Source organism: Gammaproteobacteria bacterium, assembly GCA_013003425.1.
In the GTDB taxonomy this organism is placed as follows: Bacteria; Pseudomonadota; Gammaproteobacteria; order Steroidobacterales; family JABDKV01; genus JABDJB01.
Map to the genome: position 1 here is coordinate 1 of JABDJB010000056.1, position 115,343 is coordinate 115,343.

Below are 115,343 nucleotides of genomic sequence, written 5' to 3' on the forward strand. Positions count from 1 at the left end.
GCACAACGCTTCGGTATCCCGTTTCATCACTTTGCGCTGAGCGCAGATAGCAAACCGCAGGTTGAAAAGCAGCAACTGGCGCTACTCGCTGACGCCGGTATCGATACCATCGTCCTGGCCAAATACATGCAGGTCCTGAGCGAGGATTTCTGTGGCGCTTACCCGAACCGCGTCATCAATATTCATCACTCGTTCCTGCCCGCGTTTGCCGGGGCCAGGCCCTACCACCAGGCGCACCGGCGCGGCGTGAAGATCATTGGCGCCACGGCGCACTATGCAACCCCGGAGCTCGACCAGGGGCCGATCATCGAGCAGGACGTTATTCACGTTTCGCACAAGGAATCGATCGCCGACTACGTACGACGCGGCAAGGACCTCGAAAAAGTGGTGCTGTCGCGCGCGGTCTGGTGGCACATCCAGCGCAAGGTGCTGGTGCACCAGAACCGTACGGTCATCTTCCGCTGAGTTGACGCCCGGCCGCGGCGCGGCCGGGCGCTTTTAGCTAGCGGCCCTCCGCCGCAATTTCCCAGATGTAGTCGCTGTGCATACCGCAGATCGAGCTGAACTCACGGCCCGCCGACGAGCCGGCGAAGCCGCCCAGCAGTTCGGCGCGTGCTGCAAACAGGTCCTCGAGGCTTTCCGCGCTGGTGGTCAGCAGGCGGCGGTATTTGCCACCGACAACATGGCTCAGCCAGCCCCATGACGACAGCTTGCCCGGGCCGAGGTGCGCATCGTAGGCCGGGCCAAACTCCTTTTCGACCAGTTCATCGGCCCGCGATTCGCCGTTCATGTCGCAGACGAAGTAAACGGAGAGGCCGACTTTCCCTCGTTGCTCGGTTACGTTGCCCAGCTCGCTCTTCCAGATATAGTCATCGTGCGATTTGCAGGCCTTGCCAAGGTTGTCATCACGCGGGCGCAGCTTCTTGTCCACGGCATCGCCCTGTTTTTTGGAGGCATTCAGCACTTCCACCACGCCCGGTCCCATGCGGTAGATCAGCCGGCGCCATTTACCTCCGGCGATGTGTTTGAGATACCCCCAGCCGGTGAAATCGCCCGATTTCATGCTGTTGTCGAATTCGGGTCTGAAGTATTTGTCGAAGGTGGCATCGGCTGCCTCCTCCATAGAGGTATCGCAGTACATATAGGTTGCGTAGATGTACACGTCGCTTTCGTGGCTGTCCGCCCAGGCGGCCACGGGCAGCAGGATTGCCAGCGCGAATATCAGTTTTTTCATGAGTCCCCCATGCATTCGATTGAAAGGTTGTGGCCGGAGTATAGTCAGCGCAACAGCGCTTCACCGGGCCGGATTGCACTGCAGCATCCAGGCAGCACAGTGCGTCATACCTAAAAACAACTGTTACGAAAGCATCCCTGGTGGCACCTGGCGTCTAGTATTCAGCCAGCTATGCAATGGGGAGCATCCAAATGAACCAATATATTGAACAACTCACAGGCTTTCTCGGTCCCGCCGGATCGACGGCGCTGGGCAAGGCCCTGACTGGCCTGGCAATACTCATCATCGGCCTGTTCGTCGTGAAGATCATCGTGGGAATCTTCCGGCGCGTGTTGCGGAAAGTCGATTTCATGCATCGTACTAATGCCGATGGATCGGTAACGGACCTGGTGTCGCCCGTCGCCGCTTTGGTCAAGGCAGTACTGACAATTTTTGTACTGATGGTGGTGCTGGAGTTCTTTGGCCTGACCGGCGTGCTCGATCCGCTTAAAGACATGATCACCAAGTTCTTGGCCGCGATACCCAACATTATTGGTGCCGGAGTCATAACCTACGCCGGCTGGGTGATAGCCAAGATCGTCTCGCAGCTGGCGGGTATGGCGCTGGGCAAAGTAGACGATCAGCTGGCTGCACGCACCGGTAATGACGAACTGAAAGTGTCGAAGTTCGGCAGCGCTTTCGTTTTTGCCATCATCCTGTTGCCGATTATCGTCTCGGCGCTAGGTGTATTGAATATTCCGGCAATCTCGGACCCGGCGTCAGCAATGATCGGCAAGTTGATGGCTGCCGTGCCCAATATTGTGGGCGCCGGTATCGTGCTGCTGGTTGTTTACCTGGTGGCCAAATTCGTGATTTTCGTGCTGAGCAGCTTGCTCGAAGGCATGAATGTCAATGCTCTGCCGGAAAAACTCGGCGCGCAGGCGCTTTTTTCAGACTCCTTCACGCCGACCAGGCTGGTTGGAATGACGGTGATGTTCTTTTCCATGCTTGCTGCGGCGACAGCAGCGGTCAATATCCTGCAGATCGACGTGATTTCCGAGGTGTTTGCCCGGGTGCTCGAATTTGGCGGCGGAATCCTGATTGGTGGTGTGATACTGATTATCGGTAACTTCCTCGGCTCGCTGGCTTACAAGAAACTGTCGGCAAGCGGCAATCAGGGCATCGCCAACATCGCGCGGATTGCGATACTCGGGCTGGTGCTGGCAATGGGCCTGAAGTCCATGGGGCTGGCGGACAATATCGTCAACATGGCGTTTGGCTTTACTATCGGCAGTGCCGCTGTAGCAGCTGCGCTGGCGTTTGGCCTGGGCGGTCGCGATGCGGCCAAGACCGTGGCCGATCGCTGGGCCAGCAGAATCAACAACTGACGTTGATGCCAGCCGGGCGGGGCAGTGTGTCCCGCCCGGTTTCCGGCTTCCGGAATCCGGCCGGTTTCGCCGCCAATTACCGGTGACCGGCTTCCGGCGGTAACATATCCTGATGACCGCTTGCAGCACGAATTCGTTGCGCCAACAGGGTGAATCATGCGCCTGGTAATCGCGCCGGTGCTCGGCGCACTGCTGGCACTGGCGCTGTTCGCCTTCAGCAATGCGCTGATTTCCGACGCACACCTGCAGCAGCTGGACCGGGGCGAGACCACAAGGCTGGAGTTTATTCGCGCCCTGCCCGAAGAGCGTGTATTTACAAAAAAGCGCCAGCTTCCACAGAAGCAGCCACCACCAAAAGCGCCGCCCGCTGTCGATCGGATCCGGTCTGCGCCGACGACAAATGTTGCGCAATTGCCGGTGCAGATCGAAATGCCCGAAATCAACATACCGGTTGCCGGTGGCGTGGGACCATACCTGGGCTCCTATACTGAGGCGACGCCTGGCATACCGCTGTATGACGGTGACCTGGTCCCGCTGGTGCAGGTCAGCCCGCGTTATCCGCGGCACGCTGCGCACAGGGGTGTCGAGGGCTGGGTCAACGTGGAATTCACCATTGCTGCCGACGGGACGGTGGAAGACCCCGTGGTGCTTGCCGCGGAACCGCCCAATGTTTTTAACAACAGCGCAATCAACGCCATTGTGCGGTGGAAATTCAAACCGCGCGTGGTTGACGGGAAACCCGTGGCCAGCCGCGGACGGCAACGGATCACCTTTGAAATAGTCGAGTAGATACGTCCGAAGGGTCAGTGTGAAACCGGCAGCAACGGCATCGCTCGTTGCGTTGCACAATAAAAACCCCGCGATGACAGCTATCCTGTAAAAAAATCGGGGCTCGATCCGGCGCATGTCTGGCCGGAAAAGGAAAAGACCGGCTGGAAGCACATCTGTATATCTCGGTTCTCGGGCTGACCGGCCTGCTCGGCCTGGCAGTGCTGATGCTGCCTGCCGCAAACAGGCTCAATTTTCCTTACACGGTGCTGCTGGCGCTGGTCGGGCTGGGGCTCGGGCTGATCCTGTCGTTGCTGGGCATCGCGTCGATGCCCGGACCCGTTGGCGATTTTTTCACGGCGCTGCACGAATTCGAGATCACCTCCGAGGCGGTGTTTTTCATCTTCCTGCCGGCGCTGGTCTTCGAATCAGCGTTGTCGATCGACGTTCGACGCCTGATGGACGATATCGCGCCGATTCTGCTGCTGGCCATAGTCGGTTTGCTGATTTCGACTTTTGCAATTGGCTACACCATTCACTGGACATCCGGAATGGGCCTGGTGGTTTGCCTGTTGCTGGGAGCGATCGTTTCGGCAACAGATCCGGTTGCGGTGGTTGCAATATTCAAAGACCTTGGCGCGCCAAAGCGTCTGGCGATCCTGGTTGAGGGCGAGAGCCTGTTCAACGATGCCACGGCGATCGTCGCTTTTACGATTCTGTCGGCCATGCTTGCCGGCACTGCCCAGGCCGGGGTTGTCTCCGGGATGGCCGATTTTCTGATCGTATTTGTCGGCGGCATCGTCGTTGGCTACCTCAGCGCGCAGCTTTGTTGCCAGGTTTTGCGGCTGTTGGCCGGGCAGACTGTTGCCGAGGTGACGGTGACCATCAGCCTGGCCTACCTGTCGTTCATACTGGCCGAACATTACCTGCATGTTTCCGGCGTCATGGCCGTCGTAACGGCGGCACTGGTTATCGGCTCGACCGGTCGCACAACTATTGTCCCGCGCACCTGGGATGCGCTTACCGAGACCTGGGAGCAGATCGGTTTCTGGGCCAACTCGGTGATCTTTGTGCTGGTAGGCCTCGCGGTGCCGGTGATCCTGGCCGGCTTTGGCATGCGTGAGGCTTCATTGCTTGTCGTACTGCTCGTGGCTGCTTTCGTCGCCCGGGCCTTTATTATTTTTGGACTGCTGCCGATGTTTGCCCGTACCGGATTGGCACAAAAAGTGGGCATCGGTTACCGCAGCGTAATGTTCTGGGGTGGTCTGCGCGGAGCGGTATCACTTGCGCTGGCCCTGGCCGTGATGGAAAACCACACCTTCGATCCGGAGATCCGCAGCTTTATCGGCGTGTTGGTGACCGGTTTCGTGCTGTTCACGCTGTTCGTGAATGCCACCACCATAGGCGTCGTGATGCGGGCGTTTGGCCTGGATAAACTGTCGGCGGCGGACCTCGCAATCCGAAATCGTGCGCTGGCCACGGCGCTGGCGGGTATCGGCGACCGCATCGAGCAAACAGCCAAAGACGAACAACTCGATGCGACGCTGGCCAATGCTGTAATCGAGCAATACGATGCGCGTGCACAGCGGACGCGCGACAAAATCAGCAAGCTGCAGGGAATTACCGATGACGACTGGCTGCGCATCGGGCTGACGGCCCTCGGCACCCAGGAAAGTAATGGCTATTTCAAGCTGTTTGCCGATCGGCTGGTCGCTCCCAAGATAGCCCGCTTGCTGCTGGCACGTTCCAACGACAATCTCGATGCGCTCAAGGCGCATGGTCTCGCCGGTTATCAGGCGAGCGTCGAACGAGGCCTTTCTTTCGACTGGCGTTTTCGCCTGGCGCTCTGGATCCAGCGCCGAATTGGCATTTCGGCCGCGCTGGCCGCCCAGCTGGCCGACCGTTTCGAGGTGTTGCTCGCCATGCACACCCAGTTGCGCAAACAGCTCGACAACGGGCTGGCGCAGCTGACAGCTGTGGTGCCGGAAAGCGCGATGCAACGCCTGCGTGAGATCCTGCAGCAGCGCCATGATATGAGCGGCGAGGCGATGGACGCGCTCGCATTGCAGTACCCGGACTATGCCAGCCAGCTGCAGGAGCGGCGTCTCGGGTTACTGGCCGTGCGGCTGGAGCGCGCCAGCTATCAGCAGATGAAACGCCATTCGTTAATTGGCAAGGAAGTTTATGGCGACCTGACGAAGTCACTGAAACAGCGACTTGCCAGGCTCGATCGCCGGCCGCAGCTGGAGCTGGGACTCGAGCCGGAAAACCTTATTCGCAAGGTCCCGTTTCTTGCCGATTTACCATCCGATCGCACCAGCGAATTGGCGCGCATGCTCAAGCCGCGGCTTGCCATACCGGGCGAGCGAATTGTTGCCAGGGGCGATCCCGGCGATGCCATGTATTTTATTTCCAGTGGCGCTGCAGTGGTGGACCTGGATGCAGAGAAAATTCAGCTCGGCAGTGGTGACTTCTTTGGAGAACTGGCGCTGCTGAAAGACAGCCCGCGCAACGCTGATGTCACTGCCAAGGGCTTCTGTGACCTGCTGATCCTGTGGGTGCAGGATTTCCGTCAGTTCCTCGATGACAACCCGCAGGTACGCAGCACCATCGAGCGGGTAGCGAAGGAGCGTCTTGATTACGACGCAAAAATACCGCGCGGCTAAGTTGTCTCGTGGGCGGGAAAGATCAGTTCGTCAGTAGCGGCCCCGAGGGCTGCAGCCTTGTCGATTAGCCGCTGCAGGATCGCCGGGTCGAGCTGCGGCTCTCGCGCCAGGATCCAAAGGTAATCAGTGTCCGGGCCGATGATCATCGCGTAGCGGTAATCCGGATCCAGTTCGATGATGTTGTAGGCGCCGTAAAAGGGGCCAAAGAACGACACCTTCATCCGGCCGACGTTTGGATCACCAATGAAATAGGCCTTGCCTTCGGCAGTCTTTCGCTCACCGCTTGCAATATCGTAACCGCTGTTGAGCACCCGCACGCCGCCATCATCGCGCAGGCTGTAGTCGGCCTGTATGCCGGTCAGCCCACGCTCGAAGCGGTGATCGAGGCGGGCAATTTCGTACCAGGTCCCAAGGTATCGCTGCAGGTCGAAATCACGCACCGCGGCAGCATTTTCGGGCATTCCGAGACAGCCGCTCAGTAAAAGCAGGCAAGCCAGGAGTCCGGGCAGCTTCACCATTGCTGCGGCACCCGCTGCAGCTCGCTGGTGTCGTAACCCATCTCCCCGATCATTTCGACGAGATCATCATATTCATTCGCCGGGAGCGAGGGATCGCGCGCCATCAGCCAGACGAAGTCACGCTTGTTACGGCCAATAATTGTTACGCGATAGTCTTCGTCCAGGTAGACAATGCGGTAGTCAGCCTTTATCGGCCAGATAAACTGCATACCCCAAACCGCATTGCCGGTGTTTTCCCGCACGAAGCCGCGCGGGTTGTAACGTTTCTTCTCGCCCTCGAAGCCACCCTTGCGGAAAGTGAACACCGTATCAATGCTGCCGTCTTCATTGATGCTGTACGTCTCGATCGCGTTGTGGGCGCCTTTCTCGATAAACGTGGGAATATTGGCGATGACGTGCCAGTCACCCATAAATCGCTCGAGATCGACGTATTCGACCGGCTCCAGCTTGCCCGTAGTGCTGCAGGCCGTTGTTGCCAGTGCGGTGATTGCTATCAGTGACGGCGCCAGGATGCCGCGGACTGTTTTTCTATCGTGGTTCATAGCGCAGCGTGCTCCCGCGTTCAGTTTTGCTTTCCAGTGCCAGCCAGTCGTCGTCGGGCGTGTACCATAGTTTTAAATCAACTTTGTCGGCATTGAGGTGATAGCGCAGGGCCGGCACGGTACCGTCACCCATTTCGATCTCCTCGGCAAAGGGCCCTTCTACCTCTATGTCGAGGAATTTTCCGTCCTGCTGATTGAGCAGGTAGTCCTGCTGCAGGAAGTCCGGTTTCCAGTACGCAAAGGACATGACGCACGCGGGCAGGCGCTCCGCGCCGTTGCTTCCCTCTACCTGGAAGAAACCGTCCTTCTTTTCGCCACGAACGGAAAATTCCTTCCGGTTTGCCTTGGTGTCTGACTCAATTTCGGCCAGGCAGTCACCGTCCCAGGCTTCAACGTTGCGATGCCTGTACCGGTACACGGTCGCGAACAGTATTTTCACCTGCATCTCGGCCTCGGTTTCGAGCCGGGTCTGGCCGTCTTTCTGCCACACGCGGAAAAACTGGCTGCCTATTTCCTTACCATCGAGCAGCACGCGAAAGAACCACTCGCGGGTATCAGCAGCGGCAGTGGCCTGGCTGAGTAGCAGAACAAGGAAGATTACAATGCGCATAGGATTTTGATTCAGTTGGTTTCTTGTGGTGGGCCCGGAAAGAATGCGTTGGTCCGGCGTATGTAGTCGGCATACTGCGGTTTGGTCTCGCTGAGACCCTTCTCCAGCAGGGCAACACCGGAGACCTTGAGCAGAAAGAAGGTCATGATTATTGGCGAGAAAAACGTCCACCAGCCGCCGGCGGCAACAGCCAGGCAGAAATAACCCCACCACAGCGTTGCTTCACCAAAATAGTTTGGATGACGCGTCAGGCGCCATAGCCCGGTGTCGAGCACCTTGCCGCGGTTGCTCGGGTCAGATTTAAAACGCGCGAGCTGTGCGTCGCCGACCGCTTCGAAAAAGAAACCAATGAGCCACAGCGCGATGCCGGCATAGTCGAACAGGTTAAGCGGCGCATTGCCCTGTGCAGCGGCCAGCAGCGGCAGCGCGATTATCGAGGCGAGCGCGGCCTGCAGGCCAAAGACGATGTAGATGCTCTTGTAGCGAAAGCCAGGGTCGTTTTTCTCCCGCATGGCGCGGTAACGCGCATCCTCCGGCTCGCCATGGTTGCGCACTCCGATATAAAGCGCGAGCCGCAACGACCAGACAGCAACAAGCACCAGCACAATCGTGGCCCTCGCCCCGATGCTGTCGGCGAAGTACTGGTAGACGGACAGCGCCAGCAGAAAAAACAGGCCCCACAGCGTATCGACGATACTGACATCGTTGCGAAACAGGCTGGCGACCCAGGCCAGCAGCGCAGCGGCTACTACCGCTGCGACAGCGAAACCATAAGCGTTCCAGTCAAGCATGCTGCGCCACGACTTCTTTGCCCTGCACGTCGACGCCGTCGAAGCGCTGTCCCAGCGCGACCAGCAGCGGGGTGACGACGCCCCAGCCTATGGCCAACGCAATCAGCGCCATGATCCGGTCCTCAAAGACCAGCCCGCCGAGCCGTTCGCCGGCAAGGTATGACAGTGGCCCGCCGATCGCTCCGAGCAGGACAGCTGCGGCAAAGCGGTCGTGCATCCAGCGCATCGACAGGTTTATTGTGCTGGCGAAAAGCAGCCACATGGATACGATCCAGTAAGGCGCGGTGGCCTCGATCAGCATGCCGTTGGGGTAGATAAGCCAGTCGGATCGCACCAGCAGGGTGTCGAATACCGCACCCATCATCCCGGCAAGCGCTATCAGCACCAGCTCGCGGCGCGGATGATCGACAATGTTGAAGTGCAGCAGCAAGACCGCTGCAACGACAACGGGGCCAACCAGTGGGTAGCCGTTCGCGGCACCTAGCACGCAGCTGAACCAGCCAACCTGGAAGGTCACAAAATTAATTACAAACTTGTTCATTCAAGCCGTCCTGGCAAACAGGTAATGGGAAACAAACCACTCCTGCCCGCCTGAGTAACCAAAAAGTTCAGCGCATGCCATAAAAAACATGCGCCAGCGATGAAACCACTGGGTTGCCGCGTCCTTGCCATAGACGTCCTCGAAAATCGGGATTATGCGGTCGCGCCGCTGGTCCATGTTCTGCAGCCAGGCGTTCGCTGTCTTTTCGTAGTGACGTCCACTCCAGCTCCAGCGTTTTTGTAACTGCAGGTCGCGCTGAAAGCGCAGCGGCAGGTCAGCGCTGGGCATGATGCCGCCGGCAAAGAAATACCGGCTCATCCAGTCGCTGGGGCCGCGATCTTCAAATGTGTAGGCGCACAGCCGATGAGTAAAGATATGCATGAAGAACAACCCGTCTGGTGCCAGCCAGCGGCTGACGCGCCCGAACAACACTTCGTAATTACGCATGTGCTCGAACATTTCGACCGACACTACCCGGTCGTAGGTTCCCGGGGCTTCAAAATCGTTCATATCGCAGGTCAGCACTTCAATATTTTCGAGCCCGCGCTCCTGCGCCTGAAGCTGAATGTGTTCGCGCTGGCTGCTGGAGTTGGACACAGCTGTAACCCGGCTGGACGGGTGCTGCTTTGCGATCCAGAGGCTGAGCGAACCCCAGCCACAGCCGAGATCGAGTACGGACATACCGTCGGCGATCGCGGCGCGTTCGCAGGTGACCGTCAGCGCTTCGTCTTCGGCCTGGTCCAGCGAGTCAATTCCGTCAGGCCAGTAGCAGCAGCTGTATTTGCCGTGACGTCCGAGAGCTTCAGCAAAAAAAGAAGCAGGAACTTCGTAATGCTGCTCGTTGGCGCGCTGCGGCAGCGGCGCAACTTCCGCGCTGCGCATTTGGTCCACAAACTCGTTCAGTGCATGGCCGGCAGCCTCGATGTCGCTCGCATCGGCCTCGGCCAGGCGCCGCGCCAGCAGGCGCCTGATGCCCGCACGGATTGCCGCGTCGGGGACCAACCCTGTTTCGGTCCAGTTTATTGCGCGTTGTGCAATGCGACTCATAATGAATTCCGTTGAAGCCCGTCGGGCCTACCCTTATCCGAAGCTATATTCTGTGCGTGGCGGCCGCGGAAATCGTCTCGACGCCGTAAGTATTTGTATCCGAAAGTATCCGGGGGGTGTTACGGGCTTCTGAACAGGTAGTATACGCGCTATGACCAGAGTGCTTCTTATAGACGACGACGAGCGTCACTCACAGCTGTTGCGCGAGTATTTCAAGCGCTACGGCATCGAGCTCGACTGCGCGCCCGAGGCCGACAGCGGCCTGGCGCAGCTTGCCGGTCAGCCGCCTGATCTGTTGTTACTGGATGTCATGCTGCCCGGGAAAGATGGATTCGAAATCTGCCGGGAGGTGCGCAAAACCAGCAATATCCCCATTATCATGCTGACCGCACGCGGCGACGTCATTGATCGCGTCTCCGGGTTGGAACTGGGCGCCGACGACTACATCGGCAAGCCGTTCGAGCCGCGTGAGCTTGTCGCTCGTATCCAGTCTCTGCTGCGACGGGTAGAAAACCAGGCCGACGACGGCGACGGCATGTTACGTTTCGAGGGCCTCGAGATCGACACCAATTCGCGCACCATCAAAGTCGACGGCGAGAGTGTTGAGCTGACATCGATGGAATACGAGTTACTGACGTTGCTGGCGAATAACTGCGGCAGCAAAATGTCGCGCGATGAAATTCTCTCGGACCTGCGTGGAATTGATGCCGCGATAATGACCCGCGCGGTCGATATCATGATCAGCAGGATTCGTAACAAGATAGGCGATACCGCCAAGCCGTCCCGTTTCATCCAGACAGTGTGGGGCCGTGGCTACGTGTTTGTTGGCCGCCCGGTTCAATGATCGCGCGCCTGTCGCGATCCCTGTCATTCCGCCTGCTCGTAATCTTCCTCCTTATGGGGGTGCTGTTTGCTTACGGTGCGATGCTGGGTATTCGCTGGGTTTACACGACCGACCAGCTGCGCGAACTGGTCAGCGCGCATCTGTCACTGCACGTGGACTACGTTCGCCGCGATATCGGTAATCCGCCCAGCATCGACAATGCCCTGGCGATCACCCGGCGTGTGCCGGTCGATATTCGCCTCATCGGCCCGGGTCTGGACTGGGCTTCGGATCCGGACTTTCCGCTAGCTGCAGAGCTGGATTTCGCCGGCAGCCAGAACGTCAGCAGCGAGGCAGGGGCCTTTCTGCGCGACCTCGACGGCGTGCAGTTCGCTACGCATTCTGCACATGGCTTCCTGAGGATCGAGCAGGCGCCGTACGCAATCATCGTCTCGTCGCCAAAAATTGCCGAGCCGGCAGTGGAGCGACGCCTGACGCCGATAATTATGGGGTTTGGTCTGTTGCTGGTAGCGCTCACCTACCTGGCAGTACGCTGGTTGTTCAAGCCGATCGATGCCATCCGCGCCGGCGCCGCCGAGATAGGCCGCGGCAATTTCAGGCATCGCATCGAGGCTGGGCGCGCAGACGAGCTGGGTGATCTGGCCGGTGACATAAACACAATGGCGGGCGACGTGGAAGGCATGCTCGATGCCAAGCGGCAGCTGTTGCTGGGCATCAGTCACGAGCTGCGTTCGCCGTTGTCGCGCCTGAATCTCGCGCTGGAGATGGCCGAGCAGGATGACGACACTGCCGGGCTGCGCGCCGATGTCGCCGAGATGGAAAAGATCATCGCAACGCTGCTGGAAGCTGAGCGCCTTAACGCACGCCACGCGGCACTACGGCTCAGCAGCGTTGAGGCGGGGACCCTGGTGCAGGCCATGATCAACGATTACTTTTCCGGCGACAGTGAGCGTATCGAGTTGGAGGTGCCGGAAGAGGTGCGGCTGACGGTTGATGAGGCCCGTATTACGCTGTTGCTCAAAAACCTTGTCAGCAACGCGCTGCGCTACACGCGCCCGGTTGATGGCGCCGTGGAAATCAGCATCGCCGCGGCGGGCGACGCGTGGCAGATCCGCGTGCGCGACCATGGTCCCGGGCTGACTGCGGACCAGGCGGCCCATCTGGGTGAACCGTTCTACCGCGGCGATCCCTCCCGTACACGCCATACCGGTGGCAGCGGGCTGGGCCTTTATCTGGCGAAACTCGTCGCCGAAGCGCACGGTGGCTCACTGCAGCTGGACAGCAGCGTAACCGACGGCGCCTGTTTCGTGGTGACTTTGCCATACGAGCCGGGAAGCTGAGTTGGCTGGCGCGGACCAGTTATTCCTGGTGCTTGGTAACCAGCTGTTTGCACCGGAGCACCTGTCGGAGTACCCCGACGCAAGCGTGTTTATGGCCGAAGACATGGAGCTCTGCACCTATGTCGAGCACCACCAGCAGAAAATTGTGCTGTTCCTGGCGGCAATGCGGGCGTATGCAGACGAACTGCGCGAAACCGGTTTTGAAGTCATCTATCGGCAACTCGACCCAAACAGCAGCTATGAGCAGAAACTGTCACAGGTCATCGACGGAAGCGTGAGTGAGCTGGTGCACTTCGAGATCGAAGACAAGCCCTTCGAGCGACGTATCATCGACTTCTGCAGCGAAAACGGGATTAAGCGTACAGAGCTGGAAAGCCCGATGTTCCTGTGCAGTCGCAAGTCATTTGCAGAATTTGCCGATTCGAGCAAGACACTGCGCATGGCTGATTTTTATCGCCGCGAGCGCCAGCGGCTGGGTTTATTGCTGGACGAGAATGGCGAGCCGCAGGGGGGCAAGTGGTCTTTCGACGCTGACAATCGTCGCAAGCTGCCGCGCGCCGTGGAGCCACCTGCCGTGACGGCGCCCGAACCGGCCGCGCATGTGACGGCAGTTATCGAGTTGACCGAAACGCACTTTGCCGACCATCCGGGCAATGCCGCGGACTTCTGGTGGCCCACGACCCGTGCACAGGTGCAGGCCTGGCTGGACGAGTTTCTGGCGCAACGGCTGGCTGACTTCGGGCCATACGAAGACGCTATTTCGCAGCGTTCGAACAGCGTTTTTCACAGCCTGCTGAGCCCGGCGCTCAACCTTGGGCTGCTAACCCCGGACGATTTCATCGATGCCGTCCTGCGTCATGCGGACGGTAACGACGTGCCACTGCAGAGCGTGGAAGGGCTGGTGCGCCAGGTTATCGGCTGGCGCGAATTCATACGTGGCGTCTACCGGCAGTACAGCGAGCAGCAGGAGAACGAGAATTTCTGGGGCCACGAACGTGAGCTGACCGAAGACTGGTACCAGGCCACAACCGGCATCGTGCCGCTGGACCATGCCATCGATACCGCCCAGCGTCTTGGCTGGCTGCATCATATTGAAAGGTTGATGGTAGTGGGTAACCTGATGACGCTGTGCGAGATACAACCCGCGGTGGCACACCGCTGGTTTATGGAGATGTTCATCGACTCCTCCGAATGGGTTATGGGTCCCAACGTTTATGGCATGGGATTGTTCAGTGATGGCGGTATCTTTGCGACAAAGCCATACATCTGCGGGTCGAATTACCTGCTGAAGATGAGTGACTATAAAAAAGGTGAATGGTGTGACGTCGTAGATGGCCTGTATTGGCGCTTTATTGCAAAGCATCGCGATTTTTTCGCCGGTAATCCGCGACTTGCCGTGATGCCGCGTGCGCTTGATCGATTATCCGACGAACGACGAGAGCGAATATTTCCTGCGGCTGAAGAGTTTCTCGAGCGCTGTACAACTCCTGTCAAATAAATATTGCGTTTCTTTTACGCCGCGAAAAGAATCGATACAAATACGAACTGCGGCGAAACCACTTCCTCAGGCTTGCTTGTTATTGTAACTGCTCATTCAAATTGAGGAGTTCACATGCGTAAGCCAAAATATCATCCCCTGTTGTTCATGGTCGGTGCCCAGGTAGCCCTGGTGCTGGCAGTCGCCTTTGGTTCGGTAGCTATGGCCGGCAACTACGGCAAGAGTGTTAAAGAAACGCGGGCCGATATTGTCGATACGGCTGTAGCTGCGGGTCAGTTCGAGACTCTGGCAGCCGCGCTCACCGCGGCCGGTCTGGTTGATACTTTGAAAGGCGATGGGCCTTTCACGGTCTTTGCCCCGACCGATGCTGCGTTTGCAAAATTGCCGCAGGGTACCGTTGAGGAATTGCTGCAGCCGGAAAATCGCGACAAACTTACTGCCATCCTGACCTATCATGTCGTGCCGGGTAAGGTTTATTCCGACGATGTGGTGACGCTCGATCGCGCTACGACTGTAAATGGTGCCGCAATTGATATCGCGGTCGACGGTGACCGCGTCAGGATTGACAATGCCACGGTGATTGCGGCTGACATTAAAGCCAGTAACGGTATTATCCACGTCATCGATAACGTGATCCTGCCAAACTAAACTTTGTTCTCTGCTTTTGGTGGCCGTTACGGCGGCCGCCTTTTTTTATGTCTGAAAACTTAACAAGTTTTGCTGCACCCGCCACCGTCGCGCTGTTTGGCGCCGGCGGCGGTATTGGCGCGGAATTTCTGCGGCAGCTGCATGATAACCCGAACGTCGGGCAAATTTATGCCTTTAACCGCACGCCGCTGAAAGCTGTTGCGGACCGGGTTACGGCGGCCGAATTTGACCTGCGCGATGAGGCCACCATTGCCGCGGCTGCTGAAACTGTCGCGCCGCAATCGCTGGACCTGGTTATTGTCGCCAGCGGCATCCTGCACGATGGCGAGCGGCTGCAGCCCGAAAAATCAATGCGTGATCTGGACGCAGCGACGATGCAGGAGGTTTTTGCCATCAACACCGTCGGCCCCGCGCTGATCGCGCGCCACTTCCTGCCGCTGCTGCGGCGTGATCGCAAGGCAGTATTCGCTGCGCTGTCGGCCCGGGTAGGCAGTATCGGCGACAACCGTCTGGGTGGCTGGGCTTCGTACCGCATGTCAAAAGCCGCCTTGAACATGCTGCTGCGCACGCTGGCAATCGAGCAAACCCGGCGCGCGGCTGACTCTGTAGTGGTCGGGCTGCATCCCGGTACCGTGGCCAGCGGCCTGTCGGCCCCATTCACCAGCCGTGTGCCGGAAGAGCGCCTGTTTACGCCCCGACGAGCCGCCGCCCAGTTGATAAACGTGATTGACGGGCTCACCGCAGCTGATACCGGCTATGTGTTTGCGTGGGATGGAAGCCGAATAGAGTTCTGAGCTAGCGGCCTAACCGGGATGCGTCACAACGTCGTTGTTTTGCGTCAGCTCAGCATCCGTAGCCAGCCAGTATTCAGTTTCATGACGCGGTTGGAAGCCAAGAGCTTTTGCGAGCAGCAATTGCGACGTCTTCGGTGTTATGAGCCGTCAGGCGGGCGGCGATGAGTTCGCCGCTGTGTGTTGGCCGATATCCCGGCACTCGGTAATGCACCTGTTCCCCCAATGTCGTCGTCCGGGCTGTTTGATCAATTAACGGCTTTCGGCATGCCTGCCTCCAATGCAAGTCCGCACCTGTGATGATAAAAAAATGGCCGCCAGCAGACACTGGCGGCCACTTGTCAATGCTCTGCTGCAGAAGCTGGTTAAGGGATGCCGTGCATCTCCTCAATTGCAGCCAGCAGCACTTGGCCCGGGCGAAAGGAGAAAGAAGGTGCGCACGATCGCCAGGTCAGTCAGGTCGGTGGTGCCGTCGCCGTTATTGTCCGTATCGAGATCGCCGGCCAGCAGGAAGTTTTGCCGGTAGATTGCGAGATCCTGCAGGTCCACCTGGCAATTATTCGGTTGTGCAACATCGGCATCGCAGGCGTTGCCAATGTTGTCGCCATCGGTGTCACGCTGGTCGGCGTTAGCTACCTCGGTGCAGTTGTCAGCAGAATCCAGCACACCGTCATTATCGACATCGGCCGCAAAGCTCAGCCGCGCGATGGAAGGCTCATGATCGGTTGCCGGCGAGGGGAACTCGACGTTGGCATGCACAATATCGTATTCGGCGCCAGCCGCCAGCGTGTTACTCACAAGTATGTGGTCGAGCGGCGAGGCATTTCCGTCAAAAACAAAGGTGAAACCTTCAACCGCTGGCAGCGTTTCGGTGAGATTCTGCAGCACCGGTGCGGGGTCGCCTTTTAAAATCTGCAGCGGCGTTTCGAAGGTCCACTCATTGACATCACCCAGCACGATAACCTGGTCACCGCCGTCAGCGATCAGTGAATCGACAAAGTCGTTGACCACCTGCGCCTGGTCGCCACGCTCCTCAACGCCGCCATTGATCGGTGGCTGCACCGCGCCGAATACCGGCGTGCCGCCGCCCTTGGAGCGAAAGTGCACGTTGATGATATGCACGCGGTTGCCGTTGAAGTCGAATTCCGCGTACAGCGGCTTGCGACTGCTGGCAAACGCATCGCCATCACCCAGATTGGGGTCCAGTACACGGGCAACAGTAACAAGGCTCACACGCGCCGGGTTGTAAAGGTACCCGTTGCGAATATTGCCGCCCGGCTGGCCGCCGTCCTGGTTGTTCATCGGCGGTATGTCGATCCAGTCGTAGGTTGGCCCGCCAGCCGCGCCGATGTCATTAATTAACTGCTGATAGGTCTGGTCGGCCGCGACCACGCCGGTGTCAAAAGAACCGTCGTTGTCCTGGATTTCCTGCAGCCCGATGATGTCCGGGGCCTGCATGTTACTAACGATCTGTTCGGCCAGCGCCGCGAAACGTCCGCTGCCGACATCATCATCGTCGTCAGCGGGGTTCACCTCGAGGTTCAGCACATTGTGCGTTGCCACCGTCAGCCGTCCGGCATCGCCCTGCAGCGTAGTAACCTCCGGGGCCAGGCCGAAAGCGTTCTGTTTGAAGCCGTCCGTCAGGCGTACTTCAAAATTGCCGAAGCCATAGGTGACTACCCCGGTTGCGTCACCCAGAAGGTCACCCGGGGTGATGGGCGGAGCAAAGCCCGGCAGCAGGTCGTTATCGTATTGCAGCTGGATGCGCTCGGGGTTGAAGTCGTTTTCGGTCAGGGTAATGCCGCCGCGGCTGTTGAGGCCGGTGGCAAAAATGCCGCCGTTGTTCAGCACCACTGTTTCGCCGAAGCGGTTGGTCACGCTGGCGGCGATAGCATCCTGCACGGTAACGCGCATGCCTTCGAACGTTTCGTAAAAATCGATGCCGTCCTCGGCCGGGTCAAAAACAGCAAACCCGTCGTTGTCGATAATCTCCGTTGGCGGCATACGGCCGCTGCTGCCGATAATGGCGGCTGCCGGCAGGGCGCTGCCGCTGCTGTTGATTACCACGGTCGGGTTGGTGATCTCGGTAATACCCAGGTTTCCTGTCGAAACTCCGCCGGGAATAAATTCGGTGACTGATCCGGTGACTTCTACATCGTCGCCGGCTGCCACGGTCGGTACCGTGCCGGTGAAGACAAAGATGCCGTCGGAGGTATCGGTATCGCCGTCACCGAGCGGGTCCTGCAGGTAAAAGCCGTTTGAATCGACAGCCGTAACGATACCGGTGGTGATTACCGGCATACCGGCGACCGGCGAGTCATGGCCGGCGCCCTGGATCTGGTAGATCGCCAGCGGTGTTGGCGCACCGGTGCCGGTGCCAGGGTAAAAACCGAGCCCGTTGAAAGTGTTGATATCGAAGCCGTCCCACTCGGTGGCGGGATCAAAGGTATCGCCGCCGTTGGTATCACCGGCGGTGACGCTTTCCCTGCGTCGCAGCGTGTCATTCTGCGTCGTAATCGATCCGCTGCCCCAGAAACTGCCCGGATCGACGCCGATCTGGCCAATGATGTCTATCGAGCTGCCGGAAGCGTCGGTGAGCTGTACCGCATCGTCGCCGTTGTACCAGCTCATGCTATCGGTCTGGTCGGCGGCAATGAGTATGGCAGAGTCTGCCGAAGCGTTTGCGAGCACAAAGACATCGTCATCGGCAACTGTTCCGCTGAGCACGATGGTGTTGCCCGGTGTGGTGCTGCCGTTGAAATATATCCGTACCTCGTAGCCGCTCAAGTCAACCGGGGCGCCTGTGTCATTGTAAATCTCCAGCGCCTTGTTGTTGCTGCTGCCCTCGATGTACTCGGTAATTCTCAGGTCGGCCTGTGCCGATCCCATTGTCATCCCGCCACAAATTGCGGGCACGATCAGGCGACGTAACATGTCACGCTCTCCCAAATAAAAGTTTTTTTAGTATCAGGCGCGGCGCCGGGCGAAGCCGAGCCCCAGAAGGCCGGCACCCAGCAGCAGGAGCATGCCCGGCTCGGAGTTGACGACCAGGTTCTGGAACACCATCCCCTCGCTGCCGCCATTGGTTTCCACGGTCAGCGTGAGCAGCAGCTCCGACCCGGTGCCGGCGATGTTCGCCGTAAAAGTTTGCAGGATATTGCTCAGCAGTACGCCATTGAGCAACATCGGGTCATTCAGGGGGACTACCGCGCCACCCGCCATGGTGTAGACCTGGCTGCCGTCGTTATCGACCGTGCTGCTGAACAGCGACATCGTTGCGCCGCCGTCAATCGAGTAGGTCCACTCGAAGAAATCCGAGGTCTCGAAATCGCCCATTGCGCCAATGTCGATGGAAACGGACAGGTCCGTGATGCCGCTGACATCAAACAGCCAGTTGGCGCTGACCAGTCCCGGGCTGTCGCCATTTACGGTGTCCGTGGCGCCGAAGAACACATCGGTGTTGGTTTCATCAATAATGCCGAGCGTATCCGGCGGAAAAACGGATATGGAATCGTCCAGGACGGCAAATGGGATAGTCGGCGAAACACCGCGCTGGTATTTCTGGAAGCCGTCGCCAGCGCTGGAAAAAGCATTCTCCCATGCGTTGGTATGGCTGATCAGGTTCTGACTGTCGCTGTTGACCATGTCGAATGCGACGACGCCGGCCTGGGCGGCTGAAAATGTGAGCAGGGACAGCAGCAGCGTGGCTGTGGTGAGGCGTTTCATCTTGTTCTCCCCCGAAAAAGACGTTGTTATTCAGTGAATTTTGTGTTGACTACTTTAGGCCGGCAACGCGGGGTTTTCCAGTCGCCGCCGGTTCCGCCGGCGTAAGCTGCGGAATTTCAACGTGCGGTTGAATATGTCACATCGCGGCCGGCCCGGGGACTGCGCGCCCGGCGGGCTGAAGACCACCCGCCTCGAGATAACACTGCATTGCAGCAGAGTTTTGCACACCAAATCCGTCCGCTTCCCGGGTAACAAAAATGGCTGCTATGTCGTTGCTGTCGGCCAGTTCCATACCAGCCTGCGGCCCCAGCACCAGCAGCGCAGTTGCCAGTGCGTCGGCGCGCATGGCGGTGCCGGCCAGCACCGTCACCGAGGCAAGCTTATGCGTGACTGGCGCGCCACTGCGCGGATCGATCGTATGGGAAAAACGCTGCCCGTCTGACTCGAAGTAATTGCGGTAGTCGCCGGAAGTGGCCAGAGCGCGATCACGCAGCTCGATGACCTGCTGCACATCGCGAGCACCCGCATCCGGTCGCTCGACGGCGATGCGCCATGGCACGCCGTCGGCGTTCAGGCCGCGGCCAACCAGCTCACCGCCTATTTCAACGAGGTAGTTGTTGCTGCCGACGTGTTCCAGCGTTGCTGCAAGCTGGTCGACGGCATAGCCCTTGGCGATTGCCGACAGGTCAATGGACAGCTCTGCTTCAGTCTTGCGCAGCTGTGGTGGATCAAAGCCAACCTCGATGTTGCGGTAGCCGATCTTCTGTAACGTAGCTGCAACAGCGGCAGCGTCCGGGGGTGTACCGCGGCGATCAGCCGCACCAAATCCCCACAGCTCGACCAGCGGGTTGACGGTGACGTCGAATGCGCCGCCACTCAGTTCGCTGATGCGCAGCGCTTCGGCAACAACCAGCGCAAGCGAGCGCGGCACGTCGACCCATTCGGTGGTGGTGTTGTTATTGAAGTGAACCAGGCTCGAATCATCGCGCCAGGTCGACATTGCCTCGTCAACCTGTGCCAGCGCGCTGTCGATTTCGCGTCGCAAAGCCTCGGGCGTGATGCCGGGCGGCGAATCTTGCGTCTGCACCGACCAGGTGGTGCCCAGCGCCTGGCCTTCAAGCTGCAGAAGTGAGGGTCTGGTGCTGCAGCCCGACAGCGCGAGTAGCGCAGCAAGGATCACCGGCCAGTGCAGCATCGAAGTCTTCAATCGCCGGCGGCAGGCACAACCCTGATCAGCCGGCCCGGCGAACCATCGGTGAGTATATGAATAGTGTCAGCCGGGCTGATGCGGATGTCGCGTATGCGCGCACGGATTTCCGGGAACACGGCTTCCTCGCCAACAAACTTGCCGTCTTTCATATCGAGACGCCGGACTTCACGGTGTACCAGCGCGCCGACAAAAAGGTCGCCGCGCCAATCAGGAAAATCTGCGCCTTCATAAACCGCCAGCCCGGACGGCGCGATGGACGGCGTCCAGTGATGCAGCGGCTGGGCCATGCCTTTCCATTCAGTAAATGGCGATACCAGGGCGCCGCTGTAATCGACGCCATGAGTTATTGCCGGCCAGCCGTAGTTGACGCCGGCTTCGAGCAGGTTGAGTTCGTCGCCGCCGCGCGGGCCGTGTTCGTGCAGATAGACTCTTCCGGCTTGCGTGATTGCCAGACCCTGCGGGTTGCGGTGACCGTAGCTGTAGACATGCGGCGCCTTGGCAAGCGGGTTATTTGCTGCCGGCGTGCCGTCGTCGTTCATGCGGATAACCTTGCCCAGGCCACTCTTTATGTCCTGGGCGGCCTCGCGGTAGTCAAAGCCGTCGCCGGTTGTCAGCAGCAGCGTCCCGTCGGGCAGGAACAAGAGGCGGCCACCGTAGTGAACCGGTGTGTCTTTGCGCGGGCTGACGCTGTAGATAACTTTGACATCGGCCAGCTGCTCGCCGTCCAGCCTGGCGCGTGCCACCGTGGTGGCGTTTTTGCGTGCCGGGCCTTCCGCATACGAAAGATAGAGGGTCTGGTTTGCCGCGAAATCAGGATGCAGCGCGACATCGAAAAGCCCGCCCTGCGAGGCTCGGTAGACTTCCGGGACACCGCTGATAGAAGCCCGGCTTTTACCGGTGGCATCGAGACGCACGAGTCGGCCGCTCATTTCGGTGACGAGATAGTCGCCATTTGGCAGGAATGCGACGCACCACGGTTCGTCGAGATCGTCGGCGACCGTTTCCAGCTCATATTGCTGTGCGAGGGCATGCCCAAAGAACAGCGAGGCAACAAAAACAAACAGTGGTCGCGTCAAGCGGTGTCTCCTGCTAGCCTAGTATTTCCGGGGTGGGGCAGGCAGTAATATACGTGGCGCGTAGGGTAACAGTTTTCCTGCTGGCGTTGTTTGTAACCTATGTGCTGGCGGCGTCCGCCGCTACGCAATCCGTACTGATGCGACTGCGGGAAATGGGTATACGCATCACGCTCGACCATCGCCTCTCTGCTACCGGTCATGACCTGATCGGCATGGCAACCAGTTTTCTGCCGCTGCTGGCACTGGGTCTGCTGCTGGCATTTGTTGTGACAGGCTGGATCAACCGCTGGTTTGAAGGCTGGCGTGTTGCCCTGTACGTGTTGGCCGGCGCCGTTGCCGTTATTGCCGTACATGCCGGTTTGAAACTTGCGCTGGATATAACCCCGGTTGCTGCGGCGCGCACGACGGGTGGCCTGATGATCCAGGCTGCAGCCGGCGCTGCAGGTGGTTTGATATATGGCCTGTCGACAAACGCGCCGGGGGCAGTGCTTCATGATTGAGCACAAGAACGCAGCGCGGGCTTCATTCCGGCCTTTTGATATACCGACGATTGCGTTAACCAGCGGCGGGCTCGGGTTTTTGCGTCCGGCGCCAGGCACCTGGGGCAGCCTGCCACCCGTAATCGTTGCGTCGATTCTGGTCTGGCTGCAGCTTGATCGCTTGAATATCGCCCTGGTGTTAGTGGCATTCGCGATTGCCTCTACAGCCGCCTGTGTAGTCTGGGGTGACTATGCCGAAAAGCGATTTGGCCGCAAGGATGCCGCCGAGGTCGTAGCAGACGAAACAGCCGGCGTGTCTTTACCCGCGTTGGCGGCGATTATCCTGTTTGACACTGAGCCATTGGCCCACGCCGCATTAGTCGCGGCCTTCATTCTTTTCCGGCTCTTCGATATATCAAAACCCTGGCCCATGAAACTTTTGGAAGAGCTGCCGGCGGGGTGGGGAGTCGTGGTAGACGACCTGGCGGCCGGGGTCTATTCGGCACTTATTATTATGGCAACAGCCTGGCTGCTGATTTAACCGTTGAGTTTGCAGATTTACACATTTGGCTGGAAACCGTGACCGGGTTCACAGCGGCGATTGCGCTGCTTCGGTGTAATTACGCCCGTTCCCGATCCGGAGAGCACTGCGCACCGAACCCCAGACCGAAACGGTGTGCAGTTGCCAGGACCCTTTCGATAGCAAGTTGACGCGGCCGCCTTACCCGGGCGGCCGTTTTTTTTGTGCCGGTCTGCGGGCGCTGTGGTCGCAGATTGCTGAGCCATTTGCGGCTTCGCTCCTGCAGCCAGGGCGGACCTGTTTCGACAATTATTCGCGGCTGCACCCGATGCTGCAGGTGCGTTGTGCAACCATTTGCCGCTCTGGCGCATCTATTTGCAGAGAACTTTGCGGTCGGGATGCAGTCGAGAGAATAATGCGTCCTGAAAGCAGGGCTGGACAGAGTCTGGTTTTGGCAGCAGCAACCATGGGGAGTTGCCCGGGTGAGCCTGACACTTAATTCGATTCGCAACCCTGCCGGTATCGGCGTGGTCGTCGCGATCATCCTGTTTTTCGGCCTGTTCAGCCTGAGCAAACTGCCGATCCAGCTGTTTCCGAACATCGACGAGCCGCAAATCTCGATCAATACAGGCTGGCGTGCAGCTTCTCCGCGCGAAGTCGAATCGGAGATTGTCGAGCCGCTCGAGGAAGTGCTGCAGGGGCTGCCGGGGTTGAAAGAGCTCAACGCCGGCGCCAACAAGGGTGATGCCTGGATAAACCTGACCTTCGGTCTCGGCACCGATATGCAGAAGACGCTGATTGACGTTATCAGTCGTCTGAACCGGCTGCAGCCACTGCCACGTGACGCCAATCCACCGCAGGTAAATCTCGGCGGAGGTCGTGGCGGCGGTGGTGCAAACGAAACCCTTACCTGGTTTTTTGTGCAGCTGCTGCCGGGCACCGCCGGGCCGGTTGAGGAATACCAGCGCACTATCGAGGAAATACTCAAGCCACGACTGGAGACCATACCGGGTGTTGCCGGCGTAATCGTTCACGCCGGACAGCAGCAACAGCTGCAAATTGTCTTTGACCCGTACCGCGCCGCCGAGCTTGCCATCCCGATACCCCAGGTCGCAGCCGTTGCCGGCCGCGCGAATGACGTATCCGGCGGTTTCGTCGATGTCGGACGACGCCAGTACACCCTGCGTTTTGCCGGGCGCTATTCGCCAGAGCAACTGTCGGAGCTAATCCTCGACTGGCGTGATGGCCGGCCGGTGCGGCTTGGCGATATTGCCGATATCGCCCTCAGTCGCGGTGACCGCACCGGATTTACGGTGCAAAACGGCAACCCGGCAATGGGTGTGGAAATATTTCGGGAGTCTGGCGCCAACGCATTGCAGACGCTCAATGAGGTCAAAAAAGTTGTGGCGCAGGTTCGCGAAGAACAGCTACAGCCAATGGGCCTGTCGATTCACCAGTCTTTCGATGCATCGGTGTTTATTTACCGGGCAATCTCGCTGGTTACCAGTAATCTCGGTATTGGCATCCTGCTGGCTATCGGCGTGCTGTGGTGGTTCCTGCGTCAGGGTCGTGCCACGCTGCTCGTCGCTACGGCGATACCTATCTCCCTGCTTTCGACCTTTGTGGTGCTGTACCTGACCGGGCGAACGCTGAACGTCATATCGCTGGCCGGCCTGGCATTCGCGGTCGGTATGGTGCTCGATGCGGCAATTGTCGTGCTGGAGAACATAGTCAGGTTGCGCGAAGCAGGGCGCAGTGCCGACGATGCCGCCGCTGAGGGAACATCCCAGGTGTGGGGGGCGCTGCTGGCATCGACGGCAACGACGGTTGCGATATTCCTGCCGGTGATTTTTCTCAAAGACGTAGAGGGTCAGCTTTTTGCTGATCTGGCGCTGACTATTGCGATTGCAGTATCCATTTCGCTGCTGGTTGCCGTCACCGTGCTGCCAACGGCGGCGGCGAAGTGGCTGCGTAACGAACCTATACCCGACCGGCATGCAGCCATGTGGTCACGCATGTCCGATGCGATTACGCGCCTGACGGATGTGCCGGCGCGCCGCTACCTGACTATCGCGGTGCTGATGGGTGTACCGATACTGACAACCGTCATGCTAATGCCGAAGCTGGATTACCTGCCGCCGGTCAAGCGCGATGCGATTGACGGGTTCTTTCGCTTTCCGCCTGGTGCCAATGCCGAAGTTATCGAAAATGAGATCTTTCGCAAGATGGTCGACCGGCTGGAGCCTTACATGTCAGGTCGTGAAGAGCCGGCGCTGAAGAATTACTACATTATCTTCTGGGGTAATGGCGGCACTATCGGGGCGCGGGTCAAGGACCAGTCGCGCGTCAAGGAGCTGGAAAAAATTATCCGCGAGGAGGTAACCGCCGGCCTGCCGGATACTTCAGCATTCGTGATGCAGGGGAACCTGTTTGGCGGTTTTGGCGGTGGCCGAAATATTTCGCTGCAAATGCAGTCTTCCGACACGGCTGCGCTGATGAGTGCTGCGCGTGAAGGTATGGACATACTTGCCGAGGTGATGCCCGAGGCGCAGGTGCAGCCCTGGCCCGGCACCGAGATGGCCGAGCCGGAATTGCGGCTGATCCCGAACGACGACAGGATCAATGAGGCCGGATGGACCCGCGAGACGATGTCGAATGTGGTGCGGGCGCTCGGCGACGGTATCTGGATCGGCGAACATTTCGACGGCGAAAAACGCATGGACATTATTCTGCGCGCCGAGAAATGGAGTAATCCGGAGGAACTGGAGGCGGTGCCGTTGATGACAGCCAACGGGGTGATCCCGCTGGGGCAGATGGTCCGGATCGAGCGTACCGTGGGACCAAACCAGATCTTTCGCATAGACCGGCGCCGCACCGTGGCGCTTAACGTGACGCCGCCGGAAGGTATGTCGCTGGAGGAGGGCATTGCAATCCTGCGTGCCGACGTCGAGCCGAAGCTGCGCGAGATGCTGCCGGCTGATGGCGGTATCCGCTATGGCGGCAGTGCGGATGCGCTGAAGAACGCTGTATCAAACATGGTCGAGAATTTTGGCCTGGCCATCATCGTGCTGTTCCTGCTGATGAGCGCACTGTTTCGTTCGATACGTGACAGCATCATGGTGCTCATGGCCCTGCCGCTGGCCACGGTTGGTGGCGTCATTGCCATTCGCCTGCTGAACCTGATCAGTTTCCAGCCGATGGATCTGCTGACGATGATTGGTTTCATAATCCTGATGGGGCTGGTGGTTAATAACGCGATTCTGCTTGTGCACCAGACGCGTTCGGCCGAGCGCGAGGGCCTTCATCGCCGCGAAGCGATCAACCAGGCACTGCGCGTGCGCATGCGGCCGATTTTCATGAGTACGCTGACCAGTATTTTTGGCATGTTGCCGTTGGTGCTGGTAGCTGGTGCCGGTAGCGTAATCTATCGCGGGCTTGCTGCGGTCATTGTGGGCGGTATGCTGGTCAGTACGGTTTTTACTCTGCTGTTGTTACCGACGCTGCTGCGGGTCGGTGAGCGTAAACCCGACCCGGTGTTGGCCAGTGGTCTGGCGACAGCAGCGACACCACAGACGAGAGTTATCGAATGAGAGTGGCAGTTTTCGCAATTGTGCTGGCGACCGTTTTGGTCGATCTGGCCGGTGCCCAGGGCCGGCCGGCACCATCGGTCAGCATCGACACCGCGACAGAAGAGGCCATGGCGTCGGTCTTTCTGGCGCCCGGCACCGTCGTCAGCCGCAATGATGCGCGCATTTCGGCGGAAATCGCCGGCCGTCTTACCGACGTAGCGGAGGTAGGTACGCAGGTTGCGCGCGGTGATGTCATCGCGGCAATAGAGGATCGGCCGCTACAGCTGCAGCTGCGCGAAAACAACGCAAACATTCGCCGATTGCGGGCCAATGCGGAATACCTGCAGGCCCAGCTGGAAAGATTCGAGCGGCTGGCGCAAAAGAGTGACGTAACACGAAACCAGATCGATGAGTTGCGCTCGCAAATCGAGATGGCCAACCAGGACATCATCCGCGCCCAGGTGCAGCGTGACCAGACGCTGTACCAGATTGGCCAGACAAAAATCACTGCGCCGTTCAACGGGCGGGTAATCGAGCGCAGCGCCAGCGTCGGTGAGTACACAACACCTGGTGGCGTCGTTGTTCGTCTGGTTGATACAGAGAATATCGAGATCAGGGTGCAGGCGCCGGTCGCGGTGGCACGCTACCTCGCAGATGGTATGGGTGTGGCGATACGCGACGATCGGGGCAAAACGCAAACCGAGATCCGGTCCGTTGTCGGTGTCGGCGACGAACGCTCCCGAATGGTCGAGGTGCGGGTCGCGCTCGATGGGGCTGGCTGGATTATCGGCTCGGCGGTACGGGTGGAGCTTCCGCAGAGTGAGCCGACCGTCGTTGTAGCGGTGCCGCGCGACGCGCTGATCCTGCGCGAGAACGCCACCTACCTGTACAAGGTCAATGAAGACAACACGGTGCAACAGGTGCCGGTGCAGACCGGCATGGGCAATGGTTCACGCATCGAAGTCAGGGGCGATGTCGTGAATGGCGACCGGGTTGTAATTCGTGGCGGTGAAAGGCTGCGTCCCGGGCAGGCCGTCGTGATTATCCAGGACTCCTGACCTGTGGGGGCGGCATCCCGTGGGAGCGGCTTCCAGCCGCGACTACTTGCGAGGATGTCTCGTGGGAGCGGCTTCCAGCCGCGACTCTTTTCCGGCTTAATCTCGCTCAGCAGCCATGCCTAGCTCAAATCGGGCCAGCTTGTGGAAGCGGCTTCAGCCGCGACTGCCTGCGACGGGGCTTAGCGGCGGGCCTGCTAGACGCTATTCCTTGTCAGCTCCGAGCGGAGGACCGCAGTCGCTGACAAGAAACACCGTCTTCTCCCCCGCCGCAATCAGAGCGGCGAGTCGGGGTCGAAATCCGGCTTGCGCTTGTCGCGTGCGGCGGCGAGGCCTTCACGAATATCGGGCTGGCGAAAGCCCATGAATTCCAGCGCGAGCGATGCATCGAACGCCGGGCCGGCGCTGCGCAGCCAGTTGTTCAGCGCGTACTTGGTCCAGCGCACGGCGCCAGGGCTGGCCTGTGCCAGCTGCCGGGCCACTTCCAGGGCGCGGTCGGACAGCTGTTCATCGTCAACGCACAGCGAAACCAGGCCAATGCGTTCGGCCTCGGCGCCGTCCAGTGGCTGGTTTGTCAGCAGGTAGTATTTTGCCTTTGCCATGCCGCACAACAGCGGCCAGACCAGCACCGCATGATCTCCGGCAGCGACGCCAAGCCGGGTGTGGCCATCGAGAATTTTCGCGCTGCGTGCAGCAACAGAAACGTCGGCCAGCAGCGCCACCGCCAGCCCGGCGCCTACAGCTGGACCATGAATCGCAGACACGACCGGCTTGGAACAGTTGACCAGGTTGTAGACCAGGTCGCGCGCTTCTTTCCAGACTCGCGCGAGTGTCTTGTCGTCATCGATCATTGACTGGATGAGTTCAAAATCGCCGCCGGAAGAAAAAGCCTTGCCGTCGCCACGTACCAGCACCGCATTGACGTTGCTGTCGGCGTCGATCATGCGCCAGACGCCGGCCAGCTCACCATGCATGCCGGCATCGGCAGCATTCAGCCGCCCTTCGCTGGACAAGATTATTTCCAGGATGCGGTCACCGCGATCGGAAAATCGTAATGACGGAAAGGAAGCTTTGTACTGGTCAACATTCATGCTCAGGCCCTTTCGATAATCGTGGCGATGCCCTGGCCGACGCCGATACACATGGTGCAAAGAGCAAAACGGCCGCCTGACTGGTTCAGCTGATAGCAGGCAGTCGCCAGCAACCGTGCTCCCGACATCCCCAGCGGATGCCCGAGGGCTATGGCGCCGCCGTTCGGATTGACGTGTGCGGCATCGTCGTCGATGCCGAGCTGGCGCAATACGGCCAGCGCCTGCGAGGCAAAGGCTTCGTTCAGTTCAACAACATCCATTTGTTCCAGGTCGAGACCGGCCCGTTTCAGCGCCTTGCGGCTGGCCGGCGCCGGTCCGATACCCATGATGCGAGGCTCTACTCCCACAACCGCCGTGGTCACTATTCGTGCCAGCGGTTCCAGCTTGTGTTGTTTGGCTGCTGTTGCGGACGCGATAATCATGGCGCAGGCACCATCATTGACGCCGGATGCATTGCCGGCGGTGATCGTGCCGTCTTTGCGAAACGGGGTCGCCAGCCGTGCCAGCTTTTCCAGTGTGGTGTCCGGGCGCGGGTGTTCATCCGAGCTGACAATGACCGGGTCGCCTTTCCGCTGGGCAATTTCAACCGGCACAATTTCCCGTTCGAAAAACCCGTTGCGCACGGCCGCAGCGGTTTTTTTCTGGCTGCGCAGGGCGAAGGCATCCTGGTCGGTGCGGCTGATACTGAATTCGGCCGCAACGTTCTCACCGGTTTCCGGCATCGAGTCGACACCGTACTGCTGTTTTAGCAGCGGGTTTACAAAGCGCCAGCCCATCGTCGTGTCATACATTTCGGCCTTGCGGCTGTATGGACTTGCGGCCTTGGCAAGGACAAACGGCGCGCGCGACATCGATTCAACGCCACCGGCGATAACCAGGTCCGCTTCTCCGGTCCGGATCATGCGCGCCGCCATTGCGGCGGCATCCATGCCGGAACCACAAAGCCGGTTCAGCGTTGCGCCCGGAGCGCTGACTGGCAGTCCACCGAGCAGGGCAGCCATCCGCGCGACGTTGCGATTGTCCTCGCCGGCCTGGTTGGCACAACCCAGCAACACATCGTCAATCGCCGTGGTGTCCAGACCGGGGTTGCGCTGCTGCAGCGCGCGGATCGGGATAGCGGCAAGATCATCGGCACGAACAGCTGCAAGCGCGCCGCCATAGCGTCCGATCGGCGTGCGTACTGCATCGCAGATAAAAGCATCATTCATTTTTTATTCCTGCAGGTCCGAGAAACACCGGCCTTCGGCGGCAAGTTTCTCCAGCAACGGTGGCACGGGCCAGTAAGACTCGCCGTGCGTGCCAGCAAACGATTTGATAGTGCTGATCACGGCAGCGAGTCCCACGGTGTCGGCATAGAACATCGGTCCGCCGCGGTAACGTGGAAAACCGTAGCCATTTGCCCAGATCGCATCGATATCGCCGGGGCGGGCCGCGATCTTCTCTTCCAGCAGCGTTGCCCCTTCGATCACCAGCGCATATATGCAGCGCCCGACGATCTCATCATCACTGATCTGGCGGCGCGCGACACCAAGTCGCACGGCCTCTGCTTCGATAAGCTCACCGACAACCGGATCGGGAATTGGCGTGCGTGAGCCTTGTTCATAACGATAGGTGCCGGCGCCCGTTTTTTGCCCGTAACGGCCCATTTCGGCCAACAGGTCGGCAACACGGTAATAACGTGGGTCGTCCGGCAGGTCGGTGCGTTCCTGCCGCACCTTGTAGCCGACATCAAGACCGGCCAGGTCACCGACTGCGTTGGGCCCCATCGCCATGCCAAAATCCGTCAGCGCCTTGTCTATTTGTTGCGGCGTCGCGCCCTCCAGCAGCAGCAACTGGCTCTCGCGGCCGTAGCCGTAAAGCATGCGGTTGCCGACAAAACCAAAGCAGTTGCCGACAACCACACCGAGTTTGCTGATCTGCCGTGCGAAACGCAGCGCTGAAACGATAATCTCATCACTGGTCTGGCGACCGCGGACAATCTCCAGCAGGCGCATGATGTTGGCCGGGCTGAAAAAGTGCAGACCGATTACGTCTGCGGGCCGTCCGGTGGCCGCAGCAATTCGGTCGATATCCAGCGTCGAGGTGTTGCTGGCCAGGATCGCCCCGGGTTTGCAGGCGCTGTCCAGGGCGGCAAATACCTGCTCCTTGATCGCCATGCTCTCGAACACCGCCTCGATGACCAGGTCGCAGTCAGCCAGCGAGGCATATTCCGTGGCGGTATGCAGCAGTTCAAACCGCTGCGTGCGCGTGCTCGAGTCGATACGGCCCTTGCTGACCATGCCGTCGAGCAGTTTTTCGATAGTCCCGACGCCACGCTGCAGTCCGGCGGCGTCGTTGTCGAGCAGGATAACCGGCAGACCTGCGTTCATGCAGGCCAGCGCGATGCCGGCGCCCATGGTGCCGGCGCCGATTACACCAACGGTCTCGATGTTTCGCGGGGCCGTCTTTTTATCGATGCCGGGGACTTTTGCCACGGCGCGCTCGGCAAAAAACAGGTAGCGCATTGCGGCCGACTGTGGTGACTCCATGCACTCGATAAACAGGTCGCGTTCCCGCGCCATGCCGTCGTCGAAAGACAGTTGTGTTGCTGCCTCGACGCACTGGACGATTCGCTCCGGCGCCTCGAAGCCGCGAGTGCGCCGGGCAATTTTCTTGCGATAGCCGGCAAAAAAGCCCGGCTCAACATCTGGCGCAGGCAGCTTGCTTGTGCGGCGTGGCGCTAATGTGGCTGCGAGCAGTTCCCGGGCATAGCTAACGGCGGCCTGCTGCAAAGATGCATTGTCTGCAATGCGATCGACGATGTTCAGTGCCAGTGCGGTCGCCGCAGGCACCGGCTTGCCCTGGATCATGATATCCAGCGACTTTTCTGCCCCGGCCAGCCGTGGCAGGCGCTGTGTCCCACCGGCGCCGGGCAGTAATCCGAGGTTTGATTCCGGCAGTCCAACGCTCGCATTGGCAGCGATGATTCTGTAGTTGCAGCACAATGCGGTCTCCAGGCCGCCGCCGAGCGCGGTGCCGTGTATCGCTGCAACTGTGAGCTTCGGGAATGCATCCAGCTGCGCCAGCATGTCGCGCAGCGACGGGTCAAGCATTGGCTTGCCAAACTCGCGTATGTCGGCACCGGCAAAGAATGTACGCCCTGCGCACAGGAGTACTGCGGCTGACAGCGAGTCGTCAATTGCAACCTCGGCCAGCGCGTTGACAACGCCGGTACGTACCGCATGTGACAGTGCATTAACCGGCGGGTTGTCGACACTGATAACGGCAATCTTGCCGTGACGTTGCAGGCTCACTGTCATGGTTCAGGCCTGGTCGTAATCGAGTTCGATTTCGTCGGATTCCGGCCGCGACTGGCAGGTCAGCACGTAGCCTTCTTCCAGTTCCCAGTCCTCCAGCGCGGAATTGACTTCCATATTGACTTTGCCTTTGACCAGCTTCGTGCGGCAGGTCGAGCACACACCGCCCATGCACGAATAGGGCAGGTCGATGTCCAGATCCAGCGCCGCATCCAGCAGAGTCTGCTCCGCATCCTCCATGGCGAAAGTCTGGCGGTTGCCATCCATCACCACGGTAACACGGACGCCGTCCGGTGGCGGTGCCCTATCGGGTTGTGCCGGCACGCTGTCTGGCTGGTTCGGCCGGAATCGCTCGGAATGAATGCGTTCAGCATCGTAGCCGAGTTCGATCAATGAATCTGTCACGTCGTCAATCATTGGATTGGGTCCACAAACGAAAATATCGTCAGGTCGGGTCTCCGCGAGAAATGCCTGGTGTAGCAGCTTGACTCTGACACCGTCGACGCGACCTGAATAAAGTGGTATTTCGTTTTCTTCCTGGCTCATGATGAAGTGCAGCGCCAGCCGCTCCGGATAATTGTTCTTAAGCGCGCAGAGTTCTTCAATAAACATGGTCGAAGAACGCTTGCGATTGCCATAAAAGATAAAAAAACGGCTGTCCGGTTCGGTTTCCAGTGCTGTTTTGGCAATCGACAGGATTGGCGTGATGCCGCTGCCGGCCACGAAAGCCGCATAGGTTTTCTGCTGCTGCGGATCGACCGGAGTCTGGAAATGGCCGGTCGGCGGCATGACTTCGAGGGTATCGCCAACCTCGAGTTGCTCCGCGAGGTAGCCGGAAACCTTTCCCTGTATGCGTATGCCCAGCCGCAGCGTGGCGTCGCTGACGCTGGAGCAAATCGAATAGGTGCGGCGCAGTTCATTGCCATCGATGGTGGCGCGCACCGGCAGATGCTGGCCCTGGCTGTAGCGATACTCGTCCGCGAATTCAGCAGCTACTTCGAGAGTAAGCAGCACCGAGTCGTCAGTCTCATTGTGCTTTTCGACGATCGTCGCCGGATGAAATTGCAGCATGGTTAACTCAGATGCACTTGAAGTATTCGAAAGGTTCGAGGCAATCGCCGCACTTGTATGACGCCTTGCACGGCGTTGAGCCAAATTCACTGACCTTGCTGGTCGTCGTGCTCTCGCAGCGCGGGCAGGCAATGGCCAGGTCCTCGCCAGTCAGTGCAGCCTTGCTGCTGCCGGCCGGCGGTGCGATACCGTACTGCGCAAGTTTCTCCCGGCCCGCGGCGCTGATCCAGTCGGTAGTCCACGGCGGCGACAAAACCGGCTCGATCTGTGGCTCGATGCCGTGTTGCCGCAGGTGAGCCACGATACTGGCGGCAATGACTTCGGTGGCGGGGCAGCCTGTATAGGTTGGTGCAACGCCTACTGTTACCTGCGGTTCATCAGCCCGTACCCAGCGCACAATACCCAGATCGACAACGCTCAACACCGGGATTTCCGGGTCGGGTACGTCGGCCAGCAACTGCCAGATGCGCTGTTCGCCCGCATTCGCTGCTGCGCTCATTACCAGCTGAGGCCGGGATAGGCACGCTGCAGGAACTGCATGTCGGCAAGCAGGTAGCCGAGGTGCTCGCCATGCCGGCCGGCGCGCCCGCCGCTGGCCATCCAGCCGTCTTCCGGCAGGTTGATGGTAGCTTCGGTCAGCGTTGCGGCAACCTGTTCGCGCCACGGTTCGGCCAGTGCAGACGGATCCGGTCCGATATCACGAGAAATAGCCCATTCGTCAACCGCATCGGTCTCGAACAGTTCTCCGGTGTAGCGCCACAATTCGTCTATGGCGTGCTGCATGCGACCGTGGCTTTCGTCGGTGCCGTCACCCAGGCGTATCACCCAGCGCTGCGCGTGACGCAGGTGGTACCGGATTTCCTTTTCCATCCGTGCGGCCATTTCTGCCAGCCGCTGGTCAGCTGACTGCGTCAGCTGCTCAAGGTAAAGAAGATAGTAGCTTTCAAACAGGAAGTGACGGCCGATCGTCTGTGCAAAATCACCGTTGGGCTGCTCGACCAGCAATACATTGCGAAAGTCGATGCAGTCACGAAGAAAGGCAATGTCGTCCTCGCTGCGACCCCTGCCTTCCACTTCGCCGGCATAGCTGTAGAACATCCGCGCCTGACCGATGTAGTCAAGCGCAAAATTGGCCATTGCCATTTCTTCTTCCAGCTCCGGACCGTGCCCGACCCAATCGCCAAGCTGCTGTCCCAGCACCAGCGCGTTATCACCGAGGCGCAGCAGGTGTGCCAGCAGCATTTCCTTGTCCTGGTTTGTGCTCACAGGTTTTCCACGCCATCAGGAACTTCGTAAAACGTCGGGTGCCGGTAGATCTTGTCTTCGGCCGGTTCGAACAGCGCGGCGGCTTCAGCCGGGTCGGAAGCAACAATATCGCGCGATTCCACCGCCCAGATGCTGACGCCTTCACCGCGGCGCGTATAGAGATCGCGTGCATGATCCAGCGCCATCTGCGGGTCGGCTGCGTGCAGGCTGCCGACATGACGATGACTCAGGCCCGCGCGTGAGCGAATAAAAATTTCGTAAAGTGGCCAGTCTTGCTTGCTCATCCGGATACCTCAGGCGGCGCGACGCCGGTCACGCTGTTTCTGTGCATAGGCGCGGGCCGCCTCGCGTACCCAGGCGCCGTTGTTGTGGGCCGCATTGCGTGCGCCAAGCCGTTCGCGGTTGCACGGGCCATTGCCTTTCAATACGTCGTAGAACTCCTGCCAGTCAATTACGCCGAAATCGTAATGGCCACGTTGCTCGTTCCATTTCAGGTCCGGGTCTGGCATCTGCAGGCCAAGGTGTTCCGCCTGCGGCACGGTTACGTCCACAAACTTCTGCCGCAGTTCGTCGTTTGTAAAGCGTTTTATCTTCCACGCCATCGACTGCGCACTGTGCTTCGAATCAGTATCACCAGGGCCAAACATCATCAGCGAGGGCCACCACCAGCGATCAAGCGCATTTTGTGCCATGCGTTTCTGCTCGTCGTTGCCACGACACAGGGTGAGCATGATCTCGAAACCCTGGCGCTGGTGAAAACTCTCTTCCTTGCAGACACGCACCATCGCGCGCGCATACGGCCCGTAGGAGCAGCGACACAAAGGGATCTGGTTCATGATGGCCGCGCCATCGACCAGCCAGCCGATGGCGCCGATATCAGCCCAGGTCAGCGTCGGGTAATTGAAGATGCTGGAGTACTTTGCCTTGCCGGTCAGTAACTGATCGACCAGTTCGTCGCGGGAAATTCCCAGCGTCTCGCAGGCGCTGTACAGGTAAAGACCATGCCCGGCTTCGTCCTGTACCTTGGCCAGCAGTATGGCCTTGCGGCGCAGGGTCGGCGCGCGGCTGATCCAGTTGCCTTCCGGCAGCATGCCGACGATTTCCGAGTGGGCATGCTGCGAGATTTGCCGTATGAGCGTCTTGCGGTAGGCGGCCGGCATCCAGTCCTTCGGCTCGATCTTCTCTTCCGCGTCGATGCGGCGCTGGAACTGCTCGAGCTGTTCAGGACTTTCAGCCTGTTGTTCGGCAGCGGGTTTCTGGTCCAGGCCCTGGGTGTACATGGTGGCGCCTCCGGCAGGTCAGCAGAGAAATATGGCACAGAAAATCAGGGTATTCAATCATTTCTGTATCATGTCGGGTCAGGCAGCAATGGCCGTCCCAGCGCCGCGGCACGTCCGCGAAAAACCGCGACCAGCCGCTGCTGCTGATTGTGGACCTCCACATCGTAGGTACCGCTGCGGCGGCCGCGGTGACGTTCGATGGCACGGGCGGTCAGCCGGTCGCCGGCGCGCACCGGTGCGAGGTACTCGATCGATGCACCGGCCGCCACCGACACCTGGTTATACCCGTTGCAGGCGAAGGCAAACGCGGTGTCGGCAAGCGTGAACAGGTAGCCGCCGTGGCAAACGTCGTGGCCGTTGATCATGGTCGGCGTTACCGACATGGTAGCGGTCGCGCTGCCGGCGGCAGGAATATCGATCGCGATACCGAGTTCCTGCGATGCGCGGTCATCGGCAAACATGTGCGCGGCACAGGCGCGTGCCAGTTCCAGATCGTCTGTCATTTCATCGCCCCCTGAATGTGGGCTGGCGTTTTTCCAGAAATGCGGCGACGCCCTCGCGATAATCTGCGCTGCGCCCCAGTTTTTGCTGCAGGTCGCGTTCCAGCTCGAGCTGCTGGTCAAAATCATTGGCCCAGCTGGCACGCAGTGCCTGCTTGATACCGGCCAGCCCCAGGGTTGGCTGGGTGGCAAAATGCGCGCACATCTCGCGCGCTTGTGGTAGCAGTTGCTCGTCGTCGACGGCGCGATATATAAGGCCCCAGTCAGCAGCGTCACTGGCGGACAACGGTTCGCCGAGAAAGGCGAGCGCCGCGGCGCGTGCGCGACCGACCAGTCGCGGCAGTATCCAGGTACCGCCGGAGTCCGGCAGCAGGCCGATCTTGCAGAACGCCTGGATAAACCTGGCTGACCTTGCTGCCAGCACGATGTCGCAGGCCAGCGCGATATTGGCCCCGGCGCCGGCTGCGACACCGTTCACGGCGCACACCACCGGCAGCGGCAGTGATGCCAGCTTGCGTACCAGCGGGTTGTACAAGGTGTCCAGCGTATGACCCAGGTCGACCGGGTCATCACCCTTGTTGACCTGCCGGTCGGACAGGTCCTGGCCGGCGCAAAACCCGCGACCGGCGCCAGTCAGCAACAACGCGCGAATTTCGTCGTCATGTTCGACCCGCGCCAAAGCGTCCTTTACCTCTGCGTGCATCGCGGTATTGAAGCTGTTGAGTGCGTCCGGCCGGTTCAGCGTCAGCTCTGCATAGCCATCGGTTAGGCGCAATTCGATTGTTTCGTAAGTCATCTGCGGGTTCCCCGGGTGTTGTCCAGTCCACCAAATCGTTGCAGGTATTGCGGTTCTGCCGGCGGCAGCGGGCCGTCGGCGGTTTCCATGTTCTCGACCAGGTAAGTTTCAGTTGCCGGTGCCACCAGCCGGTAGAGGTTACGGCACAGCTGGTAGGCGGCCAGCCCCGGCCACTGTGCCGGCAGCAAAGCTTCGGGCAGCTGCGGATCGCGCAGCAGTATCTTGCGATACTCGTGCACCAGCAGCGTGCGAACCTGGAATGCACGCTCCGGATCGAGTTGCCGCCGCCGGCGCGCTGATTGGTACACCGGGCGAAACTGTTCCAGCAATGCGCGATAGCGTTCGCCCAGCTGGTCCAGCTGCCAGGCTGCCTGCAGCAGCGGCGCAAACCCGCGCTCGCGTGCCATGTCGATCGTTGTCTGCATCACAACCGCCTGCTCGCGACTTTTTCCCAGCTGCGAATCGACTGCATCGGCATCCGGTGCCGGGTGGGCCATCAGGTTGGCCGAAAACGGGGCAAAACCGAGCCAGCGCAGCGATTTGCGTGCGTCCTCGCGGCTGGTCGCATCCAGGCCGGACAACAGCACAAAAGTCCACTGGCCGGACCAGTCCGTCAGCGGAGCGCTGTAGATACGCCGACTTGCGTCGGCGAAACGCTGCCTGCCATCGTCGGTGAGACTGTAGTAACTGCGCCGGCCCAGCTGCTCGGTGCTGAGCCAGCCGTCCCGTACCAGTCGGAATACGGAGGTGCGTACCAGTCGCTGGTTGATACCGAAGCCCTCCAGCGCGCGGATCAGCGCGCCCAGCCACACCGTGCCGCCATGGGGCGCGATTGAATCGCCGAAGACTGTGATCAGCAGCGACCCGGCCCGTATCGGGCGTTGTTCGCCGAAGGCGCTGATCAGCCCGGCTGTCGCCTGGGTGAAACTGTTGGCGCCATTGCGTCTGGCGGCGGATGTGGCCATATACCGGGTTGTCCGCGTGCGGTGGGAGTAGCCCAATATGATACATTTATTCGTTTGCAGTCCATAAAACTGTTTCATGTCGGTCGCGGGTTATCATGCCCCGGCTACCAGAGGTATTTACAGATGAAGCTCCAGTCTTATGTGGCCGGTCGCTGGCTCGATGGCAGCGATACAGGCCGGCTGCTCGTGAGCGCGGTCGACGGTCACCCGGTCGCCTCGATCAGCAGTGCCGGACTGGATTTTTCCGAACTGGTCAGCCACGCGCGTACGGTTGGCAGCCCGAACCTGCGGGCACTCACCTTTCACCAGCGGGCGCACATGCTAAAAGCGCTCGCCAAGGGGCTGCTGGAGCACAAGAAGGAGTTCTACGAGCTGTCCACACAGACCGGTGCGACACGTGCCGACTCGTGGATCGACATCGACGGCGGCATCTCCACGCTGTTCGTTTATTCCGGCAAGGGCCGCCGCGAGCTGCCCAATGATTACGTGTTGTGTGATGGTGCCCCGGAGATCGTCTCGCGCAACGGCACTTTTGTCGGTCAGCATATCTATACACCACTGCGCGGCGTGGCCGTGCACATTAATGCCTTCAACTTCCCCTGCTGGGGAATGCTGGAAAAACTGGCGCCGGCCCTGCTGGCCGGCATGCCGGCAATCGTAAAGCCGGCCAGCAGCACCGCTTACCTGACCGAAGCCATGGTGCGGCGGATTATCGAGCTGGATATCCTGCCGCCCGGTGCATTACAGCTGGTTTGCGGCAGCACCGGCGACCTGCTCGGCATGCTCGATTGCCAGGATGTCGTTGCGTTTACCGGTTCGAAAACTACTGCCGACATGTTGCGGCAGCATCCCAACATCATCGCCAATTCGGTGCGCTTTACTGCTGAGACTGATTCGCTGAATTGCGCAGTGCTGGGTACGGACGCAGTTGCCGGTACTCCTGAGTTCGGGCTCTACATCGATGAAATCGTGCGCGAGATCACCAGCAAGGCCGGACAGAAATGTACGGCAATCCGCCGTATCATCGCGCCGCGTGCATCGGCCGCGGCGCTGGTTGAGACGCTGGCGCAGCGGCTGGCCGCCGTACGGGTTGGTAACCCCGCCAGCAAGGAAGTCGACATGGGCGCGCTGGCCAGCACCGGGCAGCGCGACGAGGTTCGTGAGCGTGTCGCTGAACTGGCCGGTGAAAGCGAGATCGTGTTTGGTGACCCTGGCCGCTGCGAGGTACTGGATGCCGACGCGGAGAAGGGCGCCTTCTTTGCGCCGGTGCTGCTGCATTGTGACAACCCGGTCGGCGCAAGTGCGCCTCATGATGTCGAGGCCTTCGGGCCGGTCGCGACCGTGCTGCCCTACGATGACCTCGAGCAGGCAGCCTGGCTGGCGCACCGCGGCGCCGGCAGCCTTGCCGGTTCGATTTACACCTATGACGACGACGTGGCGCGCATGCTGGCGCTGGAGCTTGCGCCGTTTCACGGCCGGCTGGTGCTGATAAACCGTGATTGCGCCGGCGAGTCGACCGGTCATGGCTCACCGCTGCCACACCTGGTTCATGGCGGCCCCGGCCGGGCCGGTGGCAGTGAGGAGTTGGGTGGCGTGCGGGGCGTCAAGCACTACATGCAGCGCAGCGCCCTGCAGGGATCGCCGGCAACGCTGGCGGCCATTACCAATCGCTGGATACGCGGCGGCCGCGAAAAGCAGCCGTCGACGCACCCGTTTCGGCTGAGCTTCGAAGAGCTGGAGATCGGCCACACGCTGCGTACCGCCGAACGCGAAATAACGCTGGCCGATATCGAGCGTTTTGCCGATCTCAGCGGCGATCGCTTTTACGCCCATATGAATGAGGCCGACGCTGCCCGTAATCCGTTCTTTGACGGCCGCGTGGCACATGGTTATTTCCTGGTTTCGGCGGCAGCCGGCCTTTTTGTGGATGCGCCGTTTGGCCCGGTGCTGGCAAACTACGGTCTCGACGATCTGCGCTTTACCCAGCCGGTAAATCCCGGCGACAGCATCAGGGTGCGGCTGACCTGCAAGCAGAAAACCTTGCGCCCCGACCAGGGTTACGGCGAAGTGCGCTGGGATACGGAAGTGATCAACCAGAACGATGAAGTGGTTGCCGCGTACGATGTGCTGACGATGGTCGCAACTGCGGACAAGATGCGCGAACTGCGCGCGAGCTGAACAAAGGAACAAAATGCTGGAGAAACTCGATCGCCTGCCCGATGACCCGATACTGGGAACGATGGCCGCCTTTCGTCGCGACACGGCGGAGCTCAAGGTCGACCTGGCTGCCGGTGTTTACCAGGACCAGCAGGGCAACACGCCGGTGTTGCGGGCGGTCAGGGAAGCCGAGCAGCGTGTGCACGATGAACAGAAAACCAAGACCTACGAAGGTATGGCCGGCAACCCGCAGTTCAACGAGGCGATGCAAAGCCTGGTGTTTGGCCCGGATCATCCGGCCATCGCAGCTGACCGGGTAGCAACGGTACAGACCACCGGAGGTTCCGGCGCGCTGCATATCGTCGCGGAGGTGTTACGACGCGCCAATCCTGAACCGGTCGTGTGGGTAAGCGGCCCGACCTGGCCAAACCATCGGCCGCTGATTCAGGGCGGTGGGCTGAAATTCAGCGTCTACCCGTACTACGACAAGGAAAAGCACGGCATCGATATCGACGGCATGCTGACTACGCTGGCCAATGCATCGGCTGGTGATGTCGTGCTGCTGCACGGGTGCTGCCATAACCCGACCGGGGCCGATCTTGCTCGTGACCAGTGGGACGCGCTGGTGGATGTGCTGGAGCAGAAGCAGCTGTTGCCGTGGATCGATATGGCGTACCAGGGTTTTGCACGCGGCATCGACGTCGACGCCTATGGTGCAAGGCTTTGTGCCGAGCGGTTGCCGGAGGCGATTACGGTGACCTCCTGTTCGAAGAACTTCGGCGTTTACCGCGACCGTGTTGGCAGCGCCAGCATCGTCGCTCGCGACAAGGAAGCTGCGGCTGCCTGTGGCAGCCACCTGGCCAACGTCACCCGTACCGTTTATTCCATGCCGCCGGCACACGGTGCGGCCGTCATCAATACCATTTTGCGTGATGAGCAATTGCGACAGATGTGGCTGGATGAGCTTGCACAGATGCGTGACAGGATCAATTCGCTGCGTGCCACCCTGGCCGACGCGCTGGCACAACGGACCGGTAGCTCACGTTTTTCCTTTATCGCCGAGCAGACCGGGATGTTTTCGCTGATGGGCCTGACTGAGGCGCAGGTCAACAGGCTGCGTGAGGAATTTCACGTTTATATGGTTGGGTCGAGCCGCGCCAATATCGCCGGCGTGCGTAAAGACAACCTTGAATACCTGGCTGACTCCATTACCGCGGTGCTCTGATTAGCAAAATGCAGCTCGACGACTATCGCCTGGAAGATCGCTACCTGCGTGACAGCGGGCGTGTTTTCCTGACCGGCACGCAGGCGCTGGTGCGGTTGCCGTTACTGCAGCGTGCGCTCGATCGCCAGGCCGGGCTCAATACCGCCGGCTTTATCAGCGGCTATCGCGGCTCGCCGCTGGGTTCTTACGACCTGGAGCTGTGGCGGGCGGGGCAACTTCTGGCCGAAAACGAAATCGAGTTCCTGCCGGCAGTCAATGAAGATCTGGCGGCCACCGCGGTGCTCGGTTCACAACAGGTCGAAACCGATCCGTATCGCAAAGTCGATGGCGTATTCAGTATCTGGTATGGCAAAGGCCCGGGTGTCGACCGCTCCGGCGATGCGCTGAAGCACGGCAACGCGTATGGCAGTTCACCACACGGCGGTGTTCTGGTTGTCGCCGGTGACGATCACGGTGCGGTGTCATCGTCCATGCCGCATCAGTCGGATGTCGCATTTCTTACTTTTTTCATGCCACACCTCAACCCGGCCAACGTCGAGGAATACCTGAGTTTCGGTCTGTACGGTTTCGCGTTGTCGCGCTTCTCCGGTTGCTGGGTGGGTTTCAAGGCGATTTCGGAGACGGTCGAATCGGCGATGTCGCTGAGCTTGCCGCAGGACGTGCGTTTCGAGATACCGGATGACTTCACCGCGCCGCCGGGTGGCCTGCATTACCGCTGGCCCGACCTGCCCGGACCGCAGATCGAGGAGCGCCTGGAGGCAAAAAAAGAAGCCGCCATGGCGTTTGCCCGCGCCAACCCGATCGACCGCCGCGTGTTCGATGTGCCCGACGCCCGTTACGGCATCGTCACCACAGGCAAAGGGCATCTGGACCTGATGGAGGCCCTGCGCCTGCTCGATATCGACAGAGCCGAAGCAAAGCGTATCGGGCTGGACGTTTACAAAGTTGGCATGGTTTGGCCGCTGGAGCAAAACGGCGCGCTGGATTTCGTGCGCCAGCAGGAAGAAGTGCTGGTGGTCGAAGAAAAGCGCGGGATTATCGAAAGCTGGTTCAAGGAAGCTTTTTACGACCACCCCGGGCACAAGCCGCAACGCATGGTCGGCAAGCAGGACGAATTAGGCAGGAAACTGATTCCCTGGGTCGGCGAGCTGTCACCACTCCAGCTGGCACCGATCGTGGCGCGACGTATCGACGCGGTACTGCCGGGGCTGAACCTGACGGAGCGTGCAGACGCGCTGGCGCGTGAACCGCTGGAAGTCATCAAGATAGCCGGCGCCAACCGGATGCCTTACTTTTGTTCCGGCTGCCCGCACAACACGTCGACGAAGGTGCCGGAAGGGTCTCAGGCCCTGGCCGGAATCGGCTGCCATTTCATGGCCAGCTGGATGGACCGCGATACCGAATCACTGATCCAGATGGGTGGTGAAGGCGTCAACTGGGTCGCCAAGTCGAAGTTCAACGGCGGCCGCCATATTTTCCAGAACCTTGGTGAAGGCACTCTTTATCATTCGGGCTCACTGGCGATTCGCCAGGCAGTAGCAGCCAACACCAATATAACTTTCAAGATCCTGTACAACGACGCCGTGGCGATGACGGGCGGGCAACCGATCGACGGACCGATAAGCGTACAGGCTATCGCTCACTCGATTCGGGCGGAAGGCGTCGAGCGCATTGCGCTGCTGTCGGATAATCCGGACAAGTTCAGCGCGCGCAGTTTTCCGCGCGGGGTGACGATTGATCACCGCCGCGAACTCGATCGGGTGCAGCGCGAGCTGCGTGAAATCGACGGTGTGACGGTGCTGATCTACGAGCAAGCCTGCGCGACCGAGACGCGGCGCAAGCGCAAGCGTGGCCTGGCGCCGGAAGTTAAGCGTCACGTGGTGATCAATGACCTGGTTTGTGAAGGTTGCGGCGATTGTTCGGTCGAATCGAACTGCCTGTCAGTGGTGCCAAAAGAGACCGCATTCGGGCGCAAACGGCAGATAGACCAGAACTCCTGTAACAAGGACTTTTCCTGTATCAATGGATTCTGCCCCAGTTTTGTCACGGTTGAAGGTGGCAGGCGCCGCCGGCCTGCGCCGGCGGGGCACGATATCGCCGATCGCGTAGCAGCGCTGCCACTACCGCAGCAGCCGGACCTGGCCGAGCCCTACGATCTGCTGGTGACCGGTGTCGGCGGTACCGGCGTCATTACGGTCGGAGCAATGATAGCCATGGCGGCGCACCTCGAAGGCAAGGGTGCAAGCGTGCTCGACTTTATGGGCTTTGCACAGAAGTTCGGCACCGTTCTGTGCTTCCTGCGCATTGCCGACGATCCGGCCAAACTCAACCAGGTGCGCATCGTACGTGGCCGCGCCGACGCGTTGCTTGGCTGCGACCTGGTAGTGAGCTCTTCGCCGCGTGCGTCGGTCGCCTACTCGAAGAAGGTAACGCGCGCGGTCATGAATACGGCGGAGATGGCGACCGCCGACTTTGTACTGGACCGGGATGCCTCGCTGCGGGCTGACGACCGTGTCGATGCGGTGCGCGCGGCAGTGAAGGAGCTGGCGACGGTTCCGGCCAACCGTCTTGCCGGCAAGCTGCTCGGCGACACCATTTACGCCAACGTCCTCACGCTGGGCATGGCATGGCAGAAAGGCCTTATCCCGGTATCGCTGGATGCATTGCATCGCGCAATCGAACTTAACGGCGTAAAAGTCGAAACCAACCTGGCGGCTTTTAACTGGGGACGGCTGGTTGCTGCCGACCCGGAATTTGTCGCGGGCCTGATACCGCCGGCGCAGGACTTCGCCGCCGAGACGCTCATGCAGGTAGTACAGCGTCGTGCAGGTTTTTTGGTGGACTACCAGGATAAGCGGCTGGCGGACAAGTACACGGCATTGGTGGACCGGGTGCGTAACGCCGAGCAGGAGCTGGTCGCCGGTTCTGACGTGTTGAGCGAGGCTGTCGCGCGAAGTTATTTCAAGCTGCTCGCTTACAAGGATGAGTACGAAGTAGGGCGGCTGCATACCCGGACCGGCTTTGCTGAGCAGGTGGCGCAGCAGTTTGAAGGTGATTACAAGCTCAACTATCACATGGCACCACCCCTGCTGAGTCCGGGTGTCGATGCCCGCGGCCGTCCACGCAAGCGCGCGTTTGGCCCCTGGCTGACTCCGCTGCTGGGAATGCTGGCACGCATGAAGGGACTGCGCGGTACGCCGCTCGACCTGTTCGGCTATACCGCCGAGCGGCGCCTGGAGCGTGCGCTGATTGTCGAGTTCGAACAGCTGGTCGAGCGCCTGCTGGCAGGACTGACGACCGAAAAACTTGCCGCAGCGGCGGCTATTGCTGCGATGCCGATGGAGATACGCGGTTTTGGCCCGGTAAAAATTGATGCGGCGAAAAAGGTGCGTGAGCAGCTTGCAGCAGCCGTCGATGAATATGAAAAACCTGCTTCGCGGCCGGCAGAAACAGCCGCGGAAGCCAGTGAGGTGGTGTAGCCGGTGCACACTGAGACGATCGACTATGACAACCGCGGCAGCACCATGGAGGGCTTTTATGCCACAGCAGACCCGGGTGTTGCGCGACCGCTGGTTCTGGTGGCGCATGCCTGGGGTGGGCAGGGTGAACAGGAGCGCAAAAAGGCGGTTGCCCTGGCCGGGCTCGGTTACGCCGGGTTTGCGGCAGACCTGTATGGCAAGGGCCGGCGGGGCAGCTCGGCCGAGGAAAATCAGGCGCTGATGACGCCGCTTGTGGAAGATCGCGCCAGCATCGTAGTCGGTATGGACGCGGCGCTGGCGGCGGCACGCAGGCTCGAAGGGGTCGACTCAGCCGCTGCCGCTGCGATCGGGTTTTGTTTTGGTGGTCTGTGTGTGCTGGACCTGGCGCGCAGTGGTGCTGATATTGCCGGCGTGGTCAGTTTTCATGGCCTGTTCAATGCGCCGCCGCAGCCTTCCGCGGGCATCAGGGCCAAAGTGCTGGCGCTGCACGGTTGGGATGATCCCATGGTACCGCCCGAACAGGTTGTCGCTCTGGCGCAGGAGTTGACCGCTGCGGGTGCCGACTGGCAGCTGCAGGCGTATGGCAACACCATGCACGCATTTACCAATCCCGGCGCTAACGACCGTGATTTCGGTACCGTATATGACGCGACTGCCGATCAGCGCAGCTGGCTGGCAATGCAGAATTTCCTGGCGGAGTTGTTCCCGCCCAAGTAGCCCCCACAGGGGATCGCGGCAGGATGCTGCTTCCAGGAAGAATCGCGGCAGGATGCCGCTCCCACGATGCCGCTCCCACGATGCCGCTCCCACAGGGAACAGTCGCTCCTACAGGCCTGCGTAATCGGCGGGGCCGGGTCCTGGCGGCAGCAGGAAGAGTGTGCGCAAAACCCCGACATCATTAAGGTCCGCGATACCGTCGCCGTCGAGGTCGGCATCGGGGTCAGCCGTCATGAAGTTCTGCCGCATGTACACCAGGTCCAGAAGGTCGACGAAGCCATCCTGGTTGAAATCCGCATCGCACAGGTTGCCGTAGCCATCATTATCGGTATCGCGTTGTGCCAGATTGGCTGCGCGCGTGCAGTTGTCGGCCAGGTCGTCAATTCCGTCGTCATCAAAATCACCAACAGGAAAGTCCAGGCTGGCGAATACACCAGCGTGGTCGGATGGCCACAGTCCGCCGGGAGCCTGGTCGCCATCTTCGTCGCCCAGCACCTCGCTGGACAGCACATTGACGGCAGGCGTGGTGGAGTTGCGGGCAAAGACGATGTCGATGCGGCTGGTCAGCGCCGGCGTCGGGTTGTCCAGTGTCTCGACGTGACAGCAGGTAAATCCATCATCGAGCGGCGCCCACTGCGCCCAGGTGTCGGTATAACCGGCGCCTGTCAGCTGCGCATAAGCCAGCTCCGGTGCTGACTCAGGCGAAGCATTGAAATCGCCAACCACGATCAGCGGCAGGTGTTCATCAGCAAACTCGGTAATCAGCTCCGGTGCCTGCGCCGCCTGCGTTGCTGCGCCGAATGCTCCACCGGTTTCCAGGTGGGTATTGACGAAGCGATAGGGCCGTCCGTTAACTACTGCATCTACTGCCGTGTAGCCGCGATAAAACGGGATAAACGTGCCGCTCAATTCGAGGCTGGCAAAATTGTCAAAATTACGTTCCAGGACATTGATGGTCGGGACATCAGCGCGGGCAAGAATGACATCGCGATCAGTCAGGCGAACATCCAGGGCTACCGGTCCACCCAGTAGTGGCAGCTCGACATCCGCATTCACGACGCTGGCCACTGCCACGTAGTCGAGACCACGCGCGATGAGCGCATCGAGGAGCAACAGAAGAAAATCATACTCGACATCCTCGGCCGGGGCAGGGTTGCCGAACAATGTATCGCCGGGGGTTTGAGTACGGATTAGGGACACTTCCTGCAGTCCGACAAGGTGCGGATTTGTGCTGGCGATCTCATCGGCCAATGCTTCGGCACGTGAAGGAAAATCAGTTTGCACGACGGTGTCATAAACGGCCGCGATTTCCATGAGGATAGCAATGGGATCGGTGATGCCGACGACCCTGAAAATATCCGCACCCACGTAGAGGTTTCGGGTCATCACGCGAACATCTCCATTACCGCGTTCGGCGGGAGTTGCGAGTGTGGGTAACAGGACGGCAAGCATAAGGCAGGTAAGGCGTTTCATTTTCATTCTCCCGCTGGCATCGACAGGCCGGCGCTAGCCTGATTATAGACGCGATTTTTCGGCAGACATTATGTTAACCAGTTGCGGCGACCTGTATGATCTGCTTTGCGTTTTTGCAGAAGGAAGTCATGACTAACGGGCGCTTACCAGATTTCATCATCGGCGGTGCGCAGAAGGCCGGCTCGACGTGGCTGGCAGAAATGCTGGGCCATCATCCGCAGCTGTTTGTGCCGCCGCGTGAACTGCATTTTTTCGATCGTGACGATTATTTTGCCAGGGGCGAGCAATGGTACCGGCAGTTTTTCACTGAGGCCGCCGAGCAGCAGTTGTGTGGCGAGAAAACGCCCGATTACCTGCTGGCAGAAAAAGCCGATGGCAGTCGTATGCCAGCCGCCGCGCGGATACGCGAAATGCTGCCGGAAGTGAAGCTCCTGTTTGTTTTGCGTGATCCGGTAACGCGCGCCATTTCGGCGCTGCGCCATCACCTCTGGTTCAGGCGTTTCCCCGTATCGGCTGGCCCGGATGAAATTCTCTTCGGCCGTCATGCGGCGGAGGCTGAACGCTGGGCCATATTGTCCAACGGTCTTTACAGCCGCCAGTTACGGCATTACTACGATCTGTTTCCGTCAGAGCATATTCGGGTATGGATATTCGAGGACGACGTGAAGGGCGATCCGCTGGCGCTGGTGCAGGATGCTGCGGCATTTATCGGCGTATCGGCGGATGCTGCGCGCATCGATCCAGACAGGGTTTCAAACCGTGGGGTTACGTCGACTGTGGCGTTACGCGGCAACTACTATCTGCCGTTCCTGGCGCCGGGCTGGCAGGTGCTGGATCGTCTGCTCAAGCGCAAGTTCGTGGTAAGCCAGGATTGTCTCGACCGGCTGACCGACTACTACCGCAAAGACGCCGATGAACTGGCCCGGATGCTGGGTCGTCCGCTCGACAAATGGTCCGGTCGCAGCAAAACGGCGTGAGATCAGCCAGCCGCTGACAGTGCCCGCAAAGATGTCGCGATACCCTCGACCCAGGGTTGCGGCTGAATACCGTACGCCACATCGATCTTGCTGCAGTCCAGTACCGAATATCGCGGGCGCGGCGCCGGCGTCGGGAACTCAGCCGTCGTGACGGGGGTAATTTCGGTTGTTTTTATGTTGTGCGACTGGCGCGCAGCGGCCACGATTTCCCGCGCAAAGCCGAACCATGTCGTCGCCGGCCCGTCGCAATAGTGAAAGGTGCCCCAGTGAGGGTTCTTTTGCAGACGACCGGCAATTCGGGCAATTGCTGCAGCCGCGTGGCCGGCATAGGTAGGGCAGCCATGCTGGTCATCAACCACCGTGAGGCGTGATCGTTCGCCGGCCAGTCGCAGCATGGTTTTGAGAAAGTTATTGCCGTATTCGCTGAAGACCCAGCTCAGGCGCAATATCACGTGGCGCTCGAGCAGTTGGGCTACCGCCTGCTCACCGGCGAGCTTGCTGGCGCCGTACGCGGTTTGCGGCGCCGGCCGTACCGATTCTGTGCAGGGCTTGTCAGTTGTGCCGGCGAAAACATAGTCAGTCGAGAGGTGGATCAGGGCAGCGCCGACCCGGTCGCAGGCGCGGGCGAGATTCGCCGGTCCGTCGCGATTGACCTGGCAGGCCAGCTCCGGGTTCTGTTCTGCCAGATCGACTGCCGTGTAGGCTGCGGTGTTAACGACAATATCGGGACGGGTATCGGCGATAAAGCGGTCGACAGCGGCTGCAGCGCAGATATCAAGCGCTGAGCGATCCGTGGCATTCACCTGCCAGCCGGCGGGCCACGGATGAGCGGCCAGCGATGAGCCGACCTGGCCAGATGCGCCGGTTATCAGTATTCGGGTCAATAGCTGCTACGGGCTGACTAAACGATCACGCTCACATTAACGCCGACCGACCACCGCGTCGAATAGCAGGCGGTGGCGGTGAATCAGCGAGAGTCGGCGTAGCCGCGTTCTGCGCGTTCACGTCGTTCCTGCGCTTCGACACACAGGGTAGCCACCGGGCGTATTTCGAGACGGGCGATCCCTATTTCCTCGCCGGTTTCCTCGCAGTAGCCATAGGAACCGTCGTCGATGCGGGCGAGCGCCTGGTTGATCTTGCGCAGCAATTTGAGTTCGCGGTCGCGGGTGCGCAATTCCAGTGCAAACTCGGATTCCTGCGTGGCGCGATCGTTCGGATCGGCCAGGTGAGTGCTGTCGTCCTTCAAATGGTTAATTGTCTGGCCGACGTCGGCAAGAATTTCCTGTTTCCAGGTCTGCAGCTTGTCGCGGAAGTGCTTTAGCTGCGCCTTGCTCATGTAGGCTTCCCCGCTTCGCGACTTGTACGCACTGCCCAGGCCCGGCCCGCTCATCACATTGCTGCGCGAGCGCCGGGTGGTCTTTGTCGCAGTTGTCTTTTTCGCAGCAGTCTTTTTTGCGGTTTTCTTTTTTGCAGTTTTTTTCTTCGCCGTAGCCTTCTTTTTGGCAGCCGGCTTCGCCGCAACTTTCTTGCGCGTAGTTTTCTTTGCCCCGGTTTTGGTGACTTTCTTTTTGGCCTTGGTCTTCGTTGCCTTCTTGGCCTTGGTGCGCTTCTTGCGCGCCGTCGATGTCGTCGCCATCGCCTCTCCTGAAAGTCAGTTGCCGGATCTGCCCAAACCGGGCAGGCGCGGTATTTTACACAAGGCGGGCCGGTTGGCAACGCCCGATTCGGTCACATTTCGTAGAGGTTTGGCATTCTCGCGGTGCTGGCGCCGCTTTACGTAATACGGGCCGGTCTGGTGCCGTTTGCAGCAATTGGGCAGAATGCTGATGCGCATACTCACCAGGCCAAGATGAAAAGAATACAGACGGTTCTCGGCGTGCTGGTGCTCGCGGGCGTGCTGGGCGGCTGCAGTCCTTCACCTTCGCCACTGGCGGCAATTCCACGGCTGGACAAATCCGGGCTCGGGCCGATCGCGGCTGCCCAGCTTGCCGACGCGGCCGCAGATTTGCAGTCGAACCCTGAAGATGCCGACCTCAGCGGGCGGCTCGCCATGATTTGCCAGGCATACGACATGCTGGCCGAGGCTGCAGCCCTGTATCAGCGGGCCGGGCAGCTCGATTCCGACCGTTTTGAATGGAGTTACCTGCACGCCACGGTTCTGGCGGCGCTCGGGCGGCACGGCGAAGCCATTGCCCGGCTGCAACATGCGCTGGAGCTGCGGCCGGGCTATCCGGCGGCCCGGCTACGGCTGGCACAGCTTTTCAGCGCCAGCGGTGACTCGCTGGCTGCAGACCAGGCCTTCGTTGAGGTGCTCGAGCGCAATCCCGCATTTGCCCGCGCGCACCTGGCCTACGGCCAGTTCCTGATGCAGAATCGCGATCCGCAGGCAGCGGCCGGGAAACTCCTGACCGCGCTGGCTTTGAGCAATCGTTATGGCGATGCGCATCGCTTGCTGACACGGCTTTACCGGCGACTTGGCGACTATGACAAGGTCGCCCTGCATTCACGGCTTCATGTGCGCTACGAGGGGTTTGCGCCACCGGACAACGACCCGGTGCTGGCCCGGGTTGCCGCGCTGAATTTGCAGCAGGATAGATCAATTGACCACGCGGCAGCGCTGCTGGCCGTTGGCCGGGCCGATGAATCCGCCAGCCTGCTGCGCAAGCATCTCAAGACCAATCCCGACTCCATTCGCGCTCATATCAATCTTATTGCCGCGTATGCCGGCACCGGCGAAACCGGGCGCGCTGAGGCCCATGTTGCAGCTGCGCAGGCGATCGACCCTGATTCGCCGGAGTTACTTGATAACATCGCGGTGCTGCGTATGCGCCAGGGGCAGTTAACCGAGGCACGGCAGGCGCTGGAGCGGGCGATCCGGATCGATCCGGATTATCCGTCGGCACACCGCAACCTCGGCCAGATGTTTGAGTCCCGCGGTCGCCTTGCCGAGGCGATTACAGCTTACCGCCGTGCAGTCGGGCTCGATCCCTTTGATAACCAGAGCCGCTACCTGCTGGCGCGCGCACTGGTCGACAAGCAGCTGGCAGAAGAAGCTGTTGAAATGGCTGCCCCGCTGACCCGTCAGCCGCACCCGCAGCTGGCCTCTTATTTAATGGTGTTTGGCCAGGCACTGGAAAAAACCGGCAATTACAGTGAAGCCCGTTCGGCCTACCGGCGCGCCGTCGTTGCCGCCAGGGCCGCGGGGCTCGCCGAGCTGGTCACCGATGCCAGCGACAGGCTGGCAGGGATTGGCACACGGTCGGAACAGTGATGCACGACATGCCGTCCGCCGTCTACCTCGATAGAATGGCCGTGATATGAACACGCCTTATTATGCGGCGGCCTGCCAGACCGATTTTCCGGCCCCGGCAGACCGCACCGAAATCGCTGCGCGCACCCGCCGGATGGCCGAGATAGTCGAACAGACGATTGTCGGCTACGAGCCGTTTTTCGATGTGCGACTGCTGGCGTTTCCCGAGTTCGCTCACACGGTCCCGGCGTACCCGACCGTCGACGAACTTCGCAAGCGACTTGCCGTGCCGGTGCCAAACGAGCACACCGATGTTTATGAAAAGCTGGCGCGTAAATATGGCTGCTACATCCAGACCGGGACATTTCTGGAGAGCGATCCGGATTTTCCGGGCCGGGTGTTTAACACGACGGTACTGGTGGGACCTGGCGGCGTGCTGAGCAAGTATCGCAAGGTCAACCCGTGGATACCGTGGGAAGTGCACAGCAGTCCGCACGATATTGACGACTATCCTTACGACCCGTTTCCGGTTGCCGACACCGAGCTGGGCCGCATCGGGGTGGCAATCTGCTATGACTGGCTGTTTCCGGAAACCATTCGGCAGCTGGCTTTCAACGGTGCTGAAGTACTGATCCGGGTTTCGGCCTACATGGACCCGTGGGGTACGGCCGAGCCGATGAACTGGTGGACCCTGGTCAATCGCACGCGGGCGCTGGAAAACACAGCGTATGTTGTGGCTGCCAACCAGGGTGCGGCAATGAACAACTACCCGCCGTTTTCCTGGCCGGGCGGCAGCATGGTTGTCGACTACGATGGCCGTATACTTGCCCAGGCCGATCCCGGGCCCGGCGAAAAAGTGGTGGTTGCGCCCATCGATATTGCACGGCTGCGCGGCGAGCGACAGCGGCGCGGCGGGCACGACATGCGCGCCCACCTGCGTACCGAAATACACGATTACATGGATACCAGTCGCCTGCCCCGGGGTGGCGAAACGGGTATTGACGAACAGGGGTTGCGCAAGCGCATTGCAGAAGCCAAGCGCAGGCTCACGGGTGATGAATGATGCGAACTAGCCTGGTTTTTCTCGTGGTTCTTGTCGCCGGATGCGGCCAGTCACCACAACCACTCGAGCTGACGGATGCCGACATAACCGCGAACAACCGCGGTGTCGCGCTGATGGGATATTTTGACTACGCCGCGGCGCGTGATGTTTTCGATGCGCTGGTGAATCAGCAACCCGGCTGGCACGAGGCCCGCATCAACCTTGCGATTGCCACCCTCAATCGCCAGAGCGAGGGTGATGAAGCGCGCGCCCTGGAGCTTGCCGAACAGGTGCTGGAATCTGATCCCGATCATCTGCGGGCGCACTATGTCAGCGGCCTGCTGCGGTTGTACCTGGGCGAAGCAGAAACCGCCGCAGCGCATTTTCGCAAGGTCGTGGCGGACGATGCGGATGATGCCTACGCGGCGTACTACCTGGGCCAGTCGCTGATCCAGCTTGGCGATGTCGATGCGGCGGTAGAGCAGTATCGTCGAGCGATGCAGCTCGATCCCTATCTGCGTAGTGCCTATTACGGTGCCGCCCTGGCGCTGCGTCGTGCCGGCAGCGGGGACGAGGCTGCCAGCCTGCTGCAGGACTACCAGCGCTTTGAAAACAACCCGCGTGCACGGCTGGCCGAGTTCAAGTACACACGGATGGGGCCAAAAGGTACGGCCATTGCTTTTCCGCGCGCAGAGGCCGACATGCCTGAGCCGCCAGCCGGTGATGTGTTTGGTCCCCCCGTCGGCCTGGCGCGACTGCCTGCACTTGATCTGCGCAGCGCGATGACCACGGTCGATATCGACGCCGACGGGCGCCAGGACCTGTACATTTCCCGCGTCGGCGACGGACAGGCCGGCGCTTTTGTGATGGGCAGCGCAGCAGACAGCGTTGCGATGCATCCGCTATCGGCAATAACGCTGGTCAATGCTGCCGCGTGGGGTGATTTCGACAATGATGGGCTGGTCGATGTCTATTTTTGCCGCAGCGGCCCCAACCAGCTGTGGCGCCAGGCAACACCCGGTAACTGGAGCGACATTACCGCGGCAACCGCCACCGCGAACGAAAGCTTCGATTGCGCCGACGTACAGATGATCGATGCGGATCATGACGGCGATCTTGACATCTTCCTGGTGAACCGCGACGGACCGAACGAGCTTTACAACAACAACGGCAATGGCTCGTTCAGGCCGCTGGCGGCCGAGTACGGTATTGCCGGTCGCGCTGGCTCGAGACAGGCGCTGGCCGGCGACCTGGATAACGACCGCGATCTCGACCTGGTGGTAATAAAGAATGAGCCACCACACGAGGTGTATCTCAACGACCGGCTGTGGCAATACCGGCCGGCGGAAGGGCTGGCATTTGCCGCCGCGGAAGCCGTAGCCGCCACGATTGGCGACACTGATACAGATGGTCGCGCTGAGCTGATTACCATGAATTCCATTGGCGCCATGTCGCGCTGGCCGGCCTGGGACGCCGCGAGTGCCGAGTCAGTGCTCGATGCGGGACCGTGGGCGGGTCTTGATCTTGCCGACTTTGATGGCGATGGCGAGCTCGACTTGCTGCGTTTCGACAGCAGCAGCTGGTCCGCCACGGCCCTGGCAGACGGTCGCGTGATGAAGCAGGAAAATGTGCTCAGCGGCAACCTTGTAACGGTGCTGCCGGTCTACTTCAGTGGTGCCAACGGGCCGGATGTGATCATGGCGCTGGGCGACGGCACGCTGCTCGCGTATCCACCGGCTTCAGGCCGTTACCCCTTTATTGCATTCAGCTTCAGTGGGAAAGAGGAAAAGGCCGATTCGATGCGCTCGAATCGTGATGGCACAGGCACGCATGTCGAGCTGCGCGTCGGCTCGCGCTGGACGATCGCGGACATGCTCGATCGAAATTCCGCCCCCGGCCAGTCGCTGCAGCCGTTGCTGCTGGGCACCGGTGGCACGGCATCAGCTGACTATGTCGCGCTGACCTGGTCAGACGGGGTGTTCCAGACCGAGCTGGACCTGGCTGCGGGAAAACTGCACGCGATCGAAGAAACGCAGCGACAGCTGTCGAGTTGTCCGGTGCTGTTTGCCTGGGATGGCGAAGCTTACCGTTTCGTCACCGATCTGCTGGGTGTTGGTGGCATCGGGTTTTTTGTCGAGCCCGGTGTTGCAGCAACGCCGCGGCCGTGGGAGTACCTGCTGCTGCCGGACGGCCTGCTGCAACCCAAAGACGGTCAGCTGGTGTTCAAGCTGACCGAGCCGATGGAGGAGCTGGCCTACATCGACTCTGTTCGGCTGCACCATTACGACCTGGCGGAAGCGCAATCCATAGTCATGGATGAGCGCATGGTTATCGCCGGCCCACCGGCTACCGGCGAGCCTCTTTTTTACACCAGTGAGCTGTTGCCTCTGCAGGCGACCAATGAACGTGGCGAGGATGTAACCCGGACAATCACGGCTGCGGATCGCGAAGCGGCGCCGGTCGGCGCGCTGGACCGCCGCTATATCGGCCGGCTGGCCGGCGAGCATGAGCTGACGCTGGAGTTTGCGGAGCCGCTGGATGCGCGCACCGGAACGCCGGTGCTTGTCGTGGACGGCTGGGTCGAATACCCCTATTCACAGACCGTGTTTGCCGCCTGGCAGGCTGACGAACACTACCGGGCACCATCGCTGGAAGCATACGGCGGCGACGGTCGCTGGCACAGCGTGTACCCGCAGTTCGGCTACCCCGCCGGGATGCCGCGGCGCATGGCGCTGCCGTTGCGCGACCTCCCGCAGGGAACCATGCGTCTGCGTTTGCGCACAAACCTCGAGGTGTACTGGGACCGTATTGCCGTTGCCCACACGCAAAGCGCCCGGCCGTCACAAAGCTCCAGTGCACCGCTGTACGCACGCCAGTTGCTCAGTGGTTTTGCGCGTCGCACGACCGCGGCACAGCGGCTGCCGGACTATGATTACTCCAGTCGCGATACCTTCTGGGATACGCGTTATCCACGCGGTCTCTATTCGGCCTTCGGCGTCGTGACCGAACTGGTACAACGCACCGACGATGCCGTGGCAGTTATCGGGCCCGGCGAAGAAATCGAGTTTGCTTTCGCTGCCGAACCGCCACCGCCGGACGGTTACCGGCGTCACTACGTGCTGGAAGTGCGTGGCTGGGCGAAAGATATGGATCTTTATACACAAGACGGCGGTGCGGTAGGGCCGCTGCCGTTGCGGGATGCCGCCAGCGGCGCTGACAAGGCCCGCGATGAGTTGCACCGCCGTTTCCACACTCGCTACCAGGGAGGCCGCTGATGGCTCGGAAAAGACGCCGCTATGTCCCGGCCGTAGGTCCACGCCTGCGTAAACTGCTGTATGTCGTGTTCGGCCTGTTCGCGCTGCTGGCCGTCAATGCGGTCTACCTGACATCGATTTCGATACTCGAGTGGTCGACCGGCGCGACCTACCAGAACTACTTTTACCAGTACATGTTTCTTGGTCACCTGGTGCTTGGTCTGGTGCTGATCGTGCCACTGATCGCGTACGGGGCGATACATATAAAAAATGCCCACGGACGGCCCAACCGCCGGGCGGTCAAGGTCGGTTACGCGTTGTTCATCGTGGCTATCATCCTGGTGATCAGTGGCCTGGTGCTGACCCGCGGTATCCCGTGGATCGAGGTCCGCGATCCACAGGCGCGTGAGGCCTCGTACTGGATTCATGTCATCACTCCGCTGGTTGCGGCATGGCTGTTCATCCTGCACCGGCTGGCCGGCGTGCCGATCAAATGGCGTATCGGCGGCGCAGTTGCCGCAGGTGCCGTGCTGTTGTCGGCGATTGCCATGTATTTCCAGGCGCAGGATCCGCGGCAGTGGAATGTGGCCGGGCCGGTCGAGGGCGAAAAGTATTTCTTCCCGTCACTGGCACGCACCGCAACCGGCAATTTTATCCCGGCCGAAACCATGATGCGCGACGACTACTGTGTCGAATGCCACGAAGACACGCACCGGCAATGGTCGTATTCCGTGCACCGGTTTGCCTCATTCAATAACCCTGCTTACCTTTTCAGCGTGCGCAACACGCGTGAATTCGCGCTGCAGCGCGACGGCAACGTGCGGGCCGCGCGTTTCTGTGCGGCCTGTCATGACCCGGTGCCGTTCTTTTCCGGTGCGTTCGACGACCCGCAGTTCGACGACGTTAATCACCCGACGTCACAGGCCGGTATCACCTGTACCGCGTGTCATGCCATCACGCATGTCAATTCCCAGCGTGGTAACGGTGACTACACAATCGAAGAACCGCTGCATTACCCGTTCATGGATAGCGACAATCCGTTGCTGCAGTGGACCAACCGCTTCCTGGTCAAATCAAAGCCGGAGTTCCACAAACGCAGTTTCCTCAAGCCGCTGCACCGGTCGGCCGAGTTCTGCGCCGGCTGCCACAAGGTGCACCTGCCCGAGGAGCTCAACGGCTACAAATGGCTGCGCGGGCAGAATCACTACGACGCATGGTTGCTCAGTGGGGTATCAGGTGTCGGCGTCAGCAGTTTTTACTATCCCGACAAACCACAGCGCAATTGCAACGGCTGTCATATGCCGCTGCAGGCGTCACAGGATTTTGGCGCGCGATACCTCGACGAGTCGGATGAGCTGAAGATTCATGATCACCAGTTCCCCAGTGCCAACACGGCAATCCCGTACCTGCTTGGCATGCCGCAGGAAGTCATCGATGCACACCGCGATTTTCTGGAAGACTCACTGCGCGTGGATATCTTCGGGCTGCGACGCGGCGGTACCATCGATGGCGAGCTGCTCGCGCCAATACGGCCGCAGCTGCCGGCGCTGATACCCGGCGAGACCTACCTGCTCGAAGTTGTGGTGCGCACCCTGACACTGGGTCACCTGTTTACCCAGGGCACGGCAGACTCGAACGAAATTTGGCTGGCGGTCGACGTAAAGGGTGATACCGGCCCGGTCGCAAACAGCGGCCAGTATGTCAGTAATGATGGACAGGTCGATCCGCGTGCTCACTTTGTGAACGCATACGTAATCGATCGTGACGGTAATCGTATTGACCAGCGCAATGCCGAAGATATCTTCACGACGCTCTACAACAACCAGATTCCCCCCGGAGCTGCTGACGTCGTTCACTATCGCTTCACGGTACCGGAGGATGCCAGCGGCCAGCTGCAGCTTGAAGTTGGGCTGAAGTATCGCAAGTTTGATACGACCTACATGCGTCACTTCCAGGGTGAAAGTTTCGTGCGAAACGACCTGCCGGTAGTCAATATTGCAACGGATACGGTCGTATTACCGGTTGCAGAGGCAGGCGGGGCTGAGTCAGAAACAGCCATTCCGCAATGGCTGCGCTGGAACGATTACGGCATCGGTCTGCTGCGCAAGCGCGGCGCGGGCCAGCTGCGCCAGGCGGAAGACGCATTTCGCGAAGTCGAGCGTCTGGGCCGCGCCGATGGCGCCTTGAATCTGGCACGGGTTTATCTGCGCGAAGGTCGGCTGGATGACGCTGTTGCCGCACTTCGGCGTGCTTCAACCGCCAAATCACCGGCTTATCCATGGACGGTTTTGTGGTTTACCTCGCTGGTAAACAAGCAGAACGGCTTTCTCGACGAAGCGATCGAGGGGTTCAAGGCGCTGGTCGAAACGCAGTTTACCGAGGCACAGGCACGCGGCTTCGATTTCAGTCGCGATTATCGACTGCTGAACCAGTTGGCCGAGACATTGTTTGAACGTGCCAGGCTGGAGCGTGGCGGGGCGCGCGAGAGTAAACGTACGGAGCTGTTGGCGGAGGCCCAGCGGTGGTACGAGGCGGCGCTGGCTGTCGATCCGGAAAATACTACCGCCCATTACGGGCTGTCCCAGGTGCATGCGGCCAGCGGCAGATCAGAAGCTGCTGCGAAGCACCGCGAGCTGCACGCCAAATATAAGCCGGACGATAACGCGCGTGATCGCGCCATTGCCCTGGCCCGCAGCCGCGATCCGAACGCAGACCATGCCGCCGATGCGGTTGTCATATATGATCTCGCGCCAGCAGCAGGAAAGCAGGGTGCGAGTCGATGAGCGGCGATAACAACGAAGATCAGTACGTTGAGGAGGACGATGCCGTAATCGGGCGGGCGTTACGCCTGTCGTTTTACGCCATTGCGCTGGTTGCGGCGGTTGCGGCGCTGGCATGGTTTTTTCTCAGCCGCGAACAGCAGCAGGAGGCTGTTGTGGACACCGCGGTGACCGGGCCCGAGAGCCAGGTCGTTGCAGACCGGGTGCCGCCACCGGTGAAATTCACCGACATCACTATCGAAGCTGGCATCGATTTCGTTCACAGCAACGGCGCCTACGGCGAACGCCTGCTGCCGGAGACCATGGGCAGCGGGGCTGCATTTTTTGATTACGACAATGACGGTGATGCCGATCTGTTGCTGATTAATGCGAGCGAGTGGCCCTGGCAGGGCAATCCGGAAAGCACGCCGGTGCTTTACCGCAACGACGGCAGTGGCAGCTTTACCGATGTCACTGCCGGATCTGGCCTGGATCAGCCGGTCTATGGCGTCGGTGTTGCGGCAGCAGATTACGATGGTGACGGCTGGCGTGACATATTTATCGCCGCGGTGGGAAAGAACCGGCTGTTGCGCAATATCGAGGGGCGAGGTTTCGTCGATGTGACCGCGCAGGCTGGTGTGGCCGGTGGTGATGACGACTGGAGCAGCAGCGCCGCATTTCTCGACTACGATCGCGACGGCGATCTGGATCTGTTTGTCGCCAACTATGTGGCATGGTCACGCGAGATTGACTTCGAGGTCGACTACCGGCTGACGGGCCTCGGGCGTGCCTATGGCCCGCCAACCAACTATGGCGGTACCAATTCGTTGTTGTTCCGCAATGATGGTGACAGTTTTACCGATGTCAGCGCGGCTGCCGGCATCGAGGTCAATAACCCGGCAACCGGCCTGCCAATGGGTAAGGGCCTGGCGGTTTGCCTGCTGGACGTGGACGCGGATGGCTGGCTCGACGTGCTGGTCGCAAATGACACCGTGCAGAACTTCCTGTTTCGCAACAACACCGACGGGACGTTCAGCGAAACCGGGGCGACGGTGGGCGTGGCCTATGACAACAGTGGCAGCGCAACGGGCGCAATGGGTGTCGACGCGGCATGGTTTACCAACGACGAGGATATCGGCATCGCTATTGGCAACTTCGCCAACGAGATGACGTCATTCTATGTTGCGCAAGGTGGCAGCAGTTTGTTTACCGACGAGGCGATCGTGTCCGGGATCGGCCCGGCCAGCCGTCGCGCGCTCAGCTTCGGTGTGTTCTTTTTCGACTATGACCTGGACGGTCAGCCAGACCTGCTGCAGACCAACGGTCATGTCGAGAACGAAATCAACACCGTTCAGCCAAGCCAGAATTACGAACAGCCAACTCAGCTGTTCTGGAATTGCGGTGTTGATTGTCCGCGACCGTTCGTGCCGGTCGATTCAGCCGGCGACCTGCACCAGCCGGTGGTCGGGCGGGGCGCTGCATACGCTGATATTGACGGCGACGGCGATCTCGATGTGCTGATCACCCAGACCGGGCGCAGACCGCTGCTGCTGCGCAATGACCAGCAAACCGGCAATAACTGGATTCGCCTGCAGCTGAACATGCCGGGAGCGAACGGTGATGCCATAGGCGCACTGGTCGAAATCGAGGCGGGCGGCGGAAAACAACGCCAGCGTCTTGCGCCGGCGCGCAGCTATCTGTCACAGGTTGAGTTGCCGTTGACCTTTGGTCTGGGGGATGCTGGCAGCGCCGCAATCCGTATTTTGTGGCCCGACGGGACGGAACAGCTCATTGAGCCCCGGCCGGCCAATGTCCAGTACCTGGTCACACCGGCTGGCAGCAGCGCTTACTAGGGCGGGCTATTCGAGGTTCTGCAGCGGCTCTGCCCGCTCTCCCAGGAAAGGGCGGTACCGCGCAAAACGGCCTATAGAGCGGCTGTGAATCGGTTCGCGGATCCGGGTATGAGAACCGCTGCCATAACGAGCTGACTCGTGTGGCTGCAGTATTTGCGCATCCCAATCCAGGCCGAGTTTTTCGATCACCGGTTGCATGGTCGCTTCGGCGCTGGCCACCACTTCTTCATACTGGATTTCGACGATCATATCGGACAGATGCTCCTGCCAGTGACGCATGAGGCGGTGATAATTGCGCCAGTAGTGGCCGGTGCTGTCGAGATCGAAACTGAACGCCAGCGCAGGATCGAGGAAATTCTGAAAATAGCAGGACAACACGGTATCGGCCGGATGACGAACGCAGCTGATGAACAGCGCATCCGGCATCATTTTAGCGATGGCACCAAGATAAAAGAAATTTAGCGGCATATTGTCGGTCATGCATTCGATGTCCGGGGCTGCTGCTGTTTCTGAACAATAGCGGTCAGCGAGTCGCTCCAGCTGAGTATCATCAAGCTCGGCAAAGCCATGCGGGAAATCATCAGTCGCGTTGACCAGCCCTGCGACCAGTGGCAGCTCGCCACATGAATGAATTGCGGGATGGCGCTGCAACATGGCATCGACCAGGCCGGTACCGCTGCGCGGCATGCCGACGACAAACACGCGACGTGGCCGCCGTTCGGGCGCGTCACGCGCTTCGAGCCGGGCAGCATCGAAGACACGGATAATCTCGTCCACCCGTGCGTAAAGCTTGTCGATATCGTAATCCGGCTTGAGGATCATGTTGGCAACGTCGAAGTAACGAATGGCACGGCTGTAGTCCGCACCGGCGTCGTTTATTTCACCGAGCAGAAAGGACAGCCGCCGCCGCGTGTTACGCCCCAGCGTAAACAGAGGGTCGCCGCTGCTGTCGAGCAGGGGCGCCAGCATCCCCAGCGCGGCTTCGCGCCGCCCGATACGTTTGGCCAGCGTCGCGCCGGCAAGCCGGATGTCCGGCGTGGCCTGGTCGGAGGCAACCACATCGGCTATCAACTGCATGCCTTCTTCGGCACGACCCTGCCGGTCGCGCAGCTCAGCCAGGGCTGCCAGCAGGCCCTGGTCGGCCGGCTGGCGTTCCAGTCCCGCCTTGACAGCGGACTCCGCGCCGGCGAGGTCGCCCTGTGCCATCAGTACCGACGCCAGTTCGCGGCGCGCATCGGCGTTGCCGGGTGCGAGCTGCAGCGCCCGCTCGGCCGTTTGCCTTGCGGCATCGAGGTGGCCGCTGCGATGCTGCGCTGTTGCCAGGTTGCTTGCAGCAATCGCGTATTCCGGTGAAATTTTCAATGCCCGATGCAGTTCAGCAGTCGCTGCAGGCAGGTTATTGCGACGCAGGTACAGGGCCCCGAGATTGTTCGCTACGCGCGCATTCCTGGGTGCTTTGCGGGCTGCGGTGCGCAGGGTCTGCAGGGCGCGGTCGAGTAAATCGTTGGCAGCCTCGGCGTTGGCGCGAGCGATCAGCGCGGCGATGTCGTCCGGTGCCAGTTCGGTGGCCCGTTCCAGCGCGGCCATCTCATTGAGATGGTCGCTGCGGTAACGGTGCACGGCGGCAAGCGTGCACCACGCATCAGCCGACGTATCATCCTGTGACAGCAGGCGATGGACAATGCTGAGCGCTTCGTCATGCTGGCTGCTGGTGGCCAGGCCCCGTGCCAGGGTAAGCGCGATGCGCTGGTCATCCGGCGCCAGCCGGGCCGCTTCCTGCAGCTTTTCAATCGCCGTATCAAATCGCCCCATCTGGATTTCCAGCTGGCCAAACAGCGACAGTAGCCGCGCATTATCAGGTGTCGCGTCCAGGAGCTCACGATAGACCTCGTGGGCTGCCTGCAACCGGCCATTTCGATGCAGCCGTATTGCCGTCCTGACGTCGTTCTTGTTTGTCATGCAGTGAGAAGATCCGGTGTCAGCCAGCAGCTGGCGAAAGCGGAATATTGCGTCGCCGTCGGGCGATGAGCAATGGCTGTGACTGCGCCACGCGGCGGTGACGGCCGGTGGGCAACGTGAGCCCGGCCCAAGGTTACCGGGCTGCGCTGGAAAAACAAATCAATTTGCGGCCTGTTCCACGGGACATGGATTTCAGCCGGCGTCATTGGCGGGTGTTGTGCCGGAGCTGAAAAAATACCCGCCTTCGGCGCTGGTTTTCAGGGGCAGGGCGCGCTTGCCAAGGAGCTTGTCACGCGGCGGGGCGTCCGCGAGTATCTGCGCTATGCGCTCTCCGGCGCAGCCATCGCCATAGGGGTTTTCCATCTGCGCCAGCCCGGCACGGAACGCTTCGCTGTCAGCGCGTGCAACTGCAGCGAGGATTGCGGCGGTGTCTGCCGGAGTGTCGATGACGTTTGCCGCCCGCAGTCGCCCCTGCTGCCTGATGCCGATATTCACTACCGGAATTTTCAGCGCGGGCGCCTCCATGATGCCGCTCGACGAATTACCGACAAGCAGCTCACTTTGGGCCAGCAGGCTCCAGTAAATGTGCGGCGCCAGGTTGACAAACACCTGGGCATTGTCGCGTTTTGCACAAAAATCCCGCGCTTGTGTGATCAGCTGCCGGCTGCCGGCGTCGGCATTGGGAAAGCAGAACAGCAGCTGGCGGTCCAGTTGTTCGAGCGCGGAAAAAACGGCAGGCGCCTCGGCCAGAGTATCTTCAAGAAGCGTCACGGGGTGTAGTGCAACAAGGCTGAGTGCTTCTTCCAGCCTGCAACCGAGCTGGCCCTCAAGCTGGTCGCGGGTGAGCAAAACCTGGTTGCGCAGCGTATCGAGCGACGGAGCACCGGTTGCGTGTACGCGCCAGGCTTCCTCGCCCATGGCGATGACTCGCTGGCGGGCGACATCCGTGGGCGTGAAGTGCAGGTGCGCCATTTTGGTAATGGCGTTACGTACAGCATCGTCAATCGCACCCGTACTGATTTCGCCACCCTCGATATGCGCGATGGGAATGCGCAGTGCAAGCGCTGCCGCAGCAGGCGCCAGCAGCTCGTAGCGGTCGGCTATCAGCAGTAGCACATCGGGCCGGATCTGGCTGAACAGGTCAGCCAGCCCCAGGGTTGCGAGGCCTATGGTTTTGGCCATGCCGACGTCGCTGTCCGAGCTGAGCAGGTTCTCATTGACGTGATCGACCGTGAACCCTGCAGCGCGAATTTCATCGATGCTGTAGCCGAATTCGGATGACAGGTGGGCGCCGCTGACGATCAGTTCCGCGTTGAGCCCCGGATGCTCAATGATCCGCTGCAGTGGCCACCGCAGGTGGGAAAAGTCGGCACGCGAAGTGGTCAGTACGGCAATGTGCCGGCTCATTGCTGTGCCAGCCAGGCAACTTGCCGGTCAATGGTGTCTCGCGACAGCAGGCGCCCGAACCCCGGCAGGGCTGACTTAATTATGGCCAAACAGCGCATAGGCCATTACATGAAAGATGTAGTGTTGTTCGTGCACGCCCTGGAACAGCCACGCACCGGGACCATCGGCATAGATTGCAACATCTGTGCCCGAGTGCGTTTCATAGCTCAGCGGTACCGCGCTTTCCTGCAGGTAGTCGAGGTGTTCCGTGTCGACTGTTGTCAGGTCGGGTCGGCCGCCGGTTATTGCGCCATGCTGCGAGCCGGAGTGAGGGTGTTTCTTGACGCCCTCCGGCTGCTTGTCGGACGGTGCCACGTGTCCGGGCCCGTTGCCGTAAACCAGGGTTGTATAAGGCTTGCCGCTGGCGTCGCGGGCGTATTCGGCCGATTTGCCGCCATCCGCCGCGATGCTGACGACTTTGCCCAGGATCGGGTTGCCACGGTAAGGGTAGCCGGCAATTTCCATCACGTGACCATGATCGGCGGTTACCACAATCAGCGTATCGTCCGCGCTTGTAAGATTGCGTGCCGCTGCCACCGCGTCAGCCATGGCAATGGTGTCATGCAGGGCGCGGTAGGCGTTGCTGCCATGATGGGCATGATCGATGCGGCCGCCCTCCACCAGCAGGAAAAAGCCGCGCTCCGATTTCTGCAGCATCTTCACAGCCGTGGTGACCATGTCGGACAGCGATGGCTCGCCTGCGGCACTGTCGTCACGATCAGCTTCGTATTGCATGTGCGAGGGCTCGAACAGGGCCAGCACCCGGTCATGACGCGACAGGTCCAGCCCGTCAAACTGGCCCTTGTTCCAGACGTAGGCGGCACGATCGCCGTGACGCTGCTGCCACTCAGAAATAAGGTCGCGGCCGTCGTCGCGCCGCCCGCTGCGATCGGGATACTCCGGGTCGGCAGTATTTAGCGGCATGAAATTGGAGCGGCCCCCGCCCATCACGACTTCCGGCGTGTCGCCATGAGTAAACGCAATAAGCTGCGCGGCGATCCCGGGGCAGTCGGGTGTCGCGAGTGATTCCCAGCCGCGCTCGGCCACGTGAGCAAAGGCGGCGGCCGGGGTCGCATGCGTGATTCTCGTCGTCGTGACCACGCCGGTTGCCATACCGGCATCTTCGGCATGCTCCAGCAGGGAGGGAACCGAGCTGCCGGCCACGCTGGTGCAGTCACCACGCCGCACACGGTCATCGACACCGACGACGCCAATCTGGGTTTTTACACCGCTGAGCATTGCGGTCGCCGTGCCTGCTGAATCGGGCACCTGGGCGTTGGTGTTGTAGGTTTTGGCCAGTGCGACGTAGGGGAACTGCTCGAACGACAGGCGATTCTCCTCGCCGCTGTTGCCGGCGAGCTGGCCCTGCCTGATCCGTGCCGCCGTCACAGTCGCCAGGCTCATGCCGTCGCCGACGAAGAGAATGACGTTTTGCGCACGCGCCGGCACGCTGCGTTTCAAAGCTGCCTGCAGGTCGGCCCGCGCCTCGAGGTACCAGGTGTTATCCAGCACCGGTAACGGGGTGCGGTGGATGTCCGGTGGCGCCATCGTCGTACAGGCACCGAGCAGCAATGACAGCAACAGGCAATTTATACGCATGGGCAGACCTCCTTTGGGCGACCTATTGCAACACAGCGCGCCGCGCCGCGGTACCGGCAGGCGTATCCGGCCCGGCCGCCGGCTATCGCGCCAGGAATTCCCGCAGCGCCTCGAAATAGTGCATTCCGGAAACAAGGTGTGCATCGCTGTGCCCGCCCTTCAGGGTAACCAGGCGGGCATTCCTGCTCGCTGCGGACAGCAGCTGCTCACTCATGTGATAAGGGATAGTCTCATCAGCATCGCTGTGAAGCAGCAGCAGAGGGCTGGTAATCGCAGCGATGCGTGACCTGGTGTCATAGCGGATGCGCGCGAGCGAGGAGGGCAGGAATGGGTAGACTTCGCGCGCCATGGCCGGAACGGAGGTAAAAGTAGATTCGAGGATTACCCCGGCCGGCGTAACCTGCGCGGCCAGCCAGGCGGCAACGGCACCACCGAGCGAACGGCCGAAAATCACGATGTCGCCGGGTGCAATCCGGCGTTTAACAGTGAGATGGTCCCAGGCGGCCTGTGCATCGCGGTAGGTACCGGTTTCGTCCGGCTTTCCACCGCTGCGGCCGTAACCGCGATAATCGATAATAAAGACATTGGCGCCGAGCCGGTTAAAGATGGCAATCGACTCCAGCCGGTGAGAAATATTGCCGGCGTTACCGTGGAAAAACAGGATGGTGCGCGTGTCGCGTCCCGGAACATACCAGCCATGCAGAGCTACGCCATCGCTGGTTGTCAGCGCGACATCCTCGTAAGGCATGCCGGCATCGAGCGGCGTGGCCTGAAGCTGGCGTGTCGGTATGTCGGGGAAATACAGGAAGCGGCCCTGGAATCGCCAGACATAGGCAGCGATTCCGGCATAGAGCAGGGCAGCGAGCCCTAATAAGAGGAATAATGTGCGCATCGGTAAGGGTAACTATTAATGCATATTGTACTGCTGCTCGTCGTTGTACTCACCATCCTGGTTGGCCCGTCGATCTGGGTGCGGTCGGTACTGAGGAAATACAGCCAGCCGGCAGACCGCTATAGCGGCACCGGTGGCGAGCTGGCCCGCCATTTGCTCGACAACCTGGGCTTGTCAGATGTTGCCGTCGAGACGACGGAGGCAGGCGACCACTACGACCCGGCAGATTGCGCCGTGCGGCTCACCCCCGACAAGCACGACGGCCGCTCGCTGACCGCTATTACAGTGGCGGCCCACGAGGTGGGTCATGCGATGCAGGACCGCGACCGCTTCGCCCCGCTGCGCTGGCGCACGCGCCTGGTGGGCGTAGCAGCGGCTGGCGAGAAAGTCGGTGCCGGAATGCTGATGGTGGCCCCGGTGGCGGGGCTGCTGACGCGTGCCCCGATAACAGCGCTGTTGTTTGCCGGCGGCGGCCTGCTGAGCCTGGCTTCGGTTGCTGCGGTACACCTGGTGACATTGCCGACCGAGTTCGATGCCAGCTTTACCCGGGCACTGCCAATCCTGGAAGGCGGTGATTACCTGCAACCCGGAGACGCGCCGCACGCTCGCAAAATTCTTACTGCTGCGGCGCTGACCTATGTCGCGGCGGCGCTGATGAGCCTGCTCAACGTTGGTCGGTGGCTGGCGATTTTGCGGCGCTGACGCGCGAGAATGCGCGGTAGATCACACGATCACCCGGAGCCAGCCCAAGCCGCTTACTTGTTCCGGCGTTAAGCTCAAGCACCGCAACGGCATCACCCGCTGAACGGATCGATGCCAGCGAATGCGGCACCGTGTCCGCCTCGATATTGACGATAGTGCCGTCGGCGCGAATAAACAGCATGTCCAGCGACAGCAATGTGTTTTTCATCCACATGCTGATCTGTTGTGGCTGGTCATACAGAAACAGCATGCCGTAGTCGTCGGGTAGTGATTTCACATGCATCAGGCCGCGAGCCTTCTGCTGTCCTGTCAGTGCGAGATAGGCGACAAACCGGTGGGTGTCGCCAGCGGCGGTTTCAATGTGCAGTGGCGTGGCAAAAAAGCCGGCCAGGGCCGGGTCACGCTCGCCAGCTCCGGCGCATGCGTGCAGTGCCACGAGGGCTATCAGTAGCAATCGGATGATCACGATGCTTTGTTCGACACCTGTCGCTGTCCGCGGTTCGTCAAAAAAAGAAAAGCCCGGCAGCAGCCGCTGCCGGGCTTTATTTTACCTGCTACGCGCCCTTCAGTTGAGGATGCGCAGCTCCACACGGCGGTTACGGATGCGTCCCGGACGCGTGGAGTTGTCGGCGACTGGCTCGGATTCACCGTAGCCTTTCGCCGTGATGTTGTCGGCATTCACGCCCCTGGAGATCAGGTAGCGGCGTACCGATTCGGCACGGCGCTGCGACAGGTCACGGTTGAACTCGGCCGGGCCCGACGTATCGGTGTGGCCGGCGGCCTCCACTCGCAGGTCAGGGTTCCGGCGCAGGGTTTCCGCAGCCTCTTTGAGGATCGCAGTCGATTCATCAACCAGCTTGGCCGAGCTCAGCTCAAACTGCACGCCAGGCAGATCGATTTTGTCGCGAATCTCGCAGCCACGGACATCGATGCGCACGCCCATGGTTGTGTTCGGGCAGCTGTCGAGACTGTCGACGACGCTGTCGCCGTCGCTGTCGACCTCGCAGCCATCAGCCCCGACCTTTACCGAACGCGGAGTGCCGGGGCACTTGTCCATGTCGTCGGTAACGCCGTCACCATCGTTGTCAGCCGCCGGCGGGCAGCCACGCGCGTCAACTTTGGTGCCACGCGCGGTGTCCGGGCAGCGATCCTTGCTGTTGGCAACGCCATCGTTGTCACTGTCGAGCTCGCAGCCGTACTGGTCAACGCTGCTGCCCGCGGTGGTAGCCGGGCACAGATCGACATCATCGGCGACGCCGTCACCGTCGGCATCAGGCAGTGTCTTTGGTGTGCGTGCCGGCGCTTCACCCAGCGGCATGTAAAAGCCGATGGTTGTCAGCAAGTCGCCAAAGCTGCTCGGGTCATGCAGATCGAGCCGGTAGCGCACTTCGGCGCGGAAGCGCGACGCCGCATCGCCCAGCGGGGCAACCAGGCCCAGGCCAACCGAGCCCATAAAATTGTCGTAGTCCAGCTCACCAGCGACACTCGGATGCTCGACGATATCGTCGCGGATCCAGCCGGTGCCAAGCAGAACGTATGGCGTGACCAGGCCGCTGGTGTTGAGGCTGCGCAGGAAATCAACGCCGATTCCCATCATGTTCTGTTCGTTGAACCCGTCGTGCTGGCCGCCAAAAGCGGAAAACTCCAGTGCCCAGGCTTCGGCGATTTGCCTGCCGAGCCCGAGACTGACCGCCACGCCGGGATCAGCCGCGCGGTCCTTGTCTTCCCAGTTCATGCCAACCATCGGCGAGAAGTACCACTGCCCTTCGGGAACTATCCAGTCGGTTGCGGAAGCCGACTGAAGGGTCAGAAAACTGAGAAGTACAGTTGCCAGGACCATACATCTGTTCATAGGTTTGCTCCGTTATTCCTTGACTGACGTACCGCTTCGTACGCCTTGCACGATCGATGTGGCGCAAATGTACCACAAGGCTGCCAACAAATAATGCTTCTGATCACATTCCTGCGGCTGGCCGGGAGTTCGCTTTTTTCAGCCGGGCGGCGGTGAAACATGCTGGCTGCTGACCAGTTTGTTTCACGGCTCAGCTGCCCTGGCGGCCGACTACCGGTTGGGCGCGCACGGCCGCGGCCATGATTGAGCCGATGACTACCATCACGGCGCCACCTATCTTCAATCCGTCAAGTGGCTCTTCGAGGTCAAACCCCGGGAGCACGGCACCCAGCACCACCATCGCGACCAGCGTAAGTAAGGGAGCGATGGCGATAATGGCACTGACCCGTGAGGCTTCCAGGTGTTCGAGGGCTTCGGCAAACGCACCATAGGCGATCAGCGTGTTGATCGAGGCAAATGCCAGAAGCATCAGCGTAAGCCCGTCGACCTTGCTGATCTGCCCCGGATCCGAGCCGGGAAGAAAAATGAATACCGCTGCAATATAGATACACAGCAGGATGCTGTCCGAGCGCATGGTCCTGAGCAGCTGCTTCTGTGCCAGGGCATATCCGGCCCAGACTACGGCGGACAGGGCAACCAGCCAGATACCCTGCGACTGGTTGCCCGGGGCAAAGAACTCGCCCAGCTGCCGGTTGAAAAACAGCACCTGGCCGGACAGGAACACCCCCAGTCCGGCCCACTGCAGCGGGGAGAACCGCTCATTAAATACCAGCAATGCTCCAAGCAGCAGCAACACCGGTGCCAGCTGGACCACGATCTGTGCGGTGCCCGGTGTGACGTAATCCAGGCCCAGCAGGTAGAACAGGTAGTTGCCACACAGGCCGAGGATGGCGATGGACAGCAGCAGCCAGCCGGTCAGGCCCAACTGGCGCAGCCGCGGCCACCTGCGCCGGCGAAAGGCAAAGGCACCCAGCACCAATGTCGCCAGCAGGAAGCGGTACCAGGTAATGGTGACAGCATCCATCTGTTGCAGGGTAATTTTGAGCGCGATAGGCAACACGCCCCACATCAGGGCTGTTGTCAGGGCGAGCAGGGCGCCCAGCCTCCAGCGGCCGGAAGTCTCGTGCACTGTCTGACCCCCGGGTTCTAGTCGCCGGTTTCCCGGCCGAGCTTGCGCCATATCTCGCCAACCACGCGCAACGGGTCGGCGGCTGCAGCGGTGTCGATGTTTATGGCAAACACCCGCTCTTCGTCTGTCAGTGGCTGGGCATTGCGCTGCTGATACCCGAGCACCTCGACATCTGCCTCTGAAGCATCGCCGCCGTCCCACGCGCGCTGCGTGATGCGCTCACGCAGCGTGGTCGGGTCAGCAACGCATTCGAGGATGACGAGGCTGGCGGTCGACTGGCGGGCGAGATCGACAAACAGGCCACGCTGCTCCGACGTTAGCAAGGCGGCATCGACGATTACGTCAAAGCTGGCCGCAAGCACGTCGGCCGCGCGATCGCGCAGGTACCGGTAGGTTTGCTGCGTCGCTTCGGCGGTGTAGATGCCGGCGCCAGGGGCACTGTTGCTGGTATCCAGCGCGTCGATACCGTGCAGCCGCTTGCGCTCGATGTCGGAGCGCAGGCGGATTGCGGGTATCACGCTGGCCAGTCGCGAGGTGAGCCAGGTCTTGCCCGACCCGGTCAGTCCGTTGGTAATGATCAGCGCCGGAAAGCGTGGCCGGATAGCTCGTTCCGCCAGCGCCAGGTGCATGCGGTAGTGCCGCGCTGCGTCCATGTAGACCTGGCTGCCTGGTTCGTTTTGCTCAGCGCGAATTGCAGCGATCTTTGCCCGCACCATCGACGCATAAACAATGTAGAAACGCAGCAGGGCAGTACCGTTGTAATCGCCGGTCAGTTCCAGGTAACGGTTGAGAAAGCGCCACGCCATGTCGACGCGCTGCCGTGCCGCCAGGTCCATCACGAGGAAACCAACCTCTGACATGCAATCGCGCCAGCGCAGTGCCGGATCGAATTCTATGCAATCGAAGGCCACGATCTGGTTGTCGTACGCGGCCAGGTTCGACAGGTGCAGGTCGCCGTGATTCTCGCGTATCCGGCCGTCATGACGGCGCTGTTCGAAGCGCGGCCGCAGCAGTGCTACCTGGGTGGCGGTCCACTCGCCCAGCCGCAGCAGCGTGGAACGATCACCAGCATCATCGACCAGCGTATCCAGCGTGGTGAAATTGGCCATTGCTGGTTGCGCGATCGCTTCGACAGTGCCCCGGTCACTGGTGTCATCGGCCACTTTTGCCTGGTCGTGCATGGCGGCAACGGCAGCGGCAAGCTTGTCCATGTCGCCCAGTTCCAGGGAGCCGGCCAGCAGCTGCCGGTCGAGCTGGGAGTCCTGCTTGAACTCGCGCATCCGCACGGCATACTCGATTGCTTCAGGCGCGCTGCTGTCAGCGGCGACCTTCGGTGCCGATTCGCTGCCGGTGATGGCCACTACGGACTCGTAAAGCTGCGGGGATAAACGCTGGTTCAGGCGCAGTTCCTCTTCGCAAGCCTGGCGGCGCTGCCCGAGAGTGCTGAAGTCGAGAAAGCCGAGGGTGACCGGGCGCTTTATCTTGTAGGCATATTCACCGGTCAGCAGGACCCAGGAGACATGGGTTTCTATTGCCCGTACCTCGCTGACCGGGTGTGGCCACGCCTCGGGGCTGCACAGCCCCCGGATGAGCGGGGGCAGATTCTGGTGCGCTGCGTCGCTATGCATGATCGAGCCCTTCGTTCCCCTGTGAAACTACATTAATATGGACCGACAAGACGGCTGGTGCCCGTGGGGCGGCAATAACGTGAAGCCTACCGATACCTCTGATCCCGACTATTTCCACAAGGTGGTGGATTGTCAATGGGCCTGCCCGGCGCACACCAATGTACCGGAGTATATCCGGCTGATCGCGCAGGGTCGCTACACCGATGCGTACCTGCTCAATCGTGAGTCGAATGTCTTTCCCGGAATCCTCGGCCGGGTGTGCGACCGTCCCTGCGAACCGGCCTGTCGTCGTGCCCGGGTGGAAGACAAGCCGGTTGCCATTTGTCGCCTCAAGCGGGTCGCCGCGGATCTTAGTGACGAAGTTGCAGATCAGTTACCCCGGCGCCCGGCGCAGGGTAACGGCAAACGCGTTGCCCTGATCGGCGCCGGCTGTGCATCGCTGACCGTGGCCAATGACCTTTTGCCGCTGGGTTACGAGGTCGTTATATACGAGAAGCTGGGCGAAACCGGCGGGCTGATGCGCAGCAATATCCCGCGTTTTCGCCTGCCGCCGGAAATTCTCGACACCGAAATCAATGCCATAGTCGAAATGGGCGCAGAGCTGCGACTAAACGCACCTGTCGAGAGTCTCAAGGGTCTGCTGGACGAAGGATTCGACGCGGTATTCGTTGGCACCGGCGCGCCGCACGGCAAGAACCTCGAGTTGCCGGGTCGTTACGACACCGATCGCATCCATATCGGTATCGCCTGGCTCGAATCGGTGGCGTTCCAGCATATCGAGAGCATCGGTGAAAAGGTGCTGATTATCGGCGGCGGAAATACAGCAATGGACTGCTGCCGCAGCTCGCTGCGGCTCGGTGGCAAAGACGTCAAGGTCATGGCGCGCAAGCCGCGTCACCTGCTGAAGGCCTCTGACTGGGAGCTGGAAGACGCCGAAGAGGAGCAGGTTGAGCTGCTGCTGAACCATTCGCCGGAAGAATTTATCGTTGAAGACGGCCGGTTGACCGGTATGAAATTTGCGCGCGTCGAGTGGCACGATGACGGCAGTGGCCGGTTAAAAGCAAAAACACTCGATCACGTTGTTATTCCGTGCGATGACGTGATCCTGGCGATCGGCCAGGAAAATGCTTTTCCGTGGATCGAGCGCGATATGGGCATTGAATTCGATGAGTGGAATGTGCCGGTCGTCGACAAGAATACGTTTGAATCCACCAGGCCGGGCGTATTTTTTGGTGGTGATTCCGCCTTTGGCCCGAAGAATATCATCTGGGCCGTCGAGCATGGTCACCAGGCAGCGATTTCGATTCACAAGTACTGCCAGGGCGAATCGATGACCGAGCGGCTGCCGTATGGCATGAACCTGGCCAGCACAAAGATGAGCATTCATGAGTGGAGTTACAGCAACGACTTTGACCCGGCTGAGCGCCGGCTGATGCCCCATGTGAGCCTCAAGGAACGTTTCAAAAACCTCGATATTGAAGTTGAGCTGGGTTTTTCCTACGAACAGACGCTGACCGAAGTTGAGCGCTGCCTCAATTGCGATATCCAGACCGTGTTTGCTGCGAAACTGTGTATCGAATGCGATGCCTGCATCGACATCTGCCCGGTGGATTGCCTGACTATCACGCAGAACGGCGCCGAGCAGGAGTTGCGCACGCGGCTCAGCGCACCGGCAGAAAACACCAGCCAGGATCTTTACGTATCGGAAGACCTGCCACACACCGGGCGCGTGATGGTGAAAGACGAAAACCTCTGCGTGCACTGTGGCTTGTGCGCCGAACGTTGTCCCACGGCTGCGTGGGACATGCAGAAATCCGAGTTGATCATTCCGTACGCTACTGACGAGGCGCAATGTCCGAAGGAACAAAAAGCCGGGTAAACGACTTCGTCATCAAGCTGGCCAACGTTAATGGCACCGGCTCGGCCAGTGCCAACAGCCTGCTGATGAAGGCCATATTCCGCATGGGTATACCGGTGATGGGGAAAAACTATTTCCCGTCCAATATCCAGGGATTGCCGACATGGTATGAAGTTCGTGTTACCAGTGACGGGCACACCGCGCGGTCCGGCAGTGTCGATTTTGCCGTTGCCATGAACGCCCAGACCTACCCGCAGGACCTTGCCGAAGTGTCGCCGGGCGGCTACCTGCTCTATGACTCCACCTGGCCACGTAGTCGCGTTTTGCAGCGCGACGACATCACTGTGCTGGGCGTGCCGCTGGCGCAGCTGTGCAACGAGACGTTTGACGGGGCACGGGCGCGCATACTGATGAAGAACGTTTGCTACGTTGGCGCGCTGGCCGCATTGCTCGACCTGGATCTCGACGTGATACGGCAATTGCTGGAGGAAACTTTTGCCAGCAAGAAAGCGTTGGTGGCCGGAAACCTGACGGCAATTCAGCTCGGTTACGACTACGCTCGTGAAAACTTCGACTGCCCGCTGCCGCTGCGCGTCGAGCCGCTGGACAGGACTGCCGGCCATATCATGATCGATGGTAATACCGCGGCGGCGCTCGGGTGTGTTTATGCCGGTGCAACCGTTGGCGCGTGGTATCCGATTACGCCGTCGACCTCGCTGATGGATGCATTCAAGGCATTCTGCTATCGCTTCCGGCGTGACCCGGAAAGCGGCGAAAAGAATTACTGCATCGTGCAGGCCGAGGATGAACTGGCCGCCATAGGCATGGTGCTTGGTGCAGGATGGAACGGCGCACGCGCATTTACGCCAACAAGCGGGCCCGGCATTTCACTGATGAACGAGTTTATCGGCTTTGGCTATTTTGCCGAGATTCCTGCGGTGCTGTTCAATGTGCAGCGGGTTGGGCCGTCGACCGGGATGCCCACACGCACCCAGCAGTGCGACCTCACGACCTGCGCCTACGCTTCGCATGGTGACACCCGCCACCCGTTGCTGTTGCCCGCCGATCCGCGGGAGTGCTTCGAATTTGCTGTAAACGCATTCGACCTGGCCGAGCGTCTGCAGACGCCGGTGTTTGTGCTCAGCGATTTGGATATCGGCATGAACGACTGGATGGTGCCGGAGCTGCAGTGGGACGACTCCTACGTGCCGGATCGTGGCAAGGTGCTGAGTTCGGCAGAACTCGAGCAGGCAGAGCAGTTTTACCGCTACACCGATGTGGATGGCGATGGCATCTGCTATCGCAGCCTGCCTGGTGTGCACCCGAAAGGAGCCTATTTTCTGCGTGGTTCCGGTCACAACGAGCGCGCGGAATACACCGAGGATGCGGAAGAATACAAAGCGGTTGTCGATCGCCTGTTGCGCAAGTGGGAAACGGCTAAAGAACTGGTGCCGGAGCCGGTCGTATCCGGGGCAGGCAACCGCCTGGGAATTATCTCCGTTGGCTCGTGCGACGGAGCCGTACGTGAGGCAACCGAGTTGCTGGCACAGAAGGGCGTGCCGCTGGACTACCTGCGTGTGCGGGCATTCCCGTTCCATGAAAGCGTTCGTCAATTTATCGATGAGCACGAGCGGATCTATGTAATCGAGCAGAACCGTGACGGGCAGCTGCGCACATTGATTATTAACGAGCTGGAACCTGACCTGGCCAAACTGGTGCCGCTGCTGCATTACAGCGGGCTGCCGATCGACTGTCGTTTTATAGTCAGGGAAATTGAGTCGGATATTGCCGCGGGGGTGGCAGCATGAGCTTTATTCGCAAGCCCGATATCCGCTACAAGGGCCAGCGTACCAACGCGCTCGGCCTGACGCTGCGTGACTATGAGGGTGGCATGTCCACGCTGTGCGCAGGCTGCGGTCATGACTCCATAACTTCGGCGCTGGTGCAGGCTTTTTTCGAGCTCGATATTGAGCCATACCGTGTTGCCAAGCTGTCCGGTATTGGCTGCTCGTCAAAAACGCCGGCATATTTTCTCAGCCAGGCGCACGGGATTAACGCGGTCCACGGCCGTATGCCGGCTGTTGCCACAGGCGCCAACGCCGCTGCGCGTGACCTCTACTACATCGGTGTGTCTGGTGATGGCGATTCGCTGTCGATCGGGTTGGGGCAGTTTGCCCATGCCATGCGGCGCAACCTGCACATGCTGTACCTGATCGAAAACAACGGCGTCTATGGCCTGACAAAGGGCCAGTTTTCCGCCAGTGCCGATATCGGCAGCAAGGCGAAGAAAGGCGAAATAAACGAGCAGCGCCCGATTGACCCGGTCAAGACGGCCCTGGCCATGGGCGGTACATTTGTCGCGCGTGGATTCTCCGGCGACAAGGATCAGCTGCTGCCGATGCTCAAGGCGGGCCTCAAGCACGACGGCTTTGCCATGATCGATGTGCTGTCGCCCTGCGTGACCTTCAACGATCACGAGGACTCGACCAAGAGCTACGCTCATACCCGGCAGTTCTATCATCCGGCTGTGCATGCCGATTTTATCCCGCCTGCGGAACCGATCCGCGCGGGCTACGACGAGGGAGAAGCGGTGCCGGTGCAGCTGCACGACGGCAGCCAGGTGCTGCTGCGGAAAGTCGCGCCGGATTACGACCCGCACGATCGCGCGGCTGCAATGTCTTATCTCGAGCGCCACGAACAGGCCGGCGAAATTGTTACCGGCCTGCTGTATATCGAAGAGCATCGGCCGACCATGCATGCTATCAATCAGACCGCCGCGACGGCATTACGCGATCTCGATTACTCCGTGCTGAATCCGGGCGCGGCAGCATTGGCTGAGTTGCAGAAGCGATTTCGCTAAAAGAATAATCGTCGGGCGCTGCCGGTTCGACTCCTTAGAATTGCATCGTGCGGGTTTGTTCGCGGCTGAAGCCGCTCCTGCACGTATGAATTACATCGTGCGGGATTTGTTCGCGGCTGAAGCCGCTCCTACTGACGGTTTGCGTCCGCCTGCACCATCGCAAGGCAACGGCGGTCACCTTCCAGGGTATCGCGCAGCCCGCGTTCCAGTATCGGGTGCAGCTTGCCGGGCTGCGCCAGCGCTCCCTGCAGACGCTGGATACTGGTGTCACTGCAGCCACGCGGTATCAAACGGACGAATTCGCGCAGAAAGGCATCGTCACGACTGTCGCCAAGCCGGCCGAGCGCCGACAGCAGTTGATCGGCAAACATTTCGTGCAGTGCACGCTGATGCAGCGGAAACAATGCGCGCATGCCGTAGCGCAGCTGACCGAGCGGCATGAAATCCGCTTTCCCGAGGATGCCATCAATCCAGGCCTTCTTTATCTGTGCATCGGGCCGGATGACGTTGGCGCTTATCGCGCGGTGGCGGCCACGGTCGGACTGATCGCGCAACGACTGGACATCTGTGCGCGCCACATGATCGCCAAAGGCGAATGCATTGAGGCGTGTGAGGATATCCCAGCGGCGGTCGGTATCGATGTCGATGCCTGGCGGAATCCGGTGACCATCGAGAAATGCTTCCAGGTGCTGCAGATGCGAGGGCGTCATTGCCAGCCGTACGAAGGCGTCGAGCCAGATCTTCTGGCGCTGGCTGCCAGCAGGTGCCGCTGTCAGGGCCTGCCATGCAGCTGCCTCCAGCTGCTGCAGGGCCGCTGCAGCAAGAGGCTTGCGGTCGTCGGCAGCGCGCAGCAGAAAATGCTGCATATCGCCCATGCTGCGTGACAGCTGCAGCGCCAGCAGATTGTCCTGCTCGTTAATGGCATGCTGCGCGACCATGTTGGTATAAGCACTTAGAGAAAAGCGGGCGTTGCGCACCATTTCCGCCAGGCTCTGCCACAGCATCGCGCGCGCAAGAGCATCGTCGATCCGGATGATAGTCGTGCCGAAGTTGCGCAGCGTCGTGCTATCGAGGTCAGTGCGCACGAAGCTCCAGTCGCCATGGTTGACCAGCGTCATGGCCGGGCATTGCTGTCCGGCTGCCGCATCGATGGCGGTGTGCTCGCCTTCTGCCGCCACGGCAATGACAGTTGACCGGCCGGAATGATCAAACAGGGCGACCTGTAGCCGGTGCGGGCGCAGCGGAACCCCACCGGGGGCCGACTGCTCCAGTACCAGTGAGCTGATCCGGCCATTCTGGCACTGCAGCTTTGCAGAAAGCGTATTGACGCCAGCCTGTCGCAGCCAGGCCTCCTTCCATTCGGCAAGATCGATGCCGGCACTTTGTTCCAGTGCCGTAATGAAGTCTTCCAGCGTGGTATTGCCGCCAGCATGATCGGCAAGATACCGTCGTGACCCGGCGGCAAACGCATCGGCGCCGACGAAGTGCGACAACTGCGTCAGAGCGGCAGCACCTTTCTGGTAGGTGATGGCGTCGAAGTTGGCGAATGCTATATGAGTATCCTCGACCTGCACATCGATCGGGTGACGGCTCTGGCGCTCGTCAGCGCGGTACCCTCTTTGCTTCGCGCCGGCAAAGAAGCGCTGCGCCGGGTTGTCGAAATCGGTTGTTGCCTGCAGTGCAAGATTTGATACGTGGGTGGCAAAGGCCTCTTTCAGCCACAGCCCGTCCCACCAGCGTGGTGTAACCAGGTTGCCAAACCACATGTGCGCCATTTCGTGCAGTAACACTTCCGCATGACGCTGGCGTTGTTCTGCTGTTGGTGTGGTGCGGGTTACGTAGAATTCGTTGTAGGTAACCGCGGCAACGTTTTCCATCGCGCCGATATTGAGGTCCGGCACGATCAGCTGGTCGTATTTGCCAAACGGATAAGCGATGCCAAACAGTTTTTCGTAAAACCCGAAACCATTGCGGGTCAGTTCGAACCATTCATCGGCGTTTACGTAACGTGCCAGCGTAGGCCGCGCGAAAAGACGCAGCGGCACTGAACCGGACTGAGCCTCCCATACGGTATATGGCCCGGCATGCAGGGCAAAAAGGTAGGTACTGAAGGGCTGTGACTCGGCAAATTCCCATTCGCGGATACCGGGGCTCATGATGGTGACCGCGCTGGCGCTGGTGGCACTGACTACCTCCCAGTCGGCAGGGGCAGAAACCGTGAGGCGATATCGTGCCTTGAGATCCGGCTGGTCAAAACACGGAAAGAGCCGGTTCGCGTCGTATGGCTCAAAATGGGTGTAAACGTAGACCCGGCCATCTTCTGAATCGCGGGTCCGCTGCAGCCCGGCGCCATCGCTGCTATAGGGATGTGAATAGTGGATGACGACCTTGTTCCGGCCGGCCTGCAGATACTGCGACTCGAGTCCGATCCATGCGCCGTTGTAGCTGACTTTGCTCTCAATACTATTTATTTCAACTGCGTAAACAGTGCCGCCCTTGAAGTCCAGCGACAGCTGCGACCGGGCGGTGGCCAGCGTAAATTCGGCGACTACGGTGCCGATGTATTCCGGCGCGTCCGCATCCAGCGCCAGGTCGATGTGATAGCGCACATCGGAAACGAGGCCGCTCCGGTAGCGCGCCTGCTCTGCGGTCAGAACCGGTGAGCTATCGCGCTGCACGATTGCTGATTGCGTTGATAGCGAGCATGCCTGGCACTGTATGACCAGTAGCGCTACCGCGAGGACTCGTGGCTTTGGCATAAATTAATCGACTGGTTGTCGGCATCGGCAGATACAAACACAATTCAATGCAGCGGGAAAGCATGATTGGTGCAGTGCGGTGTCGGTCGCCCGGGCGGGCCGCGCGAAAATGCGATCATAGGCCTGGCGGCCGGAAACCGGAGATTGGCATGCGAGTTGCTACGTTGTTACTGGTTGTATTGTTACCGGCCTGCGCCACCGTGCCTGACGCGGTTGAATTGCAGGAGCAGGTGGCCGCGATCGAGCGGGGATTCGCCGCCACCATGCGCGAGCGTAACTTTGCAGCTTTTCAGTCTTATCTCGCCGATGACGCGATATTCATGGCCGGCAAACAGCCCTTGCGTGGCAAGGCGGCGGTGTCTGAAGTGTGGGCGCGTTATTTTGAGGGCGCGGCTGCGCCGTTTTCGTGGCAGCCGGAAACAGTGGTGGTGCAGGATTCCGGCCGTCTCGCGCTGAGTACCGGACCGGTCTACGGCCGCGACGGTGAGCAAGCCGGTATATTCACCTCGATCTGGCGCCGCCAGGCCGATGGCCACTGGCGCATCATTTTCGACAAGGGCGGCTGTGTCTGCAACTGACGATACCCGGAGAGAAACCCGATGAATACCACGATACAGGCGATTTCCACTGCCGGCCTGGCAATTTCTTTTGTGCCGGCCGTTCTGGTTGTGGCGATCCTGTATCGCTGGTGTAGTACGGGTGGGGATGCGATATACGCGCTGGTGCGTATGCTGATCCAGCTACTGCTGATCGGCTTTGTGCTGGTGTATATCTTCGCGGCCGAAAATGCCTGGCTGATACTGGGTGTGCTCTCAGTGATGCTGGTTGCCGCAAGCTGGATCGCAATGCGTCCGCTGCGCAAGAAACGGCCCGGGCTTTACCTGCACGCAGGCGTGGCGATTCTGGCAGGCGGCGGTGCGACGCTGGCGCTGGTCACGCAGCTGGTACTCGACCTGCAGCCATGGTTCATGCCGCAGTACGTGGTGCCGCTGGCAGGGATGATCTTCGCCAATTCCATGAACGCGGTCAGCCTGGCCGGCGAAAGGTTCGAGTCTGACCTGGCCGGTGGTAAAGACCCGGATGGCTGCCGGGCCGCCGCGCTGCAGGCGGCAATGATCCCGGTCATCAACTCATTGTTCGCCGTTGGTATCGTGGCATTGCCGGGGATGATGACGGGTCAGATACTCTCTGGCGTATCGCCATTTATTGCCGCCAAGTACCAGATCGTGGTCATGTGCATGATCTTCGGCTCTGCCGGTCTCTCGGCGGCAATTTACCTGTTCATGACCGAAGCAATGCCGCCAGAGGATGCGGCGACCGCGTGATGGTTGCGGTCGGGTCCGCCCCCGCTAGCCGGGGAAGATGATTTCGCCGACCTGGGTGAAATCAGCGACGAAGTGAGCGGTGATGCCACGCCGGACGTAGTCCGGCAGCTCTTCGAAGTCGCCCTCGTTGGCTTCCGGCATGATGATGCGCTTTATTTTTGCGCGGCGGGCGGCAACGACTTTTTCGCGTATACCGCCGACCGCCAGTACCTTACCCGTCAGTGTCATCTCGCCGGTCATCGCCAGTGCCGCGGGAATACGCCGGCGCGATGCCAGTGAAAGTAATGCGGTGGTCATGGTGATGCCCGCACTGGGGCCATCCTTCGGGGTCGCGCCGGCCGGAACATGCAGGTGGATGTAGGCCTTTTCGAAAAAATCGTGGTCGATATCGAATCGTTCCGCGTGTGAAATTGAATAGCTGTAGGCAATCTCGGCGGATTCGCGCATCACATCGCCAAGCTGGCCGGTCAGCTTGAAACCACGGCTGAACTCGTGAATACGTGTCGCCTCGATCGCCAGCGTATCGCCGCCAAGCGGCGTCCATGCCAGCCCGGTAACCACGCCAACGCCGCTCATGCGTTTGCTTTCGCGAAACACCGGCCGGCCGAGGTATTCCAAAACATCAGCCTTGCGTACCCGTATCGGTGGTTTTGTCTTTTCCAGCAGTTTGATCACCGCCTTGCGCACGATGGTGCCCAGCTGTTTTTCCAGCTTGCGCACGCCGGCCTCGCGCGCATAACCCTCGATCAACAATCGCACGGCAGCGCGGTCGATACGCAGCTTGCTCTTGTCGATGCCGGCCCGTTGCAGCTGACGCGGCAGCAGGTGGCGGCTGGCGATGGCAAGTTTTTCAGTGGTCAGGTAGCCGGACAGGCGAATTGTCTCCATGCGGTCCAGCAGCGGGCCGGGAATCGTGTCGAGCTGGTTTGCGGTACAGATAAACAGCACTTTGGAAAGATCGAAGCGCACGTCGAGATAGTGATCCAGAAATGAATCGTTTTGCTCCGGGTCCAGTACCTCAAGCAGCGCGGACGCCGGGTCACCACGATACGACGCGCCGATCTTGTCTATTTCATCGAGCATGATCACCGGGTTGGCCGAACCGGTTTCCTTGATGCCCTGGATGAACTTGCCCGGCATGGCGCCGATGTAGGTGCGACGGTGGCCCTTGATCTCGGCTTCGTCGCGCATGCCGCCGACAGAGAAACGGTAGAAGTCCCGTCCCAGCGCCTCGGCAATGGACCGTCCCAGCGATGTCTTGCCGACGCCGGGCGGGCCCACCAGCAGCAGGATCGAGCCGGCGATTTCGCCACGCATGATGCCGACACCGAGAAACTCGATGATGCGCTGTTTTACGTCGTCCAGCGCCTCGTGGTCGCGGTCGAGCACCTTGCGGGCCCGGGCCAGATCGAACTGATCGTCGGTGTACACACCCCACGGCAGCGAGGTGAGCCAGTCGAGGTAGTTGCGGGTTACGGCGTACTCGGGCGAACCGGTTTCGAGCATGCCGAGTTTTTTCATCTCCTCGTCGAGGCGCGTTTTTGCATGCTCGGGAAACTCGCGCGCCGCGATGCGCTCGCGGAACTCGTCCAGCTCGGCGGTGCGGTCATCCTTTGAGATGCCCAGCTCTTTCTGGATTGCCTTCAGTTGCTCACGCAGGAACATTTCGCGCTGGCGGCCCTGCAGTTCTTCCTCGACCTGCTTGCGTATGGCCATCTGTGAGCGTGCGACTTCAAGCTCTTTGTTCATCAGGCTCAAGACCCGCTCGAGCCGCGGCAGGATACGCACTGTTTCCAGAACTTCCTGCAGTTCCTTGCGGCTGGCAGTGGTCATTGCTGCGGCAAAATCGGCGAGCTGCGAGGGCTCGTTGGGATTAAAGTGCTGCAGGAACACCTGCAGCTCCTCGCCGTAAAGCGGGTTCAGCGGCAGCAGTTCCTTGATGGTGTTGATAATCGCAACGGCATAGCCTTTTATTTCTTCGGCTCGCGCATAACGGGTTTCGGGGAAATAGGTCACGCTGGCGGTATAGGGTTGTTTACGTGATATCCAGTCGCCGATACGAAAGCGCTGCAGCCCCTCGAGCAGTACCTGCAGCTGGCCATCGGCGCGCTGCACCCGGTGCAGCCGGCAGGCGGTCCCCATGCGGTGAAAATCAGTCGGTACCGGCGGCTGCGCGGCGCCGTCACGCAACAGCACAATCCCTACTATCTTTTGCTCAGTCTCGAGCACCGCGCGTATCGTGGCTTCCCATTGCTCATTTATTACCAGCGGTATCGCCTGTCCGGGAAAGAACGGCCGCGCCTCGACGGGCAGCAGGCTGATCGACGGTGGCAGAGTCTCGGAGGCAAGAATGATGCCGCTGCCGGGGCCCGGTTGTTCGGTGGTTTCTGTGTCTGAATCCTGTTCAATATCCATCGGCGCGATTGTAACAGAGCTGTCGGCGTCTCAGATTTGATCCAGCAGCAATTCCAGCTGCCGGTAGTGCGAGCCTTTCCAGTAAACCTGCTGGCAGCTTTCGCACTGCCAGAATTCGTCGAAGGCAACGAGCACCGAAAAGGGAACGCGATCGATAATGTCGCCGTCATCGGCAACACGCAGGGCGCCATTGCATTCCATGCAGCGCGAGAACGGCCGCAGGCTGCGGCGCAGGTCAAAGGTGTCGACGATTTCGCGCAGCTGCTCCGGCGGGTCCGTATCGCGCACCCAGTAGCCATGCGTCACCCGGGCATGCTTCAGTATTCCCTTGTCGCGCGTCAGTATCGTGCGTTTGTCGCGACCGGCGATTTCGATGATCTCCAGGTCATCCAGGTCATTGCGGTAGACGCTGTCGAATCCGGCCAGCCGCAGCAGCCGCGCCAGCTTGCCGAGGTGCACATCCAGCACAAAGCGCAGTTGGCGCAGTGGTCGCGGCCGCAGCCGCGTGGCGGGAGAGATATCGAGGCGTTCGAATACCGGAAAGACGGCAACACGCTCACCGCCTTCCAGCCGGTGAGAAAACTCGACCGGGATATCGCCTACCAATATCAGGTCGACTTCGGTGTGCGGCACGCCCAGCGCCTCGATAGCGTCCTTGACCGCCGGTGTGCCGCTGAACTCATGGACGAATGAGAGCCGCTGTTTGTCTGCAGGCAAAAAGTCGTTCAGTTCCTCGTAGAATCGGAATTCGGCGCGTCGTGTTTTCGGGGCGTGCGGGTCAGTCATCAGGCACTAAAAAGCCAGGCCCTGTGGGCCTGGCTTCTGATTGACGTCTGGAAAAATCAGCTTCGCAAAAACGCATACAGCCTGTCTTTGTGCACCAGGCGCTTCTTTTTCAGTTCTTCGAGATAAAAATGATCGCGCGGTTCGACACACTGCTCGATGCGGATGACTTCTCTGTTTATTCGTGTGTAGTTTTCGACCAATCGCGCAAAGTCGAGGTCTGCTGTCTTCAGCTTGTCAATTTGTTCGGTGTGTTCCGGGAATTCGTGGTAGATGTCGTGATTCTGACCATACATGCTGTCGAGGTTCATCCCCTCCGATTCTGCGAGCATATATCGCGCCCTCCTGTATTGGTTTGAAAAGGCGTGCGGCACCGGGGCCGCTCCAGCTGCTGACGCGCCGGCAACGCGTCTGCTCCCGAGTGTAATGCAAAGCCCGCGCTGGCCAAATATTGCAGCGCAATATCGGCGGCGGTCAGCCGGGAAAGGACGTGGATGACGGCGACGTGAAAACCCCGCCGCCGTAGACGGCGCTCAGCCGCGGCGGAAGCCGCGCAGCAGCGTCACGATTTCTTCGCGGTTTTCGGCGTGGCTGGATTTGGCCTGCAGGGCTTCGGCGTAGCCGAGGGAATCCAGGCCGCTGAAGAACTTCATCACAGCGTTGTTGCCGGCTTCGATGGTCACCGATACATCGGCGCCGTGAGCCAGCAGGAAACGCACGACATCAGGTTCGTTGTAGAGGATGGCCTCGTGCAGCGGCGTGTGCCCGGTCAGGCTGCGCTGGTTAAGGTCACATCCCAGTGCAATCAGGTGGCCGGCGGTTGCCAGCACACGATGCGGGTCGAAACCTTCGACACCATAGCCACGCAAGGTCTGGCCGAGTGCGTTGACGTCGCGGTCCATAACCGGGCAGCTGGTCCAGGACTCGACCCGCCAGCCGGCCAGCGTGCGCGGCAGCAGTGGAACCCTGTCACTGGCAGAGAAACTCAGCACCGTGTTGGCGTCGGCCTTGTACACCATGGTTACGGCCATCGCGGTATAGCCAATCGTACCGAGCACAGCTGCGGCCGTCACAGTCATTAAGAGTTTCTTCAGCATCCTCAAGATTCCTTTCAGTGAAGTGCGCGAACAATACCGCAGCACACCAGTTTTGTCTGCGAACCAATACTAAATATCGTCATAAAACGTGCCGGCTTTAGACATTCTGTTAAGTCAAAAACACGTAGTTGCTGCAGTTGAAAGTAGAACATTCACCCGCAGGGCGACCTGTTATGTTGAATTACAACTGTCTTTGATGGACGATTCAGCAGGCGCATGGGAGGGCTTATGAATACACCGCTCATTGAATCGCCGGCCGGCGTGATGACCGTGCTGATCGCCGTGGTCGGATTCTGGTTCTGGCTGGAGAAGGCCACGCGATGGAAAGTGTTCAACTACCTGCCGCCGCTGATATTCATCTATGCAACACCGGTTTTCCTGTCGAACCTGGGCCTGATCCCGTTCAAGAACGGTGCGTACGACTTCCTGCGTACCTACGGGCTGCCGTTGTTTATTGTGCTGATGCTGATAAAGGTCGACGTCGTCGGCGCGGTGCGCATCATGGGCAAGGGCGTGTTCGTCATGCTGATTGGCAGCATCGGCGTCGTGCTCGGCGGGGTGGTGGCGTACACGCTTGGCCAGCTGCTGACCACGCCGGACGGCTTTGTCCTGAAGTTCCCGTTACCCGAGGACAGCTGGAAGGCTTTCGGCACGCTGTCGGGCAGCTGGATCGGAGGTACCGGCAACATGACAGCAGCGCATGCTGCACTGGACGGTACCGGCGAGCACATGACAATGGCCGCTGCCGCAGACCAGCTGGTGTACCTGGTGTGGCTGCCGATACTGCTCGGTTCGAAAGCCTTTGCCGAGCGCTTTAATCGCTGGGCCCGCGTGTCGCCTGATCGCATTGCCATGATGGACCAGGCTGCTGCGGAGCTGGACCACAGCGAGGATGCGCCCACCATGACCTCGCTGCTTTACCTGGCACTGCTGGCGCTGGCCATTACCTGGGTATCGATGGCGCTGTCAGACAAGCTGCCGCCCGTTTACCTTGCCGGCGCACAGGTGATCAGCGCCAGCACCTGGCTGATCCTGCTGGTGACCACATTCGCCCTTGTGGCATCGACTACGCCGGCGCGCTCGCTGCCGGCTGCACACCCGATCGCCATGGCAATAATCTATGTGTACGTCGCGCGTATCGGTGCAACGATGGACCTGAGCAACGCCAGTCTCGAATCCATCGGTGCCTTTGCCCTGATGGCCTACGTGTGGATTTTTATTCACGGCGCATTCGTGCTGGCGGCCGCCTGGTTTTTCCGTGTCGACGTGCACACATTGGCGATTGCTTCGGCCGCCAACATTGGTGGTGCCGCGTCTGCACCGATTGTCGCGGCACATCACCGCGAATCGCTGGTGCCCGCATCCATACTGATGGCGATGATCGGTTACGCACTGGGCAATTACCTGGCGATACTCACCGGCAGGCTGGGGCAGGTATTGGGCTGACGTCAGTCGTCGTTGCCGGGCTGAAATGCCGACTGCAGATCTTTCTGCGTTTGTGGCGGTACCGGGTCGTAGTGACTGAAGTTCATCGTGTAGGAGCCTTCGCCGCCCGTGATGGATTTCAGCCGCGACTGGTAATCGTTCAGTTCAGCCAGCGGTACCTGACCGGCAATAGCCACTTCGCCACTCGGCCGCACGGTGTTGCCGCTGATGCGGCCACGACGCGCTGACAGGTCACCGGCGATATCGCCCATGGAATCGCTCGGGGCCAGGATCTCGATATTAACGATGGGTTCAAGCAAAACCGGTTTGGCCTTGCTGACCGCCCCGGTAAAGGCCTTTTTGCCGGCTGCTACAAAAGCGACTTCCTTGGAATCGACCGGGTGGTGTTTGCCGTCGTAAACGGTGACCCGGATATCCTGCAGCGGAAAACCGGCGACCGCCCCTTCCGCAAGCACCTGGCGGACCCCTTTTTCAACCGCCGGAATAAACTGTGATGGTATCGAGCCGCCTACGACCTTGTTCTTGAACTCAAAGCCCTCATCGCGTGCGAGCGGCTCTATGCGCAGGAAGACTTCACCAAACTGGCCGGCACCGCCGGTCTGTTTCTTGTGACGGTGATGCCCTTCCGCACTGGTGCGAATGGTCTCGCGGTACGGAATGCTCGGGGGGTGAGTCTCTATCTCAACGTTGTAGCGCTCCTTCATGCGCTCCATCACGATGCGCAGATGCAGCTCTCCCATACCGCGCAGCACAGTCTCGTTTGCCACGGCGTTGTGCTCGATTACCAGGGTCGGGTCTTCCGCCGCCAGCTTGTGCAGCGCTTCGGAAATCTTCTGTTCGTCACCACGGCGTGTCGGCTCGATGGCCAGGCCATACATCGGCGGTGGCGCTGCAGCTGGTTCGAGGTGGTAATTATCTTCGTCGTGCGAATCGTGCAGCACCGAATCGAATTCGATCTCGTCAATCTTGGCTACGGCGCGTATGTCGCCGGGGATGCCACGTGATACTTCTACGTGCTCCTTGCCCTGCAGCGCCAGCAGATGCGCCACCTTGAACGGCTTGCGGGCATCGCCGATGTACAGCTGTGTATTTGGTGTGATCGTGCCCTGGTGGATACGGAAGATGCCGAGCTTGCCGACAAACGGGTCGACGGTTACCTTGAACACGTGCGCCAGCGCGTGCTTGTCGGGGTCAGGCGCAACATCGACGGGAACGGCTTCGCTGCCTTCGCCCTTGAGAAAATGCGGTGGATTGCCTTCCATCGGGTTTGGCATCAACTTTTCAAAAACATTCAGCAGTTGCTTCACGCCGACACCGGTCTCGGCCGAAGTAAAACAGATCGGCACCAGGTGTCCCGAACGCAGCGCCTGCTCGAAGGGATCGTGCAGCTGCTCCAGACTCAGTTCTTCGCCCTGTTCCAGGTAGATCTCCATCAGTTTTTCGTCGACCTCGACAACCTGGTCGATCATCTCGGTATGAGCGGCCGCCACCGAGGCGAAGTCGGTTTCTTCCTCTGACATCTCGAAAAAGCAGTCGGCAACTTTGGAGCCACCGCCAGCCGGCAGGTTCAGCGGCAGGCATTCATTGCCGAATACTTCTCTCACCTGTCGCAATACGCCGTGCAGGTCGGCATCGGGCGCGTCGATCCGGTTGATAATCACCATGCGGCACATACCGTATCCTGCGGCTGCCTCCATGATGCGCTGTGTCGAAAGCTCCACGCCCGACTGCGCGTTGACCACAACTGCGACGGTCTCGGCGGCCGGCAGTACTGCGATTGAGCGGCCGAGGAAATCGGGGTAACCCGGCGTGTCGATCAGGTTTACGTGGATATTATCGTGGTCAAAGTGACACAGTGAAGTTTCCAGCGAGTGACCGAGTTCTTTTTCCTTCGGGTCAAAGTCGCACACCGTAGTGCCGCGACTGAGTTCACCTTTGCTGGGGATGGCACCGGCTGCTTCCAGCAACGATTCGGCCAGCAGGGTTTTTCCGGCGCCGGCATGGCCGGCGAGCACAATGTTGCGAATTTGCTGCGAGGTGTATTTGCTCACTCTTGTCTCTTCAGATAGTTCGATAACGGCGGGTCGCGCCACCCCCTGACGCGAACAGTCAATACTACGCTGCGCGCACACGGTCGCCAAGATTCCCCGGTGCCGCTTGACGCAGCGCGGAAAATCCGGGCAAAGTAGTGCGGAAACGTGATCATGGTCACGAAATACCCTGTTTTTTCAGGCATATACTCGGAACAGGGTGTTTACCGCGGAGTCTAAACAGGCAATGGGTGACAAGACCAGGGTAGTTACAGTCGCGAACCTGCGTGAGTTCTTTCACGACTCACTGGATGCCGCGCTCGCCAATCAGCGGGTAGCAGCGGCAGACCAGACTGCCTATTACATCGTCAACCTGCTTACACTATTTTCGCGGTCCGAAGAACTCTACGACGAAGCAGACGCTGGTGGTCGCTCGATCCGTCCGCTCGCTTTCATGCTGGCCGATGCCCTCGAAGCCAACTCGGTACATGACCGTGACCGCGCATTGCGCAGGCTCGGCGATGTTGCGCTTTTCATGGCTGGCTTTTTTGCGCACAGTTTCAGCCGCCGGCTGGTCGACGTCGACTACTACATCTCGATGGGCGGCGGTGCCTATGGCCATCTTTCCGAGAGCACCCGCGATTTTTCCGCTTTCCGCGAAGTCTTTGTCGAATTGGCGGAGAAGTTTCCCGCTTTTGTCGATGTATTGAATGAAGTCAGCGCGATGGCGTGCGGCAATAATGACGAAGACGTGTTGCGGTTGTACGAGATCTGGATACGTACCGGCAGCCCACGGGCGGCGGCGCAGTTGCGCTGCCTGGGTGTAGAGCCCAGTTTCTTTGCGGTAAGCCTGAGCTCCCAGTGAACGCTCAGGCCAATCTGCCGGGCGGCATCCAGCAGCTGTTGCAACAGATCTACGATGTGTCGGCCGGACATGATGTGGCCGATTTCCTGATCACCGACCGCGGCCTGGCTGACGCGCTGCACGGCGCCGCGGGCCATCGCGCGGTTAAGGAAAAACTTCTGGTCGCCGAAGATGGCGAGTATGTCGACCTGAGTCTTTACCTGGATGCCGGTCTGCTGCGACGTTTGCAGGCGCGCAATCCACTGGTCGACCTGCATCATCTCAACCTGGCGGATTTCTGCCTGGTCGTCGAAGGCATCAGCCATTTTCTGTACCTGGCCTGGAATGCACGCCACGACAAGAGCGTCACGCTCATGGAGCTGGAGATGCAGGCCGAAATCGACAAGTTCGTCATGGCGCTGCACCTGCTGTCGCGCCAGGGAGCTGGCGATGCCGGCGAGCTGCATCGCCGCCTGTTCGACACGCCGCGTTTCGATCCACAGCTCGGTGAGCAGGCGCTGGAGCGCTATCGTCACGCCAGCATGTACGCCGGCAAATACTGCAGGGCGCTGTATCGCCGCTTTCTGCGCCGGGTACGGCGGCCGGGAATGCTGTGTGAGCTGCGGCGGTTTTACCGGCTGCCGCAATCCGCCAAGATACGCCATATAGAAGACGCTTTCTGCGCCGCCGGCTGAATCGCGCCCGCGCTTAAACCCCGGGGGGGCGAGGTGCATCCTACCTCTGTAACCGAACCACGGAGAGAGCTCATGCGTACCCTGTCATTACTGGTTATCGGATTGTTGTGCGGTGCGAGCGCCCACGGCTGGGAGCAGTGCAAATACGAAGCTGTCAGCAGCGACAGCATCAGGCTGGGTCGCGCGAAGCTGGTCGAGATCAACGCGCTGGCCGGATCTCTGGAGGTTGTCGGCGAGAAAGGCGCAAAACAGATCACGGTTGATGCGACGGCCTGCGCAACCAAAGAGGCGCTGCTCGACGACGTGCAGTGGGGCCTGAAGAGCAAGGGCCGGAAAATTATTCTCGACACTGATTTGCCGCGCGACTACACGGACGACTATGCAGCGCTCAACCTGGTCGTCACGGTGCCGGCAGGCATCGATGTCAATATCGACGACACCAGTGGCTCGATGAAAGTACGGCGCGTCGGCGCGCTGGAAGTGCGTGACCGGTCCGGCAGCATCACGATTATTGATGCCGGTGGCGCGGTGACCATAGACGATTCTTCCGGCTCGATAACGGTCGAAAATGTGCGTGGCAACCTGCGCGTCGATGACAGCTCTGGCTCCATCGATATCGAAGAGGTAACCGGCTCGGTGCTGGTCAAGGATGGTTCCGGCAGTATCCGGATAGATGATGTCGGCGGTAGCGTCGAAATTGTCGACGATGGTTCCGGGTCTATCTCGGTTGCCGATGTCGGCGGCGATTTCCTGGTGGGCGACGACGGCAGCGGCAGTATTTCCCATCGCCGTGTAGCCGGCACTGTGCGTCTACCCGACTGATTCTTCCAGGGCGGCGATGAATGTCGCGGGCTCGGGTCGTATCCGGTAGTTGTCGGTCTGGTCCGCAAGCACAATGCGGCCAGCGCTGTCGATAACGATGGCAGTAGGCAAAACGCTTTCCGAGCGGTAACCAAGCAGCTGCATGCCAAAGGGCAGGGCGTGCTGCCATGCAATCCCCAGCTGGCGCGCGATGGCGTTATTGCGGTCTACGACAAAACGCATGGGCGCATCAAAGCGCCGCGCCAGCCGGGCTGTTTTTTCGGGCGACTGCGAGCTGATCAGCACAACTTCGATGTCGCGCTCGGCAAGCTGCCGATAGCTGGCGGCAATTTCCCTGACCTGCGCCATACACAGCGGGCACCAGTTGCCGCGAAAAAACAGCAGCACCGCGGGCCTGCCGGCCAGGTCTGCCGGGCTGAAGCTGTCGCCAGTGCTGTCGACAGCGCTGAAGTCAGGCAGTTTTCGGCCTGGTTGCAAGGCGCCGGCCGGCGATCGGCTGAACTGTGAATACCACAACAGGTAAATCAGGTAACCGACCAGCGCGACGATGCCCATCACCCCGGCGACGCTGTTGTTCGCGAAGAATCCGTAGGCGGCGATAACCGCCCCAGTGGCGGTGAGCGCAGTTGTCGTTGGCAGCCAGCGATGTGAGCGTGGCAGGTTTTTCAGCAGCAGCAGGCGCGAAAAAAGCACCGCCATCGGCAGGTGGGCGAGGGCCGCGCCCGACCAGGCAAGGTCAAAACCGCGCTGTAACGCCAGCAAAGCCGTCAGCGCACCGGCAAATATATAGGCGGCATAGACGCTGATAAAAATCGACTTGAGCAGGTTCGAGCTCATCTGGCATATTCTAGCGCCGCCATCTCGCCCCGGAGCAGGAAATGCTGAATAGAACACTACTGGCACTGTGCGCCGCACTACTGATGATTGCTGCTTCGCATGCGGCCCACCATCGCGGCGACACGCACGCGATCCAGGCCACCCTGACACGACTGGCTGTTGGCCAGCATCGTTCTGCCGCCAATGTGGCGCGCAATCAGTTCCGGCACCCGGTAGAGACGCTGATGTTCTTTGGTATACGTCCGGACATGACCGTTGTGGAGGTATCGCCGGGCGGTGGCGGCTGGTACACGGAAATATTGGCGCCGTTTCTGCGCGAGTCAGGTGCATACTACGCCGGCAGCTACGATCCCGAGTCGGAGCGCGAGTATTACCGTCGCAATGCAGTGCGGTACCAGGAGAAGCTGGCTGCGCACCCGGAGCATTACGATCGGGTCAAGGTGACAGTCTTTGCACCGCCCGGGCATGTCGATCCGGCACCGGCAGGGTCAGCTGACCTGGTCCTTACGTTTCGCAACACGCACAACTGGCTACGCAGCGAAGGGGCTGCAGAAGCAGCCTTCGCCGGGTTTCATCGGATGCTCAAGCCCGGTGGGGTGTTGGGAGTGGTGCAGCATCGCGCCAGACCGGGTACGCCGCTGGATGCCGCAAAAGGCTATATCACCGAGGCGAAGGTAGTCGGCCTGGCGGAAGCCGCCGGGTTTCGCCTGGCAGCAAAAAGCGAAATAAACGCCAACCCGAAGGACACCGCAGATCACCCCGAGGGCGTCTGGACGCTGCCGCCGTCATTGCGGCTGAAAGATGTGGATCGCGAAAAGTACATGGCTATCGGCGAAAGCGACCGGATGACGCTCAGGTTCGTACGCGAATGAGGTGATCTGGCTGGTTGCAGGGCTGATCGGCGTCATCGTGGTGGCGCTGTACACTGCTGCCGTAAACCGCGAGTTCCTGCGTTGTCCGCATTGCCGCAAGATCGGCAGCTGGCGCTTCGACAATAGCGGCCCGGCGTCCGCTGAATTCGATGCCGACGGTGAACTGGTCGGATCCGTGCAGCCGCAGGTGTGCCGCCGTTGTGGCGAGCAGGTGCTGCAGGAATGGACCGACCACACCGGCCGCACGATTCGCAAAGCCTGACAACGTTTTTGTAAAATCCCGGGCCCCCCGGCGACCAGATTTCCGTGCTATATAGCGTGGCAGGTTGAGTCAAGTGTGCTTGACATCCAGAGTGAAAAATGTAAAGGTAACCTTACATTATTTCAAGGGAGCTTGTCATGGGGTTCAACTTTTCTTCCAGGCCCAATCGCCGCTACCTCATCCGGCTCGGTAGCTCGATGGCTGTAGTGCTGGTCGCTCTCGCCATAGCCCGGTACCTCACGACGAATGCACTCGTTGATGGCCCTCTGGTCTGGGTGCTCGCTCTGATTCCCGGATTTGCCATGCTCGGCGCCTTCTATGCTTTCGGCATGCTGATCATCGAGCAGAAAGATGAATTCATCCGCATGCTGGTTATCCGCCAGTGGATTATCGCCACCGGCATTGCGCTCTCGTTTGCAACAGTCTGGGGGTTCCTTGAGGAGTTTGAGCTCGTCGCGCATCTGAAACCCCTCTATTTCGTGGTCATGTGGTTTGTTGGCTTTGCATTTGGTGGTCTGGTCAACAGGCTCACGCATGGCGCGTGGGGAGAAATGGGTTGAAGAACCGGCTCAAGGTCCTGCGCGCTGAGCGCAACTGGAGGCAAGAGGATCTGGCCCGGCAGCTGGACGTCTCTCGTCAAAGCGTAAACGCAATTGAAACGGGCAAGTACGATCCGTCCTTACCACTCGCGTTCCGCATTGCCGAAGTTTTCGCCTTGCCGATCGAGCAGATCTTTGTGCGCGACCAGGATGACGAATCCGCAAAAACGGTGGCCCAATGACCTGAACGATGACCCTGACGACGCACCCGGGCGGGCGGTAGCCTGCTCAGCCAGCAAGTGCTGAGTCAATTCGCCTCAGAACATCATCACCGAGGCTGACACCGGCGGCGCCGGCATTGTCGATTACCTGCTGTGGCCGGCTGGCGCCGATAATTGCGGACGCGACGTTGTCCTGCTGCAGCACCCATGCCAGCGCCAGCTGTGCCATGGAAAGATCGAGTTCCTTTGCAATGGGCCTGAGACGCTGCACGCCTTCGAGTACACTTTCTTTGGTGAGCCAGCCAATAAACTCGTTCATGCTGTCGTTGGCCGCGCGCGAATCCTGCGGCGGCGGAGATCCGGGCCGGTATTTTCCCGTCAGTACACCCTGGGCCAGCGGTGACCAGACGATCTGGCTGATACCGTTCGCTGCACACAGCGGCATGACTTCCGCCTCGGGATCGCGCCACAGCATTGAGTACTGCGGCTGGCTCGATACAAAGCGCGTCACGTCAGGGATATCGAGCGCCGCCTGTATCTGTTGCGGTCGCCATTCGCTGAAGCCGATATAGCGCGCCTTGCCTGCCGCAACGACTTCGGTCAGCGCCTGCATGGTCTCGTCCAGCGGCGTGTCCTCGTCGTAGCGGTGACACTGGTACAGGTCGACGTAGTCGGTTTGCAGGCGTTGCAGGGAGGCATCGATTTGCTTGTGTATCTGCTGCGCAGACAAGCCGCGATCGGTGTCCGACATCGGAAAGTACAGTTTGGTTGCCAGCACATAGTCGCTGCGCGGGTAAGCTTTTAGTACGTCGCCCAGGAAAGACTCGGCGGCACCCTGCGCGTACACATTGGCTGTGTCAATGAAGTTGATGCCGCAGTCGAAAGCCTGGCTGACACAGGCACGTGCCGTGTCGGCTTCGATTCCGGCACCGTAAGTGAGCCAGGAGCCCAGCGCGATTTCGGACACCTGCAGGTCGCTGCTGCCAAGACGGCGATATTTCATGTATGGGAGTGTAGCGTAGCCGGCAGGCGCGCGCGGTGTGGTCAGGCGAGCTGGGCGATATTGGCTTCGTTGGTCTCTGTTGCGTTTGTCTCCAGCATGTTCAACATCATGGCAGCGTTGAGCGGCCGGCTGAACATGAAACCCTGCATAAAGACACAGCCGCGATTGCGCAACGCATGCGCCTGTTCCATCGTCTCGACGCCTTCTGCAATGACATCGCGCTTCAGCGAGCGAGCCATGGCGATGATTGACGCGGTAATAGCGGCGTCGTCGGGGTCGGTGGTGATGTCCTTCACGAACGAGCGATCGATCTTGATAACGTCGATGGGAAAACGCTTGAGGTAACTGAGCGAGGAATAGCCTGTGCCGAAATCGTCCACCGAGATGTGCATGCCCATGGATTTCAGCTCTGTCAGGGTGAACACCGTATCTTCAGCATTGCGCATGATCGTGCCTTCGGTGAGTTCCAGTTCAAGCGCGGCCGGATCGAGGCCCGATTTCGCCAACGCCTGGGAAACGACCAGCACCAGGGTGTTCTGCCGGAACTGTCGTTCCGACAGGTTGACCGCCATCTTGAACTCGGTAAAGCCGGCGTCATGCCACAACCTGGCCTGGTTGCAGGCTTCCTGCAGCACCCATTGACCGATCGGGATAATCAGCCCGGTTTCTTCGGCCAGCGGTATGAACTCTGCCGGCGACACCGTGCCGCGTTCGGGGTGGTGCCAGCGCAGCAGTGCCTCGGCACCGAAGATGCGCCCGGTGCGGATATCGACCTGTGGCTGGTAGAACAACTCGAACTGGTTTCTTTCGAGTGCCTTGCGCAGGTCGCTCTCGAGGTCGAGGCGGCTTAGCGTCACCGGTGACATCGACTCGTTGTAGAACTTGTAGTTGTTGCGTCCTGCGTCTTTGGCGTGATACATGGCCGTATCGGCATTTTTCAGCAGGGTGTGTACATCTTCGCCGTCACGCGGGTACTGCGAGATGCCGATGCTGGTGCTGCAGAAAACATCCTGGTCGCCAAGGGTAAACGGCTCCGAAAATGTGTCCAGCAATCCCTGTGCTACCCGGCGTATTTCCATGATCTGGGTAACGTCATCCAGGGCCAGGGCGAATTCGTCGCCACCGAGCCGTGCGAGGATGCCACCCAGGGGGCGTGAGTGGTCGAGCGACACGATGTCATGATCGTCCAGCAGCACGCTCAATCGATTGGCCACGCAGCACAACAGCTCATCTCCGGCATCATGACCCAGGGTGTCATTGATACGCTTGAAACGATCGACGTCGAAATAAAGCACCGTAACCGTCTTGTTGGCATGGCGCGCCTCTTCCAGAGTGGCGGCGAGCCGCTCATCAAAGAAAAGCCGGTTGGGCAGCTTGGTGAGTGAGTCGTTGTAGGCCAGGAAGCGGATACGTTCCTCGGCCTCCTTGCGGGCGGATATGTCGCAAAGCACGTATATCAGGGCCTGCGTCTTGCCGCCCTCATGCAGTACCGATGCCGACATGCTCAGAGTCAGCGGTTCGCCGTTGGGGTGACGAAAGCGTGTTTCGACATTGCGCAGAGTTTCGCCACGCGCCAGCCGCTCGCGTGTCTCGCTGTCGCGCTGTAGCTGCTGGCCAGGTTGAAACGAGGTGTCGAGCAGCTCTTCTTCAGGTGCGCCCAGCAGTTCGCACGCTGCCGGGTTGAGCAGCCTGATAATTCCGTCGGCATCAGTGACGACCAGCGCATCAGTCATGGTGTCGATGATTCGCTGCCCAGCCAGGGCAGCCGTGATGTCGTAGAGACGGTAGTTCCATGTAACGTAGGCAATTACACAGAACAGGAACAGGATCATCGAAAACCCGACCGGGTACGAAGGCACTCCGACGGTGGCCAGAAAGTCGACGCTGCTGGCACTGGCCACTGCTATTCCGACCATCAGCAGGCGCACCCGGTTGCGTTGTGTGTCGCCTTTACTGGCAGCGCGGAAGGTAAGCCACAGCAGACCCACACACAGGCTGAGCACAACCGCCACGTAAAGCATGAACAGAATGCCGATTGAGCCATAGCGCGGGTAGAAGCCCCACCAGCGCAGTTCGACGGATGAAATATGGTGTGGTGAGAGAAATGCCGTTATGACAAAAACCGTTGATATTGCACAACAGGCCCAGGCCAGCCGCCGCAAGCGTGGACCCGCATCGATAACGACATTGGTAAACAGCAGTGCCGCGGCCGGGGTAAAGACGACGCCGATAGTGCCAAAGCGCGCCCAGAAATCAGCAGCAGACGGTGTGGCTGCGAGGTACATGATTGTCGATCCGATCATCCAGGTAAACATGGCGACCGCAACGACAGCGAATGCGGGTGCCGCAGGTGAGCGCGCCTCCCGCACCAGCGTGGCCAGGCTGACGCCAAAAACGACGGCCACCGCGGCTGCGGTCGGCAGCGCGTGCACGTTGAACGCGTAGCTGGCGGTTTGTAACAATTCGCCCGTCATTTTGACCCTGTTGATAGCGGTATATTTGTGCATCCCAGTGGCACATATATACGAACCAGATCATCTCAATTGCACAGAACAGGGTCCGTGATGGGCATCACAGCAAAAGCCGTTATTTCGTGGCAATCCGCACAGTTCCGGGCACTTATGGTATCTTTTGGCCAGTTGCGGCGGCGTGTCAGCGTCGGCCGACAGCCTGGCGGCAATTCAACATAAATATGGTCCAGCCTACCGACACGGTGACATCCGATATACCCGAGCGCCCACAACGCACCGGCGGCGCCCGGATTGTGGTTACCTATAAGGGTAAGCGCATCGCCAAGTACCGGCTGGCAAAACGTAAAATCATGATTGGCCGGCGGCACGACTGCGATATCCGTATCAACTCGCGTAGTGCAAGCCGCCACCATGCACAGATTTTCTCGGTGCTCGATGAGGACTACGTGCTGGACCTCGACAGCAAAAACGGCACGTTCGTCAATGCGCGACGCGTCAAGAAACATACGCTCGAAGACGGCGATGTGGTCAGCATTGGCGGATTCGACCTGGCCTATTCACGAGCGACTACCCCATCTGAGTAAGCCGGCCCGCTCTCCATTCCAGAGGATTTACCGATGCGACTGATGCATTGCCTGTTGTGTTCCGTTGTATTTCTGGCTGCCTGTGTGAAGCCTGCGCCCGATAGCGAACAACCAGAGCCGCAAAAGCCGGAAGCAGCACAGGCCCTTGAGTTACCACCGGGGTACGACCATCACTCATTTGCAAACCCGAATGAGGCGCACCTGACGCATGTGTCGCTCGACCTCACGGCCGATTTTGCACAGCAAATCCTGAAGGGAACGGCGACCCTGACGGTGCAGCGCGTTGCGCCGGCAGCGGCGATGGTTGTGCTGGATACACGGGCGCTCGATATCCAGGATGTCCAGGTGCGGCAGACGGATGGCTCATGGCGCCAGACCTGGTATGAGCTGTCGCCGGCCGATCCAAACCTGGGTGCTGCGCTGCGCGTCGAGCTTCCGGGAGAGGGCGACCAGTTCGTTGTGCGCGTGCGTTATCGCACATCGCCCGCAGCTTCCGGTCTGCAGTGGCTGACACCGGTGCAGACGGCTGGCAAACGGCACCCGTTTCTTTTTACCCAGTCGCAGGCAATACACGCGCGTAGCTGGATACCCTTGCAGGACACGCCCGCGGTACGGGTCACCTACGATGCTGTGGTGCGTACCCCACCGGAGCTGCTGGCGGTAATGAGTGCCTCGAACGAGCTGAACACACCGCGTGATGGCGTGTACGAGTTTTCGATGCCGCAGCCAATCCCGTCGTATCTCATTGCCCTGGGTATAGGCGACCTGGTCTTCGAGCCCATGGGGCAGCGCACGGGCGTTTATGCCGAGCCATCGCTGGTTGCGGCCGCCGCCAACGAGTTTGCTGAAACCGAGCAGATGCTGATAGCAACGGAGCAGATGTACGGCCCGTATCGCTGGGGCCGGTATGATCTGCTGATTTTGCCGCCGAGTTTTCCGTTCGGCGGTATGGAAAACCCGCGGCTGTCGTTTATCACGCCGACCGTCATCGCTGGTGATCGCAGCCTGGTGTCACTCATCGCCCACGAGCTGGCTCATTCATGGTCAGGGAACCTGGTCACTAACGCAGCATGGCGCGACCTGTGGCTGAACGAGGGTTTCACCAGCTATCTCGAGGCGCGGATCATGGAGGAGATCTATGGCGAGCGCCGGGCCAGCATGGAAAATGTGCTGGGTTACCAGAAGGTGATGCAACAGATTGAAGAGCTCCCGGATAGTGCAGAGATCCTGGCCATCGACCTGCGCGGTAAAGACCCGGATGACGTGTTTTCCAATATCCCCTACACCAAGGGCCAGCTGTTCCTGACAACGCTGGAGCACGCATACGGGCGGGATCGCTTCGACGCATTCCTGCAGCAGTATTTTGACGCGTTTGCGTTTCGCAGCATCACCACCGAGGTGTTCCTGGAATACCTCGAGAAAAACCTGCTGGACGCATATCCCGGCGTGATGGATATGGAGGCCATCCGGACATGGGTTTATAAGCCCGGCATGCCGTCAAACGTCGTCGTGCCGGAATCAGATGCGTTCGAACGGGTTGCGGCTCAGAGCGCGGACTGGCTGGCTGGCGAGGTGAAGGCCAGCGATATCCGCACCGGGCAATGGACCGTGCATGAGTGGCTTTATTTCCTGAACAATCTTCCCGCCAGGCTGGGCAGCGATCAGCTCAACGAGCTGGATACCGCTTTCACACTGACGCAGTCGGCAAATAACGAGATTGCCCACAGCTGGCTGCTGATTGCTGTGCGTAACGATTATGAGCCTGCTTACGAACGGTTGGAGAAATACCTGGTTTCGATCGGCCGGCGCAAACTTATTACGCCGCTGTACGAAGAGCTGGTGAAAAGCGACAAGGGCGCGGCTTTTGCGCGTCGCGTCTACGCTGTTGCGCGTCCCGGCTATCACCCGCTCGCGGTGCGTACCGTCGACGGCATACTTGCCGGTGACTAAGCCTGGCCTGCGGCAAGCAGCTCGCTGACATGGCGTGACACGCAGCGCCCCAGTGCGGCGGTGTCATAACCGCCCTCCAGCGTCGAAACCATGCGGCCGTTGCAAAGTTCACCGGCCAGCGCCGCGAGCTGGCGCGTAACCCAGCTAAAGTCGTCATCGTCCAGCAGCAAGCCGCCAAGAGGGTCGTCGCGATGCGCGTCGAACCCTGCTGAGACAAAAATCATCTGTGGCTGCTGCCGCCGTAGTGCCGGCAGCCAGTCGCGTTCGATGGCGGTGCGAAACTCGCTGCTGCCCGAGCCTGTCGGCAGTGGCGAATAGACGACATTGTCGCCGGGATTGCTGATATCGGTGTAGGGATAAAAAGGATGCTGGAAACTGGAGCAGAACAGTACCCGCGACTCATCGCGAAAAATGTCTTCGGTACCGTTGCCGTGATGCACGTCGAAATCGACTATGGCAACGCGATCCAGCTGATGCCGCTGCAGGGCGTATGCTGCGCCGGCAGCCACATTGCCAAACAGGCAAAAGCCCATGGCGCGACCGTATTCCGCATGATGCCCCGGTGGTCGGGCGCAGCAAAAAGCGTTATCGAGTCTGCCGCTTAGTACGCGTTCGGTTGCGTCGATTACGGCGCCAGCTGCCAGCAGCGCACTCTGCAATGAATGCGGGTTCATTGCGGTATCGCCGTCGAGATGCACCAGGCCGCTGGATGGCGCCGTCGAAAAAATCTTCTCCACATAGGCCGGGTCGTGTATTGCGACCAGGTCTTCGCGTTGTGCAACCGGCGGCTCGAGCAGCAGGACCTGCTCCAGCAGCTTGTCAGTCTCCAGTTGTTTTTCGATTGCCTGCAGCCGTGACGGGCTTTCCGGGTGTCCTGGTCCGGCATCATGGAGCAGACATAACTTGTGTCGATACAGTGCAGTGGTCACATTTTTTTTCCGCCAGGTGTGAACGGTGTCTCACAAGACTTAAAGCAGGTATTGCGGCCGCCGGTTTTTGCGGCCTTGTTCACAGTACGTTCAGGGGCACTCTAATAATTTGTGCCATATGGAGGAAAAGTATTACACACATTTCCTTGTTGTGGACGGTAGCCAGGACGGTTACAGCGAGTTCAGCGGCATCGTCGAAGTGATGCGTTATTCCGAGTCGGAATTCGAAGATGCTGACGTGCGCAATATGCTGGCCGATAACCTGGAGGTTGAAGCTGATGATCTCACCGTTCTGCAATGGTCACGCGTGCACTGAACCACCGCACCCGGTGGCCGGTCATTCCGAACCGCTATATGAAGTGCTCAGCTTGGGTGTGTGCGCCCATGGAGCCTAGATGAAAAGCCCACCGACCGGCAGGCTGGACGGCGGTACCCTGTCGCAGTTTCTCGCCCACTGTCGCACCCGTGAGGTGTCGGCAAAAACCATGATCATCAAGGTCAATGACCTGCCGGACCGGTTGTTCTACCTGCTCGAAGGCTCGGTGGAAGTGATTATTGAAGACGAACGTGGCCGCGACATGGTGCTTGCCTATCTCAACAGCGGCCACTTTTTTGGCGAGATGGGTTTTTTCAACGAACAACAATCATCGCGTAGCGCCTGGGTTCGTGCACGCACAGATTGCGTTATCGGTGAACTGGGCTACAGCCGCTTCAAGGCGCTGGCGCATAGCAATCCTGACCTGGTGGTGGAAATTGCTACTCAGATGGCGATCCGGTTACAACGCACCGACGCCAAACTCGGCGACCTGGCTTTTCTTGACGTGACCGGGCGGGTCGCACATGTCCTGCTGCGACTATGCGAAGAGCCGGATGCTGAAGTTGTCGATGAGGGTCGTCGGGTGCGGGTGACGCGGCCGCAGCTTGCCCGCCTGACCGGCTGCTCGCGCGAGATGGTCTGCCGGGTGTTGAAAAATCTGCAATCCGACGGGCTGATCTGCGATCAAAAGGGCGGTATCGTCGTGCGCAACAAGTCGTACGCCACCGATCCGGCCTGACGCCTGACGGCTTTGCCGCGACAGGTTTTTTCATCTGACGGCGGCTGCCGGGCACCAGTCAACGCTGCGCTGCAGCGTTGCACCGCGATCAAGTACTCCTGCCAGTTTGATGGCGCGATTGCGCGCCCTGAGCTATTGACTGCGCCCGCAACGCCGCTGTAAGTCTGTGTAAGCTGATCGTCAGGTCGATAAATTTCCTCATTGCAGGCTGCTTGTTTATTATTACCGCCCCACGCGATGGCAGGGCAGCCGCGCGTCCTGACGAAGGTACGAAATGGCAAACAAGACAATTACCCTGACAGACAACACCACCGGCAAATCAGTGGAATTGCCGCTGCTCGATGGCACCTGCGGGTCTCCCGTGCTCGACGTGCGGTCGATCCAGAAGGAGCTCGGCTGTTTTACCTTCGATCCGGGGTTCAAGGCCACCGCCAGCTGCCGCAGCGAAATCACTTATCTTGATGGCGCCAAGGGCGAACTGCTTTATCGCGGCTACCCGATCGAGCAGCTGGCCGAGCAATGCAGTTTTCTCGAAGTGTGTTACCTGCTGCTGCATGGTGATTTGCCGGGTCGCGACGAACGCGACACGTTTGTCGACAAGATCCGTTCGCATACCATGATTAATGAAGGGCTGCGCAGTTTCCTCAGCGGCTTCCGCTATGATGCCCATCCGATGGCGATTCTCACCAGCGTCGTGGGTTCGCTGTCAGCGTTTTATCATGACTCGCTCAATATTCACGATCCGGAGCAGCGGCTGACTACGGCGCATCGCCTGATTGCAAAAATGCCGACCATAGCGGCGGCAGCCTACAAGCACTCCAAGTCCGAGCCTGTGCTCTATCCACGCAACGAACTGAGCTACACCGGAAATTTCCTGTGGATGATGTGGGGCAAGCCGACCGAGCAGTACGAACCCGATCCGGTAGCGGAAAGAGCGCTGGATGTGCTGTTCCTGCTGCATGCCGACCACGAGCAGAATGCGTCGACCTCGACGGTGCGCCTCGCCGGGTCATCGCAGACAAATCCGTTTGGTGCGATCGCCGCCGGAACCGCCAGCCTGTGGGGGCCGGCGCATGGCGGTGCGAACGAGGCGGTGCTGCGGATGCTCGACGAAATTGGCAGCGTCGCGAACATCGAGAAGTTCATCGCCCGGGCCAAGGACAAGGACGACCCGTTTCGCCTGATGGGCTTTGGTCACCGCGTCTACAAGAATTTTGATCCGCGTGCCCGCATCATCAAGAAGATGGCCGACCAGGTGCTGGAGAAGTACGGTGACGATCCACGTATGGAACTGGCCATGCGGCTCGAGGAGATCGCGCTCAAGGACGATTACTTCGTCGAACGCAAGCTCTATCCCAACGTCGATTTCTATTCCGGCATCATCTACCAGGCACTTGGCTTCCCTTACGAGATGTTTACCGTCATGTTCGCCATCGGCCGGACGGTAGGCTGGATCTCGCACTGGATGGAAATGGTGTCGGATCCGCGCATGGTCATTGGCCGGCCGCGTCAGCTGTACTGTGGCGCCGCCCAGCGGGATGTACCACCGCTCGATTCGCGCTAGGGCCTGCCATAGCCGCCGCCACCCGGCGTCTCGATAATTATTGCATCGCCGGCGCTGACCGCCGCAGTGGCAGTCGACCCCAGTTCCTCAACGGTGCCGTCACTGCGCCGGATGCAATTGCGGCCGGTTGCGGCCTGGCCGCCACCGGCCAGCCCGAAGGGTGCGACGCGGCGATGATTGGAGAGGATCGACAGACTCATTGGTTCGCGCGCTTCGATAACACGGCGCACACCGTCGCCACCGCGCCAGCGCCCGGCGCCACCCGAATCCGGCCGTAACGCAAACTCGCGCACCACGACCGGGTAGCGCCACTCAAGTATTTCCGGGTCGGTCAGGCGTGAATTGGTCATGTGGCTGTGCACCGCAGCGGTACCGGCAAAACCAGGGCCCGCACCGGTTCCGCCGCAAATAGTTTCGTAGTACTGGTAACGCTCGTTGCCAAACGTCAGGTTGTTCATTGTGCCCTGGGCAGCGGCCATGACCCCGAGCGCGCCGTACAGCGCATCGACGATGCACTGTGAGGTTTCCACATTGCCGGCAACCACCGCGGCCGGGTAGGCCGGATCGAGCAGACTGCCCTGCGGTACCAGCAGCCTGATGTGACGCATGCAACCGGCGTTCATCGGTATCGGGTCGTCGACCAGCGTACGAAACACGTACAGCACGGCAGCGCGGCACACCGGCAGCGGGGCATTGAAATTGCTGTCGCTCTGTGGCGACGTGCCGTCAAAATCGATTTCGGCGGTTCCCGAGTCACGATCGACGCGGATCGCAACTTGTATATGCAGGCCGTTATCCAGCTCGTAGCGGAAGCTGCCGTTGCGCAGTTTGCTGATGACCCGTCGCACCGACGCGGCCGCGTTGTCCTGCACGTGCTGCATGTAGGCACGCACCGTAGCCAGGCCATGGTGCCCGATGGCGGCGCGCAGCTCGCTGACGCCACGCTCATTGGCCGCAACCTGGGCCTTGAGATCGGCAACGTTCTGGTCCGGATCGCGTGCCGTCCAGCGGCCGGAACCCAGCAGCTCGCGCACGGCGGCCTCGCGGAATCTGCCGTCGCGTACCAGCAGGAAATTGTCGATGAGTATGCCTTCCTGGTCGACATGCGTGCTGTCAGGCGGCATCGAACCCGGTGTAATGCCGCCGATATCGGCATGGTGGCCACGCGATGCGACGAAGAACAGGCGTTCGCCGGCAGAGGAGAATACCGGGGTAACGACGGTGATATCCGGCAGGTGGGTACCACCGTTGTAGGGCGCATTGAGCGCGTATACATCGCCGGCGCGGATCTGCTTTCCGTTGGCGGCAATGACGGCACGCACGCTTTCGCCCATCGAACCCAGGTGCACCGGCATGTGCGGTGCATTGGCCACCAGGCTGCCGCTGGTATCAAATACCGCACAGGAAAAATCCAGGCGTTCCTTGATATTTACCGACTTGGCAGTGCGCGCCAGCACCGCACCCATTTGTTCAGCGATATGCATGAACAGGTGATTGAAAATTTCGAGCAGCACGGGGTCGGCATCGGTTCCGGCCGCGTGTGCCGGTGGCCGTGCGGCTGTCCGCTGCAACAGCAGTGAGCCTTCGGGCAGGACGTCGGCTTGCCAGCCGGGCTCTACCAGGGTTGTCGCGTTGTCCTCGACGATAACCGCCGGCCCGCTGATTTGCTGTTTCGCCGCAAGCTGGTCTCTGCGAAAAAATGGCGTCTGCTTTTGTTCACCGGCAAATACGACCGGGTGAAATGCAGCGGGCCGCGCCGGTTGGGTTCCTGTTGCGGTCAGCTGTGCGACAGGCTGCGCGGTGCGCCCGACGATTCCGACCTCCACGCTGTCTATAACTGCCGCTGTTGAAGGCAGTGTGAAGCCGAACAGCTGCTGGTGTGCCACGCTGAACTGCTGCTCTACGGCGGAGCACTCGCCGGCAGGGACCGGTAACGCAGTATCGGCGCCGCGGTAACGTACCAGCAGGGTCACTGTTGTTGACTGGTGCTCGACAGCCACTTGCTGGTCGTGCATTTCCGCCGCCAGTTCACCGGCCATTGCGGCAACCTGTGACGCCAGTCCGGCGAGGCCCGTTTCGGTTAATTCGATACCGACGGTCTGCTGGCGCGAACCACGCAGGTCGGCCAGACCCATGCCGTAAGCAGACATCAGCCCGGCGAGCGGATGTACCAGGATGCGCGTTGCCCCTATTGCATCGGCGACCTGGCAGGCATGCTGGCCGCCGGCACCACCAAAACAGCCAAGCGTGAAGTCGCGCGTGTCGTGGCCACGCCGGGTCGATATCCGGCGAATCGCGTTTGCCATCGTTTGTACTGCGATGCGCACGAAGCCGGATGCAACAGTGGCGGCGTCAACCGGCGTGCTGCCTGCCGCGGTGATCTGCTTTGCCAGCTGTCCGAACCGCTCCTGTACCACGGTCACGTCGAGGGGTTCATCGCCGTCAGCGCCGAATACGGCCGGAAAGTATTCCGGGCGCAGCCTGCCGAGCATGACGTTGGCATCTGTCAGGGTCAGCGGGCCGTCGTTGCGATAACAGGCCGGGCCGGGATCGGCGCCGGCGGAGGCCGGACCGACCTGCATGCGTCCATCGGCGTACCGCAGCACCGAGCCACCACCGGCAGCAACGGTATGAATTTGCATCATCGGTGCGCGCAGGCGTACCCCGGCGACGTGGGTCTCATAGCTGCGTTCGTAGTGACCGTCGTACAGCGATACGTCAGTCGAGGTGCCACCCATATCGAAGCCGATTACCCGCGACTCTCCCAGCCGCGCCGCGGTTTGCGCCATGCCGACCACGCCCGCGGCCGGACCGGACAGAATCGCATCCTTGCCGCGGAAACGGCCGGCATCGGTCAGGCCGCCGCTGCTCTGCATGAACATCAGCCGGGCTGCAGCATCAGTCTCGATACCGAGCCGCGATGTAATTCCGTTAACGTAGTTGCGGATCAACGGTGACAGGTAGGCGTCGACCACGGTGGTATCGCCACGACCGACCAGCTTGATCAGTGCCCCGACCTCGTGCGAGACCGACACCTGGCTGAAACCACAGGCGCGGGCGATTTCAGCTGCCTCGACCTCGTGCTGCGGATAACGCCAGGCATGCATGAACACTATGGCAGCCGCATCGATGCCGCTGGCCCGGACCGCGCGCAGCTTTGACTCGAGCGCAGCATGATCGAGTTCAGCGAGCACCGTGCCATCTGCAGCGATGCGTTCGGACGCTTCTATAACTTCGCTGTGCAGCAGATCGGGCAGGACCACCTGGCGGGCAAAAATATCCGGGCGATTCTGGTAGCCAATACGCAATGCATCGCCAAAGCCATGTGTGGTAACCAGCACGGTTTTCGCACCCTCGCGTTCGAGCAGGGCATTGGTGGCGATGGTGGTGCCCATTTTCACCGCTGCCAGCCGCTCAGCCGGCAGCGTGGTCTCGTCTTCGGGAAGGCCAAGTATCTGGCAAATTCCGGCCACCGCGGCATCCTTGTAGCGGCGCGGATTGACCGATAGCAGTTTGCGGGTGGTGAGCGCACCGTCGGGGCTGCAGGCGATGACATCGGTAAATGTACCGCCGCGGTCGATCCAGAATTGCCAGCGGCCGTCACTCATTGACAGAAAGTAAAGCGCGCATGCGTGTCAATCAAGTGTCTGCTATGGTCTGCGGCGATGAGCAAGGCCCAGGTAATCCTGTTTACTCTCATCGCCTACAAGGTAGCGCTGGTGGCGATTGGCTTGTGGGCGCAGCGCCGCACTCGTGACAACACCGATTTTTTTCTCGGCGGGCGCCAGCTGGGGCCGGTGGTTGCAGCGATCAGTGCATCGGCAAGCTCATCATCAGCGTGGACCTTGCTGGGTGTCAGCGGTTTTGCGTTTGCTTTTGGCATTTCAGCGGTGTGGCTGTTCCCGGCAACGGTCGGCGGCTTCCTGATCAACTGGCTGTGGGTGGCGCCACGGCTCATGCCGGCGGCACGCGACCGCGGCAGTATTACGCTGCCGGAGTTTATTGCCAGTGACAATGCCGCCGGCCCGGCGGTGCTGCGGCTGTCGGTGGTGATTATTCTTTTCTCATTCATGTTTTACGTCGCGGCGCAGTTCCAGGCCGCCGGTGATGCGTTTGCCAGCACCTTTGATTTGCCAATGCATACAGCTGTTCTCATCGGCGCCGCGATTGTGCTTTTCTACACGCTGCTCGGCGGATTCTGGGCGGTGAGCGTGACTGACACGCTGCAGGGTCTGCTGATGGCGCTAACCTCGATCATCCTGCCGGTTGCAGCACTGATCGCCGTCGGCGGTTTTGGCGATTTGCTGTCCGGTCTGGCGCAAAGTCACGACGTGGTTGCGTTGTCACCTACTGGCAAGTACACCGGGATAGCCGCACTGGGTTTTGTCATCGGCTTGCTGGGTATCGGGTTGGGTTACCCCGGGCAGCCGCATGTCGTGAACCGCTTCATGGCGCTGCGCGATGACCGGGCGTTGGCCCGTGCGCGGGTCATTGCCATCGGTTGGGCAGTCGTTGTTTACGCCGGCATGCTGCTGCTGGGTTTGTGCGGTCGCGTGCTTCTCGGTGAGCTGGAGTCCGGTGAGCAGGTGTTTTTTGTGCTGTCAGAGCAGCTTTTCCCGCCGGTAATTGCCGGCATCATGATTGCCGCGGTCCTGTCGGCGATCATGTCCACCGCTGACAGCCAGCTGCTGGTTGCAGCGTCCTCAGTAGGTTATGACTGGGAGGTTGCGCGTGGCGCATCACGACCGGACCTGTTGCGCACCCGCATCGTTGTCGCGGTCCTGAGCGTTGCTGCAGTCGCCGTCGCGTTGCTGGCACCGGAGACTATCTTCAACCGCGTGCTGTTTGCCTGGCACGCTGTTGGTTCTGCCTTTGGGCCGGCGTTGCTGTTGCGTCTTGGCGGGTTTCGCCTGGGTGCAAGGTCGCTGCTGGCCAGTATGCTGACGGGTTTTGTGCTCACAATAGTGCTGTACTGGCGCCCGGATACCCCCGGTGATATCGCTGAACGCCTGCTACCGTTCCTTCTGGCCCTGGTGATTGCGCGCTTTGGCGCGCGGCGGGTCTGACCGTGTTTACGAGGATTGCCTATTCGACTGATATCGGCCAGTACGTGCTGATGGCATCGCTGTTGCGCGACAGCGATATCGAGGTGCTGGACATGATGCGCGCGGGTCACGTATCTATCGCCGGTGTCGATCACGGCTTCTATGTACAGGTGCCGCGAAGCCAGGAAATTCGCGCGCGTCGAATTCTCGCGGACAGCGAATTCCGCCATTGCATCGTCGAAAAAAAATAGCCGCAACCGTTTTTGTGACGCAGGTCACGCTTCAGGGCAGTTCAAAGCGGCATTTGTGTGACGCACGTCCCGCAGTCTGTGACATTTCAGCGACAGAATCGGTCAGGTGTTCTGTCAAGTGCGCGTTGGTGCACGAGGCAATTCAGGATGAAAGTAAAATCTGCGCTTGAAATCTCAGATCGACTGGTGTCGTGGCGTATGCTCGATGATGCTTCAGACGTGCTGGTGCGTTGTCTTGATGCGCATCCGTTTCATCCCAGGCTGTTGCGGCGTCTGGGCCGGATCCGTCTCGCCCAGGGGCGGCCTGAAGAAGCGGCACCGCTGCTGGAGCAGGCACTGGCTCACCAGCGCCTGATGCAGGACGTGCACGGCTAGCGTGTATTAACCGGCCAGCCTGTAGCAGGGCTGGTACTCGGCACCGGCCAGCTTCATGCGGTTCTGGGCCACGAAGGCGGCCAGCAGCTTGTCCAGCGACTGCATGATCTTGCGGTCACCTGACAGCTCGAAAGGCCCGTGCTCCTCGATCGCGTGAATCCCGTTTTCCTTCACGTTGCCGGCGACGATGCCGGAAAACGCGCGACGCAGGTCCGCGGCCAGCTCGTAGGTTTCCTGGTCGCGCGACAGGTTCAGTGCGGCCATGTTTTCGTGTGTCGGGTCGAACGGCAGCTGGAACCGGGGTTCGATCTTCAGCATCCAGTTAAAATAAAACGCATCGCTGGTCTGCAGGCGGTAGTCGGTGACAACCCCGATGCCGTCACGCACCTTGCGGGCAACTTCCACCGGGTTGTCGGTAATGATCTGGTACAGCGAGCGGGCTTCGTCGCCGAGCGTGGCACCAATAAACTCGTCGAGCGTATTGAAATAGTCCGCAGCTTCTGCCGGTCCGGTGAAAATCAGCGGCATCGGCACATCCCGGTTTTCCGGGTGCAGCATGATGCCGAGTATGTACAGGATCTCCTCGGCAGTGCCAACGCCACCCGGAAACACCACGATGGCATGCCCGGCCCGCACGAACGCTTCAAGGCGTTTTTCGATGTCCGGCATGATCACCAGGTGGTTGACTATCGGGTTGGGTGACTCTGCCGCAATGATGCCCGGTTCGGTGATGCCGATGTAACGGCCACGCGGTATGCGCTGCTTTGCATGACCGATCGTTGCGCCTTTCATCGGCCCTTTCATCGCGCCGGGTCCACAGCCGGTGATCGGGTTGAGGCTGCGCAGGCCGAGCTCGTAGCCGACGTCCTTGGTGTAGTCATATTCGTAGCGGCTGATCGAGTGTCCGCCCCAGCACACCACCAGGTCCGGTTTGATACGGGTACGCAGAACGTCGGAGTTGCGCAGGATGTGGAAAACAGCGTTGGTGATATCAACAGAGTCGTTGAGATCGTACTTGCTGCGTTCGTGGATTTCCCGGTTGACGTACAGGACGTCACGCAGAACTGCAAACAGGTGTTCCTGAATGCCCTTGATCATCTGGCCGTCGACAAAGGCGCTGCGCGGCGCGTTTGTAAGATCGAGCTTCAGGCCGCGCTCCTGCTGCTGCACCTTCACATCAAAATTGCGGTGCTGCTCAAGTACCATGCGCGCATCGTCAATATGTACGCCGCAGTTCAGCACCGCCAGCGCACAGCGTCGGAACATGTCGTACAGACCATCACGACTCATGTCGCGCAGCTGGTTTACTTCCTGCTGCGACAGCAATTCGAGGCTCCCCAGCGGGCGTACCGATGCATCGAGGCCGCGGTAGGGCTCACCGGGGCGATAGTTGCGCAGTTCTTCCGATTCCGAGCGCGAGCCGGTCACTGTGTGGCTTTTGTCCAAGTCAGGCGCGATCCGAGTAGCGATTGAAGGCCGTTATCTTATCGATCGGCAGCTTGATGTCACGTTTGTATATCTCAGTTTCGAGATATTCCTGCTCGCTGGCGCAGTCTTCCTCATCAACTTCCGCGTACCAGGCTTTATGACGTCCGTCAGTGCCGTTATTCCAGCGATAACCACGCGCGCGCAGCAGGTCTTTGGCCTCGAACGGCGAGTTGAGCGCCCACAGCCGGTAGGTGGTCCGGCGTGCATTGTCCAGCAGCGCGGCAAGGGCCGGGCGGCCGCTGGCCGGCAGCGACCGGGTCAGCAGATGGATGCCGGCCAGGCAGTCGGCGCCGGCGCGATGGCCGTCGTAGAAAAAACCGTAGCGATACGCCAGGTATTCCTGCTTGGGGCTTTCCAGTCCTTCCTCGCTCCAGGGTATCTCGCGCATGGAGCAGGCCCAGGCACGCTGCTCGAAAGCCTCGCAGCGCGCCTCGACGAAACGCCGGTCAAAGCCGGCGTTGTGGGCAATGACCAGGTCCGCGGCTGCGGCATAGTCCGCGACGGCCGACCAGTCGATTTCCTGACCGGCAACGTCTTCATCGCGGATCCCGGTCAGCTGCGTTACTTTTTCGGGAATCGGCCGGCCGGGGTCATCGTATTGTTCGTAGCCATCGCCAACCTCGCAGATGCTGCCATCACGGGTGAAAGTGAACGGCACGAGGGCCAGCTGGATGATCGCATCGGTGGCGGCATCGAGGCCGGTGGTTTCGACGTCGACGAACAGCCCGCGCCGCAGCTGCGCCGTATCCTCCGGGTCCGGCCGGTAACGGGGTCGTGCCCGCAGCCGGCGTACCACGCGGTAGTCCTGGTGGGCCTCCAGCTGGCGCGCCAGTTCTTCCAGTTCATCTTTTTTCATACCGGATCGAAATCCCCGTTGTTGCGATCGTGCCACCAGCACGCATTGTTAACAATGACGCAGCGGGGTACGCTTGGTTGCAATAAGCCTGATAATGACACCATCAAGATACCGTAACGAGGTGGGAATGTACGACTTCGCTTCCGCTGATTTCTGGATTATTGCCGCGATGGGCCTTGCAGTCGGTCTGTTCATCGGCTGGCTCGTAACGCTGCTGTTTCACCGCCGTCGTGACGGCGGCAAGAATGTGCACCAGCTGCGCAAGGAGATGGACGACTATCGCGAGGAGGTGAACGGTCATTTCGCGCGCACCGCCGAGCTGTTCAAGGAATCGACAGAAAAATATCGTGACCTGTACGAGCACCTGGCCGGTGGCGCGCAGGGTTTGTGCAGCGACCTGCCGGACCGCACCCGCGTGGAATTCCGGCCGGGCAAGCTGCTGTCTGATCACAGCGTCGGGGAAGACGTTGCTGCGGCCGAAACGCCGGCTGAGACGCTGCCCGAAACACCAGCCGAGACGCTGACCGAAAAGGCGGGCGAAAAAGCACCACAGCCCGGGCTCTGATTCAGGCATCCAGCGGCTGCACGGGCCGTTCGAAATATTGATGAAAGTCGCGGGGTAACTCGCGATAGTCGAGCCCGGCGATGCGCGGCCGCAGGTCGACGGCGTTGTAGGTATGCCAGTACAGGACGTTCTTGCCGGCCAGACGGCCGGCATCGCGATCGGCCAGAAGCGCAGCAACGGCTTTTGCCGTGTAGGTGCCCTCGAGCGCAATACCGCAGCGCTGCGCCAGCAGCTGTTTTGCCGCCATGCCGTCTTCGGTGAATACAGCATACTTGCGGCCAAACTGTTCGTGTCTGATCTCGGCGACGTCGAAATCCAACAGCGGAAACGCGGGGTCGGCCTCGTGCAGCAGGGTGTTGGTTGCTGCGAACAGGCGCTGCATTGCGGCCAGGTTGCCAATGTCATCGCGGACAACGCGTACCGGCACAACTTCAGTTGCGCGGCCGCAGGCGCGCAGTCCGAGCAGCAGTCCGGCGGCCGTGCCCATCGTCCCGAGAGCAACGTACAGCCGGTCAGGTTCGGGCAGAACCCCATGATCAATCTGCGTCGACAGTTCCAGGCCGGCGTTTACAAAACCGACGGTTCCCAGCGGTGAAGAACCGCCGCCGGCAATGATCAGCGGGGCTATACCGCTGTTATGCCGGTGACGCAGTTGCTGGTAGCGCGCACCGAGGCGCGCGGCGGACTCGCTTGAGTAGTGATGCAACTCGGCATTGGTCGACAGCGCCGCCAGCAGGTTCTTTGCAACGTAACCCGCATTGGTCTGGGGCGTGAGTATCGAAATACAGCGCAGTCCCTGTTGCTCGGCATAAAGCGCCGTGGCAAGAGCGTGATTGGAGCCGGCCACGCCGAAGGTGATGACTTCGCTGCGACCTTGTCGCGCAGCGTCGGCCAGCAGGAACTCCAGCTTGCGTACCTTGTTGCCGCCGTACAGTGAGCCACTGGCGCCGTCATTTTTCAGAAAAATTTCGCAATCACTCTCAAGTTCGCTCAAGCGCGTTACCGGGGTGGGCCAGCGACCCAGGGAGCACCAGGGCAGCCTGTCTGCCAGACGCGGGAACCTGCGAAACAGTTCGATCATTGCAATAGCGAGAATAACATTGCAGCGGTGGCTATCTGGTATGGTTGCGGCCCGGTTTCGAGGAGCAAACAGTGCGTGTAGTTGTAGCGGGCGGCGGTTATGGCGGGCTGGCCTGCCTGGCCGAACTGTCGCGGTGTTGTCGTGACGTCGAGATGGTGCTGGTCGATCCGGGTGCAGATCACGTAAAGCAAACGCACCTGCACGAAACGGTGCGCCGGCCACTGGCGCGGTTTCGTATCCCGTACAAACAGCTCGCCTCGCGCTTCGGGTTCCGGCACGTGCAGGCCAGCGCTGACCTGTCCGACCTCGGCGCCACCGCGCAGCGCGGTGTGCTGCAGCTCGACGAAGGCAATGAACCATTCGATTTTCTCGTCGTGGCCACCGGCGCCAGTGCGCCGCCGTTGCCAAAGTGCCAGGGCGTCTATGACCGTGCCGACCTGCGCGCGCTGGAGACTCGCGCGCTGCTCGATGATTTCCTGGCAGATGATGCCAGGCCGCCGACACTGACCGTCGTCGGCGGCGGACCCACCGGTATCCAGTTCCTGTTCGAGCTGTCCGACGCGGTATCGCGTGCGGCCCGCCCGCTGAAATTGCGACTGGTCGATCGTGAGCCGGCGTTGCTGCGCGAGCACCCGGCTGCTCTGGGCGACTACGTGAGTAAAAAGATCGCGCAAAAGGACATCGAATATCTGCCAGGCACTGAGTATGCCGGTTGCGAACCCGGACTGCTGCAGCTGCGTGGCCCGTCCGGTGAGAAGCAAACGGTGGAGTCTGGCCTGACGCTGCTGTTGCCGGGCGTGCGGCCGTCTCCACTTGTTAACGTCAACCGGTTCGGGCATCTCGCCGCGCATGAAAATATCTTTGCAGCCGGTGACTGCGCCCGTTATGACGCCAGGGGCGATGATTTCATGACGGCGCAGGTGGCGGTACGGCAGGCCAAGCTGGTCGCGCGCAACATCGATCGGCTGTCGCGTGGAGTGCGTCCTCTTGAATACTTCTTTCGCGAGCTGGGTTACGTCGTGAGCCTGGGGCCGGTCGACGCAGTCGGGTGGCTGCTGCTGAAGGACCAGGTGGTCAGCGGTCTGCCGGCCTTTGCGATCAAGGAGGTAGTCGAGGCGCAGTACGACCTGTTTGTCGCCGGGCTCGACACCTACCTTGTTTGACTAGCGTGCGCGACCCTGCGCGGCGACCTCCGCTGCCTTGCGTTTTATTTCCGCGGCATCGCCCAGATAACGCTTGTCGATTGGCTTGAGGTCGGCATCTAGCTGGTATACCAGCGGCACCCCGGTGGGAATATTCAGATTGGGGATGTCGTCCTGCGAAATCCCGTCGAGCTCCTTGACCAGCGCGCGCAGGCTGTTGCCATGTGCCGCAATAATGATTCGCTTGCCGGAACGTATCGCCGGTGCAATCGTGTCAGTCCAGTACGGCTGCATGCGGTCTATGACGTCTGCCAGGCATTCGCCTTCCGGCATTTCTTCCTCGGAAAGCGAATCATAGCGGCGGTCGCAGCGAGGATGACGCTTGTCGCCCTGTTCCATCTCTGGCGGTTTGACGTCGTAAGAACGGCGCCAGATATGCACCTGCTCGTCGCCGTGTTTCGCCGCCGTTTCGGCCTTGTTCAGGCCCTGCAGGGCGCCGTAGTGGCGTTCGTTGAGCTTCCACGAGCGTTCCACCGGCAGCCACAGCCGGTTCATCTCATCCATTACGATCCACAGGGTGCGGATGGCGCGCGTGAGCACCGAGGTGTAGGCAAAATCGAAATCGATGCCCGCTTCGAGCAGCAGGCGGCCGGCTTCGGCCGCCTCGGCACGGCCCTGTTCGGTCAGGTCGACGTCGGTCCAGCCGGTAAAGCGGTTTTCCTTGTTCCACAGACTCTGGCCGTGGCGCAGCAGAACGAGTGTGTGCATGAGGGCTCCCGGAGCGGTGGCGGAAGCGACGCATTGTACCTATTTGCGTCGCGACCGCTAGGAGCTATGCTTGGGGTGATTGACAAAGCAATGTGAGGGCTGCGCTAATGAAAACAACAGGTTACGCAAGTTTAGCTGCTTTGCTGCTGTTGGCAGGCGCCCATGCCGGCGAAATGAGCAGCGCCAATTATTCGATTTCCTGGGACGTCACAGACGGCGGTGGGGGCCTGATGACGTCTGCCAGCTACGTGCTGGTCGATTCAGTCGGCCAGCCTTCGGCCATCGGGGCCAGCTCCAGTGCCAGTTATATTCTGACCGCCGGATTCCATGCTGCGCCGGATACGGATACTGACCTGGTGCGCGATTTCCTCGACAACTGCAGTCTCGACCCGAACAGCGATCAGTTCGACAGCAACAGCGATGGCTTTGGCAATATCTGCGATGCCGATCTCAATGACGATGGCTTTGTCGACCTGCAGGACCTGGCTGTGCTGCGGACGGTTTTTCTCACGCAGCCCGGCAATCCGGCGTGGAATCCCGATGCTGATTTCAACAATGACGGCGCAGTCGACCTGATTGACGCGTCAATCATGCGCGTGAGATTCCTGCAGGCGCCCGGCCCCAGCGGTATCGCGCCGTAGATTCAGTCCAGCGAGTCGATCGCTGCCAGGATCTCTTTTTTCGCTTGCTCGATCGCCGCATCGATAGCCGCCAGGCTGTCAGCTGAGCCGGCCAGCGTCGCCCAGTTTTGCTGCCATACCAGGTAGAGCTCTGCAGCAGATTCCTGCACCGCGGCCGGCATGGGGTAGGCCAGGTCCCGTATTGCGATTACGTGGGTCCAGCCCACCCGCGGGTTGCCGCGCTCGTCATCCATATCGTAATGGCTGAGCAACACGACCTGCTGCAGTCCGGCGATTTCCTGCATTAGCTGAAAACCGGCGCTGCGGACATTGCGATTGGCTTCAGTCTGTTCATTGCGCCAGGTGTTGTACCCGAGGCTGCTGATAGCCACCACCAGGCTGATCAGCGCGACGGCATTGCGCCGCAGTTGTTCGCGGATTGATGCATCCCTGTCAGACACGTCGGTCTCCTAGAGCAGTGGCAGCGTGTAGAGCGCAGCGCCAAACACAAACAGCACAAAAAAGGACAGCGATGCCGCACTCTTGTTGAAGAAAACCAGCTGCTGTGCAGCACGCAGCGCCCACACGACGGCAATCCCGCCCGTCACGACGCGGCCAAGATCAGTGCCCGCCATCGCGTCAGCGTAGGCAATGGATATCCATGCGAACAGGATGAATACCGTGGTAAGCGTGAGGTTCATCACCTGCATGACAGCACGATTGATCGGGCTGAGTTTCGGCAGCTGCTCTTTCCAGTTGAAAAGGCGCCAGAACGCCAGGTGAAATATTGCGAAACCTGCCGTGTAGATGCCGCCGGCAAAAAGCCATTGTTGAGCTGTCACAATCTTCTCCGCTACGATGCCATTCTAGTCCAGACCACAGTAATTATGACGCACGCTATTGCCGTATTGGGTGCCGGGATGGTTGGTCGCGCCATCGTGGCTGACCTGTGCCCCGAATTCGATGTTACCGCCGTCGACGCCGATGCCGAGCGGTTGGCGCTGCTCGAGCGCCACTATGCCGTACCAGCCCACCAGGCGGACCTGTCGCAGCCGGCAATTGTGAGTGAGATTGCCGGGCAGGCCGACCTGGTTGTCTGTGCCGTGCCGGGATTCCTGGGCTACGATGCGCTGGCCGCCGTCATTGCCAGTGGCACCAATGTTGTTGATATTTCTTTTTTCAATGACGATCCGTTCAAACTGGACGAACTGGCAAAAACCAATAGCGTGATTGCCATAACCGATTGCGGCGTTGCGCCCGGCATGCCAAACATGATTGCCGGCTATCATGATGCAAATATGCAGGTCGATCGCTTCGAGTACGTAGTTGGGGGGCTGCCCGTCGAGCGCAAGTGGCCGTACGAGTACAAAGCGCCGTTTTCGCCGATCGATGTGATGGAAGAGTATGTGCGTCCGGCGCGGCTGCGGGAAAAT

At 60.3% G+C, this 115,343-nt stretch carries 94 protein-coding genes and 4 pseudogenes (1 of these 98 running past the window's edge); 49 read left to right on the top strand and 49 right to left on the bottom strand.

Annotated elements, in window-relative coordinates:
- Positions 1-465: formyltetrahydrofolate deformylase (locus HKN06_08200; protein NNF61296.1), on the top strand; the 465-nt coding region annotated here is incomplete at its 5' end.
- Between the two features lie 37 nt (positions 466-502).
- On the opposite strand, the gene HKN06_08205 is transcribed toward HKN06_08200, so the two are convergent.
- Entirely contained in the window at positions 503-1,234 is a 732-nt protein-coding gene (locus HKN06_08205) for a hypothetical protein (GenBank protein NNF61297.1), read from the bottom strand.
- A 191-nt stretch (positions 1,235-1,425) separates the two neighbouring features.
- Here HKN06_08205 and HKN06_08210 point away from each other — a divergent pair, with 191 nt between their 5' ends.
- The 3 genes from HKN06_08210 to HKN06_08220 all read left to right on the top strand — a co-directional run bounded on the left by HKN06_08210 (position 1,426) and on the right by HKN06_08220 (position 6,035).
- Positions 1,426-2,601, top strand: coding sequence for a mechanosensitive ion channel (locus HKN06_08210; protein NNF61298.1), 1,176 nt, complete (start codon positions 1,426-1,428; stop codon positions 2,599-2,601).
- A gap of 156 nt (positions 2,602-2,757) precedes the next feature.
- Entirely contained in the window at positions 2,758-3,390 is a 633-nt protein-coding gene (locus tag HKN06_08215) for an energy transducer TonB (GenBank protein NNF61299.1), read from the top strand.
- A 206-nt stretch (positions 3,391-3,596) separates the two neighbouring features.
- Positions 3,597-6,035 carry a cyclic nucleotide-binding domain-containing protein gene (locus HKN06_08220; protein NNF61300.1) on the top strand — a complete coding sequence of 813 codons (2,439 nt, stop codon included), beginning with the start codon at positions 3,597-3,599 and terminating at the stop codon, positions 6,033-6,035.
- Here HKN06_08220 and HKN06_08225 read toward each other — a convergent pair.
- Genes HKN06_08225 through HKN06_08250 form a run of 6 tightly spaced genes read right to left on the bottom strand, consistent with a single transcriptional unit; the run spans position 6,032 to position 10,084 of the window.
- Positions 6,032-6,553 (bottom strand): lipocalin, encoded by a 522-nt coding sequence (locus HKN06_08225; protein NNF61301.1) that lies wholly within the window; start codon positions 6,551-6,553, stop codon positions 6,032-6,034. The genes HKN06_08220 and HKN06_08225 overlap by 4 nt on opposite strands.
- On the bottom strand, positions 6,547-7,095 hold the full coding sequence (locus HKN06_08230; protein NNF61302.1) for a lipocalin family protein: 549 nt from the start codon (positions 7,093-7,095) through the stop codon (positions 6,547-6,549). The genes HKN06_08225 and HKN06_08230 overlap by 7 nt, the downstream gene beginning before the upstream one ends.
- On the bottom strand, positions 7,082-7,705 hold the full coding sequence (locus HKN06_08235; protein ID NNF61303.1) for a hypothetical protein: 624 nt from the start codon (positions 7,703-7,705) through the stop codon (positions 7,082-7,084). The genes HKN06_08230 and HKN06_08235 overlap by 14 nt, the downstream gene beginning before the upstream one ends.
- 11 nt (positions 7,706-7,716) lie before the next feature.
- Positions 7,717-8,496 (bottom strand): DUF1295 domain-containing protein, encoded by a 780-nt coding sequence (locus HKN06_08240; GenBank protein NNF61304.1) that lies wholly within the window; start codon positions 8,494-8,496, stop codon positions 7,717-7,719.
- A complete protein-coding gene (locus HKN06_08245; protein NNF61305.1) occupies positions 8,489-9,037 on the bottom strand; it encodes a DUF2878 domain-containing protein in 549 nt (182 codons plus the stop codon). The genes HKN06_08240 and HKN06_08245 overlap by 8 nt, the downstream gene beginning before the upstream one ends.
- Positions 9,038-10,084 (bottom strand): class I SAM-dependent methyltransferase, encoded by a 1,047-nt coding sequence (locus HKN06_08250; GenBank protein NNF61306.1) that lies wholly within the window; start codon positions 10,082-10,084, stop codon positions 9,038-9,040.
- Between the two features lie 151 nt (positions 10,085-10,235).
- Between HKN06_08250 and HKN06_08255 the strand changes: the two genes are divergently transcribed.
- The 5 genes and pseudogenes from HKN06_08255 to HKN06_08275 all read left to right on the top strand — a co-directional run bounded on the left by HKN06_08255 (position 10,236) and on the right by HKN06_08275 (position 15,208).
- Positions 10,236-10,928: a response regulator transcription factor gene (locus HKN06_08255; protein ID NNF61307.1), complete on the top strand. Its 693-nt coding sequence runs from the start codon at positions 10,236-10,238 to the stop codon at positions 10,926-10,928.
- Positions 10,925-12,268 carry a HAMP domain-containing protein gene (locus HKN06_08260; GenBank protein ID NNF61308.1) on the top strand — a complete coding sequence of 448 codons (1,344 nt, stop codon included), beginning with the start codon at positions 10,925-10,927 and terminating at the stop codon, positions 12,266-12,268. Before HKN06_08255 ends, HKN06_08260 begins: the two co-directional genes overlap by 4 nt.
- Positions 12,269-12,287: 19 nt before the next feature.
- Positions 12,288-13,766, top strand: a pseudogene (locus tag HKN06_08265) (cryptochrome/photolyase family protein).
- A 201-nt stretch (positions 13,767-13,967) separates the two neighbouring features.
- Positions 13,968-14,414 carry a fasciclin domain-containing protein gene (locus HKN06_08270; GenBank protein ID NNF61309.1) on the top strand — a complete coding sequence of 149 codons (447 nt, stop codon included), beginning with the start codon at positions 13,968-13,970 and terminating at the stop codon, positions 14,412-14,414.
- Between the two features lie 47 nt (positions 14,415-14,461).
- Positions 14,462-15,208 carry an SDR family NAD(P)-dependent oxidoreductase gene (locus tag HKN06_08275; GenBank protein NNF61310.1) on the top strand — a complete coding sequence of 249 codons (747 nt, stop codon included), beginning with the start codon at positions 14,462-14,464 and terminating at the stop codon, positions 15,206-15,208.
- A 384-nt stretch (positions 15,209-15,592) separates the two neighbouring features.
- Here the strand turns inward: HKN06_08275 and HKN06_08280 are convergent, their stop codons facing one another.
- The 4 genes from HKN06_08280 to HKN06_08295 form a co-directional block, all read right to left on the bottom strand.
- The gene (locus tag HKN06_08280) at positions 15,593-18,139 is read right to left on the bottom strand and encodes a hypothetical protein (protein ID NNF61311.1); all 2,547 of its coding nucleotides are present in this window, start codon (positions 18,137-18,139) and stop codon (positions 15,593-15,595) included.
- 33 nt (positions 18,140-18,172) lie between these two features.
- A complete protein-coding gene (locus HKN06_08285; GenBank protein NNF61312.1) occupies positions 18,173-18,931 on the bottom strand; it encodes a hypothetical protein in 759 nt (252 codons plus the stop codon).
- A gap of 136 nt (positions 18,932-19,067) precedes the next feature.
- Positions 19,068-20,126: an FAD:protein FMN transferase gene (locus HKN06_08290; GenBank protein ID NNF61313.1), complete on the bottom strand. Its 1,059-nt coding sequence runs from the start codon at positions 20,124-20,126 to the stop codon at positions 19,068-19,070.
- A gap of 8 nt (positions 20,127-20,134) precedes the next feature.
- A complete protein-coding gene (locus HKN06_08295) occupies positions 20,135-21,217 on the bottom strand; it encodes a PQQ-dependent sugar dehydrogenase (protein NNF61314.1) in 1,083 nt (360 codons plus the stop codon).
- 53 nt (positions 21,218-21,270) lie between these two features.
- On the opposite strand from HKN06_08295, the gene HKN06_08300 reads away from it, so the two are divergent.
- The 4 genes from HKN06_08300 (at position 21,271) to HKN06_08315 (ending at position 26,843) form a co-directional block, all read left to right on the top strand.
- A complete protein-coding gene (locus HKN06_08300) occupies positions 21,271-21,717 on the top strand; it encodes a hypothetical protein (GenBank protein ID NNF61315.1) in 447 nt (148 codons plus the stop codon).
- A complete protein-coding gene (locus tag HKN06_08305) occupies positions 21,710-22,237 on the top strand; it encodes a phosphatidylglycerophosphatase A (GenBank protein ID NNF61316.1) in 528 nt (175 codons plus the stop codon). Before HKN06_08300 ends, HKN06_08305 begins: the two co-directional genes overlap by 8 nt.
- 461 nt (positions 22,238-22,698) lie before the next feature.
- Positions 22,699-25,806, top strand: coding sequence for an efflux RND transporter permease subunit (locus tag HKN06_08310; GenBank protein NNF61317.1), 3,108 nt, complete (start codon positions 22,699-22,701; stop codon positions 25,804-25,806).
- A complete protein-coding gene (locus HKN06_08315; protein NNF61318.1) occupies positions 25,803-26,843 on the top strand; it encodes an efflux RND transporter periplasmic adaptor subunit in 1,041 nt (346 codons plus the stop codon). Before HKN06_08310 ends, HKN06_08315 begins: the two co-directional genes overlap by 4 nt.
- Before the next feature lie 272 nt (positions 26,844-27,115).
- Here the strand turns inward: HKN06_08315 and HKN06_08320 are convergent, their stop codons facing one another.
- The 10 genes and pseudogenes from HKN06_08320 to paaX all read right to left on the bottom strand — a co-directional run bounded on the left by HKN06_08320 (position 27,116) and on the right by paaX (position 37,105).
- Entirely contained in the window at positions 27,116-27,931 is an 816-nt protein-coding gene (locus HKN06_08320; GenBank protein ID NNF61319.1) for an enoyl-CoA hydratase/isomerase family protein, read from the bottom strand.
- Between the two features lie 2 nt (positions 27,932-27,933).
- Positions 27,934-31,230: pseudogene (pcaF, locus tag HKN06_08325) on the bottom strand (3-oxoadipyl-CoA thiolase).
- A 3-nt stretch (positions 31,231-31,233) separates the two neighbouring features.
- Entirely contained in the window at positions 31,234-32,298 is a 1,065-nt protein-coding gene (locus HKN06_08330; GenBank protein ID NNF61320.1) for a 2Fe-2S iron-sulfur cluster binding domain-containing protein, read from the bottom strand.
- Positions 32,299-32,305: 7 nt separating this feature from the next.
- Positions 32,306-32,797, bottom strand: coding sequence for a phenylacetate-CoA oxygenase subunit PaaJ (paaJ, locus tag HKN06_08335; protein ID NNF61321.1), 492 nt, complete (start codon positions 32,795-32,797; stop codon positions 32,306-32,308).
- A complete protein-coding gene (gene paaC, locus HKN06_08340) occupies positions 32,797-33,564 on the bottom strand; it encodes a phenylacetate-CoA oxygenase subunit PaaC (GenBank protein ID NNF61322.1) in 768 nt (255 codons plus the stop codon). The genes paaJ and paaC overlap by 1 nt, the downstream gene beginning before the upstream one ends.
- Positions 33,561-33,848 (bottom strand): 1,2-phenylacetyl-CoA epoxidase subunit B, encoded by a 288-nt coding sequence (gene paaB, locus HKN06_08345; GenBank protein NNF61323.1) that lies wholly within the window; start codon positions 33,846-33,848, stop codon positions 33,561-33,563. The genes paaC and paaB overlap by 4 nt, the downstream gene beginning before the upstream one ends.
- A gap of 9 nt (positions 33,849-33,857) precedes the next feature.
- A complete protein-coding gene (gene paaA / locus HKN06_08350; GenBank protein ID NNF61324.1) occupies positions 33,858-34,844 on the bottom strand; it encodes a 1,2-phenylacetyl-CoA epoxidase subunit A in 987 nt (328 codons plus the stop codon).
- Positions 34,845-34,912: 68 nt separating this feature from the next.
- A complete protein-coding gene (gene paaI, locus HKN06_08355) occupies positions 34,913-35,347 on the bottom strand; it encodes a hydroxyphenylacetyl-CoA thioesterase PaaI (GenBank protein NNF61325.1) in 435 nt (144 codons plus the stop codon).
- Position 35,348: 1 nt separating this feature from the next.
- Positions 35,349-36,140 carry a 2-(1,2-epoxy-1,2-dihydrophenyl)acetyl-CoA isomerase gene (locus HKN06_08360; GenBank protein ID NNF61326.1) on the bottom strand — a complete coding sequence of 264 codons (792 nt, stop codon included), beginning with the start codon at positions 36,138-36,140 and terminating at the stop codon, positions 35,349-35,351.
- Positions 36,137-37,105, bottom strand: coding sequence for a phenylacetic acid degradation operon negative regulatory protein PaaX (gene paaX / locus HKN06_08365; protein ID NNF61327.1), 969 nt, complete (start codon positions 37,103-37,105; stop codon positions 36,137-36,139). The genes HKN06_08360 and paaX overlap by 4 nt, the downstream gene beginning before the upstream one ends.
- 123 nt (positions 37,106-37,228) lie before the next feature.
- Between paaX and paaZ the strand changes: the two genes are divergently transcribed.
- The 4 genes from paaZ to HKN06_08385 are packed head-to-tail and all read left to right on the top strand — an operon-like array spanning position 37,229 to position 44,683.
- A complete protein-coding gene (gene paaZ / locus HKN06_08370; GenBank protein ID NNF61328.1) occupies positions 37,229-39,283 on the top strand; it encodes a phenylacetic acid degradation bifunctional protein PaaZ in 2,055 nt (684 codons plus the stop codon).
- A 13-nt stretch (positions 39,284-39,296) separates the two neighbouring features.
- The gene (locus HKN06_08375) at positions 39,297-40,487 is read left to right on the top strand and encodes an aspartate/tyrosine/aromatic aminotransferase (GenBank protein ID NNF61329.1); all 1,191 of its coding nucleotides are present in this window, start codon (positions 39,297-39,299) and stop codon (positions 40,485-40,487) included.
- 8 nt (positions 40,488-40,495) lie between these two features.
- Positions 40,496-43,966 carry an indolepyruvate ferredoxin oxidoreductase family protein gene (locus tag HKN06_08380; GenBank protein ID NNF61330.1) on the top strand — a complete coding sequence of 1,157 codons (3,471 nt, stop codon included), beginning with the start codon at positions 40,496-40,498 and terminating at the stop codon, positions 43,964-43,966.
- A gap of 45 nt (positions 43,967-44,011) precedes the next feature.
- On the top strand, positions 44,012-44,683 hold the full coding sequence (locus HKN06_08385; GenBank protein NNF61331.1) for a prolyl oligopeptidase family serine peptidase: 672 nt from the start codon (positions 44,012-44,014) through the stop codon (positions 44,681-44,683).
- A 108-nt stretch (positions 44,684-44,791) separates the two neighbouring features.
- Here HKN06_08385 and HKN06_08390 read toward each other — a convergent pair whose 3' ends face one another.
- On the bottom strand, positions 44,792-46,156 hold the full coding sequence (locus HKN06_08390) for a hypothetical protein (protein NNF61332.1): 1,365 nt from the start codon (positions 46,154-46,156) through the stop codon (positions 44,792-44,794).
- 128 nt (positions 46,157-46,284) lie between these two features.
- Between HKN06_08390 and HKN06_08395 the strand changes: the two genes are divergently transcribed.
- Positions 46,285-47,133 carry a sulfotransferase gene (locus HKN06_08395; GenBank protein ID NNF61333.1) on the top strand — a complete coding sequence of 283 codons (849 nt, stop codon included), beginning with the start codon at positions 46,285-46,287 and terminating at the stop codon, positions 47,131-47,133.
- 2 nt (positions 47,134-47,135) lie between these two features.
- Here HKN06_08395 and rfbD read toward each other — a convergent pair whose 3' ends face one another.
- Complete coding sequence (gene rfbD / locus HKN06_08400; GenBank protein NNF61334.1) at positions 47,136-48,017, bottom strand: dTDP-4-dehydrorhamnose reductase; 882 nt, start codon at positions 48,015-48,017, stop codon at positions 47,136-47,138.
- 83 nt (positions 48,018-48,100) lie between these two features.
- Entirely contained in the window at positions 48,101-48,769 is a 669-nt protein-coding gene (gene dksA / locus HKN06_08405) for an RNA polymerase-binding protein DksA (GenBank protein NNF61335.1), read from the bottom strand.
- Between the two features lie 213 nt (positions 48,770-48,982).
- Here dksA and HKN06_08410 point away from each other — a divergent pair, with 213 nt between their 5' ends.
- The 5 genes from HKN06_08410 to HKN06_08430 are packed head-to-tail and all read left to right on the top strand — an operon-like array spanning position 48,983 to position 59,291.
- Positions 48,983-50,404: a tetratricopeptide repeat protein gene (locus tag HKN06_08410; protein ID NNF61336.1), complete on the top strand. Its 1,422-nt coding sequence runs from the start codon at positions 48,983-48,985 to the stop codon at positions 50,402-50,404.
- Between the two features lie 46 nt (positions 50,405-50,450).
- Positions 50,451-51,446: a nitrilase gene (locus tag HKN06_08415; protein NNF61337.1), complete on the top strand. Its 996-nt coding sequence runs from the start codon at positions 50,451-50,453 to the stop codon at positions 51,444-51,446.
- A complete protein-coding gene (locus tag HKN06_08420) occupies positions 51,443-54,700 on the top strand; it encodes a tetratricopeptide repeat protein (protein ID NNF61338.1) in 3,258 nt (1,085 codons plus the stop codon). Before HKN06_08415 ends, HKN06_08420 begins: the two co-directional genes overlap by 4 nt.
- Entirely contained in the window at positions 54,700-57,462 is a 2,763-nt protein-coding gene (locus HKN06_08425) for a hypothetical protein (protein NNF61339.1), read from the top strand. Before HKN06_08420 ends, HKN06_08425 begins: the two co-directional genes overlap by 1 nt.
- A complete protein-coding gene (locus HKN06_08430) occupies positions 57,459-59,291 on the top strand; it encodes a CRTAC1 family protein (GenBank protein NNF61340.1) in 1,833 nt (610 codons plus the stop codon). The genes HKN06_08425 and HKN06_08430 overlap by 4 nt, the downstream gene beginning before the upstream one ends.
- A gap of 6 nt (positions 59,292-59,297) precedes the next feature.
- On the opposite strand, the gene HKN06_08435 is transcribed toward HKN06_08430, so the two are convergent.
- From HKN06_08435 to HKN06_08450, 4 genes are all read right to left on the bottom strand, one after another.
- Positions 59,298-61,250, bottom strand: coding sequence for a tetratricopeptide repeat protein (locus HKN06_08435; GenBank protein ID NNF61341.1), 1,953 nt, complete (start codon positions 61,248-61,250; stop codon positions 59,298-59,300).
- Positions 61,251-61,442: 192 nt separating this feature from the next.
- Positions 61,443-62,657: a UDP-N-acetylglucosamine 2-epimerase (hydrolyzing) gene (gene neuC, locus HKN06_08440; GenBank protein NNF61342.1), complete on the bottom strand. Its 1,215-nt coding sequence runs from the start codon at positions 62,655-62,657 to the stop codon at positions 61,443-61,445.
- 75 nt (positions 62,658-62,732) lie between these two features.
- Positions 62,733-64,295 carry an alkaline phosphatase gene (locus tag HKN06_08445; GenBank protein NNF61343.1) on the bottom strand — a complete coding sequence of 521 codons (1,563 nt, stop codon included), beginning with the start codon at positions 64,293-64,295 and terminating at the stop codon, positions 62,733-62,735.
- An 82-nt stretch (positions 64,296-64,377) separates the two neighbouring features.
- Complete coding sequence (locus tag HKN06_08450) at positions 64,378-65,187, bottom strand: alpha/beta hydrolase (protein ID NNF61344.1); 810 nt, start codon at positions 65,185-65,187, stop codon at positions 64,378-64,380.
- Between the two features lie 18 nt (positions 65,188-65,205).
- Here HKN06_08450 and HKN06_08455 point away from each other — a divergent pair, with 18 nt between their 5' ends.
- On the top strand, positions 65,206-65,889 hold the full coding sequence (locus tag HKN06_08455) for a zinc metallopeptidase (GenBank protein ID NNF61345.1): 684 nt from the start codon (positions 65,206-65,208) through the stop codon (positions 65,887-65,889).
- On the opposite strand, the gene HKN06_08460 is transcribed toward HKN06_08455, so the two are convergent.
- From HKN06_08460 to HKN06_08475, 4 genes are all read right to left on the bottom strand, one after another.
- Positions 65,852-66,172 (bottom strand): DUF192 domain-containing protein, encoded by a 321-nt coding sequence (locus tag HKN06_08460; GenBank protein ID NNF61346.1) that lies wholly within the window; start codon positions 66,170-66,172, stop codon positions 65,852-65,854. The genes HKN06_08455 and HKN06_08460 overlap by 38 nt on opposite strands.
- 282 nt (positions 66,173-66,454) lie before the next feature.
- Positions 66,455-67,741, bottom strand: a complete 1,287-nt coding sequence (locus tag HKN06_08465; GenBank protein NNF61347.1) for an OmpA family protein — start codon at positions 67,739-67,741, stop codon at positions 66,455-66,457.
- Between the two features lie 190 nt (positions 67,742-67,931).
- A complete protein-coding gene (locus HKN06_08470; GenBank protein NNF61348.1) occupies positions 67,932-68,870 on the bottom strand; it encodes a DMT family transporter in 939 nt (312 codons plus the stop codon).
- A gap of 17 nt (positions 68,871-68,887) precedes the next feature.
- Positions 68,888-70,498 (bottom strand): AAA family ATPase, encoded by a 1,611-nt coding sequence (locus tag HKN06_08475; protein ID NNF61349.1) that lies wholly within the window; start codon positions 70,496-70,498, stop codon positions 68,888-68,890.
- Positions 70,499-70,577: 79 nt separating this feature from the next.
- On the opposite strand from HKN06_08475, the gene HKN06_08480 reads away from it, so the two are divergent.
- Genes HKN06_08480 through HKN06_08490 form a run of 3 tightly spaced genes read left to right on the top strand, consistent with a single transcriptional unit; the run spans position 70,578 to position 75,216 of the window.
- Positions 70,578-72,377 (top strand): FAD-dependent oxidoreductase, encoded by a 1,800-nt coding sequence (locus HKN06_08480; GenBank protein NNF61350.1) that lies wholly within the window; start codon positions 70,578-70,580, stop codon positions 72,375-72,377.
- Positions 72,350-74,164 carry a 2-oxoacid:acceptor oxidoreductase subunit alpha gene (locus tag HKN06_08485; GenBank protein ID NNF61351.1) on the top strand — a complete coding sequence of 605 codons (1,815 nt, stop codon included), beginning with the start codon at positions 72,350-72,352 and terminating at the stop codon, positions 74,162-74,164. Before HKN06_08480 ends, HKN06_08485 begins: the two co-directional genes overlap by 28 nt.
- A complete protein-coding gene (locus HKN06_08490) occupies positions 74,161-75,216 on the top strand; it encodes a 2-oxoacid:ferredoxin oxidoreductase subunit beta (GenBank protein NNF61352.1) in 1,056 nt (351 codons plus the stop codon). The genes HKN06_08485 and HKN06_08490 overlap by 4 nt, the downstream gene beginning before the upstream one ends.
- Positions 75,217-75,344: 128 nt before the next feature.
- Here HKN06_08490 and pepN read toward each other — a convergent pair whose 3' ends face one another.
- The gene (gene pepN, locus HKN06_08495; GenBank protein ID NNF61353.1) at positions 75,345-77,975 is read right to left on the bottom strand and encodes an aminopeptidase N; all 2,631 of its coding nucleotides are present in this window, start codon (positions 77,973-77,975) and stop codon (positions 75,345-75,347) included.
- Between the two features lie 149 nt (positions 77,976-78,124).
- Between pepN and HKN06_08500 the strand changes: the two genes are divergently transcribed.
- A complete protein-coding gene (locus tag HKN06_08500) occupies positions 78,125-78,553 on the top strand; it encodes a nuclear transport factor 2 family protein (protein NNF61354.1) in 429 nt (142 codons plus the stop codon).
- Positions 78,554-78,574: 21 nt separating this feature from the next.
- Entirely contained in the window at positions 78,575-79,300 is a 726-nt protein-coding gene (locus HKN06_08505; GenBank protein ID NNF61355.1) for an ABC transporter permease, read from the top strand.
- Positions 79,301-79,324: 24 nt separating this feature from the next.
- Here HKN06_08505 and lon read toward each other — a convergent pair whose 3' ends face one another.
- From lon to HKN06_08525, 4 genes are all read right to left on the bottom strand, one after another.
- Complete coding sequence (gene lon, locus HKN06_08510; GenBank protein ID NNF61356.1) at positions 79,325-81,715, bottom strand: endopeptidase La; 2,391 nt, start codon at positions 81,713-81,715, stop codon at positions 79,325-79,327.
- A 30-nt stretch (positions 81,716-81,745) separates the two neighbouring features.
- The gene (locus HKN06_08515) at positions 81,746-82,501 is read right to left on the bottom strand and encodes a Mut7-C ubiquitin/RNAse domain-containing protein (GenBank protein ID NNF61357.1); all 756 of its coding nucleotides are present in this window, start codon (positions 82,499-82,501) and stop codon (positions 81,746-81,748) included.
- A 56-nt stretch (positions 82,502-82,557) separates the two neighbouring features.
- Entirely contained in the window at positions 82,558-82,794 is a 237-nt protein-coding gene (locus HKN06_08520; protein ID NNF61358.1) for a DUF465 domain-containing protein, read from the bottom strand.
- Positions 82,795-83,031: 237 nt separating this feature from the next.
- Positions 83,032-83,577, bottom strand: coding sequence for a hypothetical protein (locus tag HKN06_08525; GenBank protein NNF61359.1), 546 nt, complete (start codon positions 83,575-83,577; stop codon positions 83,032-83,034).
- A 246-nt stretch (positions 83,578-83,823) separates the two neighbouring features.
- On the opposite strand from HKN06_08525, the gene HKN06_08530 reads away from it, so the two are divergent.
- Positions 83,824-85,041: a DUF819 family protein gene (locus HKN06_08530; protein ID NNF61360.1), complete on the top strand. Its 1,218-nt coding sequence runs from the start codon at positions 83,824-83,826 to the stop codon at positions 85,039-85,041.
- A 2-nt stretch (positions 85,042-85,043) separates the two neighbouring features.
- Here the strand turns inward: HKN06_08530 and HKN06_08535 are convergent, their stop codons facing one another.
- Positions 85,044-87,092, bottom strand: coding sequence for an elongation factor G (locus tag HKN06_08535; GenBank protein ID NNF61361.1), 2,049 nt, complete (start codon positions 87,090-87,092; stop codon positions 85,044-85,046).
- 226 nt (positions 87,093-87,318) lie between these two features.
- On the opposite strand from HKN06_08535, the gene HKN06_08540 reads away from it, so the two are divergent.
- The 3 genes from HKN06_08540 (at position 87,319) to HKN06_08550 (ending at position 89,432) form a co-directional block, all read left to right on the top strand.
- Entirely contained in the window at positions 87,319-87,936 is a 618-nt protein-coding gene (locus HKN06_08540; GenBank protein ID NNF61362.1) for a hypothetical protein, read from the top strand.
- The gene (locus tag HKN06_08545; protein NNF61363.1) at positions 87,933-88,610 is read left to right on the top strand and encodes a hypothetical protein; all 678 of its coding nucleotides are present in this window, start codon (positions 87,933-87,935) and stop codon (positions 88,608-88,610) included. Before HKN06_08540 ends, HKN06_08545 begins: the two co-directional genes overlap by 4 nt.
- Before the next feature lie 72 nt (positions 88,611-88,682).
- Positions 88,683-89,432, top strand: a complete 750-nt coding sequence (locus HKN06_08550; protein ID NNF61364.1) for a hypothetical protein — start codon at positions 88,683-88,685, stop codon at positions 89,430-89,432.
- Here HKN06_08550 and HKN06_08555 read toward each other — a convergent pair.
- Positions 89,421-90,269 (bottom strand): redoxin domain-containing protein, encoded by an 849-nt coding sequence (locus HKN06_08555; protein NNF61365.1) that lies wholly within the window; start codon positions 90,267-90,269, stop codon positions 89,421-89,423. The genes HKN06_08550 and HKN06_08555 overlap by 12 nt on opposite strands.
- A gap of 44 nt (positions 90,270-90,313) precedes the next feature.
- Between HKN06_08555 and HKN06_08560 the strand changes: the two genes are divergently transcribed.
- The 4 genes from HKN06_08560 (at position 90,314) to HKN06_08575 (ending at position 92,184) form a co-directional block, all read left to right on the top strand.
- Positions 90,314-91,141, top strand: a complete 828-nt coding sequence (locus HKN06_08560) for a class I SAM-dependent methyltransferase (GenBank protein ID NNF61366.1) — start codon at positions 90,314-90,316, stop codon at positions 91,139-91,141.
- A 1-nt stretch (position 91,142) separates the two neighbouring features.
- Positions 91,143-91,403 (top strand): hypothetical protein, encoded by a 261-nt coding sequence (locus tag HKN06_08565; protein NNF61367.1) that lies wholly within the window; start codon positions 91,143-91,145, stop codon positions 91,401-91,403.
- Between the two features lie 137 nt (positions 91,404-91,540).
- Positions 91,541-91,963 carry a hypothetical protein gene (locus tag HKN06_08570; protein ID NNF61368.1) on the top strand — a complete coding sequence of 141 codons (423 nt, stop codon included), beginning with the start codon at positions 91,541-91,543 and terminating at the stop codon, positions 91,961-91,963.
- Positions 91,960-92,184 carry a helix-turn-helix transcriptional regulator gene (locus HKN06_08575; GenBank protein ID NNF61369.1) on the top strand — a complete coding sequence of 75 codons (225 nt, stop codon included), beginning with the start codon at positions 91,960-91,962 and terminating at the stop codon, positions 92,182-92,184. The genes HKN06_08570 and HKN06_08575 overlap by 4 nt, the downstream gene beginning before the upstream one ends.
- A 46-nt stretch (positions 92,185-92,230) precedes the next feature.
- On the opposite strand, the gene HKN06_08580 is transcribed toward HKN06_08575, so the two are convergent.
- Both HKN06_08580 and HKN06_08585 read right to left on the bottom strand, forming a co-directional pair.
- Positions 92,231-93,166, bottom strand: a complete 936-nt coding sequence (locus HKN06_08580; protein ID NNF61370.1) for an aldo/keto reductase family protein — start codon at positions 93,164-93,166, stop codon at positions 92,231-92,233.
- A gap of 41 nt (positions 93,167-93,207) precedes the next feature.
- Entirely contained in the window at positions 93,208-95,640 is a 2,433-nt protein-coding gene (locus HKN06_08585) for an EAL domain-containing protein (protein ID NNF61371.1), read from the bottom strand.
- A gap of 218 nt (positions 95,641-95,858) precedes the next feature.
- Here HKN06_08585 and HKN06_08590 point away from each other — a divergent pair, with 218 nt between their 5' ends.
- Both HKN06_08590 and HKN06_08595 read left to right on the top strand, forming a co-directional pair.
- Positions 95,859-96,221: an FHA domain-containing protein gene (locus HKN06_08590; GenBank protein NNF61372.1), complete on the top strand. Its 363-nt coding sequence runs from the start codon at positions 95,859-95,861 to the stop codon at positions 96,219-96,221.
- Between the two features lie 42 nt (positions 96,222-96,263).
- A complete protein-coding gene (locus tag HKN06_08595) occupies positions 96,264-98,171 on the top strand; it encodes a M1 family metallopeptidase (protein ID NNF61373.1) in 1,908 nt (635 codons plus the stop codon).
- Here HKN06_08595 and HKN06_08600 read toward each other — a convergent pair.
- On the bottom strand, positions 98,168-99,100 hold the full coding sequence (locus HKN06_08600) for a histone deacetylase family protein (protein NNF61374.1): 933 nt from the start codon (positions 99,098-99,100) through the stop codon (positions 98,168-98,170). The genes HKN06_08595 and HKN06_08600 overlap by 4 nt on opposite strands.
- A 118-nt stretch (positions 99,101-99,218) precedes the next feature.
- Between HKN06_08600 and HKN06_08605 the strand changes: the two genes are divergently transcribed.
- The 3 genes from HKN06_08605 to HKN06_08615 all read left to right on the top strand — a co-directional run bounded on the left by HKN06_08605 (position 99,219) and on the right by HKN06_08615 (position 101,719).
- The gene (locus tag HKN06_08605) at positions 99,219-99,416 is read left to right on the top strand and encodes a hypothetical protein (GenBank protein NNF61375.1); all 198 of its coding nucleotides are present in this window, start codon (positions 99,219-99,221) and stop codon (positions 99,414-99,416) included.
- A 79-nt stretch (positions 99,417-99,495) separates the two neighbouring features.
- Positions 99,496-100,155 (top strand): cyclic nucleotide-binding domain-containing protein, encoded by a 660-nt coding sequence (locus HKN06_08610; GenBank protein NNF61376.1) that lies wholly within the window; start codon positions 99,496-99,498, stop codon positions 100,153-100,155.
- A gap of 274 nt (positions 100,156-100,429) precedes the next feature.
- Positions 100,430-101,719, top strand: coding sequence for a citrate synthase (locus HKN06_08615; GenBank protein ID NNF61377.1), 1,290 nt, complete (start codon positions 100,430-100,432; stop codon positions 101,717-101,719).
- Here HKN06_08615 and HKN06_08620 read toward each other — a convergent pair.
- On the bottom strand, positions 101,716-105,327 hold the full coding sequence (locus tag HKN06_08620; protein ID NNF61378.1) for a 5-oxoprolinase: 3,612 nt from the start codon (positions 105,325-105,327) through the stop codon (positions 101,716-101,718). The two genes, HKN06_08615 and HKN06_08620, sit on opposite strands and share 4 nt — an antisense overlap.
- Before the next feature lie 57 nt (positions 105,328-105,384).
- On the opposite strand from HKN06_08620, the gene HKN06_08625 reads away from it, so the two are divergent.
- The 3 genes from HKN06_08625 to HKN06_08635 all read left to right on the top strand — a co-directional run bounded on the left by HKN06_08625 (position 105,385) and on the right by HKN06_08635 (position 107,390).
- Positions 105,385-106,785, top strand: coding sequence for a sodium/proline symporter (locus HKN06_08625; GenBank protein ID NNF61379.1), 1,401 nt, complete (start codon positions 105,385-105,387; stop codon positions 106,783-106,785).
- A gap of 2 nt (positions 106,786-106,787) precedes the next feature.
- Positions 106,788-107,015, top strand: coding sequence for a hypothetical protein (locus HKN06_08630; GenBank protein NNF61380.1), 228 nt, complete (start codon positions 106,788-106,790; stop codon positions 107,013-107,015).
- A 147-nt stretch (positions 107,016-107,162) separates the two neighbouring features.
- Complete coding sequence (locus tag HKN06_08635; GenBank protein NNF61381.1) at positions 107,163-107,390, top strand: hypothetical protein; 228 nt, start codon at positions 107,163-107,165, stop codon at positions 107,388-107,390.
- Positions 107,391-107,396: 6 nt separating this feature from the next.
- Here HKN06_08635 and HKN06_08640 read toward each other — a convergent pair.
- Together HKN06_08640 and HKN06_08645 are read right to left on the bottom strand one after the other, a co-directional pair.
- Positions 107,397-108,752: pseudogene (locus tag HKN06_08640) on the bottom strand (LOG family protein).
- A gap of 85 nt (positions 108,753-108,837) precedes the next feature.
- A complete protein-coding gene (locus HKN06_08645) occupies positions 108,838-109,734 on the bottom strand; it encodes a 3'-5' exonuclease (protein NNF61382.1) in 897 nt (298 codons plus the stop codon).
- A gap of 94 nt (positions 109,735-109,828) precedes the next feature.
- Between HKN06_08645 and HKN06_08650 the strand changes: the two genes are divergently transcribed.
- Positions 109,829-110,299, top strand: a complete 471-nt coding sequence (locus HKN06_08650; GenBank protein NNF61383.1) for a DUF1043 family protein — start codon at positions 109,829-109,831, stop codon at positions 110,297-110,299.
- Position 110,300: 1 nt separating this feature from the next.
- Here HKN06_08650 and HKN06_08655 read toward each other — a convergent pair whose 3' ends face one another.
- On the bottom strand, positions 110,301-111,293 hold the full coding sequence (locus HKN06_08655) for a pyridoxal-phosphate dependent enzyme (protein NNF61384.1): 993 nt from the start codon (positions 111,291-111,293) through the stop codon (positions 110,301-110,303).
- A gap of 158 nt (positions 111,294-111,451) precedes the next feature.
- Here HKN06_08655 and HKN06_08660 point away from each other — a divergent pair, with 158 nt between their 5' ends.
- Positions 111,452-112,543, top strand: coding sequence for an FAD-dependent oxidoreductase (locus tag HKN06_08660; protein NNF61385.1), 1,092 nt, complete (start codon positions 111,452-111,454; stop codon positions 112,541-112,543).
- Here HKN06_08660 and gpmA read toward each other — a convergent pair whose 3' ends face one another.
- Positions 112,544-113,290 (bottom strand): 2,3-diphosphoglycerate-dependent phosphoglycerate mutase, encoded by a 747-nt coding sequence (gene gpmA / locus HKN06_08665; protein ID NNF61386.1) that lies wholly within the window; start codon positions 113,288-113,290, stop codon positions 112,544-112,546.
- 107 nt (positions 113,291-113,397) lie between these two features.
- Between gpmA and HKN06_08670 the strand changes: the two genes are divergently transcribed.
- Positions 113,398-113,931, top strand: coding sequence for a hypothetical protein (locus HKN06_08670; protein ID NNF61387.1), 534 nt, complete (start codon positions 113,398-113,400; stop codon positions 113,929-113,931).
- Positions 113,932-114,098: 167 nt separating this feature from the next.
- On the opposite strand, the pseudogene HKN06_08675 reads toward HKN06_08670, so the two are convergent.
- Both HKN06_08675 and HKN06_08680 read right to left on the bottom strand, forming a co-directional pair.
- A pseudogene (locus HKN06_08675) lies at positions 114,099-114,371 on the bottom strand (hypothetical protein).
- A gap of 9 nt (positions 114,372-114,380) precedes the next feature.
- A complete protein-coding gene (locus HKN06_08680; protein NNF61388.1) occupies positions 114,381-114,752 on the bottom strand; it encodes a hypothetical protein in 372 nt (123 codons plus the stop codon).
- 45 nt (positions 114,753-114,797) lie between these two features.
- On the opposite strand from HKN06_08680, the gene HKN06_08685 reads away from it, so the two are divergent.
- Positions 114,798-115,343, top strand: partial view of a saccharopine dehydrogenase gene (locus HKN06_08685; GenBank protein NNF61389.1) — the 5' portion only. 576 nt of this gene lie beyond the right edge of the window; 546 of the gene's 1,122 nt are visible here — the first part of the coding sequence; the start codon lies at positions 114,798-114,800; its stop codon lies beyond the right edge, outside the window.

What these genes read in the sequence shown, in the direction of transcription:
- HKN06_08205 (NNF61297.1), bottom strand. Translation starts at nt 1,234, where the DNA reads ATGAAAAAACTGATATTCGCGCTGGCAATCCTGCTGCCCGTGGCCGCC.
- HKN06_08210 (NNF61298.1), top strand. Translation starts at nt 1,426, where the DNA reads ATGAACCAATATATTGAACAACTCACAGGCTTTCTCGGTCCCGCCGGA.
- HKN06_08215 (NNF61299.1), top strand. Translation starts at nt 2,758, where the DNA reads ATGCGCCTGGTAATCGCGCCGGTGCTCGGCGCACTGCTGGCACTGGCG.
- HKN06_08220 (NNF61300.1), top strand. Translation starts at nt 3,597, where the DNA reads ATGCTGCCTGCCGCAAACAGGCTCAATTTTCCTTACACGGTGCTGCTG.
- HKN06_08225 (NNF61301.1), bottom strand. Translation starts at nt 6,553, where the DNA reads ATGGTGAAGCTGCCCGGACTCCTGGCTTGCCTGCTTTTACTGAGCGGC.
- HKN06_08230 (NNF61302.1), bottom strand. Translation starts at nt 7,095, where the DNA reads ATGAACCACGATAGAAAAACAGTCCGCGGCATCCTGGCGCCGTCACTG.
- HKN06_08235 (NNF61303.1), bottom strand. Translation starts at nt 7,705, where the DNA reads ATGCGCATTGTAATCTTCCTTGTTCTGCTACTCAGCCAGGCCACTGCC.
- HKN06_08240 (NNF61304.1), bottom strand. Translation starts at nt 8,496, where the DNA reads ATGCTTGACTGGAACGCTTATGGTTTCGCTGTCGCAGCGGTAGTAGCC.
- HKN06_08245 (NNF61305.1), bottom strand. Translation starts at nt 9,037, where the DNA reads ATGAACAAGTTTGTAATTAATTTTGTGACCTTCCAGGTTGGCTGGTTC.
- HKN06_08250 (NNF61306.1), bottom strand. Translation starts at nt 10,084, where the DNA reads ATGAGTCGCATTGCACAACGCGCAATAAACTGGACCGAAACAGGGTTG.
- HKN06_08255 (NNF61307.1), top strand. Translation starts at nt 10,236, where the DNA reads ATGACCAGAGTGCTTCTTATAGACGACGACGAGCGTCACTCACAGCTG.
- HKN06_08260 (NNF61308.1), top strand. Translation starts at nt 10,925, where the DNA reads ATGATCGCGCGCCTGTCGCGATCCCTGTCATTCCGCCTGCTCGTAATC.
- HKN06_08270 (NNF61309.1), top strand. Translation starts at nt 13,968, where the DNA reads ATGGCCGGCAACTACGGCAAGAGTGTTAAAGAAACGCGGGCCGATATT.
- HKN06_08275 (NNF61310.1), top strand. Translation starts at nt 14,462, where the DNA reads ATGTCTGAAAACTTAACAAGTTTTGCTGCACCCGCCACCGTCGCGCTG.
- HKN06_08280 (NNF61311.1), bottom strand. Translation starts at nt 18,139, where the DNA reads ATGTTACGTCGCCTGATCGTGCCCGCAATTTGTGGCGGGATGACAATG.
- HKN06_08285 (NNF61312.1), bottom strand. Translation starts at nt 18,931, where the DNA reads ATGAAACGCCTCACCACAGCCACGCTGCTGCTGTCCCTGCTCACATTT.
- HKN06_08290 (NNF61313.1), bottom strand. Translation starts at nt 20,126, where the DNA reads ATGCTGCACTGGCCGGTGATCCTTGCTGCGCTACTCGCGCTGTCGGGC.
- HKN06_08305 (NNF61316.1), top strand. Translation starts at nt 21,710, where the DNA reads ATGATTGAGCACAAGAACGCAGCGCGGGCTTCATTCCGGCCTTTTGAT.
- HKN06_08315 (NNF61318.1), top strand. Translation starts at nt 25,803, where the DNA reads ATGAGAGTGGCAGTTTTCGCAATTGTGCTGGCGACCGTTTTGGTCGAT.
- HKN06_08320 (NNF61319.1), bottom strand. Translation starts at nt 27,931, where the DNA reads ATGAATGTTGACCAGTACAAAGCTTCCTTTCCGTCATTACGATTTTCC.
- HKN06_08330 (NNF61320.1), bottom strand. Translation starts at nt 32,298, where the DNA reads ATGCTGCAATTTCATCCGGCGACGATCGTCGAAAAGCACAATGAGACT.
- paaJ (NNF61321.1), bottom strand. Translation starts at nt 32,797, where the DNA reads ATGAGCGCAGCAGCGAATGCGGGCGAACAGCGCATCTGGCAGTTGCTG.
- paaB (NNF61323.1), bottom strand. Translation starts at nt 33,848, where the DNA reads ATGAGCAAGCAAGACTGGCCACTTTACGAAATTTTTATTCGCTCACGC.
- paaA (NNF61324.1), bottom strand. Translation starts at nt 34,844, where the DNA reads ATGTACACCCAGGGCCTGGACCAGAAACCCGCTGCCGAACAACAGGCT.
- paaI (NNF61325.1), bottom strand. Translation starts at nt 35,347, where the DNA reads ATGACAGACGATCTGGAACTGGCACGCGCCTGTGCCGCGCACATGTTT.
- HKN06_08360 (NNF61326.1), bottom strand. Translation starts at nt 36,140, where the DNA reads ATGACTTACGAAACAATCGAATTGCGCCTAACCGATGGCTATGCAGAG.
- paaX (NNF61327.1), bottom strand. Translation starts at nt 37,105, where the DNA reads ATGGCCACATCCGCCGCCAGACGCAATGGCGCCAACAGTTTCACCCAG.
- paaZ (NNF61328.1), top strand. Translation starts at nt 37,229, where the DNA reads ATGAAGCTCCAGTCTTATGTGGCCGGTCGCTGGCTCGATGGCAGCGAT.
- HKN06_08375 (NNF61329.1), top strand. Translation starts at nt 39,297, where the DNA reads ATGCTGGAGAAACTCGATCGCCTGCCCGATGACCCGATACTGGGAACG.
- HKN06_08380 (NNF61330.1), top strand. Translation starts at nt 40,496, where the DNA reads ATGCAGCTCGACGACTATCGCCTGGAAGATCGCTACCTGCGTGACAGC.
- HKN06_08385 (NNF61331.1), top strand. Translation starts at nt 44,012, where the DNA reads ATGGAGGGCTTTTATGCCACAGCAGACCCGGGTGTTGCGCGACCGCTG.
- HKN06_08390 (NNF61332.1), bottom strand. Translation starts at nt 46,156, where the DNA reads ATGAAACGCCTTACCTGCCTTATGCTTGCCGTCCTGTTACCCACACTC.
- HKN06_08395 (NNF61333.1), top strand. Translation starts at nt 46,285, where the DNA reads ATGACTAACGGGCGCTTACCAGATTTCATCATCGGCGGTGCGCAGAAG.
- dksA (NNF61335.1), bottom strand. Translation starts at nt 48,769, where the DNA reads ATGGCGACGACATCGACGGCGCGCAAGAAGCGCACCAAGGCCAAGAAG.
- HKN06_08410 (NNF61336.1), top strand. Translation starts at nt 48,983, where the DNA reads ATGAAAAGAATACAGACGGTTCTCGGCGTGCTGGTGCTCGCGGGCGTG.
- HKN06_08415 (NNF61337.1), top strand. Translation starts at nt 50,451, where the DNA reads ATGAACACGCCTTATTATGCGGCGGCCTGCCAGACCGATTTTCCGGCC.
- HKN06_08420 (NNF61338.1), top strand. Translation starts at nt 51,443, where the DNA reads ATGATGCGAACTAGCCTGGTTTTTCTCGTGGTTCTTGTCGCCGGATGC.
- HKN06_08425 (NNF61339.1), top strand. Translation starts at nt 54,700, where the DNA reads ATGGCTCGGAAAAGACGCCGCTATGTCCCGGCCGTAGGTCCACGCCTG.
- HKN06_08430 (NNF61340.1), top strand. Translation starts at nt 57,459, where the DNA reads ATGAGCGGCGATAACAACGAAGATCAGTACGTTGAGGAGGACGATGCC.
- HKN06_08435 (NNF61341.1), bottom strand. Translation starts at nt 61,250, where the DNA reads ATGACAAACAAGAACGACGTCAGGACGGCAATACGGCTGCATCGAAAT.
- neuC (NNF61342.1), bottom strand. Translation starts at nt 62,657, where the DNA reads ATGAGCCGGCACATTGCCGTACTGACCACTTCGCGTGCCGACTTTTCC.
- HKN06_08445 (NNF61343.1), bottom strand. Translation starts at nt 64,295, where the DNA reads ATGCGTATAAATTGCCTGTTGCTGTCATTGCTGCTCGGTGCCTGTACG.
- HKN06_08450 (NNF61344.1), bottom strand. Translation starts at nt 65,187, where the DNA reads ATGCGCACATTATTCCTCTTATTAGGGCTCGCTGCCCTGCTCTATGCC.
- HKN06_08455 (NNF61345.1), top strand. Translation starts at nt 65,206, where the DNA reads ATGCATATTGTACTGCTGCTCGTCGTTGTACTCACCATCCTGGTTGGC.
- HKN06_08460 (NNF61346.1), bottom strand. Translation starts at nt 66,172, where the DNA reads ATGCATGTGAAATCACTACCCGACGACTACGGCATGCTGTTTCTGTAT.
- HKN06_08465 (NNF61347.1), bottom strand. Translation starts at nt 67,741, where the DNA reads ATGAACAGATGTATGGTCCTGGCAACTGTACTTCTCAGTTTTCTGACC.
- HKN06_08475 (NNF61349.1), bottom strand. Translation starts at nt 70,498, where the DNA reads ATGCATAGCGACGCAGCGCACCAGAATCTGCCCCCGCTCATCCGGGGG.
- HKN06_08485 (NNF61351.1), top strand. Translation starts at nt 72,350, where the DNA reads ATGTCCGAAGGAACAAAAAGCCGGGTAAACGACTTCGTCATCAAGCTG.
- HKN06_08490 (NNF61352.1), top strand. Translation starts at nt 74,161, where the DNA reads ATGAGCTTTATTCGCAAGCCCGATATCCGCTACAAGGGCCAGCGTACC.
- pepN (NNF61353.1), bottom strand. Translation starts at nt 77,975, where the DNA reads ATGCCAAAGCCACGAGTCCTCGCGGTAGCGCTACTGGTCATACAGTGC.
- HKN06_08500 (NNF61354.1), top strand. Translation starts at nt 78,125, where the DNA reads ATGCGAGTTGCTACGTTGTTACTGGTTGTATTGTTACCGGCCTGCGCC.
- HKN06_08505 (NNF61355.1), top strand. Translation starts at nt 78,575, where the DNA reads ATGAATACCACGATACAGGCGATTTCCACTGCCGGCCTGGCAATTTCT.
- lon (NNF61356.1), bottom strand. Translation starts at nt 81,715, where the DNA reads ATGGATATTGAACAGGATTCAGACACAGAAACCACCGAACAACCGGGC.
- HKN06_08515 (NNF61357.1), bottom strand. Translation starts at nt 82,501, where the DNA reads ATGACTGACCCGCACGCCCCGAAAACACGACGCGCCGAATTCCGATTC.
- HKN06_08520 (NNF61358.1), bottom strand. Translation starts at nt 82,794, where the DNA reads ATGTATGGTCAGAATCACGACATCTACCACGAATTCCCGGAACACACC.
- HKN06_08525 (NNF61359.1), bottom strand. Translation starts at nt 83,577, where the DNA reads ATGACTGTGACGGCCGCAGCTGTGCTCGGTACGATTGGCTATACCGCG.
- HKN06_08530 (NNF61360.1), top strand. Translation starts at nt 83,824, where the DNA reads ATGAATACACCGCTCATTGAATCGCCGGCCGGCGTGATGACCGTGCTG.
- HKN06_08540 (NNF61362.1), top strand. Translation starts at nt 87,319, where the DNA reads ATGGGTGACAAGACCAGGGTAGTTACAGTCGCGAACCTGCGTGAGTTC.
- HKN06_08550 (NNF61364.1), top strand. Translation starts at nt 88,683, where the DNA reads ATGCGTACCCTGTCATTACTGGTTATCGGATTGTTGTGCGGTGCGAGC.
- HKN06_08555 (NNF61365.1), bottom strand. Translation starts at nt 90,269, where the DNA reads ATGAGCTCGAACCTGCTCAAGTCGATTTTTATCAGCGTCTATGCCGCC.
- HKN06_08570 (NNF61368.1), top strand. Translation starts at nt 91,541, where the DNA reads ATGGGGTTCAACTTTTCTTCCAGGCCCAATCGCCGCTACCTCATCCGG.
- HKN06_08580 (NNF61370.1), bottom strand. Translation starts at nt 93,166, where the DNA reads ATGAAATATCGCCGTCTTGGCAGCAGCGACCTGCAGGTGTCCGAAATC.
- HKN06_08585 (NNF61371.1), bottom strand. Translation starts at nt 95,640, where the DNA reads ATGACGGGCGAATTGTTACAAACCGCCAGCTACGCGTTCAACGTGCAC.
- HKN06_08590 (NNF61372.1), top strand. Translation starts at nt 95,859, where the DNA reads ATGGTCCAGCCTACCGACACGGTGACATCCGATATACCCGAGCGCCCA.
- HKN06_08595 (NNF61373.1), top strand. Translation starts at nt 96,264, where the DNA reads ATGCATTGCCTGTTGTGTTCCGTTGTATTTCTGGCTGCCTGTGTGAAG.
- HKN06_08605 (NNF61375.1), top strand. Translation starts at nt 99,219, where the DNA reads ATGGAGGAAAAGTATTACACACATTTCCTTGTTGTGGACGGTAGCCAG.
- HKN06_08610 (NNF61376.1), top strand. Translation starts at nt 99,496, where the DNA reads ATGAAAAGCCCACCGACCGGCAGGCTGGACGGCGGTACCCTGTCGCAG.
- HKN06_08615 (NNF61377.1), top strand. Translation starts at nt 100,430, where the DNA reads ATGGCAAACAAGACAATTACCCTGACAGACAACACCACCGGCAAATCA.
- HKN06_08620 (NNF61378.1), bottom strand. Translation starts at nt 105,327, where the DNA reads ATGAGTGACGGCCGCTGGCAATTCTGGATCGACCGCGGCGGTACATTT.
- HKN06_08625 (NNF61379.1), top strand. Translation starts at nt 105,385, where the DNA reads ATGAGCAAGGCCCAGGTAATCCTGTTTACTCTCATCGCCTACAAGGTA.
- HKN06_08635 (NNF61381.1), top strand. Translation starts at nt 107,163, where the DNA reads ATGAAAGTAAAATCTGCGCTTGAAATCTCAGATCGACTGGTGTCGTGG.
- HKN06_08645 (NNF61382.1), bottom strand. Translation starts at nt 109,734, where the DNA reads ATGAAAAAAGATGAACTGGAAGAACTGGCGCGCCAGCTGGAGGCCCAC.
- HKN06_08650 (NNF61383.1), top strand. Translation starts at nt 109,829, where the DNA reads ATGACACCATCAAGATACCGTAACGAGGTGGGAATGTACGACTTCGCT.
- gpmA (NNF61386.1), bottom strand. Translation starts at nt 113,290, where the DNA reads ATGCACACACTCGTTCTGCTGCGCCACGGCCAGAGTCTGTGGAACAAG.
- HKN06_08670 (NNF61387.1), top strand. Translation starts at nt 113,398, where the DNA reads ATGAAAACAACAGGTTACGCAAGTTTAGCTGCTTTGCTGCTGTTGGCA.